The organism is Actinosynnema sp. NPDC053489, assembly GCF_044544865.1.
GTDB lineage: Bacteria > Actinomycetota > Actinomycetes > Mycobacteriales > Pseudonocardiaceae > Actinosynnema.
Map to the genome: position 1 here is coordinate 1 of NZ_JBITXT010000020.1, position 114,556 is coordinate 114,556.

Genomic DNA, 114,556 nt, shown 5'->3' on the forward strand with positions numbered 1-114,556 from the left:
CGCTACGCCAAACGAGCCGCCTACTACCAGGCCGAACTCACCATCGCCGCCATCGTCTTATGGCTGCGATGACGAATTACAGGACACTGCCTAGTCCCCGCCCCGCCTCACCCGCCGGGCTCGCGGCGCGTCGCCGACAGCCGGTGCCGGCGGGCGTCGTCGGGCCTGCCCCACGCCTCGTAGGCGCGGGCCAGGCCGCGGTGGGCGCGGGACTCCTCGTGCCGGTCCCCGGTGCGGCGGGTCAGCGCCAACGCCTCGTGGTGGTGCTCGACGGCGCGGCGGGGGTCGCCGCACGCGGTCGCCAGCTCCCCCAGCGTGTCCAGCACCTCCGACTCCAGGTCCCGGTTGCCGGTGGCCCGCGCGCCCGCCAGGGCCTCGGCGAGGTGCTTGCCCGCGACCTCCCACCGGCCGAGCCGCAGGTGGACCAGGCCGAGGTTGGCCTGCAGGTGGTCGACCAGCGCGTGGTCGTTGTCGACGTCCGGCACGGCCTCCACCGCCAGCTCCATGTGCCGCAGCGCCTCCTCGTACCGCCCCGCGTCCTCGTGCACCAGCGCCAGGCTGCACAGCACGCCCGACTCGCCGCGCCGGTTCCCGATGGCCCGGGCGATGCCCAGCGCCTCGTGGAACGCCCGCTCCGACTCCTCGTGCCGCCCGAGGCGGCGCAGCACGACGCCCAGGTTCTTCAGGGCCCGGCCGGTGAAGCTGACGTCGCCGGTCTCCCGGCCGACGGCGACCGCCTGCTCGTGGTGCCGCAACGCCTCCTCGTAGCGCCCCAGCCGCTCGCACGCCACGCCGAACCCGGTCAGCGCGACCCCCTCCGCCACGCGGTCCGCGCGACGGCGGCCCGCCACCAGGGCGTGCGTGTGCAGGGCCAGGGACTCGTCGTGGTGGCCGCGGACGTGGAAGTAGCGCCACAGCGTGCCCGCCAGCCGTTCGGCGTGCTCGGCCTCGCCGTGCGCCGCCGCGTGCTCGGCGACCGCGAGGAGGTTCGCCCGCTCGGCCTCCAGCCACGCCACCGCCTCCGCCCGCGTGGCCGGGCCCGCCGAGCCGGGCACCGGGCACGGCGCGGCCTGGTCGACCGGGTCGAACAGGGCCATCGCGACGGCCGCCTCGCGCACGTAGTGCTCCGCGAGGGCGCACAGGGCCGCGGTGCGCTCCGCCTCGTCGTCCACCTCGACGGCCAGGCCGCGGGCGTAGGCGCGCAGCAGGTCGTGCATCTGGAACCGGCCGTCGGCCGTGCGCTCCACGAGGTGCGCCTGCGCCAGGGCGTCGACGTGCCGCCGGGCCGTCGCCCCGTCCGAGCCGGTCAGCGCCGCGATCGCGGCGACGCCCAGGTCGTGGCACGGGTGCGCGCCCAGCAGCCGGAACACCCGCGCGACCGGCGGCGCGAGCTGCCGGTAGGACCACGAGAACGCCGACCGCAGCGCCGCGTGCGGGTCGGCGTCGTCGTCCAGCCGGTCGAGCCGGTCCTGCTCCCGGGTCAGCTCGCCGCCGAGGTCGGCCAGGGTCGCCGCGGGCCGGCCGCCAGCCAGCTCGGCGGCCAGCCGCAGGGCCAGCGGCAGCCGCGCGCACAGCTCCGCCAGGGCGGCCACGGCGTCCGGTTCCGCCGCCGCCCGGTCGCCGATCAACGCGCGCAGCAGGGCGTGCGCCTCCCCGGCGGGCAGCAGGTCGAGCCCCACCCGGGTCGCGCCGTCCTTCGCGATCAGCCCGCGCATCGAGTCGCGGCTGGTGACCAGCACCAGGCAGCCCGGCGAGCCGGGCAGCAGCGGCCGGACCTGCGCGGCCGTGCGGGCGTTGTCGAGCACCACGAGCACCCGCCTGCCGGCCAGCAGGGACCGGAACGCGGCCGACCGCTCGTCGACGTCCTGCGGGATGTCGCGCGAGTCGACGCCCAGCGCGCGCAGGAAGCCCGCCAGCGCGTCGCCCGGCCCGACCGGCAGCTCCGGGTCGTAACCGCGCAGGTTGACGTAGAGCTGGCCGTCCGGGAACCGGTCCCGCACGCGGTGCGCCCAGTGCACGGCCAGCGCGGTCTTGCCGACGCCGCCGGTGCCGGTGATCACCGCGATCGGGGGCGGCTGCCGGTCGTCGGCGCGCGCCAGCAGCCGGTCCAGCCGCCGCAGGTGCTCCGCCCGCCCGGTGAACCCGACGACGGCGGCCGGCACCTGCGCGGGGTGCACCCGGGCGGGCGGGCCCGCGTCCCGGTCGGCCACGAGGGCCGCGTCCTGGTTGAGGATGTCCAGGTGCAGCCGGCGCAGCTCCTCCCCCGGCCGCACGCCCAGCTCCCGGTCCAGCAGGGCGCGGCCCTCGTCGTAGACGTCGAGCGCCTCGGCCTGGCGGCCCGCCCGGTACAGCGCGGTCATGAGCGCACCGCGCGCCCCCTCCCGGAACGGGTGCCGCGCGACCAGCTCGGTGAGCGCGACCACGGCCTCCTCGTGCGCGCCCAGGGCCGACAGCGCCGAGGCGTGCCCCTCCAGCGCGGTCAGCCTGCGCTCGGCCAGCCCGGTGCGGGCGGTGTCGGCGTCCGGCCCGACCAGGTCGCCGAACGGGTCGCCGCGCCACAGCTCCAGCGCGCCCGCGAACGCCGCCGCGGCCTGCCGGTGCAGGCCCGTGCCCGCGTGCCGCCGCCCCGCGCGGACCAGGGCCTCGAACCGCCGCGCGTCCAGCTCGTCGTCGGCCGCCAGGACCCGGTAGCCGCCGCGGCCGCCGTCGATCCGGTGGCCCGCCGAGGGGTCGCCGGCCAGCAGCCGGCGCAGCTTCCACACGTAGGTCTTGGTGTTCTGCTCCGCCGACGGCGGCGCGCCCTCCGGCCACAGCGCCTCGACCAGCCGCTCGACGCTCACCCACTCGCCGGCGTGCAGCAGCAGCGTGGCCAGCAGCACGCGCGGCTTCCGGGCGACGACGGGCGCCCGCGTTCCGTCGGACCTCACCACGTCGACCGCGCCCAGGACCCGGAACAGCACTCGGCACACTCCCCAGTGCCGCGACCGTCCCCACGGCCGAGGCGGTCCCGAAGGTAGCGCAGCGGGCGTGCCGCCGCCGACCCCGGCCGGTGGACCCGCGGTGTACCGGCGGTGTACCGGCGTGCCCCAGGCTCGGGCACGCGGGTCACCGGCTGTGACCTCGATTGGGGGTGGGTCACAGCCGCGGCCCCACCGCGCGCGTCACCGCCGCGACGCAGATTCCACGACCGGGCGACGGGCGCCGGGCGGCACCCTCCACCCGTCGCCCGGTCGTGGTCCGCCTCACGAGGCCAGCAGGCCGCCCCGGTACGCCGCCGCCTGGAGCTCGAACAGCTCGAAGTAGTGCCCGCGCCGGGCCATGAGCTGCTCGTGCGTGCCCTGCTCGATGATCCGGCCCTGGTCGAGCACGACGATCCGGTCGGCGTTGCGGATGTTCGCCAGCCGGTGCGTCACCAGGATCGTGGTGCGCCGCGCGGTCGCCTCCCGCAGGCCCTCGAACACCCGCGCCTCGGCCTTGGCGTCCAGCGCGGCCGTCGGCTCGTCGGCCACCAGCACCGCCGCGTCCCGGTACATGCCGCGCGCGATGCCCATCCGCTGCCACTGCCCGCCGGACAGGTCCTGCCCGTCGGTGAACTGGCGCGACAGCACGGTGTCCGGGCCGGCGGGCAGGGTGGCCAGCACCTCGTCCGCGCCGGACTTCGCCACCGCCTCCCGCCACGCCTCCTCGTCGTCGCGGTCCAGCCGCCCGACCGCCACGTTGAGCCGCGCGGTCATCGGCCACTGCGCGGGGTTCTGCGCGATCACCGCGATGGACGAGTGCACCGAGCCCGGGTCGGCCTCGGCCAGGTCCACCCCGTCCCACGCGACGGTGCCCGCCGACGCCGGGTACAGGCCGGTCAGCACCTTGCCCAGGGTCGTCTTGCCCGAGCCGTTCTCGCCGACGAGCGCGACGACCTCGCCCCTGGTCACGGTCAGGTCCACGTCCCGCAGCGCGGGCTTGGGCGCCCCCGGGTAGGTGAACGACACGTTGGTCAGCGTGATCCGCTCCGGGTCGGCGGGCGCGACGACGGGCGTGCTGCCCTGCGCCCGCTCCGCGCCCTCGGCCAGCAGCTTGCGGTAGAAGTCGATGTAGAACGAGTCCTCGTACAGCGAGTTGACCGCGCGGGTGGTGGACGCCAGCGACGAGAAGCCGGTGCGCATGGCCAGCACCGCCGTGCCCGCCAGGGCCAGCTCCATGCCGCCGGTCTGCAGCAGCACGCCGAGCGCGACGTAGGCGAGCGCGGTGCCCAGGCCCGCCAGGCCGCGCCCGGTCAGCCGCACCAGGTTCGTGCGGTGGGCCATCCGGATCTCGTCGGCCATCAGGCTCTCCGCGATGCGCCGGTGCTCGGCGAGCAGGCGTTCCTGCAACGTCAGCGCGTGCCGCTCCAGCGCGAAGTCGCGGTCGGTGGCGACCTCCTCCACCACGCCCTTGCGGGTGTTGCGGGTCACCGAGTCGAGGAAGTGCTCGTAGCGCAGCTTGGACGCCCGCGCCGACGCCCAGGCGTTGGCGAACGCGGCGAGCAGCAGCGTGGGCGCGAGCCACGGGTGCAGCAGCCCGACCGTCACCACCGCCGCGACCAGCGAGATGCCGCCGGACAGCAGGTCGGCGAGGTAGCGCAGGCTGCTCTCCAGCGAGCGGACGCCGCGCCGGCCGCCCTGGCGGGCCAGCTCCCGGAAGTCGGCGTCCTCGAAGGCGAGGAGCTGGGCGCGCGCGAGCACCGCCGTCACCTCGTCGTTGGCCTCGCGGGTGACGCGGGGGCGCAGCGAGCTCTCCACCGCCGCGACCGCCGTGTCCAGCAGCGCGCGGACCACCAGCGACCCGACCACGACCGCCAGCGCGGGCAGCGCCTCGACCACCCGCTGGGGCGTGGGGCCCTCGCGCAGCAGCGCGGAGAACACGTCGGCCGTGGCGAGCAGGCCGAACGCCGTGACGCAGCCGGCCAGCACGTGCACCGCGCCCGCCAGCAGGGTGAGGCGGGGCGACGTGCGCCAGGCGAGCCGGACCACCATCGCGACCGCCGACGGCAGGCTCTTGAGGGCCTTGCCCAGGCTCACGGAGGTCTCACCGCGGCGGCGGGCCCACTTGGGGGTGGCCACGTTCTCCACCCCGATCAGCACGGTGCTCATCGTCCCAGCAAACGCGAACTTCACGCCCGCGCCAACACGGTTCGCCGTCGGCGCAGCTCACCGGTGCGGGAAGGGCGGAGTGTCGTACCGCCGTGGGACGATCCCGGCGGCGGCGCGTGACGCCGGCCGAGGTGGAATCGGAATTTCCCACCCGATCGCACGCTAACGCCCCGGAGAACCCGCCCGAAAGGCGGGGTGACCGGGCGGCACGACCTCCGCCGCGACGCCCGAGCCGGTTTTCCGCCCATTCACGCACGTTTTCCGCACGTGCGACCGTGATCGGAGGAAATCATGCGCATGAGCACCGGGCGGGCGCGCCTCGGCGTGGCCGCCCTCGTCGCCGCGGTGGCCGCGGCGGTCGTCGCCACACCGGCCTCCGCCGCCGCCCCGCCGTTCGACCCGGGCCTCGGCCGAACGCCCTACCAACCGGACAAGATGCCGGTCGACCCCTATGCGGGCGACGCGGGGACGCTCCGCAACGCCTACGGGTTCAACCTCACCCAGTACCGGGGCCTGGCGAATCCGGCCTACTACGAACTGCTCGACCGCTATCCGGTCAAGCTCTACCGCAACCGCCGCGGCCTGCCGGAGAACGACCCGCGCCTGGCCGAGGAGGACCGGTGGCTGGCAGGCGTCGACGACGTCATGTCCACCATCGTCCTGGAAACCAACAAATGGGTCGGCGGTCGCTTGGAATACGCCGGTTACGACCGCCAGGACTACCTGACCGCCACCCACCCGACGCCGGAAATCAGCATCACGTTCGACCCGAACCTGACCGGCGTCATCGGCATCGCCTACCCCGCCACGGTCCTCGACCGGCGCGGCCTCTACCTGGGGGGCGGCAACATCAGCTTCGCCCATCACCCGACCTGGGGTGACCTGGCCGAGGGCGCCCTCGACGGCGACCGCCAGGCCTGCTACCAGATCGGCCTGAAGGTCATGCACGAACTGGCGCACCACCTGGGCCTGAACCACTACAACTCCGCGTTCCACGGCGAGACCCCGCTCATGGGCCCGCGGACCGTGGACCAGGTGTCGAGTTGGAACGACGTGCTGTGGCGCGGCGACAAGGCCGGGCTGCTCGCGATGGCGGGGTGGCGCGACCGCGCCAGGGCGTGCGGGGAGCAGGACGACTGCGACCCGATCTGGTACAAGGACCCGGGGGTGGCGTGGCCGCCCGCCCCGCCGGACCACCGCTACGACCGGGGCTGACCGGCGCCGGGCCGATCGGGGTGACCGGTCCGGCCACCCCGGTCGGCGCGCGTCAGCGGACCAGGTCCTTGCGCAGCTCGCGCGGCAGGGCGAAGGCGATCTTCTCGTTGGCCGTGGTGATCTCCTGGACCTCGCCGTAGCCCCGCTCGGCCAGCCACCCCAGCAGCTCCATCACCAGGATGTCCGGCACCGACGCGCCCGACGTCACGCCGACCGTCGTCACGCCCTCCAGCCACGCCTCGTCCACCTCGCGGGCGTAGTCGACCAGGTGCGCGGCCCGCGCGCCCGCCTGCAACGCCACCTCGACCAGCCGCACCGAGTTCGAGGAGTTCTTCGACCCGACCACGAGCACTAGGTCGCACTCCGGTGCCATCGTCTTCACCGCGGTCTGCCGGTTGGACGTGGCGTAGCAGATGTCGTCCGACGGCGGCTCCTGGAGGTCGGGGAACCGCTCCTGGAGCTGCCGCACGCGCACCATCGTCTCGTCCACCGACAGGGTGGTCTGCGACAGCCAGACCACCTTGGACGGATCGCGCACCACGACCTTGTCGACGTCCTCGGCGGTGTCCACGAGCTGGATGTGCGACGGCGCCTCGCCGTAGGTGCCCTCGACCTCCTCGTGGCCCTCGTGGCCGATGAGGAGGATGTCGTAGTCGTCGCGGGCGAACCGCTTGGCCTCGTTGTGGACCTTCGTCACCAGCGGGCAGGTCGCGTCGATCGTGCGCAGCCGCCGCTGGGCGGCCTCCTCGTGCACGGCGGGCGACACGCCGTGCGCCGAGAACACGACGAGCGCGCCCTCGGGCACCTCGTCGGTCTCGTCCACGAAGATCGCGCCACGCCGGGACAGCGTCTCCACGACGTGCTTGTTGTGGACGATCTCCTTGCGCACGTAGACCGGCGCGCCGTACTGCTCCAGCGCCTTCTCCACGGTCACCACGGCACGGTCCACGCCGGCGCAGTAGCCACGCGGCTTGGCCAGGAGCACTCGCTTGTCCATGGCCACCAGGGTACGGCGTGCCGCGTGTAGGCATCGGAGGGCCGACTGCGGCAGGCTGTACGGCATGAAGCCACTGCCCCTGACCGTCCGCCTCGCCGCGGGACTGGCGGTCACCGCCGTCGAGCAGGTCCGGAAGCTCCCGAGGCAACTCGCGGGCCTCCCGGTCACCGTGGTCAGTGAGGCGCTGCAGCTGTCCATGCGCGTGCAGCAGCGGGTGACCGAACTCGCAATCAAGGGTGACGACGCGCTGTCGGTGCTGCGCCCCGCGGAGCAGGAGCCGGAGTGGGCGACGTTCGACGAGGACGAGCCGGGGGACCGGTCGGCGCCGGCGGAGGACCCGTGGGCGGAGGAGGAGCAGGCGCTGGCCGCCGGGCCCCCCGCCGCGCTGCCCACCTACGACGAGCTGTCGTTGGCGCAGCTCAGGGCACGCCTGCGGGCGTTGTCGGCGGAGGACCTGGAGGAGCTGCTGGCGTACGAGCGCGCGCACGCGGCCCGGCCCGAGTTCACCGGCATGCTGACCCGCCGCATCGCGAACCTCGGGAACCAGTGAGCACCCGGGAGACGAGCACCGGGGAGACCGGCCCAGGGAGGTCCGGCCCTGAGAGGACCGGCCCCGAGAAGTCCGGCCCCGAGCGGTCGGGCGCCGAGCGGTCCAGCCCCGAGAACCCGTGGCCGGTGCGGACGGTCGCGCGCAAGATCTTCGACTGGATCAACCGGCTCGGCGACGTCTGGGTCGAGGGCCAGGTCACCCAGCTCAGCGCCCGCCCGGGCACGGCCACGGCGTTCCTCACCCTGCGCGACCCGTCGGTGGACATGTCGATGCAGCTCACCGCGCCGGTGGGGCTGGTGCGGGAACTGGCGCTGAGCGAGGGCAGCCGGGTCGTCGTGCACGGCAAGCCCAACTTCTTCCCCAACCGGGGCACGCTCAGCCTGCGCGTGGACGAGATCCGGCAGGTCGGCATCGGCGAGCTGCTGGCGCGCGTCGAGCGGCTGCGCAAGCTGCTCGACGCCGAGGGCCTGTTCGACCCGAGGCGCAAGCGCAAGCCGCCGTTCCTGCCGAACAAGATCGGCCTCATCACGGGACGCGCGTCCGCCGCCGAGCGGGACGTGCTGACCAACGCGCACGCCCGCTGGCCCGGCGCCCGGTTCCGGGTCGTCAACGTGGCCGTGCAGGGCGCGCTGGCCGTGCCGCAGATCCTCACGGCGCTGTCCACCCTGGACCGCGACTCCGAAGTGGACGTCATCGTGCTCGCCCGCGGCGGCGGCAGCGTGGAGGACCTGCTGCCGTTCTCCGACGAGGCGCTGTGCCGGGCGGTGGCGCAGTGCCGCACGCCGGTGCTGTCGGCGATCGGGCACGAGCCGGACACCCCGCTGGTCGACCACGTGGCGGACGTGCGGTGCTCGACGCCCACCGACGCGGGCAAGCGCGTGGTGCCCGACGTGGCGGAGGAGGCCCAGCGGATCCGGCAGCTGCGCGACCGCAGCCGCCGGGCCCTGCACGGCTGGGTGGACCGCGAGCGCGAGCTGCTCGCCGCGCTGCGCACCCGCCCGGCCCTCGCCGACCCGCACGGGCCGCTGGACCGGCGCGCGGAGGACGTGGACCGGCTGCGCGAGCGCGCCCGGCGGGCGGTGCGCAACCGCCTCGACTCGGAGACCGCGGGACTGACCGCCACCACGGCGCGCTTGACGACCCTCGGGCCTGCCGCCACGCTGGCGCGGGGCTACGCGGTGGTCCAGCTGGTCACCGCCGACGGGGTCGACGGGGTGCTCCGGTCGACCGCCCAGGCCCCCGCGGGCGCCCGGCTGAGGGTGCGCGTGGCCGACGGCGCCGTGCACGCGGTCGTCGCCGCCGCGGACCCCGACCAGGCAGAGGAAGGAGGCAGTGGTGCCCAACCCGGCCCGTGAGCCCACGTTCCTGCCGTTGACGATGGCCGCCGCGGGTGACTCCGCGGACGAGGGCGCCGTCGCCGTGCGCGACCGCGCCGAGTCGGCCGACCGGGCCGCCGCGGACTGCTGGCTGTCGCTGGTGGCCGGCTGCACGTCCGGCAGGCAGGCGTTGATCAGCCGGTTGCACGACCTGTCCGAGGCCACCTGCGGCTACGCGGGCCTGCGGTGGTGGCTGGGCCGCGGCTCGGTGCACCGCAGGCGCGTCGCCGACGCCGAGCACCGCATCGACGACGCGGTGCGCGAGGGCGACGGCGCGGAGTTCGCCGAGGCGTTCATCGGCTACGACCAGGCCGTGGCGACCGTCGTCGTGCACGTCCGGAACCGATTGGGGAAGTTGTCCACGTGAGCGAGCCGGGCTACGAGCAGGCCAGGGACGAGTTGGTGGAGGTGGTCCGCAGGCTGGAGGCGGGCGGCCTGTCGCTGGAGGAGTCGCTGGCGCTGTGGGAACGCGGCGAGGCGCTGGCGAAGACCTGCGAGCGGCAGCTCGCGGGCGCCCGCGAGCGGATCGATCAAGCACTCAGTGTGACCGAGGAGGACGTGGCCGAGGCGTGACGACGTGCGAGGATTGGTCTACCGGCCGGTAATCGCAGGAGGAACGCCATGGTCAACGCCAGCACCCCGTCCGAGCGCCGCCGCGAGGCGCCAGACCGCAACCTCGCGCTGGAGCTCGTCCGGGTGACCGAGGCGGCCGCGATGGCCGCCGGGCGCTGGGTGGGCCGCGGTGACAAGAACGGCGGCGACGGCGCGGCGGTGGACGCCATGCGCAAGCTGATCGGCACGGTGTCCATGCGGGGCGTGGTGGTGATCGGCGAGGGCGAGAAGGACGAGGCGCCCATGCTGTTCAACGGCGAGGAGGTCGGCGACGGCAACGGCCCCGAGTGCGACGTGGCGGTCGACCCGATCGACGGCACCACGTTGATGGCCAAGGGCATGCCCAACGCGCTGGCGGTGCTCGCGGTGGCCGAGCGGGGCGCGATGTTCGACCCGTCCGCCGTGTTCTACATGGAGAAGCTCGCCACCGGGCCGGAGGCGGCGGACGTCATCGACATCACCGCGCCGATCGCGGAGAACATCCGCCGGGTGGCCAAGGCCAAGCACAGCGACGCCTCGGACGTGACGGTGTGCGTGCTGGACCGGCCGCGGCACGAGTCGCTGGTGCGCGAGGTGCGGGCGGCGGGCGCGCGGATCCACTTCATCTCCGACGGCGACGTGGCGGGCGCGATCTCCGCGGCCCGGCCGAACACGGGCATCGACCTGCTCGTCGGCATCGGCGGCACGCCGGAGGGCATCATCGCGGCGGCGGCGCTGAAGTGCATGGGCGGCTCGATCCAGGCCAGGCTGTGGCCCAAGGACGACGAGGAGCGGCACAAGGCGCTGGACGCGGGCCACGACCTGGACCGCGTGCTGCTGACCGACGACCTGGTGCGCGGTGACAACGTGTTCTTCTGCGCGACCGGCGTGACCGACGGCGACCTGGTGCGCGGCGTGCACTACCGGGCGGGCGGCTGCACCACCCAGTCGATCGTGATGCGGTCGAAGTCCGGCACGGTGCGGATGATCGACGGCTTCCACCGGCTCACCAAGCTGCGCGAGTACTCGTCGGTCGACTTCGACATCCCGCCCAGCGCCGAGGACGCCCTGCCGCCGCTGCCGTAGCCGCGCCCGGTCAACTGTCAACCGGGTGCTACCGGCCGATCGGCTGTGGTGATCACGCCCCGTTCATCCTTAGTTTCCGTTCCGTCCCCGAGCACCCCTGCGCCGGGGACGGAGAGGAAGCGATGAAGGTTCGTACCCTGTTCACCGCCTTCGCGGTGGCGGTCGGAGCGGCGTTCGCCGCGGCGGCCGGGGCGGCGGCGGCCCCGGCGGCCGACGGCGTCACCCCGTTCATCGTGGGTGGCGGCAACGCCACGCAGACCTACTCGTTCATGGTGTCCCTGCAGAGCACCACGGGCAGCCACTTCTGCGGCGGTTCGCTGATCAAGGCCAACTGGGTCGTCACGGCCAAGCACTGCGTCCAGGGCCGCTCGGCGTCCTCGATCCGGGCCCGGATCGGCACGACCAACCGCACCAGCGGCGGCACCGTCGCCACGGGCGCGCAGGTCGTGACCCACCCGTCGTACGACATCGCCCTGCTGCGGCTGTCCACCTCGGTCACCCAGGCGCCGATCGCGGTGGCGTCGACGTCGGGCGCGGTCGGCACGGCCACCCGCATCATCGGCTGGGGCCAGACCTGCGCCCCCGCCGGCGGTTGCGGCGCGCCGACGACGCTGCAGGAGCTGAACACGTCGATCGTGTCCGACAGCAGCTGCCTGGGCATCTACGGCGCGTACGAGATCTGCACCAACAACCCGAACGGCAACTCGGGCGCCTGCTACGGCGACTCGGGCGGCCCGCAGATCAAGTCCGTGAACGGCGTGTGGCAGCTGATCGGCGCCACCAGCCGCGCCGGCAACAACAGCTCCACCTGCGCCACCGCGCCGTCGATCTACGTGGACGTGCCGGCGTTCCGCTCGTGGATCAGCCAGTACGCGGGAACGGTGTGAGCCGTTCCGCCACGCGTGCGACGGGCCGTCCCTCCTCCGGGTGGGGCGGCCCGTCCCCTTTCGCCGTCCACCGCGTTCGGGTCGTCGCGTAACTCCATGTGTTCGAACGACACCACCGGGGTAACCCCGGTTCGAGGAGTTGATAGCGATGAGGAAGACGCTCGGCACAACGGCGATAGCCGCGGCGGCCCTGACCTTCGGCCTCGCGACTCCCGCTTCGGCGGCGACCGGCACGCCGTGCTCCGTCCAGAACGGCGCGTGCGTGCAGCTGTCCACCAACCAGGCGTGGTTGGTCTACGACGGGAACGCCAGCTACGGCCCCGTCCCGGTGTCCCACGGGAGACCGGGCTACGAGACCCCGGTCGGCACGTACCCCGTGCTGCGCAAGGTGAAGGACGACTGGAGCGTGCCCTACAACGGGCCGATGCCGAACGCGGTGTACTTCACCACCGACGGCATCGCGTTCCACGAGGGTGACCCGAACGTGCAGTCGCACGGCTGCGTCCACCTGGGTCCCGCGGAGTCGTTGGTGTTCTACGACAACCTGTTCCCCGGCGAGCAGGTGCAGGTGGTCCCTTAACCCGCGTTGCTCGAGTGGCCCGGGAACAGGTGTGCCCCGGGGTCGAGCAGCACGGCGATGTTGTTGACCGCGGTGGCGGCCTCGCCGAACCCGGTGGCGATCAGCTTCACCTTGCCGGGGTACTGGGCGACGTCGCCCGCCGCGTAGACCCGGTCCCGGGCGGTGCGCATGGTGGTGTCCACCAGCACCGCCCGGTGGTCGAGTTCCAGGCCCCACGACTCGATCGGGCCGAGGTCGGCGGTGAAGCCGAGGGCCGCGACGACGGTCTGCGCGGGCAGCACCTTGCGGTCGCCGCCCTTGAGGCCCAGCTCCACCTCGGCGAGGGCGTCCTCGCCGCGCAGGGCCAGCACCTCGGCGTCGGTGACGATCTCCACGCCCAGCTCGCGGACCTGCCGCACGGTCGGCGGGTGCGCCCGGAACGTCGCGCGGCGGTGCACCAGGGTGACGCTGGCGGCGATCGGGTGCAGCGCCAGCGCCCAGTCGAACGCGGAGTCGCCGCCGCCCACGACCACCACGTCCTGGCCGGTGTGCGCGTTCAGCCTGGGCACGAAGTGCACCACGCCCCGGTCCAGCCAGCCGTCACCGGCGGGCAGCGGGCGGGGCCGGAACTCGCCGATGCCGGCGGTGATCAGCACCGCGCCGGCGCGCACGAGGCCGCCGTCGGCGAGCCCGACCTCCAGCCGTCCGTCCACTTCGGACAGCGTGCGGGCCTGGCGGCCCAGCAGGTAGGTGGGGTTCCACTGGTCGGCCTGCCGCACGAGCGCGCTCACCAGCTCGCGCCCGCGCACGGCCGGGAACCCGGCCACGTCGAAGATCATCTTCTCGGGGTACATCGCGGTGATCTGGCCGCCCGCCTCGGGCAGCGCGTCGACCAGCGCGACCGACAGGTCCCGGAACCCCGCGTAGTACGCCGCGAACAGCCCCGTGGGGCCGGCACCGACGATCAGCAGGTCGACCTCAAGCTCCATCCCCCGACCATAGGTGTTCAGCGCCACCGTGCCCAGTGAGCGCGGCCGGGCCAGACTCGGTGGCATGGCTGAACAGGAGTACCGCGTCGAGCACGACACCATGGGCGAGGTCAAGGTGCCGGCTGACGCGCTGTGGCGTGCGCAGACGCAGCGCGCGGTGGAGAACTTCCCGATCTCCGGGCGCGGCCTGGAGCGCGCCCAGATCCGCGCGCTCGGCCTGCTCAAGGCCGCCGCCGCCCGCGTGAACGAGCGGCTGGGGGTTCTGGAACCCGAAGTGGCCTCGGCCATCGCCCGGGCGGCCGATTCCGTGGCGGCGGGCGAGCACGACGCGCACTTCCCGGTGGACGTGTTCCAGACCGGTTCCGGCACGTCGTCGAACATGAACGCCAACGAGGTCATCGCCACCCTCGCCGGGCGCGAACTGGGCCGCGAGGTGCACCCGAACGACCACGTCAACGCCTCGCAGTCGTCCAACGACACGTTCCCGACGACGCTGCGGATCGCGGCCACGGAGGCGGTCGCGCACGAGGTCGTCCCGGCCCTGGAGCACCTGGCGTCGGTGCTGGACGCCCGGGCCGCCGACTGGACGTCCCTGGTGAAGTCCGGCCGCACGCACCTGATGGACGCCGTGCCGATCACCCTGGGCCAGGAGGCGGGCGCGTGGGCCACGCAGGTCCGGTACGGGGTCGAGCGGCTGACCTCGTCGCTGCCCCGGCTGGCCGAGCTGCCGATCGGCGGCACGGCCGTGGGCAGCGGCCTGAACGCGCCGGCGGGCTTCGGCGCGGCGGTGTCCGCGGAGCTGGCCGCCGTGACCGGGCTGCCGCTGACCGAGGCGCGCGACCACTTCGAGGCGCAGGCCACGCAGGACGGCGTGGTGGAGATCTCCGGCCAGCTGCGGGCCACCGCCGTGGGCCTCTACAAGATCGCGAACGACCTGCGGTGGCTGGGCTCGGGCCCGCGCACCGGGCTGGGCGAGCTGGCGCTGCCGGACCTCCAGCCGGGCTCGTCGATCATGCCGGGCAAGGTGAACCCGGTGATCCCCGAGGCCACGATGATGGTCGTGGCACAGGTCGTCGGCAACGACGCGGCGGTGGCGTTCGCCGGGTCGCAGGGCAACTTCCAGCTGAACGTGATGCTGCCGGTGATCGCCCGCAACGTGCTGGAGTCCGCCCGCCTGCTGGCCGCCGTGGCCCGGCTGCTGGCCGACAAGGTCCTCGTGGGCGTCGAGCCGCAGGTGGACCGGATGCGCGAGTACGCCGAGTCGTCGCCGTCCATCGTGACCCCCCTCAACCGCTACCTGGGCTACGAGGAGGCCGCTTCCATCGCCAAGCAGTCCCTGCGCGAGCGCAAGACCATCCGCGAGGTGGTCCTGGAACGCGGCCACGTCCCCTCGAAGCTCTCCGAGCAGGACCTGGACGCCGCCCTCGACGTCCTCCGCATGGCCAACCCCCACTGACCCGGGGTCGTACCTCCGAACCCCGAGAGTCGTACCTCCAGACCTCGTGAGTCGTACCTCCAGGCCCCGAGAGTCCTACGCCCAGGTCCCGAGAGTCCTACGTCCAGGACCCCCGAGTTCAACGCTCGGCGCCCGCCGGGCTCGGCTCGGGAGCGGTCACGGGCGGGCGGTCGACGTCGGCCGCCCGCCCCCGCAGCCCGACCACGCACCCGACCGCCACGGCGGCCGCACCGGCCACCGTCACCCCGGTCAACGCCTGCGCCCCCAACACCACCGACGCCACCAGCCCGGCCACCGGCATCAACCCGATCAGCACCCCCGCCCGGTCCGCGCCCAGCCGCGCCACCGCGAAGTACCACAGCCCGAACGCCACCGCCGTCAGCACGATCCCCAGCACCACCAGCGCCACGCCCTCGCGCGCCGTCGGCACCCGCCACCCGCCGACCGCGGTGCCCAGCGCCGCACCGGCCACCGCCGCGACCAGGCAGCACCACGTCGCCACCGCCACCCCGCCCAACCGCCGCACCACACCCACCGCGAACAGCGTGAACGACGCCTCACCCGCCATCGTCAGCAACGCCAGCAGCAGCCCCGGCCCGTGCCACGACCCACCCCCGGACAGCAGCACCACCCCGCCGACCACGGCCACCGCGCCCACCACCGCCGCACCGGCCGGCCGCCGCCCCGCCGCCAACGGCGCGACCAGCGCCAGCACCAGCGGGCTCGCCCCCAGCACCGCCGCCACGAACCCCGGCTCGGCGTACCGCTGCGCGTACAGCACGCACGCGTTGAACCCGAGCATCCCCGTCGCCACCAGCCCGACCAGCGGCAACCAGTCCCGCCGCCCCGGCACGGGCAGCCGGCCGCCCCGCGCCACGACCCACCCGAGCAACACCACCCCGCCCAGCGCGTACCGCATCGCCTGCCCCGTGAGCAGCGGGTAGTCCCGGAGCATGCCGGTCACCGGCACGGACGCGCCCACGATCACCGACGACAGCGCACCCGCCGCGACGGCCGTTCTCCCGTTTCCCATGACCGGGACTCTGCGCGACCGGTGGTCCACGCTTAAGCTCCACTTCGATGTCCACGAACTGGACCACTTTCCGGGAACTCCTCCTCCCCGACCTCGACGGGCGGCGCGCGGTGGAGTCCGGGCTGCGCCGCGCGGTCCGGGACGGGCGGCTCGCGCCGGGCACCCGCCTGCCCTCCAGCCGCGACCTGGCCGCCCAGCTCGGCGTCGCCCGCGGCACGGTCACCTCCGCGTACGCGCAGCTCGTCGGCGAGGGCTACCTCAGCGCGCGGCGCGGCTCGGGCACCACCGTGACGGCGGCCTGCACGTGGCCGGGCGCGGTCGCCGCCGAACCGGAGCCGCCGCCGAGGTTCCGCTACGACCTCAAGCCGGGGGTGCCCGCGCTGAGCGCGTTCCCGCGCGAGGAGTGGGCGCGGGCGCAGAGGACGGCGCTGGCGGACCTGTCCACCGACGACCTCGGCTACCCCGACCCGGCCGGTTTCGCCCCGTTGCGCCGGGAGCTGGCCGACTACCTGGGCCGGGTGCGCGCGGTGGCGGCGCGACCGTCCGAAGTGGTCGTGACGAACGGCGCGGCGGAGGGGATCTCGTTGCTGGGCCGGGTGTTGCACGCGGCCGGGCACCGCGACGTCGCCGTGGAGGAGCCGAGCCACTTCGGTGCCGCGGAGATGCTGGCGTCGCACGGGTTGCGGGTCCGACCGATCCCCGTGGACGACGACGGGATCCGCGTCGACGTCCTGTCCACAACGGACTGCCGCGCGGTGGTCGTCACGGCGGCGCACCAGATGCCCCTGGGTGTCGTGCTGCACCCGGAACGCCGGCGCGCGCTGCTGGAGTGGGCGCGCGCGTGCGACGGGGTGGTGGTGGAGGACGACTACGACGCCGAGCACCGCTACGACCGGCCCGCGCTCGGCGCGATGCAGGCGCTCGACCCGACGCGCGTGGTGTACCAGGGCAGTGCCAGCAAGGTGCTCGCGCCCGCGTTGCGGCTCGGGTGGCTGGTGCTGCCGACGGCGTGGCGCGACGCCGTGGTGCACCGCAAGCGGTTGGACGACCTGGGCACGGGGACGCTGCACCAGGCGGCGTTCGCGCGGCTGCTCCGCACCGGCGGGTACGACCGGCACCTGCGCCGCACGCGCCAGCTGTATCGGGCGCGGCGGGACGCGTTGCTGGACGAGCTGCGGGCCGTGCTGCCGGCGTGGGAGCCGATCGGGGTGGCGGCCGGGCTGCACGTGGTCGTCCGGCTGCCGGAGGGCACGGACGACGTGGCGCTGGAGGAGCGGCTGGCGCGGCGCGGGGTGAACGCGCCGGCGCTCGCCCGGTACGCGCGCACGCCGACGTTCCCCGGACTGGTGCTCGGGTACGCGGCGCTGACGCCCGACCGGCTGCGGGAGGCCGTGCGGGAGCTGCGCGACGCGTCCTGACCGGTTTTTGTCGGTGGTCGGGTGCACCATGGTCGACGTGTTGTTCACCGAAGTCGTCGAGACCTCCGCCGCGGTGGCGGCGACGCGCTCCCGCTTGGCCAAGGTCGCCGCCCTGGCCGGGCTGGTGCGCCGGATGAGCACGCCCGCGGTGGTGTCGTTCCTGGTCGGCGTGCCCAGCCAGGGGCGGGTCGGCGCGGGGTGGCGCACCGTGCTGGGGCTGGACGTGCCGCCCGCCGCGGAGCCGTCGCTCACGGTGTCCGATGTGGACGCGGCGCTGGGCGCGTTCGCGTCGATCGGCGGCAAGGGTTCGGCGGGGCGGCGGGTCGAGGCGCTGACGTCGCTGTTCGGCCGGGCCACGGCGGCGGAGCAGGACTTCCTGCGCCGGCTGCTGACGGGTGAGCTGCGGCAGGGTGCGCTCGAAGGGGTGATGCTGGACGCGATCGCGCGGGCGGCGGAGGTGCCCGGCGAGGTCGTGCGGCGGGCGTTCATGCTGTCGGGGTCGCTGCCGGGGACGGCGGAGGCGGCGCTGCGCGGCGAGGGGGCGCTGGCGGCGTTCCGGCTGGAGGTGGGGCGGCCGGTGCGGCCGATGCTGGCCTCGCCCGCAGAGTCGCTGGAGTCGGCGCTGGCCGAGCTGGGGCCGTGCGTGGTGGAGCACAAGCTGGACGGCGCGCGCATCCAGGTCCACCGGGAGGGCGACTCGGTGCGGATCTTCACGCGGACGTTGCGGGAGGTCACCGGCACCGTGCCGGAGCTGGTGGAGCTGGTGCGGGCGCTGCCCTGCACCTCGGTGGTGCTCGACGGGGAGACGCTGGCGCTGACCGACGAGGGCAAACCCCGGCCGTTCCAGGAGACGATGAGCCGGTTCGGGGCGCAGGACGTGCGGGAGCTGCTGCTCAGCCCGTTCTTCTTCGACTGCCTGCACCTGGACGGCGAGGATTTGCTGGACTCGCCGCTGTCGGCGCGGCTGGCCGCGCTGCGGCGGGTGGCCGGGCCGCACGTCGTCCCCGGTGCCGGGGCGCCGACGGGTGAGGGGGCGGCCCGGGTGCTGGCGGAGTCGCTGGCGGCCGGGCACGAGGGCGTGATGGTGAAGTCGCTGGAGTCGGTGTACGCGGCGGGCCGGCGCGGGCGGGCGTGGCAGAAGGTCAAGCCGGTGCACACGCTGGACCTGGTGGTGCTGGGGGTCGAGTGGGGCAGCGGTCGGCGGCGGGGGTTGTTGTCGAACCTGCACCTGGGCGCGCGTGACCCGGACGGCGGGCCGCCGATCATGGTCGGCAAGACGTTCAAGGGGCTGACGGACGAGCTGCTGGCGTGGCAGACGCGTGAGCTGATGGCGATCGCGACGGAGAAGACGGACTGGGTCGTCATGGTCCGGCCGGAGCTGGTGATCGAGATCGAGCTGGACGGCGTCCAGGTGAGCCCGCGGTACCCGGGCGGGGTGGCCCTGCGCTTCGCCCGCGTCCTGCGGTACCGGCCGGACAAGGACGCGGGTGAGGCGGACACGATCGACGCGGTCCGCGCCCTGCTCCCCCGAGGTCCGGGCCCTGCTCCCGACACGATCGGGTGATCATGGCCCGAACATGTACGGAAACACTGTTACCCATCCTCGGTTAAAACGAGGAGGCCCCCAACCAACCCGTCCGACCCGTCACCCACCCCCACACCGGACACGACCCATCCCTACCAGCAACTCACCCCGACCAGTGGGCCGCCCCGGCCGGCGGCCCGCCTTGACCGGCGACCCACCCGACCAGTGACCTGTCCCCGCTGATGGCCGGGCTTGACCGGCGACCCACCCCGGCCAGCGCCCCGCCCCGGCGAGCCGCGTGCCATCGGTCCGGGAGCCATCGGTCCGCGAATCACCGGTCCGGGCGCCACCTCCCGGCAGCGCCGCACGACTGCGGACTTGGAGGAAGCCACAACCGCAACCCCCGTACCGACGCCGCTTCTCGTGCGCGCAACCAGGGCGAACCGGCCCCGACGCGAGTATCGTCAAGTTCTCGTGCGGTTCATCGAAGGGCTCCGGCCCAGCTACGACCTGACCTACGACGACGTCTTCCTCGTGCCCGGCCGATCGGCCGTCGACTCGAGGTTCGGTGTCGACCTGTCGACCTCCGATGGAACGGGGGCGACGATCCCGATCGTGGTCGCGAACATGACCGCGGTGGCGGGACGACGGATGGCGGAGACCGTGGCGCGGCGTGGCGGGCTCGTGGTGCTGCCGCAGGACGTGGCGCCCGAGGCGGTCGCGGAGATCGTGCACTGGGTGAAGGCGCGGCACACCGTGTGGGACACGCCGCTGACGCTGCACCCCGGCGACTCGGTCGCCGACGCGCTCAACCTGCTGCACAAGCGGGCGCACGGGGCGGTCGTCGTGGTCGACGACGACGGGCGGCCGACGGGGGTGGTGGACGAGGCGGCGTGCGCCGGCGTCGACCGCTTCACCCGGCTGCACGACATCGCCGACGATCGCATCGTCACCCTTCCGATGGACACCGCGCCGCGGGACGTCTTCGACCGGCTCCACGGTGGCACGCAGCGGGTCGCGCTCGGGGTCGACGCCGACGGCCGGTTGCGCGGCGTGATGACCAGCCTCGGTGCCCTGCGCGCGGACGTCTACCAGCCCGCCCTCGACGGGGCGGGCAGGTTGCGGGTCGCCGCGGCCATCGGCGTGAACGGCGACGTCACCGCCAAGGCCGAGCAGCTCCTCCAGGCCGGCGTCGACACGCTCGTCGTCGACACCGCCCACGGCCACCAGGAGAAGATGCTCGCCGCCCTCAAGTCGGTCCGCGAGGCCCGCCCGGCGGTCCCGGTCGTGGCCGGCAACGTCGTCACCGCCGAGGGCGTCCGCGACCTGGTCGAAGCCGGCGCGGACATCGTCAAGGTCGGCGTCGGGCCGGGCGCGATGTGCACCACCCGGATGATGACCGGCGTCGGCCGCCCGCAGTTCTCCTCCGTCGCCGAGTGCGCCGCGGAGGCCCGCCGGCTCGGCAGGCACGTCTGGGCCGACGGCGGGGTCCGCCACCCGCGCGACGTCGCCCTCGCCCTGGCCGCCGGCGCGTCCAGCGTCATGATCGGCTCCTGGTTCGCCGGCACCTACGAGTCCCCCGGCGACCTGCAGCGCGACGAGCAGGGCCGGCTCTACAAGGAGTCGTTCGGCATGGCGTCCAAGCGCGCCGTGTCGGCCCGCACCCGCAGCGACAACGCGTTCGACCGCGCCCGGAAGGGCCTGTTCGAGGAGGGCATCTCCACCTCGCGCATGCGCCTGGACCCGGCCAGCCCCGGCGTCGAGGACCTGCTCGACTCCATCACGGCGGGCGTCCGCAGCTCCTGCACCTACGCGGGCGCGCAGACGCTGGAGGAGTTCCACGCCAGGGCCACGGTCGGCGTGCAGAGCGCCGCCGGGTTCGCCGAGGGTCGCCCGCTGCCGTCGGGCTGGTGATCGCCGGGCCACGTCGCCCACCAGGCCCGGCCTGGTGGGCGTTCGGCGGGCAGGGCAGCAGGATCAGGGCTGGTGGGGCATTCGACGGGTGCCGCGGGACCGGGCCGACGATCGGGCGGTGACGGTCCCGCTCCGCCGCCTCCCGGGCGTGGCACGGCGCGCTCGCGCGGGTCCCGCAGGCGGTAGACGCAGACCGGGAGGGGTCTGCCCGATCGCGATCGGGCAGACCCCTCCCTGGTCGGGCCGTCAGGACGCGTAGTCCTCCAGCATCTCGGTCACCAGCGCCGCGATCGGCGAGCGCTCCGACCGCGTCAACGTGACGTGCGCGAACAGCGGGTGGCCCTTCAGCTTCTCGATGACCGCCGCCACCCCGTCGTGCCGCCCGACGCGCAGGTTGTCACGCTGCGCGACGTCGTGCGTGAGCACCACCCGCGAGTTGGCGCCGAGCCGCGACAGCACCGTCAGCAGCACGTTGCGCTCCAGCGACTGCGCCTCGTCCACGATCACGAACGAGTCGTGCAGCGACCGGCCGCGGATGTGGGTCAGGGGCATGACCTCGAGCATCCCGCGGTCCATGACCTCCTCGACCACGTCCTGGCTGACCAGGGCGCCGAGGGTGTCGAACACCGCCTGCGCCCAGGGCTGCATCTTCTCGCTCTCGGACCCGGGCAGGTACCCGAGGTCCTGCCCGCCCACCGCGTACAGCGGGCGGAACACCACGACCTTGCGGTGCTGGCGGCGCTCCATGACCGCCTCCAGGCCCGCGCACAGCGCGAGCGCCGACTTCCCGGTCCCGGCTCGTCCGCCCAGCGAGACGATGCCGACCTCGGTGTCCAGCAGCAGGTCCAGGGCCACCCGCTGCTCGGCCGAGCGCCCGTGCAGCCCGAACGCCTCCCGGTCGCCGCGCACCAGCCGCAGCTGCTTGTCCGGCGTCACCCGGCCGAGCGCGCTCGACGTGCCCGCCAGCAGCCGCAACCCGCTGTGGCAGGGCAGCTCGCCGACGTGCGCGAGGTCGAACAGCGCCGGGTCGATCACGGTGTCGCGGTACAGCGCGTCCACGACGGACTGGTCGACGTCCAGGTCGGACATGCCCGAGTAGCCCGACAACGTGACGTCGTGGGCCCGGTACTCCTCGGCGGCCAGGCCGACCGCACCGGCCTTGACCCGCAGCGGCATGTCCTTGGTGACCAGCGTGACGGCGTTGCCCTCGGCCGCGAGGTTGAGCGCGCAGGCCAGTATCCGGGCGTCGTTGGAGTCCGTGCGGAAACCCGCGGGCAGCACCTCCGGGTCGGAGTGGTTGAGCTCGACGCGCAGCGTGCCGCCGTCCTCGCCGATCGGCACCGGGTGGTCCAACCGGCCGTGGCGCAGCCGCAGGTCGTCGAGCAGGCGCAGCGCCTCCCTGGCGAACCAGCCCAGTTCCGGGTGGTGCCGCTTGCCCTCCAGCTCGCTGATCACCACGAGCGGCAGCACGACCTCGTGCTCGGCGAACCGCGTGGTGGCCAGGGGGTCGGAGAGCAGCACGGACGTGTCCACCACGTACGTGTTGGTCGTGGGCGCGCCTCGGCGCCGGGAAGTGCTGCGCGATGAGCCTGAGGAACGGCTCGCGGGTCGTCGTGCGTTCACGGCAACTCCCTCACGAACGCGGCACCCGCGTCCGCTCCTCGCTGGGCCAGGCACCACCCCGATCGACCGGCACGCCGTCTAGCTCAGGCGCACCGACCACGAGGGCCGGGTGCCGGCCCCCTCGCGCACACCGCCACGATCAGGGCCTCCCTGCGCGGTCCGCAGTGGACGCGTCCCGCCAACCGGAAGTTACCTCTGCGGGTCCCCCTTATGCAGGCAGCCACACAGGTGATTCGTCAATTCGTCACCTGTCGGCAAAACCGGCGAAAGACGTCGGCACCGGGTGCGCTCGGGGGACGGCGGGCCGTCACAAAGGCGAAACACGTGTCGTCCACGCAGCTCAGCGGCGTGCGGCGGGAGGTCGGCCGGGGTCGCGGGGCAGCCGCGGGACGCCCGCCGCGACTTCTTCGGCCAATGCCGCCGGCACGAGTGGTTCGTCAAGGAGTCTCAGATAGCGGTCACTCACCGTGTCGGTGGGAGCACGCAAGTCCAGCCAGGCGCGCACCAACCGCACTCCCTCCACGTAGGTGGTCGTGTAGGCCCGCCACAGAGGGTCACTCAGGAATCGCAGCATGTGGCGGGCACGGCGTTCGGGGACCAGCAGCCACCGGCACAGGAAGTCGACCACGTCGTCCGGGTGGGCGCGCCGGTCGTGCAACATCAACGCCGCGTCCTGGCGCACGGTGAGCAGCCCGGCCAGCGCGCCCTCGACCCGCTCGGCCAGCTCGCCGTCCACCCGCAGGCCCAGGTCGGCCACGACCTCCTCGGTCCAGCGGCCCCAGCCCGGGCCGACGGCGGCGTGCAGGCCCAGCTCGGCCATGCCCTCGGCCATCAGGCACTGCGGCGTGTTGATCAGGAACAGCGCCTGCTCGGCGTGCCCGCGCCGGCCGACCAGGCCCACCTCCTTGCGGCAGTGCTCGGTGTGGTGGCCGGGGTAGGACTCGTGGGCGACCAGGTGCGGCAGGGTCGACATCCGGTGGCCCAGGTCGGCGTTGACGGCCACGCGCGACCGGAAGCCGCCCAGGTAGTGGTTGAACCCGCTCCACGGCTTGTCGGTGACGATCTCGTACCGCACGAGCTCCTCGGGGGGCAGCTCGAACCGCTGCCGCACGCGGTCGCGCAGCGCGCTGGACAGGGCGTGCACGGTGCCTTCCAGCCGCCGGCGGGGCACTTCGTCGCGGGCGCGGTGGTCGGCGAGGCGTTCGGCCAGCGTGCCGGGGCCGGGCAGCAGCTCGGCCAGGTCCGCGTGCGCGCGGCGGTAGGTGTCGGGGTGGCCGGGGTGGACGCGGACCTGGAAGTACGCCTCCACCTCGTCCACGAAGGCGACGCGCACGCCCGCGAGCCTGCGCGCGGTGGTCTCGACGGCCACCAGGTGCGCGTCGAGGAAGCGCTTGCGCTCCGGCGCGAGGTCCGCGCCGGGCAGCTCGCGGCGCAGCAGGCGGGCCCGCTCGGCCAGCGCGACCGGGTGGGGCCTCGGCTCGACGTCCACGGCGCGGCGCAGCGCCCGGTCCCCGGTGAAGGAATCGACCAGACCGGGTGACAGCCGATCGAGTCTCAACCCGAGCAGCAGGTACTCACGCACGATCCGGTCACCGTCCACGACCTGGAGACCCTACGAGAAGTCCGCGCGGTTTACCACAACCGGGCGGGGCGGACTAATTGTCTCGACCGAAGACACCGTAACGAGGGACAACCTCCTTGGGCTGATCACACAATAGTGTCATGGAGATCCACACGGGACCGGTGGGCCGGTAGTTTGCCCGTCAGACCAACCCACATCCGGGCTTCCGAGCAGCGCTGGATCGACGGGGAAACCCACGGACAGGAGTGTGAAGTGCTGAAGAAGGCGAGCACTGTCGCCGCGGTCGTAGCCGGGCTGATGATGGTCGGCGCCCCGGCATTCGCCGTGGCCGGCGAACCCCACGAGCACGAGGGCCGGCCGGGACCCGGGCACTCGACCGCGGTCGGCACGTGGTACGTGGTCGAGGACGACGGCGACGGTGGCACGAACGACCAGTTCGGTCTCCTGAACTTCGCCGACGACTCGGACGTGGCCAGCAACATCAACCTCTGCGAGGTCGAGGTCAACGCCGTGCTCGGCATCCCCGTCCTGTCCAACAACGACGAGAGCCTCTGCCTCAACGCCGACGACGACGGCTGAGCGGGCGGCCCCACGTCACCCGGTCGGGCGCGCCAGTGGCGGGCCCGACCCGGAATAGCGGTGCTCACCACCGTGAAAGGCACTGTCACGCATTACCGATTGGGACGGCGTGACGACCGGTGCGATGTCGAACAAACCCGAGAACCAAACTCAAGAACATCGCATTCACACGATGGTGTTGGTCGGATGCAATCGACAGCACAAGCCGGTAAATTACGGCAGCGAGGGCAAACCGCCTGAGCCGCCAGACTCCCCGAATGCTCGGAATGTTAGAGCGAGGTTCTGGGCGTCACATCAATTCCCCACTAGAGGAGTGTGTTTCCACATGTTCAAGAAGGCAGGCGCCGTCGCCATCGCCGCGGCCGGTCTCATGCTGCTGGGCTCTCCCGCGTTCGCGACGCCGCACCACGACGGCGGGTACGGCGACGACTACACCGCGATCGGTGAGCTGCACTACTTCGAGGACGCGCAGGACGGTGCGGAGAACGACCAGTTCGGTCTGATCAACTTCGCCGACGACTCCGACCTGCTGAGCAACCTCAACGTCTGCGAGGTCGAGCTCAACGTCCTGGCGATCCCGATCCTCTCGAACAACGACGAGAGCCTCTGCATCAACACGGACAACGACGGCAACTCGGGCCACGGCCTGCACGGCGAGTGATCTTCGCCTGACAGGCGTCGAGAACCGCTGAAGTAGCCAAGGGGCGGTGCACCCGGTCGGGGTGCACCGCCCCTTCGGCGTTCTCGCGCGCGAGCCCTGCGCGGGGCTGCCGCCCGGCGTTCGCCGCGCGGGTCAGGAGCCGAAGCGGCGGTGCCGGACCGCGTAGTCGCGCAGGGCGCGCAGGAAGTCGGTGCGGCGGAACTCGGGCCAGTACGCCTCGGTGAACCAGAACTCCGAGTGCGCGGACTGCCACAGCATGAACCCGGACAGCCGCTGCTCGCCGGACGTGCGGATCAGCAGGTCCGGGTCGGGCTGGCCGGAGGTGTAGAGGTGCTCGGCGATGTGGTCGACGTCGAGGACCTCGGCCAGCTCCTCGATCGTGCCGCCGGACTCGGCGTGCTTCTGGAGCAGCTTGCGGACCGCGTCGGCGATCTCCTGCCGGCCGCCGTAGCCGACGGCGACGTTGACCTCCAGGCCGGAGCGGCCCTTCGTGCGCAGCGCGGCGGCGGAGAGCCGGGCGGCGGTCTCGGTCGGCAGCAGGTCCAGCGCGCCGACGTGCCGGACGCGCCACGGGTTACCGGGTTCGGCGAGTTCGTCCACGATGTCGGCGATGATGTCGAGCAGCGGCCCCAGCTCCTCGGCCGGGCGGTTGAGGTTGTCCGTGGACAGCATCCACAGCGTCACCACCTCGACCTCGGCCTCGCGGCACCAGCTCAGCAGCTCCAGGATCTTCCGCGCGCCGGCGCGGTGGCCGTGGGCGACGTCGGTGAAGCCGGCTTCCTTGGCCCACCGGCGGTTCCCGTCGAGGACCACGCCGACGTGGCGTGGTCGTTGCTTGCCGTCCAGCCAGCGGTTCAGCCGGTACTCGTAGACCGGCAGGAGGAGCTTGTCCTTGATGCGCTCGCGAAGACCCACGCTGGAAGAGCGTACGCCGGGTGGTCGCGGTCACGCCGCCGTGTGCTGACCCCGCTACCTACGCTCCCGTAACCTCGGGGCGTGACGACGTCGACTCGTGCCCCGCAGCCCGCGCTGCGGCCTCGCCTGCGGGGGTGGCTGCACCTCTGGTCGTTCGTGGTGTCCGTGGTGACGGGGGCGACGCTGATCGCCGCCGCGGCCACGGTGTCGGCGAAGGCGGCGCTGGCGACGTCCGTGTACGGCGTGACGGTGGTCGGCCTGTTCGGCGTGAGCGCGCTGTACCACCGGGTGAACTGGGTGAGCGCGCGGGCTCGGACGTGGATGAAGCGCCTCGACCACTCGATGATCTTCGTGTTCATCGCCGGCACCTACACGCCGTTCGCGCTGCTGGCCATGCCGCGGGACACGGGCAACGTCGTCCTGCTGGTGGTGTGGCTGGGCGCGCTGGGGGGCGTGGCGCTGAAGCTGGCCTGGCCGCACGCGCCTCGGTGGCTGGGCGTGCCGATCTACATCGCCCTGGGCTGGGTGGCGGTGTTCGTCCTGCCCGACCTGCTGCACCACGTCGGCGTGGGCGCGCTGGTCCTGCTCCTGGCGGGCGGCCTCCTCTACACCGCGGGCGCCGTCTTCTACGCCTTGCGCCGGCCCAACCCCTGGCCGGAGGTCTTCGGCTACCACGAGTTCTTCCACGCGGCGACGGTGCTGGCGGCGTTGTGCCACTACATCGCCATCTGGTTCGCCGTGTACTCCTGAGCCGGCGCGTGAAGCGTCGTGAGGGTGCGCCCGTTCCCCGCCGCGGTCGGGGGACGGGTCGTCGTCACGTCAGGTCGGGGCCTTGGGTGCGCAGGTCGTCCACCCTCGTCATCGCCTCGCGCAGGTCGGTCAGCCACGCGTCCGCGTGCTCGCCCACCAGCCGCACGGCCCAGGCCAGGGCCTCCGACCGCGACCTCGCCACCCCGGCCGCGACGAGCGTGTCCAGCACCCGGCGCTCGGGCTGCCGCAGCCTCGTCATCACGGGCACCGAGAGCGTGGTGAACAGCTCCTCCGTCCCACCCAGCCGGGCGCCCCAGGCGACCTTGCGCCGGTAGCGGTGCTCGGCTTGGCGGGCCACCTCGATCCTCTCGTCCCTCGTCTGCTCGCGGAACCGGCTGATGCGGCCCGCCTCGGCCGCCGCGCGCTCCGCGTCGTCGGCGAACTCGCCCTCCACGGGCGGCAGCGTGCCGACGACCAGGATCTCCTCCCGGTCGACCGTGACGGTCGGCGGTTCGGTGAACCAGCCGTCGGGCAGCCGGCCGCTGAACCAGGCCGCCGCGTCGTCCGCCGGCGGCTGGTCGGCCTGCTGCCAACCACCCCGGCTTCCCCATCCACGTCGCATCTCGCACCACCTTGATTACATGATTACGACGATGCCGACGTTACGCCCGCGCCACCCGACCGGCGGGCGAATTCGCTACCGGTGGACAGCCAGGGCGGCGGTCAGGTCGGCGACCGTGGTCACGGGCCGGTCGCACACGTACCCGCGGCACACGTAAGCCGCCGCACGCCCGTCCACGAGCGGTCGGTCGGCCAGCAGCGGGGCGGAGTCCGGTGCGCCCGCCACGACCACCCCGCCGCCGTGCACGCCCGTCCACGCCGCGCCGACCAGCTCCGGGTCGTCACCCACGACGGCGACCTGCACGGGTCCGAGCGCCATCGCCTCGGCCACGCTCAGCCAGTGCCCGGCGAACCGCGGCTCCCGGGCCGCCAGCAGGCCGGCCCTCGCCAGAGCCGCCTCCGCGGCCTCGCGGTAGGTCGACGGCCCACCCAGCACCGACGCCGTGACCAGCGCCGACGCCAGGGAGGACGCCCCGGACGGGCTCGCGTTGTCCGACGGGTCCGACGGCCGCTGCACGAGCGCCTCGGCGTCGTCGGCCGTGTCGTAGTAGACGCCCGGCTCCCCGCCGGCGAACCGGGCCAGCGCGGTGTCGAGCAGGCCGCGGGCGGCGGTGAACCACGCGACGTCGCCGGTCGCCTGGTGCAGCGCGAGCAGCCCGTCGGCGAAGCAGCCGTAGTCCTCCAGCACGCCCGCGGCCGTGCCGGCCACCCCGTGCCGCGAGGTCCGCAGGAGCCTGCCGTCGACCAGGTGCAGGTCCAGGACCAGCGACGCCGCCCGCGCGGCGGCCTCCACCCACCGCGGCTCGCCGAACACCGCCCCCGCCTCGGCCAGCGCCGTGATCGCCAGCCCGTTCCACGCCGTCACGACCTTGTCGTCACGTCCCGGCTGCGGCCTGCGGTCACGGGCCTGGAGCAGCGCGGCGGCGATCTCCGGGTCGGGGTCGCCGAGCATCCGCAACGTCGACGTGCCGTGCTCGAACGTGCCCTCGTCCGTCACGCCGTACAGCGCCGCGGCGCGCGCTCCGCCCGCCAACCCCAGCACCTCGACCAGCTGCGCGGGCGTCCACACGTAGGTCGCGCCCTCGACGCCCTCGGTGTCGGCGTCCAGCGACGCCGCGAACCCCCCTTCGGCCGTGCCGAGGTCGCGGAGCAGGAACTCGGCCGTGTCCCGCACCACCCGCCGGTACCGGGGGTTGTCGTCGCGGCGGCTCAGGTGCGTGTACGCGCGCAGCAGCAACGCGTTGTCGTACAACATCTTCTCGAAGTGCGGCACGACCCACGCAGCGTCCACGCTGTACCGCGCGAACCCGCCCGCCAACTGGTCGTAGAGGCCGCCGTTCGCCATCGCGTCGCACGTCGCCCGCGCCATCGACAGCGCCTCCACCGAGCCGGTCCGCTCGTGGTGGCGCAGCAGGAACTCCAGCACCATCGACGGCGGGAACTTCGGCGCGCCGCCGAACCCCGCGTTGGCCCGGTCGAAGTGCCCGAGCAGCGACACCACCGCGCCGGACAGCACGTCGTCGTCCACAGTGGACCGGGGCAGCGGCTGGAACGCCAACTGCGCCACGATCCCCGCCGCCGACTCGCGCACCTCGGCGCCCTGCTCGTGCCACGCGTGCGTGATGGCCTCCAGCACCTGCCGGAACGACGGCATGCCGCGGTGGGGCGTCGGCGGGTAGTACGTGCCCGCGTAGAACGGCTCGCCGCCGGGGGTGAGGAAGCACGTCATGGGCCAGCCGCCGTGCCCGCTGAGCGCCTGCGTGACGGCCATGTAGACCGCGTCCACGTCCGGCCGCTCCTCGCGGTCGACCTTGACGTTGACGAAGTGCTCGTTCATGTACCGCGCGGTGGCCTCGTCCTCGAACGACTCGTGCGCCATGACGTGGCACCAGTGGCACGCGGCGTACCCGACCGACAGCAGCACCGGCACGTCCCGCGAGCGCGCCTCCTCGAACGCCTCGGGCGTCCACGGCCACCAGTCCACCGGGTTCTCGGCGTGCTGGAGCAGGTAGGGGCTGGTCGAGGACGCGAGCCGGTTCGTCATGGCTCCACAGTAATTCGCGGACAACCGGCCGACGCGTCGATCAAACTGGGGGCATGGAGCCTCCCGGCAAACCCCTGCCCCACGACCTGCGGCACGAGACCGGCCCGTTCGACGTGGTGGGCGACGTGCACGGGTGCCGCGTCGAGCTGGAGGACCTGCTGCGCGAGCTCGGCCACTCCCCCGGCGGCGGGCACCCGGACGGCCGCAAGGTCGCCTTCCTGGGCGATCTGGTGGACCGCGGGCCGGACACCCCGGGCGTGCTGCGGCTCGTGATGGCGATGGTGGCGGCGGGCGACGCGATCTGCGTGCGCGGCAACCACGAGGAGAAGCTGGTGCGCGCGTTGCGGGGGCGGGACGTGCGGGTCAACCACGGCCTGGAGCACTCGCTGGAGCAGCTCGGGCGCGAGTCGGCCGGATTCCGCGCCGAGGTGCTGGAGTTCTGCGACTCGCTCGTGCCGCACTACGTCCTGGACGGCGGCCGGCTCGTCATCGCCCACGCCGGGCTGCCCGAGCGCCACCACGGCCGCGAGACGGCGCAGTCGCGCGCGCTGGCGCTGTGGGGCGTCAACACGGGCGAGGTGGACGAGCGGGGCTTCCCCGTCCGCCACCCGTGGGCGCGCGACTACCGGGGCGCGGCGGTGGTCCTGTATGGACACACGCCCGTCGAGGAGCCGGAGTGGGTCAACAACACGCTGTGCCTGGACACGGGGTGCGTGTTCGGCGGCGCGCTGACGGCGCTGCGGTACCCGGAACGGGAGCTGGTCTCCGTCCCGGCCCGGCGCGCCTGGTACGGCTAGTCGTCCTTGCGGGCGGAACCGTTGCCGGCCTTCGCGTCGGGTTTCGGCTCGGGCTCGTCGAAGGAGGCGGGCAGCTTGCGCAGGTGCTTGTTCATCGACTTGACCAGGAAGAACACCGCGATGAAGAACAGCACCAGGATCAGCAGGCCCAGCGGGGAGGACTTGCCGAAGTCCTCCTGCTGGCCGCCCGGGTCCTTGTCCGTGGACGGTGGCTGAGCCAGGACGGTCGCCGTGGTCTGCTCCCACGGGACCGGGTCGAACGAGGTCACGCCGTCACCCTCTCCCGGACGCCCGCGAACAGGTCGTCCTCGGGCACGGTGCTGTCGACCAGCGACCGCGCCAACTCGTACTCCTCCGTCGGCCACACCCTGCGCTGCATCTCGCGCGGCACGGCGAACCAGCGGCTCTCCGGGTCGATCTGGGTGGCGTGGGCCTTGAGGGCCTCGTCGCGCACCGGGAAGTAGTCGGCGCACTCGACGCGGGTGGTGACCCGCTCGATGACGTCCGGCTTGTCGGCGTCCCACCCGGCCAGCCACTCGACGTACGGCGACTCCAGGCCCTCGGCGAGCATCGCCTCGTGGAACGCCAGCAGCTTGGCGCGGGAGAAGCCGTGCGAGTAGTACAGCTTCAACGGCTGCCACGGCTCGCCCAGCTCGGGGTAGCGCTCCGGGTCGCCCGCCGCGTCGAACGCGGCCACCGACACCTCGTGGCAGCGGATGTGGTCGGGGTGCGGGTAGCCGCCGTTCTCGTCGTAGGTCACCACGACGTGCGGGCGGAACTCGCGCATGAGCCGGACCAGCGGCGGCGTCGACTCCTCCAGCGGGGTGAGCGCGAAGCAGCCCTCCGGCAGCGGCGGCAGCGGGTCGCCCTCGGGCAGGCCCGAGTCCACGAAACCGAGCCAGCGGTGCTGCACGCCGAGGATCTCCACCGCGCGGGCCATCTCGGCGCGCCGGATCTCCGCGATGTTCTCCAGCACGTCCGGCCGGTCCATGGCGGGGTTGAGGATGCTGCCCGCCTCACCGCCCGTGCAGGTCACGACCATGACCTCGTGGCCCTCGGCCACGTAGCGGGCCATCGTGGCGGCGCCCTTGCTCGACTCGTCGTCGGGGTGCGCGTGCACCGCCATCAGGCGCAGCTTCTCAACCATGACGGTGGTGCTCCTCCTCGCCCCTGCCGAACCCGACCGGTCCGGTCCCTGCGACACTCAACGCGGTGGTCGAGGGACATTGTTCCCCACGGGTGGGAAGGCGTTGGACAGTGGCACTGCCGGAGGGTCGGTACGGCACACCCCGCGGGCCGCTGCCCCGGTGGGCGCGCTGGTCACTGCCCGTGATCGCGGTGCTGGTCGGCGGGGTCGTCGCCTGGGTCGGCTACCGGAACCTCGGCACCGCGCCCGTGGAGGCCGGGCAGACGGCGTTCCGGGCGGTGGGCGACAACGCGGTCGAAATCACGTTCGAGGTGGTCAGGAAGACCCCGGAGCGTCCCGTGGTGTGCATCGTGCGGGCCCGGGCCGACGACGGCGACGAGGCCGGGCGGCGCGAGGTCCTGGTCGGGCCCGCCGGCGGCACCGTCCGGGCGACGACCGTGCTGCGGACGTCCAAACCACCGGTCACCGGAGAGGTCTTCGGCTGCTCCTACCAGGTTCCGGCGTACCTGTCCACGAGGTAGCGGCCAAGCGGGTGATCTGCGAGTTTAGCGGCGAATCCGGGAACAAAACGCCGTCGTCGAACGTTGAGCGCGTGTTACTCTGGCCATTCAGCACGGCCCCGACGCGGGCCGTGTTTTTCCGTTCCGGGCTGGTGCGCCCGGGAACTGCCAGCCCACGCCGTGGGCCGGAGCAAGACGAGGAGTTGGTGACCGTGAGCGACACCGAGGTGACCTGGCTGACCCAGGAGGCCTACGACCGGCTCAAGGGGGAGCTGGACGAGATGATCGAGAATCGCCCGGTCATTGCTGCGGAGATCAACGCGCGTCGCGAGGAGGGTGACCTCCGGGAGAACGGCGGGTACCACGCGGCCCGCGAGGAGCAGGGCAAGCAGGAGGCCCGCATCCGCCAGTTGCAGGAGCTGCTGAGGGTCGCCAAGGTCGGCGAGGCGCCCACGGTGACGGGCATCGCGGCGCCCGGCATGGTGCTCACCGTCCGCTACGACGGCGACGACGAGACCGAGGAGTTCCTGCTCGCCACCCGTGAGGAGGGCGCGCACGGCGCGCTGGAGGTCTACTCCCCCTCGTCACCGCTGGGCAAGGCGTTGCTCGGCGCGAAGGAGGGCGAGGCGCGGGAGTACGAGCTGCCCAACGGCAGCACGATGAAAGTCACGCTGATCAAGGCCGTGCCGTACGCCGGCTGACCCCCAGACACCGGGAGGGCGGCCACCACGCGGGGTGGCCGCCCTTCTGCTGTCGCGTCACGTGATGCGCTCCAGCAGGGGCCGCACGCGGGGCGGGACGGGGGTCGACAGCGCGATCGACGTGGACAGCCGCTGCACGCCCGGCACGTCCACGATCGAGTCGATCACGCGCTGGAGGTCGGCGTTGGACCGGGCCACGACCCGCGCGAACAGGTCGCCGGGCCCGGTCGTCGCGTGCACCTCGCACACCTCGTTGATCGCCGCCAGGCCGCGCGCCACCTCGTGCCGCCTGCCCTGCGCGATCTCCAGCACGGCGAACGCCGTCAGCCCGTAGCCCATCGCGGCCAGGTCCAGCGCGGGCGGGAAGCCGGTCAGCACGCCCCGCGCGACGAGCCGGTCCAGGCGGGCCTGCACCGTGCCGCGGGCCACGCCGAGCCGCCGGGAGCACTCCAGCACCCCCAGCCGCGGCTCGTCGGTGAGCAGCAGCAACAGCCGCGCGTCCAGAGCGTCGACGGCCTGGTCAGAGTGTTCAGCTTGCGAGTCGGAAGCCATGGGTCACTGTACAAAACGACCAGCGAAACAAGAGACTGTTGCTCACCCTGCCCAGCCTTGCACATGCTGTGAGGCATGACGCAGCAGCTTGACGACGTGAGCTACGACCAGCTCCGCCAACTCGTGGGCTTGGTCGACTACGACGGGACGCGGGACCCGTTCCCCGTCCGCTCCATGGACGCCGTGGTGTTCGTGGTCGGCAACGCGACCCAGACGGCGTGGTTCTACCAGGTCGCCTTCGGGATGCAGCTCGTCGCGTACGCCGGACCCGAGACCGGGCAGCGGGACCACAAGTCCTTCGTGCTCAAGTCCGGCTCGGCCCGGTTCGTGATCAACGGCGGCGTGCTGCCGGACAGCCCGCTGCTCGATCACCACCGCCGGCACGGCGACGGCGTCGTGGACCTCGCGCTGGAGGTCGCCGACGTCGACAAGTGCATCGAGCACGCGCGCTCCCAGGGCGCGACCGTCCTCGAAGAGCCCCACGACGTCAGCGACGAGCACGGCACCGTGCGGCTCGCCGCCATCGCCACCTACGGCGAGACCCGCCACACCCTCGTGGACCGCTCCCGGTACCGCGGCCCGTACCTGCCCGGCTACCAGGCGCGGGAGAGCACGGTCGTGCGGCCCGAGGGCGCGCCGAAGCGGCTGTTCCAGGCGGTCGACCACTGCGTGGGCAACGTCGAGCTGGGCCGGATGGATTACTGGGTCGAGTTCTACAACCGGGTGATGGGCTTCGTGAACATGGCGGAGTTCATCGGCGACGACATCGCCACCGACTACTCGGCCCTGATGAGCAAGGTCGTCTCCAACGGCAACCACCGGGTGAAGTTCCCGCTCAACGAGCCGGCGGTCGCGAAGAAGAAGTCGCAGATCGACGAGTACCTGGAGTTCTACGAGGGCGCGGGCGTGCAGCACATCGCGCTGGCCACCAACGACATCGTGGCGACGCTGACCGCGATGCGGGCGGCGGGCGTGGAGTTCCTGGAGACGCCGGACTCCTACTACGACGACCCGGAGCTGCGGGCGCGCATCGGCGAGGTGCGCGTGCCGATCGAGGTCCTCAAGGAGCACCGCATCCTGGTCGACCGGGACGAGGACGGCTACCTGCTGCAGATCTTCACCAAGCCGATCGGCGACCGGCCGACCGTGTTCTACGAGCTGATCGAGCGGCACGGCTCGCTCGGGTTCGGCAAGGGCAACTTCAAGGCGCTGTTCGAGGCGATCGAGCGCGAGCAGGAGCGCCGGGGCAACCTCTGAGGTGTCCGCGCCGACCGGGTGGTCGGGCGTGGTGCGGTGACGGTGACGGGCCGGTCCGGGCAACCCGGGCCGGCCTCACCCGTCTTCACTGTTGACGATGCCCGTACGACGCGCTCCGGGACCGGTACCCTCGGGGCGAGGGGTGTCTCACACAGCTTTCACCTGGAGGGTGGCGATGGCGCTCGCGGCACGGGTGACCGCGGTGCTCCCGCTCGTCGGAGCGGTGGTGACGGCCGTGGCGCTGGCCGGCGCGGCCTTCTTCACCGTGGCGCACGCGGGGTGCGCCGACGGCGGCCGGTTCGTGGAGCGCGACGGCGTGGTGGAGTTCGTCGGCGGGTGCGTGGACTCGCACGAGCTGCCCGCCGTGCCGCGGGTGGAGAACGCCGGGTACGACGTGAAGCCCTGACACCCCGAAGCCCTGACGCCGTTCGCCGGCATGGGTGATAGTGGAGCCATGTGTCGCAACATCAGGGTGCTCCACAACTTCGAACCGCCCGCGAGCGAGGACGAGGTCCGTGCGGCGGCGGTCCAGTACGTGCGCAAGGTGAGCGGGTCGACGCGCCCGTCGGCGGCGAACCAGGAGGCGTTCGACGCCGCCGTGGAGGCCGTCGCCGAGGCGACCCGCGTGCTGCTGGAGGCGCTGGTCACCAACGCCCCGCCGCGTGACCGCGAGGTCGAGGCCGCCAAGGCCCGCGAACGCAACGCCGCCCGCTTCGGCCCCCGCTGACCGCGAGAGTCCAACGTCCGGACCGCGAGAGTCCAACCTTCAGGCCGCGAGAGTCCTACGTCCAGAGCCCGAGAGTCCAACGCTCAGAGCACCTGAGTTGAACGTTCGGCACAGAGCGAGCCCCGCGCCGTGGCGGCCGGGCACGGGGCTCGGGTGCGCTGAGCGTTGAACTCAGGTGCTCTGAACGTAGGACTCTCGAAGGCCGAACGTAGGACTCACGCGAGCTGGGGGTTGGACTCTCGACGGTTGAGCGTTGGACTCTCGCGGTCAGGTGAGGGCGGTGTGGAGGTCGGTGACCAGGTCGTCGGGGGATTCGATGCCCACGGAGAGGCGCACCAGGTCGGACGGGACCTCCAGCAGGGAGCCAGCGGTGCTCGCGTGGGTCATCCGGCCCGGGTGCTCGATCAGCGACTCGACGCCGCCCAGCGACTCCGCCAGGGTGAACAGGCGGGTGCGGGAGCACACGCGCAGCGCCGCCTCCTCGCCGCCTTCCACGGTGAACGACACCATGCCGCCGAACCGGCGCATCTGCTTGGCCGCCACCTCGTGGCCGGGGTGGTCGGCCAGGCCCGGGTAGTACACGCGGGTCACCTTCGGGTGCCGCAGCAGCGCCTCGACGACCTTCTCGGCGTTGTCCGAGTGCTTCTCCATGCGCACTTCGAGCGTCTTGATGCCGCGCAGCGTCAACCACGCGTCGAACGGCCCCGGCACGGCCCCCGCGCCGTTCTGCAGGAACCCGAACTGGGCGTCCAGGTCGTCGTCCGACGTCACCAGCGCGCCGCCGACGACGTCCGAGTGCCCGCCGACGTACTTGGTGGTCGAGTGCAGCACGACGTCCGCGCCCAGCTCCAGCGGGTTCTGCAGGTACGGCGAGGCGAACGTGTTGTCCACCACGAGCCGCGCGCCCGCCGAGTGCGCCACCTCCGCCAGCAGGGCGATGTCGGCGATGTTGAGCAGCGGGTTGGTCGGCGTCTCGATCCACACCACCCTGGTGTTCGGCCGGATCGCCGCGCGCACCGCGGCCACGTCGTGCAGCGGGGCCGGCGTGTGCTCGACGCCCCAGTGCGACAGCACCTTGTCGATCAGCCGGAACGTGCCGCCGTACGCGTCGTTCGGGATGACGACGTGGTCGCCGGGACGGCACAGCGCGCGCAGGGCCGTGTCGCTCGCGGCCATGCCCGAGGCGAACGCGCGGGCGTGCCGGCCGCCTTCGAGCGCGGCCAGGCACTCCTGCAGGGCGGCCCGCGTCGGGTTGCCGGTGCGGGAGTACTCGAACCCGCCGCGCAGCCCGCCCACGCCGTCCTGCGCGTAGGTGGAGGTGGCGTGGATCGGCACGATCACCGAACCCGTCGTGGGGTCGGGGTCCTGCCCGGCGTGGATGGCCCTGGTGGCGAAGCCGAGGTGGCCGGTGTCCGTCATGGCCCTAGGGTACGGCGGGCGAAAGCGCAACCGCCCGTCGGCCGGTTGGTCGACGGGCGGTCGGGTGAATCCGGTTGGTCCCGGAGGGGGCTAGCTCACCACTGCTGCGGCGGCTGCTGGCCGTACGGGTTCTGCTGCGGCTGGCCGTACGGGTTGGCCGCGGGCGGCTGGCCGTAGGGGTTGGGCTGCTGCTGCCCGTACCCGCCGCCGGTCGGGTAGCCACCGGAGCCCTCGGGCGCGTTGACCACGACCGTGCCCATGATCTTGTCGGCCCACGTCTGCTTCTTGGCCTCCCACAGCGGGGCGAACCAGCCCGCGTAGCAGGGCAGCGAGTCGACGAAGTGGCACAGGTGGCGGACGAAGGCGTTGCCGAAGCCGATCGGCTGCCCCGTCTCCTCCTTGATGAGCTTGACCTTGGCGATCTTCTTGCCCATGGACTGGCCGGTGGTGCCCGCCAGGTACCAGGAGTTGTAGATCAGGAAGCCGATGAGGCCGACGTAGGCCACGCCGGTGAGGATCAGCGTGATCGTCGGGTCGCCCGTGGCCGAGCCGATGCCGGCCAGGATGCCGACGACGAGGCCGGGCGCGAGGTAGTCGATCAGCGCGCCGACCGCGCGGTTTCCCCACTCCGCGTAACCGCCCGCGGGCGCGCCGTAGGCGGGCTGGGCCGGGTAGCCGGGCTGGACGCCCCACGCCTGCTGCTGCGGCTGGCCGTACGGGTTCGACACCGGGGCCTGGCCGTAGGGGTTGGACGGCGGCTGCTGGCCGTACGGGTTGACCTGGGGCTGACCGTACGGGTTGGACGGCGGCTGCCCGTACGGCTGCTGGCCGTACTGGGGCGGCTGCTGGCCGTAGGGCGGGGGCTGCTGCGCCGGGAACGCACCGGAACCGGGCTGCTGCGCCGGGAACGCGCCGGAGCCGGGCTGCTGCGCCGGCTGGCCGTACGGGTTGGACGGCGGCTGCTGCGCCGCGCCCGGCGGCACGACCTGCGTCGCCTCCGAGCTCGGCTGCTGCTGGCCGGAGGACACGACCTGGGTCGCCTCCGGCGGCGGGAAAGCAGGGGACTGGCCGCCGCCGCTCGGGACGACCTGGGTCGCGTCGGCGGCGTTCGGGGGCTGGGCACCCTGCCCCTGCTCCTGCTGGTTGTGACCGCCGAACTGCTGGTTCCCTGGCGGCTGCGGAGCGTTCATCGGAGTTTCCAACCCCCTTGGCACGGGCCGTAGGCGTATGAGTCGGTGGCCAACGCTAGCGGATGGCACGCCCCTGGCCACGCGCAACCGGTCAACCCGTCCCATTCCGAGACCGGAACGGGACGGGTCGACGTCCGGGGGTCGACCGGTCAGCGACCGGCGAGGAAACCGAGGATGTCCTGGCGGGTGACCACGCCCGCCGGCTTGCCGTCGTCCAGCACCAGCGCACCGTCCGCTGAGGACAGTGCCGCCATCGCGGAGCTGATCGACTCGCCGGCGCCGATCGTGGGCAGCTTCAACGACATGTGGCGGTCCAGCCGGTCGGTCAGCTGGGCCTTGCCGGTGAACAGCGCGTCGAGCAGGTCGCGCTCGTTGACCGCGCCGGCGACCTCGGCCGCCATCACGGGCGGCTCGGCGTTGACGACGGGCATCTGGGACACGCCGTACTCGCGCATGATCGCGACGGCCTCGGCGACCGTCTCGTTGGGGTGGCCGTGCACGAGGTCGGGCATCGTGCCGTCCTTGCGCCGCAGCACGTCGCCGACGGTCGCGCCGGACGTGTCGGGCGACAGGAAGCCGTACTGCGCCATCCACTTGTCGTTGAAGACGCTGGACAGGTAGCCGCGCCCGCCGTCGGGCAGCAGCACCACGATCACGTCGTCCGGCCCCGCGCCCTCGGCCACCCGCAGCGCCGCCGCGACGGCCATGCCGCACGAGCCGCCGACGAGCAGCCCCTCCTCGCGGGCGAGCCGCCGGGTGATCTCGAACGAGTCCGCGTCGCTCACCGCGACGATCTCGTCGCACACCGTGCGGTCGTAGGCGTCGGGCCAGAAGTCCTCGCCGACGCCCTCGACGAGGTACGGCCGGCCGGTGCCGCCGGAGTAGACCGAGCCCTCGGGGTCCGCGCCGATGATCTTCACGCGGCCCTCGGACACCTCCTTGAGGTACCGGCCCGTGCCGGAGATCGTGCCGCCGGTGCCGACGCCCGCGACGAAGTGCGTCACGCGGCCCTCGGTCTGCCGCCAGATCTCCGGGCCGGTGCCGTGGTAGTGGCTGGCCGGGTTCTCCGGGTTGGCGTACTGGTTGGGCTTCCACGCGCCGGGGATCTCGGCGACCAGGCGGTCGGAGACGTTGTAGTAGGAGTCGGGGTGCTCGGGCGCGACCGCCGTCGGGCACACCACGACCTCGGCGCCGTAGGCCTTGAGGACGTTGCGCTTGTCGACGCTGACCTTGTCCGGGCACACGAAGACGCACCGGTAGCCCTTGCGCTGGGCCACGAGGGCCAGGCCGACGCCGGTGTTGCCCGACGTGGGCTCGACGATCGTGCCACCGGGCTTGAGCTCGCCGCTGCGCTCGGCCGCCTCGACCATGCGCAGCGCGATGCGGTCCTTCACGCTGCCGCCGGGGTTGAGGTACTCGACCTTGGCCAGGATGAGCGGCCGGCGGCCCTCGGCCACCGCGTTCAGCTTCACCAGCGGCGTGTTCCCGACCAGGTCTACGACGCTCTCGACGTACTCCACGACGGACCTTCCACTTCTTGAGATGACGCGGTGAGGGTATCCCGGTGGCGGGCGGATCGGCCCGGTGGACGAGGGGCGGTGCGGCGGGCGACGCCGCGCGGCGTCGTTCGTCACGAGTGGTGGCCGCGCTGAACGGGCGTTAACTAGGCTTCACGTCACACGTTGCGGCGAAACAAAGGAGTTCCGTAATGCCTGAGGCCGTGATCGTCTCCGCCGCCCGGTCGCCCATCGGGCGCGCCGGCAAGGGCTCGCTGAAGGACGTGCGCGCCGACGACCTGACCGTGCAGGTCGTCAAGGCCGCGCTGGCGAAGGTGCCGCAGCTCGACCCGAACGACATCGACGACCTCATGCTCGGCTGCGGCCTGCCCGGCGGCGAGCAGGGCTTCAACATGGGCCGCGTGGTGTCCGTGCTGGCCGGCTACGACACCCTGCCCGGCACGACCGTGACCCGCTACTGCGCGTCCAGCGTGCAGACCACCCGGATGGCGCTGCACGCCATCAAGGCGGGCGAGGGCGACGTGTTCATCAGCGCCGGCGTCGAGACGGTGTCCAGCTTCGCCCGCGGGTCGTCCGACTCGTGGCCGGACACCCACAACCCGCTGTTCGCCGACGCCGAGGCCCGGTCGGCGGCCGTCGCGCAGTCCGGCGCGTCGGAGTGGGTCGACCCGCGCGCGAACGGGCAGCTGCCCGACATCTACATCGCCATGGGCCAGACCGCGGAGAACCTCGCGCTGGCCAAGGGCGTGACCCGGCAGGAGATGGACGAGTTCGGCGTGCGGTCGCAGAACCTCGCCGAGAAGGCCATCGCCAACGGCTTCTGGGCCCGCGAGATCACGCCCGTGACGCTGCCCGACGGCACCGTCGTGTCGGCCGACGACGGCCCCCGGGCGGGCGTCACGATCGAGGGCGTGTCGGCGCTCAAGCCGGTCTTCAGGCCCGACGGCCGCGTCACGGCGGGCAACTGCTGCCCGCTCAACGACGGCGCGGCGGCCCTCGTGGTCATGAGCGACGTCAAGGCCAAGGAGCTGGGCATCACGCCGCTGGCCCGGATCGTGTCCACCGGCGTGTCCGGCCTGTCGCCCGAGATCATGGGCCTCGGGCCGGTCGAGGCGTCGAGGCGGGCGCTGGCGCTGGCCGGGATGTCGATCTCGGACATCGACCTGGTGGAGATCAACGAGGCGTTCGCGGCGCAGGTCATCCCGTCCTACCGGGACCTGGGCATCGACCTGGACCGCCTCAACGTCAACGGCGGCGCGATCGCCGTGGGCCACCCGTTCGGCATGACCGGCGCGCGGATCACCACCACGCTGATCAACTCGCTGCAGTTCCACGACAAGCAGTTCGGCCTGGAGACCATGTGCGTCGGCGGCGGCCAGGGCATGGCGATGGTCCTCGAGCGGCTGAGCTGAGCCGAGCCGCGTCGCGCGCGTCGTCACCCCGGCCCTACCCTTGCCGGGGGAGGTCGGGGTGACGATGCCGTACGCGTGGTGGCACAGCGGCTACGACGAGCTGTGCCACGCCTTCGCCGCGGAGCAGCGCTCGGAGGCGTTCTTCGAGGCCGCCTGCGCCCACTCGGTGCCGCCGACCCTGGTGGTGCGGTCGCCGAGCGGGGCGCTGTGCCCGCGGTGCCTGGTCGAGGTCGGCTCCGCCCTGGACGACCGGCACGACGACCTGCGCTGGCGCGACTGACCCCGGGAACGCGCGAGGGCGCCCCGACCGGGGTCGGGACGCCCTCGCGGTGAGCCGGTGGCGCTAGTCGTTCTGGAAGTAGGACAGCAGGCGCAGGATCTCCAGGTACAGCCAGACGAGCGTCGTCATCAGGCCGAACGCGGCGAGCCAGGCGTACTTCGCGGGCATCGCGGCCCGGATCATCTCGTTGGCCGCCTCGAAGTCCAGCAGGAAGCTGAACGCGGCGATGCCGATGACGACCAGGCTGAACACGATCGCCAGCGTGCCGCCGTCGCGCAGCCCCATGTTGACGCCGAACAGGCCCATCACCAGGTTGGCGAGCATGAGCACGGCCGCGCCCACGGTCGCGCCGATGATCCACTTGGTCAGGCGCGGGGTGACGCGGATCGCACCCGTCTTGTAGACCACGAGCATCGCGGCGAACACGCCGAACGTGCCCAGGATCGCCTGCCAGGCGATGCCCGGGAAGATCGCCTCGAACACGCCGGTCAGCGCGCCGAGGAAGACGCCCTCGGCGGCGGAGTAGGCGAGCACCAGGGGGCCGCTGGGCGTGCGCTTGAAGATGACGACCAGGGCCAGGACCAGGCCCAGGATCATGCCCGGCAGGGCCAGCGCGAACGGCTGGACCTGGCCGGAGAGCACCAGCCACGCGGAGATGAAGCCGGTGACCAGGGCGACGCCGAGCGTCGTGGCCGTCTTGGTCACCACGTCGTCGATCGTGATCGGGCGCTCGCCGGTGGTCGGCGGCGCCTGCTGGTAGCCGCCGTACTGCTGCGCCTGGTACGGCTGGCCGAAACCTGCGTAGTTACCGCTACCGCCGGTCGGCAGGTTGCGGAACGCGGGGTTGCTGGTGGTACGCACCTCGTCCTCCTGTGGCGTGCTGACGCCGTCACGGGGTTCAACGACCACACGAGTCGATCGGTTCCCGTCGGGTAAAAGCAACTTTACTCGGACTGTCGATCGCGGATCCACACCCCGCGTGCGGAGCGTAGCCGCCGGTTCCACCCCCCTGGTGGCTTGTCGACGTGATCTCCGACCCGTAAGGCTCAGTGCCGGCAGCTCTCACCTACCGGCGACGCCCACCGGCTCGCCCGAGGGGTTCAGGACATCATGGTGTGGAGACGACTCGCCGGCGCGGTGCTCGCCGCCGGTCTGGCCCTGCTCGCCGCGCCCGCCGCGGGGGCGCAGCCGGCCGCGGTCGAGCGGGGACCGGGGCACGAGACCGACCCGCAGGGGTACCGGGGGAAACCGGCGGGCGGCGACTGGCTCGGCGCGTACAAGTGGCGCGGTCAGCAGGTGTGGTGCGTGCAGTACTCGCTGCTCGCGCCCGACAGCAACGTGGAGTACCGCGACGGTGACGAGCTGCTGTCCAAGGGCGGCTCGCGGCTGCCCGACGACGTGGCGGGCAGCATCTCGTACCTCCTGTTGAGGTACGCGAACACCCAGTCGAACGACGAGGCGGCGGCGCTGGCGCACCTGCTGCACACGTGGACGGCGTACGAGGACCCCGCCAAGGGCATCTCCCTCGACCCGAACAGCGACTTCCGCCACATCGCCTACAACGCCGACTTCCACTTCCGGCAGCTCGGCCGGTTCGGCCAGGCGCAGCAGGCGGTGGGTCGGCTGGAGGCCGAGGCGGCGGCCAACCGCGGCCCCTGGTCGGTCAAGGTGAGCGCTCCGGAGAAGGAGCAGGTCATCGGCACGCCCGACACGTGGGTGGTGGACGTCACCAAGACCGACGGCGGCCAGGTCGCCGGCGCGCCGGTGAGCGTCGAGCTGACCGACGCGACGCTGGAGGGCGGCGGTGGCGCCGGCGGGGAGCTGGCCACGCCCACCGACGGCAAGGCGCTGGCGGTGCAGGTCGTGCCGACCGGCCCGAACCCGTCGGTGACGGTGAAGCTGGACAGCCCGGCCGACCGGCCCAAGGTGCACGTCCCGGCCAACACCGACATGCAGCGGATCGTCACCACGGGCGGCGAGAAGAAGCTGACCGCGAACGCCTCGACCACGGCGAAGACCCCGCCGGGCGTGGTGAAGGTCGCCAAGACCGACGCCGAGACCGGCAAGGCGATCGCGGGCGTGGCGCTGAAGGTCACCGCGGCCGACGGCACGTCCCCGGCCAAGCGCCAGGACGACGGCAACCTGACCGGCCCCGAGGGCGCGCCGCTGGTGCTGCAGACCTCCGCCGACGGCACCGCCGAGGTGCCGGACCTGCGCACCCCGCAGGAGGTGTGCCTGGTCGAGGTGGCGCCCGCCAAGGGCTACGAGGAGTTCTTCGACCCGAACGCGCCGCCCAAGGTGTGCGGGACGGTCGAGGCCGGGCAGACGCTGGCCCTGGCGCTGACCAACAAGCCGGACAAACCGATCGTGCCGATCACCATCCCGGCCGGCTCCGAGGGCGCGGGCGTGGTGGCGAAGGCCGCCTACACCAGCGAGGTGTCGACCGGCGCGCTGATCGGGTTCGGCGGCGTGGTCCTGCTCGGCGCGGCCCTGCTCGGCGCGGTCGTGCGGCGGCGGGTGACCGCGCGGTCGTGAAGGCACTGCTGACCGGCGCGGCGGTGGCGGCCCTGGTCGCCTCCGCCGCGCTCGTGTCCACCCAGACCCCCGACGTGGCGCTGGCGGGCCGGCCGGTCCCCGGTGACGCCGTGGTGCCCCACCCGCTGGGCGACAGCGCGCGGTCCGGGCGGGGCGTCGACCTGGCCGGGATGCCGGTCGGGGCGAACCGGCCCGGGTCGGCGCCGCCGGCCGCGGGCACCACGCCCGCTTCCCCGCCCGCTCCCCCTCCCGACGCGCCGCCCGGGCAGCGGCCCGGGACCGTGCGGCTGCCCGCCGGCGGGTCGGCGACGCTGGTCCGCTCGGAGGTCACCGCGGCGGGCGTGCTGCCGATCCCGGAGGCGCTGGGCGAGGCCACCTGGTGGGGCGTGGACCTCGGCGCGGCCGAGGGCGCGACCGTGCTGGCGGGCCACGTGAACTGGAAGGGCCTGACCGGGCCGTTCGACGAGCTGTGGCGGGCCCGGGCGGGGCAGGACGTGACCGTGGTCGACACCGCGGGCCGCACGTTCCGGTTCCGGGTGGCCAGGGTCGAGACGGTCCGCAAGGACGACCTGCCGTCCCGGGCGGTCGAGCTGTTCGGGCCGCGCGGCGAGCGCCGGCTGGTGCTGGTGACCTGCGGCGGGCGGTGGGTCGGCGGTGCGACCGGGTACGAGGAGAACCAGGTGGTGACCGCGACCCCGGTCACGTGAGGCCGGTGACGTGAGGCCACCGTCTCGTCACGCGGAGGCAACCTCCGGCCGCGCCCCGTCGTCTTGAGGTCGTGAAGCAGCGATGGGGCCGGCTGAGCACGGGTGTCGCGCTGGCGCTGACCCTGGTGGTGCTGGCGGTGCTGGGGGCGCGCGATCCCGGGCCCGGTCACGACGTGGGCGACCTGGCCGCGCCGCTGCCCATGGCGCCGCGCACCACCGGCGGCACCAGCGCCGCCGCCGCGCCGACCGTGCCCGCCCCCGCCTCGCCGCCGTCGTGGATGCGGCGGATGACGCCGGGCGAGAAGCCGCCGCAGTTCGTGCTGTTCTCCTTCGACGGAGCGGCGTCCAAGCCGCACTGGGACCGGATCATGCCGCTGGCGCGGCGGTCCGACGCGCACGTCACCGGCCTGCTGTCGGGGGTGTACCTGGTGGCCGACCAGGACGCCGCCCGCTACGCCGGGCCCGGTCACGCCGCCGGGTACTCGTCCATCGGGTTCGGCGGCAGCCGCGCGGACGTGGCGCTGCGCATCGAGTACCTCAACGCCGCCCTCGCCGCGGGCCACGAGATCGGCACCCACTACAACGGCCACTTCTGCGTGGGCGACGAGCCGAACGTGGGCACGTGGAGCACCGAGCAGTGGAACCGCGAGCTGGACCAGTTCTTCGCGATCCTGGAGCGGGCCCGGGGCCAGGGGTTCGCGCTCGACCCGGCGGCGGTGCGGGGCGGTCGCACGCCGTGCCTGGAGGGCGACTGGGGCCAGGCGTTCCCGGCGATGCGCGGCCACGGCCTGGTCTACGACACCAGCCAGGTGAGCCTGGGCGTCGTGTGGCCGTACGCGCACGAGGGCGTGTGGGAGTTCCCGATGCCGGAGGTGCGCGTGCCGGCGCTGGGCAAGCAGGTCGTGATGATGGACTTCAACCTCTGGTACGCGCTCAACGGCGCGAAGGACGAGCCGGACCGGGCCGGCGACTACACCCGGATCGTGCTGGACACCTACCGCTCGGTGTACCAGGCCGCGCTCAACGGCAACCGCGCGCCGGTGGTGATCGGCAACCACTTCAACGAGTGGGCCGGCGGGGCGTTCGGCAACGCGGTGGAGGGGTTCCTCGGCGAGGTGTGTGTCAAGCCCGAAACGGTGTGCGCCACCTATACGGAGGTGATCCAGTGGATGCAGTTGCAGGATCCGGCGGTGCTGGAACAGTTGAGGCGCATGCCCGCCGCCCGCAACTAGCGTCCGAGGAGTAGCGCATGAACACGGAGTCCACGAGCCCCGGGTACACGGGCACCGGGTCCGTGAGCACCGGGTCCGTGAGCACCGGGTCCGCGAGCACCGGGCCGGAGAAGCGCCCCTGGGTGGAGCCCGACTTCCGGGACGTCGACACCCCGATGGAAGTCACCGCCTACGCCGCTCGCGGCTGATCCCCCGACGCCGCCGCGCCGTCCCGGGGTCACCGGGGGCGCGGCGCGCCCGCGTTCGTCGAGAGGTGCCCGCCGCCGTGCCCGTGCTGTCCCGCCCCGAACCGCCCGCGACGCCCGTCCCCGCACCGCCCGCGCTCCAGGGTGCCGCCGAGTTCACCGCGCGCCTGCGCGGCCTCGCGCCCCGCTACTGGGACCGCCACCCGTTCCACCTCCGGCTGCACGAGGGCCGGCTCCGCCCGGACGAGCTGCGGCTCTGGGCCGCCAACCGCTGGTACTACCAGCGGGCGATACCGCGCAAGGACGCGGCGATCCTCGCCAACTGCCCGGACGTCGAGGTCCGCCGGGTGTGGCGCGAGCGGATCGTCTGGCACGACGGCGGCGGGCCCGGCGAGGGCGGCGCGGAGGACTGGCTGCGGCTGGCCGAGGCCGTCGGGCTGACCCGCGAGGAGGTGCTGGACGAGCGGCACGTGCTGCCCGGCACCCGGTTCGCCGTGGACGCCTACGTCACCTTCGCCCGCACCCGCCCGTGGGTGGAGGCGATCGCGTCCGGGCTGACCGAGATGTTCTCCCGCGACCTGATGGCGCGGCGGCTGGTGGACATGCGCGAGCACTACCCGTGGATCGCCGAGGGGGGCTTCGCCTACTTCACCTCGCGGCTCCGGGTGATCGCCGACGAGGGCCGGTCCACGCTGGACCTGGTGGTGCGCCACTGCCGCACGCGCGAGCAGCAGGAGGCCGCGGTCGCCGCGCTCGCGTTCAAATGCGACGTGCTGCGGGCGGTGCTCGACGCCGTGGACTACCACTCGTGAGCGGGCTCGACGCGGTGCCCCGGCTGCGGCGGGGCGTGAGGACGGCCTACGACGGGACGCGGGCCGGCCACGTGGTGCTGTTCCCCGAGGGCGTGCTGGTGCTCAACGAGACGGCGGCGGCCGTGGTCGGGCTGTGCGACGGCCGCACGTCCGTCGGGGGCATCGCCCGCCTGCTGGCCGAGCGGTTCGACGGCGTGCGGGTCGGGGACGTGGTCCGGCTCGTCGACCGGCTCGCGGCGCGGCGGGTGGTGGACGTCGGTGGCTGACGCGCCGTTCGGGCTGCTCGCCGAGCTGACCCACCGGTGCCCGCTGCGCTGCGGGTACTGCGCCAACCCCGTCGACCTCGTCGGCCGCGGCGACGAGCTGGACACGGCGACGTGGTGCTCGGTGTTCGACCAGGCGCGCGCGTTGGGCGTGCTGCAGGTGCACCTGTCGGGCGGTGAGCCGCTGGCCCGCCGGGACCTGCCGGAGCTGGTCGCCCACGCGGCCGGCCTGGGCTGCTACGTGAACCTGGTGACCAGCGGGGTCGGGCTGACCGCCGAGCGGCTGGCCCGGCTGCCCGGGGTGGACCACGTGCAGCTGTCCGTGCAGGACGCCGACGAGGCGGGCGCGGACCGGATCGCCGGGGTGCGGGCGTCCGCCGCCAAGGTCCGCGCCGCCGGCGCGGTCCGGGCCGCCGGGCTGCCGCTGACCGTCAACGTGGTGCTGCACCGGCTGAACCTCGACCGGGTCGAGGCGATCGTCGGGCTCGCCGAGCGGATGGGCGCGGACCGGCTGGAGCTGGCCAACACCCAGTACTACGGCTGGGCGCTGCGCAACCGGGCGGCGCTGCTGCCGACGCGGGAGCAGCTCGCGCGGGCCGACGAGGTGGTGGCCGCCGCCCGGGCGGGCACCGGCATGGAGATCGTCCACGTGGTCGCCGACCACCACGAGGCCCACCCCAAGCCGTGCATGCACGGGTGGGGCGCGCGTCAGCTCACGGTCACGCCCGGCGGCGACGTGCTGCCGTGCCCGGCGGCGGGCGTGATCGACGGGCTGGGCGTGGAGAACGTGCGGGACCGGCCGCTGGCCGACATCTGGCACGACTCCCCCGCGTTCACCGCCTACCGGGGCTTCGACTGGATGCGCGAGCCGTGCCGGTCGTGCGCCCGCCGGGAGGTGGACCTCGGCGGCTGCCGCTGCCAGGCGTTCCAGCTCACGGGCGACGCGGCGGCGACCGACCCGGTGTGCGCGCTGTCGCCGCACCGCGGGCTGGTCGACGCGATCCTGGCGGGCGCGCCGGGCGAGGTGGCGCACCGGGCGGTCGTGCGGTGAAGGTCGTCGTGCTCGGCACGGCCGCCGGCGGCGGTGTGCCGCAGTGGAACTGCGCGTGCGGGCCGTGCGCCTCGGTGCGGGCGGGGCGGGCGCCGGCGCGCACGCAGGACTCGCTGGCCGTCACCGGCGACGGCACGCGGTGGTGGCTGGTCAACGCCTCGCCGGACCTGGGCGCGCAGCTCGCCGCCACGCCCGCGCTGGCGCCCGGTCCCGGGCCGAGGGACACGCCGGTGGCGGGGGTGCTGCTGACCGACGCCGAGCTGGACCACGTGCTGGGCCTGGCGGTGCTGCGGGGCGCGCCCGGCCTGGCCGTCCACGCGACCGGGACCGCGCTGCGCGCCCTCGCGCCCACGCGGGAGGTGCTGGCGACCTACGCCGACTGGGCGTGGTGCGAGGTGGCGCCGGAGCGGCCGTTCGCGCTCGCGGGCGGGCTGGAGGTCACCGCGTTCGGCGTCAGCGGCAAGCGGCCCCGGTACGCCGCCGACTCGCCCGCGGCGGACCCGTGGGTGGTGGCCTACCGGTTCCGCGACCCGGCCACCGGGGGCGTGCTGCTCTACGCGCCGTGCCTGGCGGCGTGGCCGCCCGGGCTGGGCGCGCTGGTCGCCGAGGCGGACGTGGCGCTGCTGGACGGCACGTTCCACGCGCCGGCGGAGCTGGGCCCGGTCACCGGCCGGTCGGGCGGGCAGGCCGCGATGGGCCACCTGCCGATCGCGCACAGCCTGCCGGAGCTGCGCGGGCACGCGGCGACCAGGCGGATCTACACCCACCTCAACAACACCAACCCGGTGCTCGACCCCTCCTCGCCGGAACGCGCGGAGGTCGTCGCGGCGGGCGTGGAGGTCGTCCCGGACGGCACGGTGATCACCCTCTGAACCCGATATTGGGGGGTTGGGCCCACCGCGCCCGGTGTGGTCTGCCGGAACAATTCCCGCCATGACCGACCACGACCTGGTGCGCGACGCCCGCGACCGGCTGACGCGGGCCGCCCTGGGCCTCGCCCGGGCACCGCTGTCGGTGGCCGGGCTGGCGCTGATCCCGCTCCAGCTCTACGCCTACCCGCTGATCCTGGTGACGGTCGGCGTGCCGTTGCTGCTGCTGTTCACCGCGCTGGCCCGCCGCTACACCGGGTTCTTCCGGCGGTGGGCGGCCGGGGTGCTGCGGGTGGAGATCCCCGCGCCCCACCGGCTGCCCGCCAACCGCGGCCCGATGACCAGGGTCCGCACCATCGCCACCGACCCGGCGACGTGGCGCGACCTGGCATTCCTGCCGGTGAACGCGGTCACCGGCGTGGTGTGCGGCGTGCTGCCGGTCGCGCTGTGGCTCGGCGGCCTGTTCGGGTTCGCCGCGCCCCTGGTCTGGCTGGACCACGGCGACGTCCGGTACGTCGTGATCGGCCACGACACGCCCGGCAACGTCGTGCTCGCGCCGCTGCTGGGCCTCGCCGTGCTGGCCCTGGCCTGGTGGGTCACGCCCCGCGCGACCCGGCTGCACGCCCGGGTGGTCCGGTGGCTGCTCGCGCCCAGCGCCACGACCGCGCTGACCGACCGGGTGCGGGTGCTGGCCGACTCGCGGGCCGACACCGTGGACGCGCAGGCCGCCGAGCTGCGCCGGATCGAGCGGGACCTGCACGACGGCGCGCAGGCCAGGCTGGTGGCGCTCGGCCTGGGCCTGGGCCTGGCCGAGGAGCTGCTGGCCCGCGACCCGGACGCGGCGCGGGAGCTGCTGGCCGAGGCGCGCCGGACGTCCACCGAGGCGCTGGCGGAGCTGCGCGGCCTGGTCCGGGGCATCCACCCGCCGGTGCTGGCCGACCGCGGCCTGGAGGGCGCGTTGCGGGCGCTGGCGCTGGCGCACCCGTTGCCGGTGGAGGTGGACGTGGAGCTGCCCGGGCGGCCGGAGGCGCCGGTCGAGTCGGCGGCCTACTTCGCGGTGGCCGAGACGCTGACGAACGTGGCCAAGCACAGCGGCGCGACCGACGCGTGGGTGCGGGTGCGGCACGAGGGCGGCCGGCTGTCGCTCATGATCGGTGACAACGGGCGCGGCGGCGCGGAGGCCGCCGAGGGCGGCGGGCTGCGCGGGATCGAGCGCAGGCTCGGCGCGTTCGACGGCAGACTCGGCATCGCGAGCCCGGTGGGCGGGCCGACCATCGTGACCATGGAGCTGCCGTGCGAGTTGTCCTCGGTGAAGACCTCGTCCTCCTCCGGGACGGCCTGATCCGGCTCCTGCGCGCCTACGACTTCGACGTGGTGGAGGCGGTCGACTCCGGTCCCGCCCTGCTGCGGGCCCTGGTCGACCACCGCCCGGACGTGGCGGTGGTCGACGTGCGCCTGCCGCCGACGTTCACCGACGAGGGCCTGCGGGCCGCGATCGAGGCCCGCAAGCGCGTGCCCGGCCTGCCGGTGCTGGTGCTCTCCCAGTACGTCGAGCAGCTCTACGCGCGGGAGCTGCTGTCGGACCGCGGCGGCGCGGTGGGCTACCTGCTCAAGGACCGGGTGTCGGACGTCCGGCAGTTCGTGGACGCCATTCGCCGGGTCGCCGCCGGCGGCACCGCGATGGACCCCGAGGTGGTCGACCAGCTGCTCGCCCGCGGCGCGCGGGACCGGCCGCTGGCGACGTTGACGCCGCGCGAGCGGGAAGTGCTCTCGCTGATGGCGGAGGGCCGTTCCAACGGCGCGATCGCCGGGCGGCTGTTCGTCACGGAGAAAGCCGTCGGCAAACACATCGCGAACATCTTCGGCAAGTTGGGCCTGCCGTTGTCCGAGGACGACAACCGGCGGGTGCTCGCGGTGCTCGCTTATTTGGACCGGGTGTAAATCGTTTCTTAGGCTAAGTACCATCTTGGTTTCCACGAGGACCAAGGGGTGCGCTGATGGGCACGACGGCGGAGTTGGCCGGCGAACTGCTCGACCTGATGTTCACGCAGGCGCCGTTGGGCGCGACCGTCTACGGCGTGCCGGGCTACGACCACCTGCTCGCCGACCACCGGGAGGAGACCGAGCAGGCCGCCCGGGCGCGCGCGGTGGACATCGCCGAACGGGCGCGCGCCCTGCCGGCGGACGACGACCCGGTGACGCGCGCGGTGGTCGTGCAGCAGGCCGAGGCGATCGTGGACCAGATCGACGCGCTGGGCGTGGAGTACACGGTCACCGACTCGTTCTTCGCGCCGGCGGGCGAGCTGCTGGCGATCATGCCGACGACCGTGCTGTCCGGGCCGGAGTCCGAGCGGGCCTACCTGGACCGCCTCGCCGGCATCCCCGACTTCCTGCGCCGGGTCGCCGAACGGCACCTCGCGGGCGCGACGGCGGGCCGGCTGCCCGTCCGGCACCTCGTGGACGCCGCCGTGGCGCACCTGGACCGCTACCTGGCGGCCGACGAGGACCCGCTGGCCCGCCCGGCCGGCGGCGAGGCGTTCGCGGCCGAGCGGGAGCGCCTGCTCGCCGAGGTGGTCCGGCCGGCGTTCGCCGCCTACCGGGACGTGGTCGCGGGCCTGGAGGGCCGCCCGTCCGACCGGGCGGGCCTGGGGTGGCTGCCCGGCGGCGAGGCGATGTACGCGGCGCTCGCGCGGGCCCAGACCACGACGAACCGCACGCCCGAGGAGCTGCACCGGACCGGGCTCGACGTGATCGCGGGCCTGGCCGCCGAGTACGCCGAGCTGGGCGGGCGGGTGTTCGGCACGTCCGACGTGGCCGAGGTGCTGCGGCGCATGCGCACCGACGCCGACCTGCGCTGGGGCACCGAGGACGAGCTGATCACCGCCGCCCGCGAGGCCGTGGCCCGGGCCGAGCGGGCCGCGCCGCGGTGGTTCGGCCGGGTGCCCGAGCAGCGCTGTCGGGTCGAGCCGGTGCCCGCCGCCGACGCGCCCGGCGCGCCCATCGCCTACTACTCGCCGCCCTCGGCGGACGGGCTGCGGCCCGGCACGTACTACGCCAACACCCACCGGGTCGAGGAGCGGTTCCGCTACCAGGCGGAGGCCATCGCGTTCCACGAGGCCGTGCCCGGGCACCACTTCCAGATCACGCTGGCGCAGCAGCTCACCGACCTGCCGGTGCTGCGCCGGGTCGCCCACGTGACCGCGTACCTGGAGGGCTGGGGCCTGTACACCGAGCGGCTGGCCGACGAGATGGGCCTGTACTCCGACGACGTGGCCCGGCTCGGCATGCTGGCGATGGACTCGATGCGCGCCGGCCGACTGGTGGTGGACACCGGGCTGCACGCGCACGGGTGGAGCCGCGAGCAGGCCGTCGAGTACCTCTGGGAGAACACGCCGCTGGCGCTGGTCGAGATCGAGAACGAGGTCGACCGGTACATCGCCGCGCCGGGGCAGGCCCTGGCCTACATGGTGGGCCGGCTGGAGATCCTGCGGATCCGCGCGGCGGCCGAGGAGGCGCTGGGCGACCGGTTCGACATCCGCGAGTTCCACGACGTGCTGCTGGGCGGCGGTCCGCTGCCGCTGGCGGTGCTGGACGAGGTCGTCTCGGAATGGGCGCGCACCCGCTGAACCGAGGGGTCACCGGAACGGGCTCCGCGATGCGATTCGCCGGGAACCGGGCGAATCGCATCGCGGGTCCGTTCGGGTGACAACACGACGACCAGGCACGACGCACCGCTCTGCGTTCACCCGACCGACGGGTGACTCAATCCGGCGCCGAACGTGCCCCCGACGGGATTCGAACCCGTACTGTGACTCTTTTAAGGAGCCTGCCTCTACCGGTTGGGCTACGGGGGCAGCGGGGAGCCTAAGCGGTTACCGAGCGTTCGTGGGGCAGGTTCTGAAGAAGTCCCCCGCACGGCTCAATGACATCCGCTATTGCGCTCATTCGGGTAATGGACCCAAGGCGCTCAGACCGAGTACGACTTCGTGATAAGCATCACAGCCGAGAGCGTGTTCGACCAGCTCATCCCGCAATGCTGCGGTGAAGCCGATACCAAAACCCATTGCCGTAGCAACCAGATAAGCCGTTTGGGACAGATGCCCTACGTCCATTTGCACAACACGGTAAGCGCGTGACGTGTCGTAACGCCATCTGGTCCGTTCGAGGACGCCGGTGTACGCGAGGACCAACGGGGCCTGCCCGACCCACTCCTGGTCCCCGGCCGCCGCGGTCATCTCGTCCGGCCCCCACGTCACCCCGATGGGCTCCAGCGCGTGCGCGAGCCCGTCGTAGTGGTACCAACCGGGCTCCAGCGCCTCGACCGACCGCACGTGCGCGTACAGCTCGACCGGGTGCCGACCACCGCCCGACGGGCTGGTCTTGAACACCGTGCCGGACCGCCCGATCCGCGACCGCGCCGGCGACGGGCCGCCCAGCACCGCCAGCAGCTCCGCCACGCGCGTCAGCGGCAGCGGGCCCGGCCCGAAGCCGCGGGTCGTGCGGCGGGCCAGCAGCACGTCCAGCAGGCCCTCGGAGGCCCACTTCCCCGTGCCGTCCAGGCGCGGCAGCAGCACGGCGGTGCGCCCCAGGCTGCGGAACGGCTTCGGCGGCGGCGCGGCGGCCAGCTTGGCGTCCAGCAGCGCGTCGTGCTCCTCGGAGCCCTGGTACGGGGCGTCGGCGAGGGTGCGGCTGGCGAAGTGGAAGTGCCGGGCCGACGCGCCCCAGTCGCGCCACCCGGCGAGCAGCCGGCGCTCCTCCTCGTGCGCAGGCGAGCCCTCGACGATCAGCACGCCCGCCTCGACCAGCTCGTCGAGCACCTGGCGCAGCGCGGCCCGGTCGGCCTCGGCCAGCGGCGCGAGCAGCTCGTCGACGTCGGTGAACGCGGTGAACTTGCGGCACAGCAGCTCGGCGGTCTCGCTGATGGCGAACTGGCGGTGGTGGAGGTAGTCGTCCCACACCACGGCGCCGTCGGAGTAGAACAGCGTCGCGTGCTCAGCGACCTTTACCCGCACCCAGCAGCTCCTTGAAGCGCGCCGCGACCCACTCGTGCACGGCGTCGGACACCCGCGAGTCCTGCGCCCGGTGCTCGAACCACCGCCAGTCGCAGTTGACGTTGACCTCCAGGAACACGTGGTCGCGACCCGTGACCAGCAGGTCGAACGCGGCCACCTGCAACCGCCAGTGCCTGGCCAGCGCGAGCAGCCGGTCGCCCAGGCCGGCCGGCACGTCCACGGGCGTGACGCGGACCGCCTCCGGGTCGACCCACAGCTGCGCCGGGTCGAGCTTGTCGACCTGGAACGCCAGGCACCGCTCGCCCACGACGAACACGCGCAGCTCGGTGTCGGAGGGCACGTACTCCTGCACGATCACCGGCGCGGGCTCGGGCACGTCACCGGAGCGGCTGGTCTCCAGCGGGCGCGGGAACAGGCCGTGCTGCATGCCGGGGCGCGGCTCCAGCAGGTGCCGGCCGGAGGTCTTCACGATGCACCGGCCACCGCCCGGGCGGGTGCGGCCGGGCCGGGTGGTGACGGTGGTGCGCGGCACCCGCAGGCCGAACGCGGCGGCGTCGGCGAGCTGGGTGAGCCGGTTGAGGTGGGCGGTGTTGCGGCTGGGGTTGACGTGCGCCCAGTCACCGCGGCTGGACAGCCACTCGGCGACCGCGCCCCACTGGTCCACGGCGTACGCGCCGGCCAGCGTGCCCGGCTCGTGCGGCAGGGCGGTCAGCTCGAAGTGCCTGCGCCACACCAGCAGCGGGCGCAGCAGCCAGCGGTCCAGCTCCAGCAGCGGCTGGTCGGTGTAGACCGTCAGCGGGAGGTCGGCGGAGCGGTCGGCGTCGATGCGGGCCATCCGGATGCCGCGCTCGGCCAGGGCGATGGAGAGCTCGTTCATCTCCATGTCGGCGGCGCGGGCGAGGACCAGCACGCAGGGCACGGGGCTGCCGTCGCCCTCGTCGACCATGCCGAGGCGGTGCACCTGCTCCTGGAAGTCCAGGCACTTGGGTTGCGACCGGAAGAGGTAGTCCTGGCCTTGGAGCAGCAGCGGGGTGGGTTTCACCGGTCTCGCGGCCTCGGGTGGGGGAACGGTCTCGTTCCCCCACCCGGAGACGCTCATGGCTCAGTCGTCTTTCTTGCTGCAAAAACGCTTTTCGGCGGTGGCGTACTCCGCGGAGTACTCCGCCAGCGCGCGATCCTCGATCTCACCGCGGCGAAGCTGTGCGGCCAGCTCCTCAAGGGACATCGCGGTCACCTCTCTCCCCACTGATGCATCACACATTCAGGCGATGCACCAGCTGTATTCTCGGGTTCACGTTACGCAATGTCAAGGCGACAGGCGACGCATTAGCCCGAACGGGGGCTCAAGGTCAAGGACTCGACCGAACGGCCCCGCGAGCACCGCACCGAACGGCGCAGCGCCCGCGAGACCGGTCGCGGTCAGCTCTTGGTGGCGCGGTCGAACTCGGCCTTCGGGTCGTGGATCTGGCCCAGCGCCACGACCTCGCGGCCCGAGAACAGCGCCTGCGTCCAGTCCACGAACACCCGGAACTTGCGGTTGACCGTCGGCATGAACATGACGTGGTAGCTGCGGTGCATGAACCAGGCGACGACGCCCTTGAACCGCAGGCCGAACACGTCGGCCACGCCCTTGTACAGGCCGAGGCCCGCCACCGAGCCCAGGTACTTGTGGTAGTAGTCCTTCGGCTGCTTGCCGCGCAGCGAGGCCACGATGTTCTTGGCCAGCAGCTTGGACTGGCGGATGGCGTGCTGCGCGTTCGGCACGCAGGTCGCCGTCGGGTCCTCCTCGGTGCGCGAGAGGTCCGGCACGGCCGAGCAGTCACCCGCCGCCCACACCCCGGGCAGGCCCACGACCTGCATGGCCGCCGTGCAGCGGACCCGGCCGCGCTCGTCGAGCGGCAGGTCGGTGTTGCGCAGGACCGGGTTGGCCTTCATGCCCGCGGTCCAGATGATGGTGTCCGAGTCGAACTCGGTGCCGTCGTCCAGGACGACGTGGCCGCCCTCCATGCTCTTCACGCGCGTGTCGAGGTAGCACCTGATGCCGCGCTTCTCGAGCTGCTCGACGGTGTAGACGCCGAGCCGGGCGCTCACCTCGGGCATGATCCGGCTGGTGGCCTCGACCAGGACCCAGTGCATGTCGGACTGCTTGAGGCCCTCGTAGTAGCGCAGCGCGTAGCGGGCCATGTCCTCCAGCTCCGCCAGCGTCTCGATGCCCGCGAAGCCGCCGCCGATGACGACGAAGCTCAGCAGCCTGCGGCGCAGCTCCGGGTCGTTCGTGCTGGCCGCCTGGTCGAGCCGCGACAGCACGTGGTTGCGCAGGTAGATGGCCTCGCCGATGGTCTTCATGCCGATGCCGACCTCGGGCAGGCCCGGGATGGGCAGCGTGCGCGAGATCGCGCCCAGCGCCGAGACGAGCACGTCGTACTCGTACTCCTCGACGTGGCCGTCGGCCAGCTCGACCGTGACGGCCTTGCGCTCGTGCTCGACGCGGGTGGCGCGGCCGGTGACGACGTGGCAGCGCTTGAGGACCTTGCGCAGGGGCACGACGACGTGGCGCGGCTCGATGGAGCCGGCCGCCGCCTCGGGGAGGAACGGCTGGTAGGTCATGTGCGGCTGGGGGTCGATCACCGTGACGGACGCCTCGCCGGAACGCAGCTTCTTCTGCAATCCCAGCGCGGTGTACATGCCGACGTACCCACCGCCGACAATCACGATCCGTGTGGGTTGCGACTTCACAGCAGCCATACACACATGGTCGCACCGCGAAGGGCTTTCCGGCGCATCGAGCGGGCCCGTTGTGACCACGGTCGCCGGGTGATTGCGGACACGCGGGCGCTGACCTGCGCCTGTGGGTGAACGCCCTGAGAGGAACGATCCAGACGCTCAGCTCGCGCTGAGGTCGGAGGGCCCGTTCCTCAGCCTTTCCGGCGCATCAGCAGGACCGTTCCGACGACCAGCCCGAGGGCGCACGCGAGGCCCGCCACCTCGACCGCTTCGTCCGTTCGGCCGCCCGGCAACAGGAGTACCACGATCGCGAGGGCGAGCACGGAGAGTTGAACAACGGCGAACCTCTTGGCGGGTGCCTTTAGTGCGTCCAGGTGAACGCGTGAGCCGATCGGGATCACCGCCGCATAAGCGGACAGAACGTGCAGGAGGTGCAAAAGGACGACGAGCGCGAGGACGCCGGGCCACGACGGCTCGTCGCCCACGAACACGACCGCCACCGCCGGGTACCCGACGACCAACCCGACCGCGGCCGATGCCGGGATCGCCACCGCCGCCACGACCAGCAGCGCGTACAGGGCCAGCGCGGGCCACTCGACCCCGTTGACCGCGAGCACCGCCGCCGCGCCGGCCGCCACGACCCCGACCGCCGCCCGCAGCACCCACGCCGGCAGCCCGGCGCCCAGCTCGACCCTCACCGCTCCCCCACCTCCCGAACGCGGAACCCGGGGGTCGCGACCGTTCGACACCCGCGTCCCGGGCGTTCGACACCCGCGTGTGTCGAACACCCGGGTCCCGTGTGTCGAACACCCAGGACCCCCGAGTTCGCCGTTCGCGTCACCTCGACACCCTCCTGGCGGTCCGCGCGGCACGCAGGACGCCCGCGACCGGCGCGCCCCACGGCAGCACCGCCACCCCGTGCTGCCGCATCGCCTCCAGCCGCACGTCGTGCTCCAGCCGGATCACCCGCAGCGCGGCCTCGCCCCACGGCGTCTCCCGGTCCGCCCGCAACGCCGACGGCAGCACGTCCACCGCCAGCACGAGGTTGCCCCGCCGCGCCGCGTGCACGGCCAGCTCCACCACCTCGGCGTCCAGGAACGGCGACAGCACCACCACCAGCGCGCCGTGCGGCACCTGCTCGGGCCGCAGCACGGGCCGCTGCGCCCACCCGGCCGACCGCGCGCACACCACGAGCTGGTTGCGCAGCCGCAGCAGCTGCCGCCGCCCCGCGCCCGCCCGCGCCCCGAGCTGCGGCCGGCCGAGGTCGACCAGCGCCACCCGGTCGCCCTGCCGCAGGTAGCCCGCCGCCAGCGACGCCGCCGCCCGCACGGCCACGTCGAGGCTGCCGCCCGGCCGGACCGTCGTGCCGCGCGAGGCCAACGACCAGTCGCCCAACGACCGCCCGGGTGCCCGACCGGCCACCGGCCGCGCCGGCGTGGCCCACTCGCCCAGCTCCGCGCCCACGTCCAGCCGCGTGTCCAGGGCCAGCACGACGTCCGCGTCGGCCTCCGCGTGGTGCTCGCGGACGTGCAGGTTCGTGCCCTCCGCGCCCGCGGCGGCCACGCGCAGCGACACCCGCCAGTCGATCCGCCGCAGCCGGTCGCCCGGCTGGAACGCCCGGATGTCGCGCAGCTCCACCGAGTCGCCCGGCCGCCGGGCCCGGTGCGCGCCGACCAGGCCGACGGCCCGCGCCGGCAGCAGCCCGGCGGGCAGCGCCTCCACCGGCGGCAGGATCACCCGGCCGCGCTCGGGCGCCGTCACGGGGCCGTGCACGAACAGCGCGTCCGGCCCGGCCACCAGGTGGTCCGGCCGCAGGTCGACGCCCTCGCCCCACGCGTCGCGCCGCAGCACGACCTCGATCTCGCGCGCCGCCGCGGGCAGCAGGTGCACCGGGCCGATGCCCTCGCCGACACCCGGCAGCCGGATCGCCAGCACCTCCGCCCCCGGCCCCGGCTCCACCTCGACCACGGACTTCGCCGCGCCGACCTCCCCGGTGCGGGGCAGGCCCCGCACCCGGACCACCGGCGTGCCGCCGACCGGCGTCACCAGGGCGAGCAGCGTCGAGACCAGCAGCGGCGCGCCGAGGAACACCAGCGCGACCTCGTGCGCCAGCGCCCCGAGCACCACCATGCCGAGGCCCAGCACCAGGCCGCGCACCAACGCGTCCGTGGGGTGCCAGTGCGCGCCGCGCCCGCTGGTCAGCGCCTCGCGCAGCCGTTGCCCGCGGCTCACGGGCGGGCGCTCGCGGGACCCGCCACCCGGCCCAGCAGCTCCGTCACGACCTCCACGCCGGTGAGGCCGGACGTCCACGTCTCCGGGCGGAGCGTGAGCCGGTGCGCCAGCGCGGGCACGGCGCACTCCTTGACGTCCTCGGGCAGCACGAAGTCCCGACCGTCCAGCACCGCCAGGGCCCGACCCACCAGCACCAGCGCCTGCGCCCCGCGCGGTGACGCCCCGACCTCCACGGCGCCGTGCGAGCGGGTCGCGGCCGCCAGGTCCACGCAGTACCGCAGCACGTCGTCGTCCACGGCGACCCGCTCGACGCCGCGCTGCAACCGCCGCAGCCGGTCGGCGTCCAGCACCGGTTCGACCTCGGTCTCCTCGCGCTGCCGCACGAGCCTGCGGCGCAGCACCTCGACCTCCTCGTCGGGCGGCGGGTAGCCGACGTCCAGCCGCAGCAGGAACCGGTCGAGCTGCGCCTCCGGCAGCGGGTAGGTGCCCTCGTACTCCACCGGGTTCGCGGTCGCCAGCACGTGGAACGGCCGCGGCAGCGGGAACGTGCGGCCCTCGACCGTCACCTGCCGCTCCTGCATGGCCTCCAGCAGCGCGGACTGCGTCTTGGGCGGCGTGCGGTTGATCTCGTCGGCCAGCAGCAGGCCGGTGAACAGCGGGCCCTCGCGGAAGGTGAAGCCGCGGTCGCCCGGGTTGTAGAGGAACGAGCCGGTGACGTCGGCGGGCAGCAGGTCGGGCGTGCACTGCAGGCGCTTGAAGTCGAGCTTCAACGCCTGCGCCAGCGACCGCGCCATCAACGTCTTGCCCAGGCCGGGCACGTCCTCCAGCAGCACGTGCCCGCCCGCGAGGATCGCCGCCAGCGCCAGCCGCAGCGACCGCTCCCGGCCGACGACCACCGCGCCGACGGCGGCCAGCACGGCCTTCGCCTCGGCCGCGATCGTCTCGACCCCCGGTTCGTCCGTGGTCACAGCTCCTCCAACAGTTCGGCGAGCCTCCGGGGCTCGGGCAGCGGCGCTCTCGGGTCGGTGAGCAGCCGGTGCAGCTCGTCGCCGAGCACGGCACGGGCCGCGGGGTCGTGCAGGTCGGGGATGCCGTGCGCCTGCCGCAGCCGGGCCTCGGCGAGCCGGCGCAGCCGGGGCTGGACGCGGTTGACGAACCGGTCCTGGTCGACGGCGGCCTCGGCGAGGCGACTCGCCAGCGTGCTGGCCTGCGCGGACGTGGCGGTGGAGATCGTCGCGGGGCGCGGTGCCCACAGCACGTCGGTGGCGCGCGGCAGGCGTGCGACGAGCATCGCCAACCCGCCGACGGGCAGCCCGAGCAGGACGGCCCACGGCCACGGCGCGCCCACGCGGACCAGCACCAGCGCCGTGCCGGCCGCGACGGCGACCGCCAGCGCCACCGCGCGCCCCATGCCGCCGACGAGCGGGGTCACCGCAGGTCCCGCACGATCCGGGCCAACGCCTCGGTGGCGGTGCGGGCGTCGTCCGCCGTCACCTCGACCGCCCCGAACCGGGCCCGCTGGTAGGTGCGGCGCAGGGTGCCGGCCGCGTCCTCGTCCACGTGGTAGCGGCGCAGCAGGTCGCCGGTGAACTCGGTGGCCGTCTGGTGGCCCTGGCGGGGCGCGCCGCTGTCCTGCGCGGCCCGTTCGAGGGACAGCCAGGCGGCGATCACGGCGTCGCCGGGCGGGCCGTTCACGTGGCCGCGCAGCTCGGCCAACGCCTCGGCGGCGCGCCGGACCAGGACGGGCGGCGGCGTCGCGCGCTCCTCGGGCAGGTCGGGCGCGTCGACCGCGGTGCCGACCCCGCGCCGCCGCCGGGACCGGAACACGGCCAGGGACACCAGCAGCGACACCACCCCGATCACCGCGACGGCGATGGCGACGACCAGGAAGACCAGCAGCGACCCGGCCGCCGCGGAACCGCCGATCTCGGGCTCCAGCGAGGGCACCGACTGCGTCGTGACCGCCAGGGCGGGCTCGTCGGGGTCCGCCGTGCGGTCCGCGTACCGGACCGGCGACGTGCCGCGGGCCGCGAGGGCGATGAGCACGAGCGCCGACCCGACCGCGAGGGCGAGCGCGAGCCGGGGCTTCATGGGCTCAAGGATGCCCGCCGCCCGGGCCCGGTGCGGGCGATTCGCCCAGAACACCGGGCCCTCCCGAAAACGCGGGCGTGGTGAACGCTCCGGGCTAACCCGTGCGGTTCTCGCGCTCGAACTCCCGGAGCAAGTCGTCGACCAGGACGACCGCGGACGCCTTGATCTCGTCGGGATCACCGAAACCGGCCTCGGCGTCGGCGGCGAGCACCGGCAGCACGTCCTCCGGCCGCGCCGCGAGCACCCGGAGCTCCTTCACCGCCCGTTCCACCACCGCGGCCGACAGCGGGTCCGAGGCCAAGACCGACAGGTCCAGGGCCAACCGCTCCGTCTCCACGGCGCGGAGCAGGCGGAGCACGTCGAGCCCGTCCTTCGGCTTGAGCCGGTGCGGTTGGTCGCGCCGTTCCGCGATCTTGACCACCTTCGACGCGATGAGCGCGGCGGGGCCGGCCACCTTGATGCCGAACGACCGCCGGTCGCCGCCGTCCAGGGACCTGATCACGTGGAGCTCGTTGTCCACGATCGCCGGTTCCAGCCCGAACGTCCGGCGCGCGGTCGCCTTGGCGTCGTGCGGTGGGCGGAGGTGGGCGGACCGCCTCCCCCCTGAGCCGCTGAGCGCTTCGGGCGCCATCAGGTCCACGGCGATGTCACCGCGTCCGAGCCAGATCCCGGGTTGACCACCCGGGACGAACCCGGCGGCACGCATGGCGTCCACGATCGAGGGCTCGTCGGCGAGCCGGTCGGGGATCAGCGCCAGGTCCGAGTCGGTGGTGGTCGGCGGGGTGACGAAGTCGGCGTCACCCGCGTGCAGGTAGACCGCTTGCGCGCCCACGAGCACCACCGCATCGCGGTGTGCGCCGAGCCCGTCGAGGGCGTCCAGCAGCACGGAGCGTGCCTTGACGTATTCCTGCGGGATCACGACACCCAATCTCGATCATCGGCGCCGAGCGCGGACATGAGCTGCTCGGCTTCTTCGCTCGACCGGCCCGGCCCGGTCAGGAGGTCCGCGACCACCTGCGCGGGCGGGGCCAGGGTCATCCCGTTGACGACCCGGGACTTCGCGTGCACCACCTCGTCGTACGGTCTCATGACGATGACGTTCGCCCCGCGGTCGACTTTTCTCAGGCGCAACCGCTCCATGAGGCCGATCGGGTCTTCCGCGTACAAGCTCAACGAAACCAGGGGTGACACCGGCGTGACGCCGTCCGGGAGATAGGCGCGCGCCGCCGCGGACCCCGTCACGGCGACGCGCGCCCCTGCCGTCGACAAGGCGCCGAGCGCGTGGTTCAGCCCTCGCGGGTCCAGCGCGGTCACCACGTCGTTCGAGTTCATCACCCGGTAGTCCCGGGTCCAGCGCTCGATCAGCGCCCGTCTGCGGACGGCGGTGACCGAGCCGTGCCCCTCGCGATCGATGACCGCTTCCCGATCCAGCAGTTCGAGGACCCTCGCGCTCGTCGCGGCACCGACGCCCGCCCGGTCGGCGAGGTCCCGGACGCCGATCGGGAGCGCGGCCTCGCACAGCTCCAGGACCACCTTCGCGGCCGCCGGGCCCCGCAGCGACTTGAGCAACCGGTCCGCCGGATCCCGCTGCCCACCGCGATCCGCCCCCACGCGGTCGAGGAACACCGCGTGCCCGTCCAGGCGGAGGCGGAGGTTGCCGGTGGCGTCGAACCACCCCGTGCCGAGCCGGTCCAGGTGGGCGCGGGTCGTCGGGGAGACGAACGGCGCGGCCAACACCGCCCCCTCCACCCGCCGACCGGCCCGTGCCGCCGCGTCGGCGTACCGCTGCAGCTGCTTGTCCACCAGCGCGACATCACGAGGAGCGACAACGCCCTTGCACTCCACGAGCACCCTCGCCTCCTCCCCGCCGGGAGAGGTGAGGGTGATCAGGGCATCCGGCCGGGCCCCGCCGAACGACGGTCGTCGCTCCACGGTGATCGACCACGTCGGCGGCAACGCGGAACGGAGGGCTTGCTCGAACGACGGCAGCAGATCCGCCACCGCTGCCGTTCCACCTTTAGCATTGTTCCGCGACACCTGGAACAGGTTAGTTTGCGGAACAGCGGCACGCTACCTCACCGTGGTCACCCGATGGTGGTCAGTCCGGCCGCCGCGCCGGCCGCCCGCAGCACGTCCCGCAGCATCGGCTGGGTCAGCTTGCCGGTGAACGTGTTCTGCTGGCTGACGTGGTAGCAGCCGAACAGGTGCAGCGGCTCGCCGCCGTCCCGCGCGGGCAGCGCGTAGCGCACGCCGTGCCCGAACACCGGCCGCGGGCGGGGCACCTGCCAGCACGCGGCCAGCACCGGCAGCGCCGCCTGCCACCCGAACGCGCCCAGCACCAGCACCGCCCGCAACGTCGGCCGCAGCAGCTCCAGCTCCCGGACCAGCCACGGGCGGCAGTTGTCGCGCTCCTGCGGGGTCGGCTTGTTCTCCGGCGGCGCGCACTTCACCGGGGCCGTGATGCGGGTGCCGATCAGCTCCAGCCCGTCGCCGATGCGGGTGGCCGTCGGCTGCGTCGCCAGGCCGACCGCGTGCATCGCCGCGTAGAGGAAGTCGCCCGACCGGTCGCCGGTGAACATCCGGCCGGTCCGGTTGGCCCCGTGCGCGGCGGGTGCCAGGCCGATGATCGCCAGCGACGCGTCCGCCGGGCCGAACCCCGGCACCGGGCGCCCCCAGTACACCTGGTCCCGGAACGCCGCCCGCTTCACCCGCGCGACCTCCTCGCGCCACGCCACCAGCCGCGGGCAGGCCCGGCACTCGGTGACGCGTTCGTCAAGAGTGGAAAGGGTGCGCACCGGTGACGGCTCCGATCGTAGAGTTCGACCATGACAGACAAGGACAACGGCGACGAGCAGGCCGCCAAGGACAACGGCGACGAGAACGACCTCCCTGCCGACGACCTCGTCACCACCCAGCACAGCATCACCGTCAAGCGGCGCAAGCTGAACTACACCACGACCACCGGTCGGGTGGTGCTGCGCCAGGAGGTGCTGACCGAGGGCAAGTTCGACGGCCACCTGCCGAAGGCCGAGGTCTTCGTCACCGCGTACACCCTCGACGGCGCGGACCCGGCGAAGCGGCCCGTGACGTTCGCGTTCAACGGCGGCCCGGGGTCGTCCAGCGTGTGGCTGCACCTGGGGCTGCTCGGGCCGCGCCGGGTGGTGTCCGGCGACGTCGGTGCCCTCACGCCGCCGCCCTACGACCTGGTCGACAACGCCGAGACGCTGCTCGCGCACAGCGACCTGGTGTTCATCGACCCGGTGTCGACGGGGTACTCGCGGGCGGTGAAGGGCGAGAAGCCCGGGCAGTACCACGGCTTCCAGGGCGACCTCGAGTCGGTCGGCGAGGTGATCCGCCTGTGGACCTCGCGCAACGGGCGGTGGATGTCGCCGAAGTTCCTGGCGGGCGAGTCGTACGGGACCACGCGCGCGGCCGGGTTGGCCGACTACCTCCAGACCCGGTACGGCATGTACCTGAACGGGCTGATGCTGATCTCGTCCGTGCTCGACTTCACCACGCTGGACTTCAGCGAGGGCAACGACCTGCCGCACACGTTGTTCCTGCCGACCTACGCGGCGATCGCGCACTACCACGGGCTGCACGGGACGCGGTCGCTGGAGGACGTGCTGGCGGACGCGGAGGACTTCGCCTCGCGCGACTACCCGTGGGCGCTGGCGCGCGGCAACCGGCTGTCCACCGAGGAGCGCGCGGCGGCGGTCGCGCGGCTGGCGGCGTTGACGGGGCTGAGCGAGGACTACGTCGACAGGGTGAACCTGCGGATCGAGCACGTGCGGTTCTTCACCGAACTGCTGCGGTCCGAGCGCAAGGTCGTGGGTCGGTTGGACTCGCGCTTCACCGGGCCGGAGGCCGATCACGGGCGGGAGCACTTCAGCCAGGACCCGTCGTACTCGGCGATCCTCGGGCCGTACACGGCGGCGCTGAACCACTACGTGCGGGCGGAGCTGGCGTACGAGAACGACCTGCCGTACGAGATCCTGACGATGAACGTGCGGCCTTGGTCGTACAAGGAGTTCGAGGGCACGCACGTGACCGTGGCGGACAAGCTGTCGGCCGCGATGCGCGCCAACCCGCACCTGCGCGTGCACATCGCCTACGGGTACCTGGACGGTGCCACGCCGTACTACGCGGCCGAGCACGTGGTCGCGCACCTGCAGATCCCGGAGGAACTGCACGCCAACATCGAGGCGGCCTACTACCCCGCCGGGCACATGATGTACGTGCACGAGCCTTCGCGGGTGCGGCAGTCGAAGGACCTGGCCGCCTTCGTCCAGTCCGCCTCGAACCGGTAGGTGGCCCACTGGGTGGCGCGGCGCTGAGTGTGGATCACCCGGTCGTGCGATGGCCGTTGGGGATCAATGTCATCGCCGAATGCGTTGCCGGGATATGAGGAGGCGGCGCACGGCGGGGAGGTGTGGGTAGGCGGGCACGGACCTGTGCCCGCTGCGGGCCGGACGGTGGTGGGTCGGGCTCGTGGCGGGCACAGGCGGCGGCACAGGCGGCGCGGGAAAGCATCGGGGCGGGAGCGGGAACGAAGCGGGCGGGAACGCAGCGGGACGGGAACGCAGCGGGACGGAAGCGGGGCGGGAGCGCAGCGGCGCGGGAGCAGCGGCGCGGGAGCAGGGCGGCGCGAGCGCACCGGGGGTTAGGGGACGACCGGGCGTTCCTCGGGGAAGTGGCAGGCGCTCGGGTGGGACCCCAGCCTCGTGACCAGCGGTGGTTCGGTGGTGCCGCACAGGTCGGCCGCCTTCCAGCACCGGGTGCGGAAGCGACAGCCCGTCGGGGGGTCCACCGGGGACGGGACGTCGCCCGTCAGGCGGATCACGTCGCGGCGGCCCCGGCGGGTCGGGTCGGCGACCGGGACGGCCGACAGCAGGGCCTGGGTGTACGGGTGGGTCGGGTGCTCGTAGATCTCCTCCTCCGTGCCGATCTCGACGATCTTGCCGAGGTACATGACCGCGACCCGGTCGGACAGGTGGCGGACCACCGACAGGTCGTGCGCGATGAACACGTAGGCCAGGCCGAACTCGTCCCGCAGCTCCGCCAGCAGGTTCATCACCTGCGCCTGGATCGACACGTCCAGCGCCGACACCGGCTCGTCGCACACGATCAGCTTCGGCCGCAGCGCCAGCGCCCGCGCGATCCCGATCCGCTGCCGCTGCCCGCCCGAGAACTGGTGCGGGTAGCGGTTGAGGTGTTCCGGGTTCAGGCCGACCACCTCGAGCAGCTCGCGCACCCTCCCGGCCCGCGACCCGCGCGGCGCGGCCTCGGGGTGGATCTCGAACGGCTCGCCGACGATGTCGCCCACCGTCATCCGCGGGTTCAGCGACGTGTACGGGTCCTGCAGCACGACCTGCATGTCCCGCCGCCACCGCCGCAGCGCCGCGCCCCGCAGCGAGAACACCGGCTCGCCCTCGAACAACGCCGTGCCGGACGTCGGCGGCTCCAACCGCATCAGCACCTGCGCCAACGTCGACTTGCCGCACCCGGACTCGCCGACCACCCCGAGCGTCTCCCCCGCCCGCAACGCGAACGACACCCCGTCGACCGCCCGCACGTGCCCGACGGTCCGCCGGAACACCACCCCGCGCGTCACCGGGAAGTGCTTCACCAGCTCCCGCACCTCCAGCAGCTCAGCCACCGACGACCTCCCCCGCACCACCGACGACCTCCTCCGCGAAGTGGCACGCGCTGGTCCGCCCGCCACCGAGTCGCACGTCGGGCGGCACGCGCGTGGCGCACACGTCCTCCGCCCGCGGGCACCGGGGGTGGAACGGGCAGCCCGGCGGCACCCGCAGCAGGCTGGGCGGCAGCCCGCGGATCGTCTCCAGCGCGCCGCCCTTGGCGTCCAGCCGCGGCAGGGAGCGCATCAGGGCCGCCGTGTACGGGTGGCCGGGCGAGCGGAACAGCGACACCGCGTCGGCCTGCTCCACGACCCGCCCCGCGTACATCACCACGATCCGGTCGGCGACCTCCGCGACCACGCCCAGGTCGTGCGTGATCAGCACCAGCCCCATCCGCCGCTCCCGCTGGACCTCCGCGAGCAGGTCCATGATCTGCGCCTGCACGGTCACGTCCAGCGCCGTCGTGGGCTCGTCGGCGATCAGCACCTCGGGGTCGAGCGCCAGGGCCATCGCGATCATCGCCCGCTGCCGCATGCCGCCGGAGAACTGGTGCGGGTACTCGCGGACGCGTTGCCGGGCCGCCGGTATCCGCACGAGGTCCAGCAGCTCGACCGCCCGGGCCCGCGCCTGGGCCCTCGTCAGGCCGCGGCGCAGCCGGAGCTGCTCCTCGATCTGGAACCCGACCGTGAACACGGGGTTCAGCGCGGACAGCGCGTCCTGGAAGATCATCGCCACGCCCTCGGCGCGGACGGCCCGCCGCCGCTGCGGGGTGGCCGACAGCAGTTCCTCGCCGCGGAACCGCACGGAGCCGCGCGTGACGAACGCGGGCGGGCTGTCCAGGATGCCCATCACCGCCTGCGCGGTGACGCTCTTGCCCGACCCGGACTCGCCGAGCACGGCCAGCGTCTCGCCGGGCGAGACGTGGTAGCTGACGCCGTTGAGGACGCGCGCCACGCCGTCGCGGGTGCGGAACTCGACGTGCAGGTCCTCGACCTCCAGCAGCACGGTCGCCTCCTAGCGGAGCTTCGGGTCGAGGGCTTCGCGCACGGCGTCGCCCAGCATCACGAACGCCAGCACGGTCGCGGTGAGGAAACCGGCCGGGAACAGCAGCGCGTGCGGGGCGACGCGCACGTAGTCCTTGGCGCTGTTGATCATCACGCCCCAGGACACGACGGGTTGGCGCAGGCCGATGCCGAGGTAGGACAGGGTGGCCTCCGCGCCGATGAACGCGCCCAGCGCGATCGTCGCGTAGACGAGCACGGGTGCGACGCAGTTGGGCAGCAGGTGCTTGCCGATGATCCGCCGCGGTGACGCGCCCAGCGCCCGCGCCGCCTTGACGTAGTCCTGCTGCTTGGCCGCGATCGCGGTGGACCGGGTGATGCGCATCGCCACCGGCCACGACAGCACGGAGATCGACAGCACGACCTGGGCCACGATGCGGGCCGGTCCGGCGTCGCCGCCCGGGTTGAGCGTGGTGAGGATGACGATCGCGCCGAGCACGAACGGCACGCCGACGAACACGTCGGCGACGCGCGAGACGACGGCGTCGAGCAGGCCGCCGTGGAAGCCGGCCAGCAGGCCGACGGTCGCCCCGGTCAGGACGACGCCGATCGTGGACAGCACCCCGACGACGACCGACGCCCTGGTGCCGTGCACGACCCGGGCGTAGACGTCGTACCCCTGGTTGTCGTACCCGAACCAGGCCGCCGCCGACGGCCCGCCGCGGGACCGGGACAGCAGGGCCTCGTTCGGGTCGCCGGAGGTGAACAGCGCGGGGAACGCCGCCATCAGCAGCACGAGCGCGATCATCGCCAGCGAGGCCCAGAACAGGAGTCGCCGCCGCAGGGCGTGCCAGGCGTCGCCGAACAGCCCGCGGGGTCGGTCCGCCACGAGGACGGCGACCTGGTCACTCATAGCGGATCCTCGGGTCCAGGACCGCGTACAGCAGGTCCACCAGCAGGGTCGTCACCAGGTACACCAGCACCAGCACGGTCACCACGCCCGTCACCATCGCGCCGTCCTTGGTCAGGATCGACCGGAACACGAGCCCGCCCACGCCGGGCACGTTGAAGATCCCCTCGGTGACGATCGCCCCGCCCAGGAACGCGCCGAGGTCCGTGCCGAGGAACGTGAGCACCGGGATCAGGGAGTTGCGCAGCAGGTGCACGCCGACGACCCGGCGCGGCGGCAGCCCCTTCGCCAGCGCCGTGCGCACGTAGTCGGCGCGCCGGTTCTCCGCGATGCTCGCGCGGGCCAGCCGCGCCACGTAGGCCATGGAGAGGCTGGCCAGCACGAAGCCGGGCACGAGGAGGTTGCCGAACGACGGCGTGGTCACCGTGGGGGCGATCCACCCGAGTTGGAGGCCGAGCACGAGCTGCACGGTGTACCCGGTGACGAACACCGGGATGGAGATCAGGAACAGCGTCGACACCAGCACGAGGCTGTCGAGGAACCCGCGGCCGCGCAGGCCCGACACGACGCCGGCGGTGACGCCGATGACGGCCTCGACCAGCAGCGCGACCAGGGCGAGCTTCAGCGTCACCGGGAACGTCGCCGCGATGCGGTCCACCACCCGCACCCCGGAGGAGGTGACGCCGAAGTCGCCGCGGACCAGGTTCACCAGGTACTCCCAGTACTGGACGGGCAGCGGGTCGTCGAGGTGGAACCGCTCGCGCATCGCCGACACGTAGGAGGCGGGGCAGTCGCGCTCGCCGCACTTGCCCTCGAACGGGTCGCCCGGCACCGCCCACACCAGTGCGTAGATCAGGAACGTGGTGCCGACGAACACCGGCACCATCTGCAGCAGCCTGCGCAGCGCGTACCGCCCCAACGGTCACTCCCCTCGGCCGGGGCCGGCCCGGGCGCGACCCGGGCCGGCCGTGCGACGGCTGGTGCTAGGCCACTTCCACCGAGTAGAGGTCCAGCGTGCGGAACGGGTCGAGGTTGGCCACCTTGAGCCGGTCGGAGCGGCCGGCGACGGTGTTCTGCGTCCACAGCGGGATCGACGGCAGGTCGGGGGCCAGCATCCGCTCGGCCTCCTGGTAGAGCCGGATGGCCTCGTCCTCGCTGGGCGCCCGGTCGGCCTCGGCGAGCTTCGCGTCGAACGCGGGGTTGGAGTACAGGCCGTCGTTGGACGACGCGCCGGTGCGGAAGACCGGGGACAGCCAGTTCTCGATCGACGGGTAGTCGGCGATCCAGCCCGCCCGGTACATGCCGGTCATCTTGTGCGCGTTGACCTTCTGGCGGAACTCGCCGAAGCTGGTCGAGGGCGCGAACCGGACCTGCGCGCCGAGGGTGTTGCGGATGCTGTTCACGACGGCCTCGGCCCACTCCTGGTGGCCGCCGTCGGTGTTGGACAGCAGCACGATCTCGCCGGTGTAGCCGGACCTGGCGTAGGCCTCCTTGGCCTTGTCCGGGTGGTACTGGCAGTACTCGCCGCACTGGCCGGGCCGGTAGCCCTTCGTCAGCGGGTGCACCCAGCCGTCGGCGGGTTTGCGGGTGCCCTCGAAGATGCGCCGGGTGATCTCCTCGCGGTCGATCGCCATGGAGATCGCGCGGCGCAGGTCGGCGTTGTCGTAGGGCGCGAGGTACATCGGGAACGCGATGGTCTGGTTGTTGAGCGTCTCGCGCTGCACCACCCGGTCGCCGAGGTCGGTCTCGTACTGCCTGCCCGCCAGCGCGTTGGGCGGCAGCTCCTCCATGAAGTCGAGGTTGTTGGCGACGAGGTCGGCGTAGGCGGACTCGCGGCTCTGGTAGACCTTGAGCGTCAGGTCCTTGAACTTGGGCTTGTCGTCGCCCCGGTAGTCGTCGTAGCGGGTCAGCTTGATGTCGGAGCCGACGGCGCGGGAGACGTACCGGAACGGGCCGTTGCCGATGGGGTGTGCCTCGAAGGCGGCGCGGTCGGCGAAGAACGCCTCGGGCAGCGGGGAGAAGACCTCGTAGCCGATGGTCACGGGGAACACCGCGAACGGCTCGGACAGCGTGATGGTGAAGGTGCGGTCGTCCACGACCCGCAGGCCGGACATGGTCTGGGCGGTCGGCGCGGGCGGTTCCCCCGGGCCGTCGGGGCCGTCGGGGTCCGGGGGGTTGACGGCGGAGTAGCCCTCGATCTGCGAGAAGAAGCTGGCGCCCTGGGTGGCGTTGGGCGCGTAGGCGGTCCAGTTCCAGGCGTCGACGAAGCTCTTCGCGGTGACCGGCGTGCCGTCGTGGAACAGCCAGCCCTGCTTAAGCGTGACGGTGAAGACCTTGGAGTCGGTCGTGTCGATCGACTCGGCCATGGCGTTGACGGGTTGCGCGTCCTGCGCGCGGTACTCGACCAGGCCGGTGAACAGGGGGTCGAGGACGCGGCTGCCGCCGACCTCGGTGGTGTTGCCGGGGACGAGCGGGTTCTCCGGCTCGGTGTTGAAGATCGTGATGCCGGCGTCGGTGTTCGAGCCGGTCGGGGTGTCGGTCGTTCCGCAGGCCGTGGCCGCGAGCGCGACCGCCACGGCTGCGGGGACTAATCGTGCACGCGACATGGGTCCTCCCACCTGATCGGGTGTGACCGAGCAGAGTCGACCGCTTTCACAGCGTGAGAGTGAACCTAGGGCTCGCGTGACGTGGGCCACCCGGTCGGGCGCGTCACGACCTGGTCACGATCAATCCCAGTTGACAGCAGTGCCGGGGTCAGGCCAGGGAGAACGCGATGCCGTCGAGGATGTCGTGCTCGCTCGCGACCAGCTCGGTGACGCCGTGTGCCTCCAGGTGGTCGGCGAGCGCGCCGACGATCAGCGCGCCGCCGCAGATGACGTCGACGCGGCCGGGGTGCATCGGGCCGAGGGCGGCGCGGGCGTCGTGGTCCATGGCCAGCAGGCGCGAGGTGACCTCGCGGACGCGGTCGAGGCCGAGGCGGGCGAGGTGGATCTCCTCGGGGTCGTACCGCGGCAGGTCCTTGGCCAGGGCGACGAGGGTGGTGACGGTGCCGGCGACGCCGATCCAGGTCTTGGCGCCGGCCGCGGGCACGGCGGCGAACGCCTCGTCGAGGACGTCCCGGGTCACCCGGGCGGCTTCGCGGACCTCGGCTGCGGTGGGCGGGTCGCCGTGCAGGCAGCGCTCGGTGAGCCGGACGCAGCCGATGTCGACCGAGCGGGCGGCCTGGACCTCGCCGCGCACGCCGTCCCACGTGCCGAGGACGAGTTCGGTGGAGCCGCCGCCGATGTCGGAGACGAGGAACGGGCCCTCGTCGGCGTCCAGGTCGGACACCGCGCCGGTGAACGACAGGCGGGCCTCCTCGTCACCGGTGATCACCTCCGCCTCGACGCCGAGCACCTCGCGGGTCATGTCGAAGAAGGCGGCCTTGTTGGCGGCGTCGCGGGTGGCGGAGGTCGCGACCATGCGGACGCGCTCGGTTCCCTTGCGGCGCAAGGTGTTCGCGTAGTCCGCGAGGGCGGCGCGGGTGCGGGCGATCGCGTCGGGGTGCAGTTCGCCGGTGGCGTCCACGCCCTGTCCCAGCCGGACGACCCGCATTTCCCGGTGCACGTCCCGCAGCCAGTGCGCGCCGTCGTCCGAAGTGGTCACGTCGGCGACCAGCAGGCGGATCGAGTTGGTCCCGCAGTCGATCGCGGCCACGCGTGCCATGCCCCGAGTCCTTCCCCGCCGACGAGTGCTGCCCTGGCAGGGTACTTGGGCGCGGTGGGGCGGTCGGACGACCGGTGGGGAGCGGTACCCGGTCGCTCAGGCGGGCTTCATGGAGGACGTCGGCGTCGAGGACGGCCGACCGGGCTCCGAACCGCTGGAGGACGTGCTGCCGGAGGACGTGCCACCGGAGGTGGCGGCCGGCGGCGTCGCGACCGCGGTGCTCGGCTCGGTGGTCGTCGTCGTGGTGGTCGTGGTGGTCGTCGTCGTGGTCGGCGTGGGGCAGCCGGGCGGGACCGGCGTCGTCGTGGTCGGCGCCGTGGTCGTGGTCGACGTGCTCGTCGTGGTGGTCGGCGTGGGGCACGTCGGGGTGGTCGTCGTCGTGCTGGGACGCGTCGGCACGGTCGGCTTGAACGTGATCGTCACGCCGGGCCGGGTCGTGGTGGTGGTGGTGGTCGGCGGTGTCGTCGTCGGCCGGGACGTGCTCGACGACGGCGGCGTGGTGTTGCCGGGGGGAGCGGCGTCGGTGCCGCCCGGCGTCGTCTCCAGGCCCTGCCCGAAGTCCTCGTCCGAGCCGACCAGGTCCGGCAGCACCGGCACGCCGTTGGCGTACACGTCCGCCCAGTACAGCACCGTGGCCACGTACTCGTTGGACTGGTTGTAGCGGAACACCGCGCGGGCCCGCTGCTCCGGGTTCGCCACGTCCGCGCCGTTGGCGCACAGGTAGTTGCCCGCGCCGATGGTCGCGTCGTAGATGTTGTTCGGGTTACGCTGCCCGTCGGCGTTGCCGTCGGCGGCGTAACCGGCCCACGTGGAGGGGATGAACTGCATCGGGCCCACCGCCCGGTCCCACGTCCGGTCGCCGTCGAACCTGCCGCCGTCGGTGTCCCGGATGGCCGCCACGCCGGGCGCGCCGTTGAGCACCGGGCCCAGGATCGGGTCGACCGTCGTGCCGTCCTCGCGGACCCGGCCGCCGCGGGCGTGCCCGGACTCGATGCGGCCGATGCTCGCCAGCAGCGGCCAGTCCAGGTGGCAGCCGGGCGTGGACTGCGCCAGCCGGTCCGCCGCGCGCATGTAGGCGTCGAGCATGACGCCGGGGATGCCGTGCTGGCCCTCGCGCGGGAACCCGCCCTCCAGCGGGGGCAGGTCGTCCTCGAAGCCGGACGGGTCGTCGGCGTCGGCGAGCAGGCCGGCGCTCAGCTCGTCGGTCTCGGGCAGCCGGCCGGTCGCGCCCAGCTTGCCGCGGGCGTCCAGCGACATCGTGCCCAGCACGTCGCCCGGGCCCGGCGGGACCGCCTCGACGTCCGTGCCGCCCGCGAGGTTCACCCAGTCGATCGGGGTGGCCGTGTGCAGCAGGGCGGGCACGAGCATCGCGGCCGTGGCGGTGGCGGCGAAACCCCATTGCCTCGGCGTCATCGTGCCCGGTTGGACCCCGGTCCTCTTCCGCGCCCGACGCTTCGACTTCGGCACAGCTCCGAACTCCCCATCGACTCGTCACCCGGCCTGTGATCCAGCGTGCCTGATCGGAACGGCAGTGTCACGGGCCACGCCTGAGGTTAGTGCCCGCAGAACTGCCCCTACGGCGAGTTTTTCACCGTTGACGCGCAGTCGCCGCTCGGCCACCACTGCGCGAGCAGGTCGAGCGCCTCGTCGCCGAACGGGTTCACCCCCCGGCCCACGGCCAACGAGTGCGCCACGTGCACGTGCAGGCACTTGACGCGCCCCGGCATGCCCCCCGCGGTGACCCGGGTGCCGAGCGGCTCGATCGCGTCCCGCTCGGCCAGGTAGCTCTCGTGCGCCCGCAGGTAGCGCGCCGCCAGGTCCTCGTCCACCGCCAGCCGCTCGGTCATCTCCTTCATCAGCCCGGCCCCCTCGAGCCTGCTGACGTAGGAGTTCAACCGCGGGCACGTCAGGTAGTACAGGGTCGGGAACGGCGTGCCGTCCTCCAGCCGGGGGTTGGTCCGCACCACCGCCGGGTGCCCGCTCGGGCAGCGCGCGGCCACCGCGCGCATGCCGCGCGGCGCGCGCCCCAACTGCTCCGCGACCGCCGCCCGGTCCTCCTCGCTCACCGTCACCGTGCCGCCGCCGAATCCCACAACTGCTCGTACCACGCCTTGTCCTCGGCCGGTTTCGTCTCCGGTCGCTGCTGATCGGGTTCGCGTTCCTCGTCGCCGGGCAGCTGCACGACGTAGGGCGTCTCGCCGGGCCGCACGTAGTGCAGCCTGCGCCGCGCCTCGGCCTCCACGTGCGCCGGGTCGGCCAGCTCCCGCTTGCGCTGCTCCAACTGCCCCACCTCGGCGCGCAGCGTCTCCTGCGAGGCGGTGACCCCGCGCAGCTCCTCGCGCTGCGCCAGGTAGGTGCGCAGCGGCACGGCGATGCTCAGCGCCAGCGCGCACACCACCATCGCCAGCAGCGCGGCCCGCCGCGTGCCCGTCATGCCGAACGCGCCGCCGGTGCCCGCGCCCGCCCTCGTCCGCGCCCTGGACTGCGGCTTGCGCGCCGCGGACCGGGCGCGCGGCGGCGCGGCGGCCCGGCCCGCCCGCCGCTCCGCCTCGCCGTCGCGGGCCGTCGCCCGGGCAGGCCGGGACCTCGGCGCGGCCTCGCGGCCACGCCGGCGGTCCCGTTCCCCCCGTGCCATCAGCTCTCCGGCGTGTACCGCGGGAAGGCCAGGTCACCGGCGTAGCGCGCGGCGTCGCCCAGGGCCTCCTCGATGCGCAGGAGCTGGTTGTACTTCGCGGTGCGCTCGCCGCGGGCGGGCGCACCGGTCTTGATCTGGCCCGCGCCGACCGCCACGGCCAAGTCGGCGATCGTGGTGTCCTCGGTCTCGCCGGACCGGTGCGACATCATCGACTTGTAGCCGTAGGAGGTGGCCAGCGCGACCGCGTCCAGCGTCTCCGACAGCGTGCCGATCTGGTTGACCTTCACCAGCAGCGCGTTGGCCGCCCGGCGGGAGATGCCCTCCTCCAGCCGCTCCGGGTTGGTCACGAACAGGTCGTCGCCGACGATCTGCACGCGCTCGCCCAGCTCGGCGGTCAGCTGCACCCAGCCGTCCCAGTCGTCCTCGGACAGCGGGTCCTCGATCGACACCAGCGGGTAGGCGTTGACCAGCTCGGTGTAGTAGCCGGTCATCTGCTCGGCGCTGCGCTTGGTCTTCTCGAACGTGTAGGCGCCGTCGGAGAAGAACTCGGTGGCGGCCACGTCCAGCGCCAGCGCGATGTCGCGGCCGGGCGTGAAGCCCGCCTTCTCGATCGCGACCAGGATCAGGTCCAGCGCGTCGCGGTTGCTGGACAGCGACGGCGCGAAACCGCCCTCGTCGCCCAGGCCCGTGCCCAGGCCCTTGGACTTCAGCACCGACTTCAGCGCGTGGTAGGTCTCCGCGCCCCAGCGCAGGGCCTCGCGGAAGCTCTCCGCGCCGATCGGCGCGATCATGAACTCCTGGATGTCCACGTCGGTGTCGGCGTGCGCGCCACCGTTGAGGATGTTCAGCATCGGCACCGGCAGCACGTGCGCGTTCGGGCCGCCGACGTACCGGAACAGCTCCAGGCCGCTGGACGCCGCCGCCGCCTTCGCCACCGCGAGCGACACGCCCAGGATGGCGTTCGCGCCCAGGCGGGACTTGTCCGGCGTGCCGTCCAGGTCGACCAGCTTCTGGTCCACCACCCGCTGCTCGACGGCCTCGATGCCGACCAGCTCGGGACCGATCTCGTCGAGCACCGCCGTGACCGCGCGCTCGACGCCCTTGCCCAGGTAGCGCTTGGCGTCGCCGTCCCTCAGCTCGACCGCCTCGTGCTCACCGGTCGACGCGCCGGACGGCACCGCGGCGCGCTCCAGCGTGCCGTCGTCCAACGCCACCTCTACCTCGACGGTCGGGTTGCCTCGCGAGTCCAGGATCTCGCGGGCGCCGACCTGCTCGATGACCGCCACGTGCGCTCCCTCGTCAGACCATTCGTGTATCGATGCCGAGCCTAGTTGGTGCAAGGTGTGGGACGGCCCCGGCTCGCCTGTTGGGGCACCGGCCGGAAGGGGTTCACCGGTGGTTCACGTGGCGCGCGGCGGCGACGGGCCGCTGCTGGTGCTGTTGCACGGGCTCGGCGCGACCGGGTCGGTGTGGCGCGGGGCGGTGGGTTCGTGGCCGGGCGCGTGGGCGGCGGTGGACCTGCCCGGGCACGGCCGGTCGGCTCCGGCGCCGGGCTACTCGTTCGGCTCGCTGGCCGCTTCGGTGGCGGCCGGGCTGGGGTCGGCGGGGTCGGGCCGGGCGGGGTCGGGCCCGGTGGCGGTGCTCGGGCACTCGCTGGGTGGCGTGGTGGCGTTGACGCTGGCCAGCGGGTGGTTCGGGGTCGACGTGCGGGCCGTCGGCGGGCTCGGGGTCAAGCTGCGGTGGACCGCGGAGGAGCTGGCGAGGGCGGCGAGCGCGGCGGCCCGGCCCCCGAGAGTGTTCCCGACCCGGGACGAGGCGGCGGCGTGGGCGGCGCGGCTGGCCGGCGTGCCGCTGGACGACTCCGGCGTGGTCGAGGTCGACGGCGGGTGGCGGGCGGCGCTGGACCCGGCGGCGTTCGGGGTGGGCGCGCCGGACGTGACCGGGCTGCTGGCGGTGGCCAAGGCCCCGGTCGTGCTGGCGACGGGCGAGCACGACCCCCTGTGCCCGCCCGGGCACCTGCTCGCGGCCCGGCCGGACGGGGTGGTGCTGCCGGGGGTGGGTCACAACGCCCACGTGGAGCGGCCCGCCTCGATCGGGCCCGTCCTGGAGCGGCTGTGGGGCGCGCTCACGGCGTGACACGGCGTCCCGTCATCCGGTCGGCTGTCGTCCGGATGACGCAATCGCGGGTAGCGTTGATCGAACCATGACCGACAGCACCTTCGAGGCGTTCCGCCGGGCCGAGGCGCTGCTCGCGGACCGCCGCCCGCTGGAGGCGCTGCGCGAGCTCCGAGTCGTGCTCGAAGCCGCGCCGGACCAGGTGGGCGTGCAACTGCTCGCGGGCCGGGCCTACCTGGGCTCGGCCCAGCTGCACCGCGCGGAGGCGGCGTTCCGGAAGGTGCTGGAGCTGGACCCGAGCGACCACTACGCCCGGTTCGCGCTGGGTCGGACGCTGCAGCGGCAGAGCCGGTTGACCGAGGCGGTGACGCAGCTGCGGATCGCGGCGGCGATGAACCCGTCACCGGAGTACCAGGAGGCGCTGGGCGAGGTCAGCGCCCGGCTGGCGGTCGAGCGGGACCGCTGAGCGCCGGCGTCGCGCCTCCGGCCCGTTCGCGCGGCCGCCGGACCCCCGGTGGGAGGGTGGCGGCTCACCCCCCGGTCGAGCCGCCACCGCCACCAGGATTCGGCATCGCCGGTGGGTGAACGCACCGAAAACGTGGAATCCGCCGGTCATCGCGCTGCCACGCGGGAAGGGCCGGTACGGGGGTGGTTCGGGTGACGGCGGAGTTGCGGGTGCTGGGCGAGGTCGAGCTCCGCGTGCGCGGCGCCCGCGTGGACCTCGGGCACGCGCGGCAGCGGTCCGTGCTGGTGGCGCTGCTCATGGACGCCAACCGGGTGGTCACCGTCGACCGGCTGCTGGACCGGGTCTGGGCGCAACGCCTGCCGCACCGCGCCCGCGACGTCGTCCGCAACTACGTCTCCCGCCTGCGCCGCCCCCTGGCCGAGGCCGGGTTCGCCGTCGAACGCCGCTCCGGCGGGTACGTGCTGCACGTCGACCCGGACGCGGTGGACGTGCACCGGTTCCACCGCCTCGTCGACGAGGCCCGGGCCGCCTCCGACGACGAACGGGCCGCGGCGGCGTTCGAGCGGGCGCTCGGGCTGTGGCGGGGCGAGGCGTTCGCCGGGCTCGACGCGCCGTGGGTGGACGCCGTGCGGCTGGGCCTGGAGCAGGACCGGTTCGCCGCCGAGGCCGACCACCTCGACGTGGAGCTGCGCCGGGGCGGGCACGCGGCGCTCCTGCCGGCGCTCGCCGCGCGGGCCGCGGCGCACCCGCTGGACGAGCGGGTCGCCGCCCAGCACATGCTCGCGCTCTACCGGGCGGGGCGGCAGGCGGACGCGCTGATGGAGTTCGACCGGGTCCGCGCGCGGCTGGCCGAGGAGTTCGGCGCCGACCCCGGCCCGGCGCTGCGGTCGCTGCACCGGCAGATCCTCACCTCGTCCGCCGCCCTCGCCCCGGTCGGGGCGAGACCCGCGCCGGTGCCGCGGCAGCTGCCCGCGCCGCCCACGTCGTTCGCCGGGCGGGGCGTCGAGCTGGCCGCCCTGGACCCCGGCCCGGGCGCGATCTCCACCGTCGGCGGCCCCGGCGGGATCGGGAAGACGTCGCTGGCCGTGAGCTGGGCGTACCGGCACCTCGACCGGTTCCCCGACGGCCAGCTGTTCGTCGACCTGCGCGGGTTCAGCCCGGACGGCAGGCCGATGGACCCCGCCGTCGCGGTGCGCGGGTTCCTCACCGCGCTGGGCGTCGAGCCGAGCCTGGTGCCCGCGGACGCGCACGCGCAGACCGCGCTGTACCGCAGCCTCGTGGCGGACCGGCGGATGCTGGTGGTGCTGGACAACGCCCTGGACGCCGCCCAGGTCGTGCCGCTGCTGCCCGGCGGCGGCACGTGCACGGTGGTCGTGACCAGCCGCACCCGGCTCTCGGGCGTGCTCACCGGGCACGGCGGCCGGCACCTGGCGCTGGACGTGCTGTCCGACGCGGAGGCGCGCGAGCTGCTGACCCGCAGGCTGGGCGCGTCCCAGGCGGCGGCCGAGCCCGAGGCCCTCGCCGAGCTGACCGCCCTGGGCGGCGGGTTCCCGCTGGCGCTGAGCATCATCGCCGGGTGGGCGCACACGTGGCCGGAGCTGTCGTTGTCGGCGCTGGCGGCGGAGTTGCGCGACGGCGCGCTGGAGGGCGACGACCCGACCACCAGCCTGCCCGCCGTGCTGTCCTGGTCGCACCGGGCGCTGACGGCCGAGCAGGCGGCGGTGTTCGGGCTGGTCGGCACCGCTCCGGGGCCGGATCTCGGCCTGGCCGCCGCGGCGAGCCTGACCGGGTTGCCGGTGCCCGGCGCGCGGGCGGCGCTGCGGGCGCTGGAGCAGGTGTCGCTGCTGACGCGCGACCGCGCGGGCCGCTACCGGATGCACGACCTGATCCGCCGCTACGCCGCCGACACCGCGGCCGACCACCTCTCGCCGGACGACCGGGCGGCCGCGCTGCGCCGGCTCGCCGACTCCTACCTGCGCACCGCCCAGGCGGGTGACGTGCTGCTGGAGCCGGGCACGTCGCCGTTCCCGCCCGACCGGCCCGCCGAACGGCCGCTCGCGTCCCGCGCCGAGGCGCTGGCGTGGTTCGAGGCGGAGCACGCGTGCCTGCTGGCCACGCAGCACGCCGCCGCGCGGCGCGGCTGGCACGAGGTCGTGTGGCGGCTGGCGTGGACGCTGAAGACGTTCCACCACTGGCGCGGCCGGCTGCACGACGACCTGGCGTCGTGGCGGGCGGCCCTGGACGCGGCCGACCACCTGGGCGACCCGGCGGCGCGGGCGCTGAGCCACCGGTTCCTCGGCCGGGCGCTGATCAAGGTGCACCGGCACGAGGAGGCGCTGACCCACCTGGAGCGGGCGCGGGCGTTGAGCGAGTCCGTGGGCGACCGGCACAACCTCGCCCTCGCCCACCAGGCGCTGGCGTGGGCCCGGGAGCTCGGGGGTGACGACGAGGGCGCGCTGGGGCACGCCGTGCGCGCGCTGGAGCTGCAGACCGCGTTGGACGACCCGGTGCGCCGGGCGGGGTCGTTGAACAACGTCGGCTGGTACCTGGCGCGGCTGGGCCGGTACGAGGAGGCCCGGTCGCACTGCGAGGCCGCGCTGGCGCTGCAACGCCGGCTGGACCACCGCTACGGCGCGGCGCACACGCTCGACAGCCTCGGCTACATCCACCACCGGCTGGGCGACCACCGGGCCGCCGTGGACCACTACCGGGAGGCGTTGGCGCTGTACCGGGACGTCGGCTACAGCTACGCGGAGGCCGAGACGCTGGACCACCTCGGTGAGGCGCAGGCCGCGCTGGGCCGGCCGGAGGACGCGCGCGAGGCGTGGCGGGAGGCGCTGCGGCTGTTCCGGGCGCAGGAGCGCACCGCCGACGCCGACCGGGTCCGGCGCGCCCTGGAGGACCCGGCCGTGCGGGTCTGACGGTCAGCCGAGGCTGGCGCGGGCGTAGGCGTCGGCGCCGCTGTAGACGTTCTGGCCGTACTCGGTCGAGTTGTTGTAGTCCAGCACGGCGGCCCACCAGCCGGCGCCCGTGCCCAGGTCCCGGCCGCCCGAGCAGAGGTAGCGGGCGGCGGCGAGGGCGGCGTCGTCGATGTTCTGCGGGTCCGGGGCCTGGCCGTCGCCGCTGGCGCGGACCGCGTAGCGCACCCAGGTGGTGGGGATGAACTGCATCGGGCCGACCGCCCGGTCCCACCTCGTGTCGCCGTCGAGCGCGCCGCCGTCGCTGTCGGCGATGGCCTTGACGCCCGGCGAGCCGTCCAGCGGGATGCCGATGATCGGGCGCGACGGCCGGCCGTCCTCGCCCAGGCGCAGGCCGCCGATCGTGCCGTGGTGGGACTCGATGCGGCCGATGCCCGCGAGGGTGGCCCAGGAGATCCGGCAGGACGGGTTCTGCGACCGCATCGCCAGGTCGGCGATCGCGTAGGCGCGCAGCGCGCGGGCCGGGACGTCGGTCTTCTCCGACAGCGCCGCCGCCCACTCGGCCAGCGGGTCGGCGGTGGACGGTCGGGGGTCGCCGGCGGCCGGGACCTCGCCCGCCGAGCCCGGCGCGGCCACGCCCGGCTGGACGGCCTGGAACGGCACGGGGAACGGCGGGTCGGCGGCGGGCCGGGGCGCGGACCGGTTGACCGTGCTCAGGACCCACGCCCCGCCGGCCACGACGGCCAGCAGGAGCAGCACCAGCGCCAGGCGTCCGGCGAGGTTGCCGGCACTGCCGCGCGACGGGGGGCGCGGCTCGGTCTTCGACGGCGGCGGGGCGACCACGATCCCCAGGCTACGTGTCGATCGGCCAAACCACGGCGCAGATCACACGTTGATTCGTCCCGGATGTCGCCTATACCGGATTTGCGCCTTTTGTGCTACTGGACTCCTCAACGAAGCCTTGCCTAAGTTTGACGAGCCTTAGTTAACCCCGGGTGAGGACAACGCCGTGCTCGTCAGCAACGGGCTCATCGGGTTGCGCGAGGGGCTGGAAGCAGCCCTCGTCGTCAGCATCCTGGTGGCCTTCCTGGTCAAGACCGACCGCCGGTCGCGGCTGCCCCACGTCTGGTTGGGCGTCGGCGCCGCCGTCGCGCTGTCGGTGCTGGTCGGGGCGGTCATCACGTTCACCACCGCCACGATGACCTTCGAGCAGCAGGAGGCGTTCGGCGGCGGGATGTCCCTGCTCGCGGTGGCGTTCGTCACCGGGATGATCTTCTGGATGCGGTCCACGGCCCGCACGATCGCCGCCGACCTGCGCGGCAAGCTCGACCGGGCGCTGGACGTCGGCCCGGCGGCCGTCGTCGTGCTGGCGTTCCTCGCCGTGGGGCGCGAGGGCCTGGAGACGGCGGTGTTCTTCTACTCCAGCGTCCAGAGCGCGGGCAGCACCACCCAGCCGCTGATCGGGTTCCTGGTCGGCATCGGCGCGGCGATCGCCCTGGCCTACCTGCTCTACCGGGGCGCGATCCGGTTCGACCTGGGCAAGTTCTTCACCTGGACCGGCGCGCTGCTGGTGTTCGTCGCCGCCGGCGTGCTCGCCTACGGCCTGCACGACCTGCAGGAAGCCGCCATCCTGCCCGGGCTGGACACCCTCGCGTTCGACCTGAGCGACACCGTGCCCGAGGACTCGTGGCTCGGCGCGCTGCTCAAGGGCATCTTCAACTACTCGCAGCGCACCACCGTGCTGCAAGCCGTCGCCTGGACCGCGTACGTCGCGATCGTCCTGCCGCTGTTCCTGATCCGCCCGCGCGTCGCGGCGAAGAGCTGAAACCGGAGTACCCCGTGCCCGTCACCGCCCCCCTCCGCACCGCCGCCGCGGGTTCGCTGCTCCTGCTCGCCGCCGCCTGCGGCTCCCAGGCCGCGCCCGCCGGCGCCGACGGCCCCATCGCCGTCGAGGCCACCGACGACGCCTGCAAGGTCGCCCGCACCAGCGCCGACACCGGCAACGTGACGTTCGAGGTGACCAACAAGGGCACCAAGGTCACCGAGTTCTACCTCTACGCCGAGGGCGACCGGATCCTGGGCGAGGTGGAGAACATCGGGCCGGGCCTGACCCGGCGGCTGATCGTCGAGGTCACCGACGCGGGCAAGCTCCAGACGGCGTGCAAGCCCGGCATGAAGGGCGACGGCATCCGCGGCGAGTTCACCGTCAACGGCGAGGGCAGGAAGTCCACCGACACCGACGCCGCGCTCGCCGAGGCCACCAAGAGCTACCAGCGCTACGTCAACTCCCAGGCCGACAGCCTGCTCACCAAGACCACCGAGTTCGTCGACGCCGTCAAGGCGGGCCGGGTCGAGGACGCCAAGGCCCTCTACCCCGTCGCCCGGACCTACTGGGAGCGCATCGAGCCCGTCGCGGAGAGCTTCGGCGACCTCGACCCCAAGATCGACGGCCGGGAGGACGTCATCGAGGAGGGCGCCGAGTTCACCGGGTTCCACCGGCTGGAGAAGGACCTGTGGCAGGACGGCCTGAAGGCCGACTCCGCCGGCGTCGCCGACCGGCTGCTGACCGACGTGAACGACATCGTCTCGCGGGCCAAGACCGTCGAGCTGACGCCCGTGCAGCTCGCCAACGGCGCGAAGGAGCTGCTGGACGAGGTCGCCACCGGCAAGATCACCGGCGAGGAGGACCGCTACTCGCACACCGACCTGTGGGACTTCCGGTCCAACGTGGACGGTTCGCAGGCGGCCGTCGCGGCGCTGCGGCCGGTGATCCAGGAGCGGGACGCGGCGCTGGTGGCGTCGGTGGACGAGAAGTTCAAGGCGCTGGACGCGCTGCTGGAGACCCACCGCGCGGGTGACGGGTTCAAGCTCTACACCGACCTGTCCGAGGCCGACGTCAAGGCCCTGTCCGCCGCGGTGGACGCGCTCGGCGAGCCGATCAGCAAGGTCGCCGAGGTGGTGTCGCGGTGACCGGTCTCCCGCGTCGCAGGCTCCTCGGGTTCGCCGGGGCGGGTGTCGCGCTGGCCGGGGCCGGCGCGGCGGTGGGTGCGCTGTCCTCGCCGTCGTCCCCGTCGTCGTCGGAGGGGGTGCGGCTGACCGGTGCGGAGGCCGTGCCGTTCCACGGCGAGCACCAGGCGGGCATCGTCACGCCCGCGCAGGACCGGATGCACTTCGTCGCGCTCGACGTCACCACGACCAAGCGCGACGAGCTGGTGTCGCTGCTGAAGGAGTGGACCGAGGCGGCCCGCCGGATGACGTCGGGCCGTGAGGCGGCCGAGGGCGGCGCGGTCGGCGGCAACCCCCAGGCGCCGCCGAAGGACACCGGCGAGGCGCTGGACCTGCCCCCGTCGTCGCTCACGCTGACCATCGGGTTCGGGCCGTCGCTGTTCGACGACCGGTTCGGCCTGGCGCCGCTGAAGCCACCGGGGCTGATCGACCTGCCCCGGTTCCCCGGCGACGACCTCGACCCCCGCCGCACGGGCGGCGACCTGTGCGTCCAGGCGTGCGCGAACGACCCGCAGGTCGCCGTGCACGCCATCCGCAACCTCGTGCGGATCGGGTTCGGGCGGGTCTCGGTGCGGTGGTCGCAGCTCGGGTTCGGCCGCACGTCGTCCACCTCCACGTCCCAGGCGACCCCGCGCAACCTGTTCGGGTTCAAGGACGGCACCAACAACCTCAAGGCCGAGGACGGCGACGCCCTGCGCGAGCACGTCTGGGTCGCGCCCGGCGACGGGCCGGACTGGCTGGTCGGCGGCACCTACCTGGTGGCGCGGCGGATCCGGATGCACGTCGAGGTGTGGGACCGGACGTCGTTGGCCGAGCAGGAGCAGGTCGTGGGCCGGACGAAGGGCGTCGGCGCGCCGCTCGGGCAGGTCGCCGAGTTCGACCCCGTCGACCTGCACGTCAAGGGGAAGGGCGGCGAGCCCGTGATCCCGGGGACCGCGCACGTGCGGCTGGCGTCGGCCGAGCACCTGGGCGGCGTGCGGATCCTGCGGCGCGGCTACAACTTCACCGACGGGTCGGACGGGCTCGGGCACCTCGACGCCGGGTTGTTCTTCATCTGCTTCAACCGGGACACGGGCCGGCAGTTCGTGCCGATGCAGGCGGCGCTGGCGGCCAAGGACAAGATGATGGAGTACCTGGAGCACAACGGCTCCGCCCACTTCGCCGTCCCCCCGGGCGTGCGCGACTCGGGCTTCTGGGGCGACACCCTCTTCACCTGACCGCGAGAGTCCTACCTCCAGCTCCCGTGAGTCGTCCCTCCAGGTCTCGTGAGTCCTACGTTCGCGTCACGAGAGTCCTACGTTCGGAGCCCCTGAGTTCAACGCTCGGGTCGCCGGCCGGCTGCCGCGCCGGGGTGACCGCGTGCCCGAGCGTTGAACTCGGGGGTCCTGGACGTAGGACTCTCGGGCTCTGAACGTAGGACTCTCGCGTCCTGAACGTAGGACTCTCGGGTGCTGGAGGGACGACTCACGGGGCTTGAGGGTTCGACTCACGCGGTGAGGGGGTTGGGCTCTCGGGGGGCGGGGGTGCGGTGGTGGTCGGGTCGGTGGTGGGAGTGGGGGTCGGTGGAGGTGGAGGTGGGGGGTGGGGTAGGCGGGTCGGCAGGGGTGAGGCGTGGGCCGGTGGTGGTGGTTCGGCGCGGTCGTGCGGTGGGGTGCGTGGTGGCGAGGGCGGCCGGGGGACCGTCGTGGAGGGGTAGCGGCCCGGTCGAGGGGCGCGGGACGGTGTCGGCGCGGTGGTGGTGACGGTGCGGGTGGTCGGGGCCGACGACGGCACGGGGACGTCGGGACGGGGTGGCGACGGGACCGGCGGGACGCCGGTGCGCACGCTCACCAACGTCCGGTGCGTCGGCACGGGCGGGTCGGCGGCGACCGGTGACGACTCCGGCCGGCCGAACGCCCACACCAGAGCCGCCACCCCGCCGACCGCCACCAGGGGCAGCACGACGACCGCCGCCGCGCACCCCCGCCCGCTGCGCGGGAACTCACGATGACTCACGAAACCCGAGACCCCCGAATCCGATCCTGCGTTACTCATTGATCGGTTCGGGACCACCCGTGCGCAACCGCCGCGCGATCACACGCCCGGGTGAACTCGGTCAGGCGAGGGGCGGGAGCTGCGGCGGAACGGCCGCCGGGCGCTCCGCCAGCGCCTCCAGCGCCAGCCGCACCGCCGTGTCGAGCTGCGGGTCCCGCCCGGCCACCCGGTCCTGCGGCGTGACGACCACCTCGACGTCCGGGTCCACGCCGTGGTTCTCCACGCCCCAGCCCGGCCCGGCGAACCACGTGGCGTACCGCGGCTGCGTCACCATCGTCCCGTCGACCAGGCTGTACCGCATGTCGATGCCGATCACCCCGCCCCACGTGCGGGTGCCGACGACCGGCCCGATGCCCATCTCCCTGATCGCCACGTTCACGATGTCGCCGTCCGACCCGGCGAACTCGTCCGCGATCGCCACCACGGGCCCGCGCGGCGCGTCACCGGGGTAGCTGTCGGCCGTGGTGTACCCGCGCGCCACGGACCAGCCGATGATCCGCCGCCCCAGCTTCTCCACCACCAGCTCGGACGTGTGCCCGCCGCCGTTCTCCCGCACGTCCAGCACCACGGCCTCGCGCGCCAGCTCCACCCGCAGGTCGCGGTGCAGCTGCGCCCAGCCGGCGCCCATCATGTCCGGCACGTGCAGGTACCCGACGCGCCCGTCGGACAGCGCGCGCACGCGCGCCCGCCGGTCGGCCACCCACGCGTGGTACCGCAACGGCTCGTCGTCCTCCAGCGGCACCACGACGACCCGGCGCGGCTCGCCACCACCGCCCGGCCGCACGGTCAGCTCCACGGGCTTGCCGGCCGTGCCCACCAGCAGCGGCGCGGGCCCGGTCACCGGGTCCACCTGCCGCCCGTCGACCGCCACGATCGCGTCACCGGCCCGCACCGCGACCCCCGGCGCGGCCAGCGGCGACCGCGCCGCCGGGTCCGACGTCTCGCCCGGGATCACCCGCACGACCCGCCACGCCCCCGCCTCGTCCCGCTCCAGGTCCGCCCCGAGCAGCCCCACGGCACGCCCGCGCGGCCCGTGCGCCGGGATGACGTAGGCGTGCGACGTCCCCAGCTCGCCCTGCACCTCCCAGAGCAGGTCGACGAGGTCGTTGTAGCTGCCGAGCCGGTCCACCAGCGGCCGGTAGCGGTCCAGCACGCCCGCCCAGTCCACGCCGCCCATGTCGGTGCGCCAGAAGTGGTCCCGCATCAGCCGGCCCGCCTCGGCGTACGCCTGCCGCCACTCCGCCGCCCGGTCCACCACCACCCGCACCCGCGACAGGTCCACGTCCACCGAGTCGTGGTCGTCGGAGTCGACCTTCCGGTCCGCCAGCACGACCCGCAGGTCGTCGCCGTCCTGCACGACCACCCGCTGCCCGTCGCCGGTGACGGCGAACGCGTCCACGCCGTCGACCAGCGCGTCGGCCCGCCCCTTGGCCAGGTCGAACCGCTCCAGCACGGCCCGCGGCGGCCGGGCCGCCGGGTCGGCCAGGTTGTCGCCGAGCACCCCGCGCACCGGGGAGCGCAGCCACAGCAGCCCGCCCTTGGCCGCGGTCAGCCCGGCGTAGCGGGCGGCGGCGACCGGCACCGTCACCACCCGGTCGGCCAGCCCCTCCAGGTCCACGACGGTGATCGGGTTCTCGCCGTCGGAGTCCTTGTCCTTGTCGGCCGGGTCGTCGCCGACCGGGCGGCCCAGGCGCAGCGGGTCGAACGGCGAGGGCGTGGTCGCGGCCAGCGGCAGCAGGTAGGGGCGGCAGCCGGTCGGGAACGACAGGTCGAACACGTGCGCGTCGTACACCGGGTCGAAGCTGCGCACCGACAGGAACGCCAGGTAGCGGCCGTCCTCGGTGAACGTCGGCGAGAAGTCGGAGAACCGCAGCGGCGTCACGTCGACCACGGACAGGTCGGTCGTGTTGGTCATCCGGATGTGCTGCAGCGGGCGCGGCCCGGGGTGCGACCACGCCAGCCAGTTCGAGTCCGGGGCGAACGCCAGGTCGCTGACGTGCGGGTTCGCGTCCTTGAGCACCTCGCGGACCTCGCCGGACTCGACGTCGACCAGCAGCAGCCGCCCGTCGTGCGTGGCCACGGCGAGCCTGCGCCCGTCCGGGGAGACGACCAGCTCCAGCACCCGCCCGAGCCGGCCGACCGCGACGCGGCGCGGCTCGTTGCCGGGCTCGACGCCGCCGACCGGGGAGAACTCCAGGCCCTCCTCGCCGTCGGCGTCGGTCACCCACACGACGTTGTCGCCGACCACGCGCGGCAGCCTGGCGCGGACGCCGGGCTGCTCGGCCAGCGCGCGCACCGGCCCGTCCCGGTGGGTCACCCAGTGCACGGTGCCGCGGACCTCGACCACGCTCGCGCGGCCGGTCCGGTCGGGGTCGAAGTCGTCGGGCCGGGACGGCACGGGACGCGGCCGCAGCGCCGTGCGCGGTCCGCCGAGCCTGATGTCCAGCCGCCGCGGCTCGGCGCCCGCGAGGTCGTCGAGGACCCACAGCTCGCCGGCGTGCTGCCAGACGACCCGCTCGCCGTCGGTCGACGCCACCCGCGCGTAGAACTCCTGCTCGGTGTGCCGCCGCAGGTCCGAGCCGTCCGGGGCCACCGAGTACAGGCTGCCGACGCCGTCGTGGTCGGACAGGAACGCGATCCGGTCGCCGATCCACATCGGCGAGGTCAGCGACGACGGCAGCTCGGGCAGGATGCGCGCGAACCCGCCGTCGCCCGCCGCGTCGACCCACAGCTTGGCCGCCGCACCGCCGCGGTAGCGCTTCCACCAGGCGGGGTCGCGGCCGTACACCGAGGTCACGACCACCTGCCCGGCCGGGCCGAACGCCACGTCGTCCACCCAGCCGAACGGCAGCCGCCGCGCCGGGCCGCCGTCGGTGGGCACGGCGTGCGCCCACTGGCGGTTGGTGGTCGCCTGGCCGGTGGAGGTGACCGCGACGACGTCCCCGCCGGCCGTCCAGCCGCGCACGCCGGTCGTGTAGTCGCCCCAGTAGGTGAGCCGGGTGGCCTCGCCACCCTCGACCGGCGCGAGGTGGACCTCCGGCGCGCCGTCGCGGCGGCTGGTCCACGCCAGGAGCGTCCCGGTCGGGTCGAAGCGGGGGAAGGACGCGGGCGACTGGTCGGCGGTGACGCGCCAGGCCCGGCCGCCGTCGAGCGGGGCGAGCCACACGTCGTCTTCGGCGACGAAGGTCACCAGGTCGCCGTGCAGGTGGGGGAAGCGGAGGTAGCCCAAGGTCACCTCTTCGACGTTAGCGCCCCGGCCACGCCGACCGGACCGAACCCGGCAGACGACTCCGCCCCACCGAACCCGCGTGCGCCGGCGAAGACCTCGGGTGAGGTCCGGAGCGGCGGCTCAGGACGGCCAGTGGGCGCGCCAGTCCGCCGCGGTCAGCGAGGTGAGGCCCGCTTCCCGCGCCGACCGCTCGGCCGCGCGCACGTCGGCCTCGAACCGGCGGGCCACCGCGCGCAGCTCCGTCTCCGGGTCCTCGCCGGCGAGCTTGGCCAGCGCCGCCACGGCGAACAGCGTCGTGCCGGTGTCGTCGCCCTCCGGCAGCAGGTCCACGGGGAACCCGGCCCGCGCGACGCGCTGCGCGAGCTTGCCGGCCAGCGCCACCGCGGGCTGCCCGGTCGCCACGCCGTCCACGCTGGACCGGCGCTGCTTCTCGACCTGCTTCAGCTCCTCCCACCGGTGCTGCTGCGTGGCCGCGTCGCGCACCGCCGGGTCGTGGGAGAACACGTGCGGGTGCCGGCCGACCAGCTTGGTCACCAGGTCGGAGGCCACCTCGTCGACGCCGAACGGCTCGTCGGCGTCCTCGGCCGCGATCCGGGCGTGGAACAGCACCTGCAGCAGCACGTCGCCGAGTTCCTCGCGCATCGCCGCCCGGTCGCCGTCCTCGATCGCCTCCAGCAGCTCGTAGGTCTCCTCCACGAGGTACTGGCGCAGCGACTCGTGGTCCTGCTCGGCGTCCCACGGGCAGCCGCCGGGCGAGCGCAGCCGGTCCATCACGGCCACCGCGTCCAGCAGCGGCACGGCGGGGGTGCCGACGACGGGCGCGCCCGCGGCGACCAGCTCCCGCGCGGCGGGCTCGTCCGGGTTCGTGGTGATCAGCACGACCGAGGGGCCCGCGACGAACGCGGACGCGGGCTCCGCCGACCAGAGCGCGGGGTCCACCCCCTCCCCCGCGTAGACCGCCGCCGCGCCCCGCAGTGCGGGCAGCGCGGCGGCGGGCAGGACGGGGGTGTGGCCCACGACGACCACGGTCACGGCGAGGTCTGCCGGACCGTCGCCTGGTAGCCGGTCAGCTCGCCCTCGCTGGGCGCGAGGGCGATGGCGGTGCCGTCCCACACGCCGTACCGGGGGTTGACCTGGATCTTCGGCTCGCCCGCCAGGGTGTGCACGAGGCGCAGGCCGACCTGCTCCAGCAGCTGCGGCGTCAGCTGCTCGGTGGACGACTCGCCGGACGGCCGCACGTCGGTCCTGCGGTCGGTCACGTGGGCCACGATCCACTGGGCGCTGCTCGGGTCCGGCGCGAACGCCACCACCGTGCCCGCCGGGACGCCGAACAGCGGCGACTGGGCGGCCTGCGGCGACTCGGCCGACCGCACCCGCTGGCCCTCCTTGGACAGGCTCTGCCCCTGGTTGCCCGCGGGCGCGCCCGCCACGAACTCGGCCATCTTCGCCGGGTTCGCCGCCACCTGCTTGGCCTTGTCGACGGCCTCGGCGTTGTCCTTGGCGAAGAAGTAGTCGAACGTGACTTCCATCCGGTCCACGTACTTGCGGGCCAGCTCGACCAGCAGGAGCTGGTCGCGGGCGCGCTCGCGGAACGTCTGCGCGTCGTACACGGTGTTCTTGGAGGCCAGTTCCGCGCCGCCGGCCTGCTCGACCGACCGGGTCACGGCCTCCTCGGACACGGACACGCCCTCGCGCCGGGCCGCCTGCTCGATCAGCTCGTGCTGCACGCCCAGGGTCACCAGCTGCCGGGCGACCTGGTCGAGCTTGCGCTGGTCGTGCAGCTTCTGGGCCTCGGGCTCCTTCTTGAGCACGACGTCCAGCCGCTGCTGCACCTGCTCCAGCGGCAGCACCGCGTCGCCGACGATCGCGGCCGAGCCGACGTGGCCCGGTCCGGAGCCGCAGCCCGCGACCAGGAGTGCCACCGCCGCGCCGATCAGGGTGAAGCGCCTCTGCACAGTCCTCACGAGCAGTACCTTCTCACGTCCTCGTGACGCCGCTCACGGGAGTCCCCGCCAAGGACTCCAGGAAGTGCGCGCACCAATCCAGCAGCTCCTGGTCGCGCAGCTGCGGTGCGCCCATCCGGCCGCCGGCCGCGCCCTCGGTCGGCCGCGGCACGCTGACCGTGCGGGCGGCCTGCTTGTGGACCGCCTTGGGGAACAGCCGGCGCAGCCGCACCAGCTGGCTGTCCATCAGGTCCAGCGGCGCGAACCGGATCGTCGCGCCCTGCGTGGCGACCTCCGTGACGCCGTGCGCGCGGCACGTCTGCCGGAACCGGGCCACCGCGAGCAGCCGTTCGACGGGCAGCGGCGGGGCGCCGTAGCGGTCCTTCAGCTCGTCCCACACGGCCTGCAGCGCCTCCCCGTCGGCCGCCGCGGCGATCTTGCGGTACGCCTCCAGGCGCAGCCGCTCGCCGGGCACGTAGTCGTGCGGGATGTGCGCGTCGACGGGCAGGTCGACCCGGACCTCGGCCAGCTCCTCCTCGCCGTCGCCGTCCGCGCCCGCGTGCTTGCGGAACGCCTCGACGGCCTCGCCGACCAGCCGCACGTACAGGTCGAAGCCGACGCCCGCGATGTGGCCGGACTGCTCCGCGCCGAGGATGTTGCCCGCGCCGCGGATCTCCAGGTCCTTCATGGCCACGGCCATGCCCGCGCCCAGCTCGGTGTTCTGCGCGATCGTGGCCAGCCGGTCGTGCGCGGTCTCGGTCAGCGGCGCCTCGGGCGGGTACAGGAAGTAGGCGTAGCCGCGTTCCCGGCCGCGGCCGACGCGCCCGCGCAGCTGGTGCAGCTGGGCCAGGCCGAGCAGGTCGCCGCGCTCCACGATGAGGGTGTTGGCGTTGGAGATGTCCAGGCCGGTTTCGACGATCGTGGTGCACACGAGCACGTCGTACTCGTTCTCCCAGAACCCCTGGATGACCTTCTCCAGCTTGTCCTCGTTCATCTGGCCGTGCGCGGTGATCACCCGGGCCTCGGGGACCAGCTCGCGCAGGTGCCGGGCGGCGCGCTCGATCGAGGACACGCGGTTGTGCACGTAGAACACCTGGCCGTCGCGCAGCAGCTCGCGGCGGATGGCGGCGGCGACCTGCTTGTCGTCGTACGCGCCGACGTAGGTCAGGATCGGGTGCCGCTCCTCGGGCGGGGTGAGGATGGTCGACATCTCGCGGATGCCCGCCAGCGACATCTCCAGCGTGCGCGGGATGGGCGTGGCCGACATCGTGAGCACGTCCACGTGCGTGCGCAGCGCCTTGATGTGCTCCTTGTGCTCGACGCCGAACCGCTGCTCCTCGTCCACGATGACCAGGCCGAGGTCCTTGTAGCGCAGGCTCTTCTGCAGCAGCCGGTGCGTGCCGATGACGATGTCCACCTCGCCCTCGGCCAGGCCGGAGATCGTCCGCTCGGCCTCGTGCGGGTCGGTGAACCGGGACAGGCCCTTGATCGTCACCGGGAACGCGCGCATCCGCTCGGTGAACGTGTTGAGGTGCTGCTGGGCCAGCAGCGTCGTCGGCACCAGCACCACGACCTGCTTGCCGTCCTGCACCGCCTTGAACGCCGCCCGCACCGCGATCTCGGTCTTGCCGTAGCCCACGTCGCCGCAGATCACCCGGTCCATCGGGACCGTGCGCTCCATGTCGGCCTTCACCTCGTCGATCGCCGCCATCTGGTCGACGGTCTCGGTGAACGGGAACGCGTCCTCCAGCTCCCGCTGCCACGGCGTGTCCGGCGCGAACGCGTGCCCCGGTGCGGCCTGGCGGGCGGCGTAGAGCTGGACCAGCTCGGCCGCGATCTGCTTGACCGCCTTGCGGGCCTTGGCCTTGGTGTTCTTCCAGTCGCTGCCGCCGAGCTTGTTCAGCGTGGGCAGCTCGCCGCCGACGTAGCGCGACACCTCGTCGAGCTGGTCGGTCGGCACGAACAGCCGGTCGCCGGGCTGGCCGCGCTTGCTGGAGCCGTACTCCAGGACCAGGTACTCGCGGGTCGCGCCCGCCACCGTGCGCTGCACCATCTCGACGTACTTGCCGATGCCGTGCTGCTCGTGCACGACGTAGTCGCCCGCCTTGAGCGCCAGCGGGTCCACGGCGTTGCGGCGGCGGCTGGGCATGCGGCGCATGTCCTTGGTGGACGTGCCGTGCCGCCCGCCCGTCAGGTCGGTCTCGGTGAGCACGACCAGCGCCAGCTCGGGCAGCGAGAAGCCGTCCTCCAGCGCGCCGCGCACCACCGTGACCGCGCCCTGCCTCGGCGCGGTGTCGAGCGCGTCGCGCAGCACGACGGCGACGTCGGCCTCGCGCAGCTGCTCGGTGGCGCGCTGGGCCGTGCCCGCGCCGGGGACGACGAGCACCGCCGTGCCGCCGGAGACCGTGTGCGCGCGCAGGTCGGCGAACGCCCGGTCGATGTCGCCCTGGTAGGCCTCGACCTGCTTGAGGTCCAGCCGGACGACGTCCTCGTGCTCCGTGGTGAGCTGGCTGAGCGTCCACCAGGGCCGGCCCTTGGCGCGGGCGGCCGCGGCGACCTCGGAGAGGCCGCGGTAGGCGGACGCGCCCAGGTCGATGGGCGCCTTGCCGCCGCCGGCCGCGGCCATCCACGACGCCTCCAGGAACTCCTGGCCGGTGCGCACGAGGTCCTGGGCGCGGGCGCGGATCTTCTCCGGGTCGTTGAGCACGACGTGGGTGCCGGCGGGCACGACGTCGGTGAGCAGTTGCAGCTCGCCCTCGCACAGGGCCGGGATCAGGGCCTCCATGCCCTCCGACGGGATGCCGGCGGCGATCTTGTCCAGCATCTCGTGCAGGTGCGCGTCGGCCGCGTGCTCCCCGGCCAGTGCCGCCGCCTTGGCCCGGACCTGCTCGGTGAGCAGCAGCTCGCGGCACGGCGGCGCGGTGAACGAGGCCACCTCGCGCGGCAGCGAGCGCTGGTCGGCGACGGCGAACGGGCGGATCTCGCTGACCTCGTCGCCCCAGAACTCGACCCGCAGCGGGTGCTCCGCGGTGGGCGGGAAGACGTCCAGGATGCCGCCGCGCACGGCGAACTCGCCGCGCTTCTCGACCATGTCCACGCGGGTGTAGGCGAGCCCGGTCAGGTCGGGTGCCAGCGACTCGAAGTCGTGCTCGGAGCCGACGGCCAGGTGCAGCGGCTCCAGGTCGCCCAGGCCCGGTGCCATCGGCTGGATCAGGCTGCGGACGGTCGTGATCACGACCTTGAGGGGGTTGTCGCCGGGGTGGGCCAGGCGGCGCAGCACCTCCAGGCGCGCGCCGACCGTGTCGGCCCTCGGCGACAGCCGCTCGTGCGGCAGCGTCTCCCAGGACGGGAACAGCGCCACCTGCTCGTGGCCGATGAGGTCGCACAGCACGGCCCGCAGCTCGTCGGCCTCGCGGCCGGTCGCCGTGACCGCGAGGACGGGCGCGCTGTTCGCCAGGGCCGCCGCGACCAGCGGGCGTGCCGCGGGCGGTCCCTCCAGTTCCAGGTCGGGCACGCCGACCGAGTCGGCGAGGGCGCGCAGCGCCTTGTCGGGCAGGACGGCGGTGAGCAGGCCGGACAGCGGGCCGGGCTGGGGCATTGCGGTGGCTCCCCGGGGGGTCGAACGCGGACAGACCCCTGCCCGGGACCGAACGTCCACCGGAGGGGTTCTCGGCACCCAGCCTACGGCCCTGCCGGACGGGGTGCCCCGTGATTTCGGCCGACCTCCGGTGGCCGGTTCCGTTCGGGTGAACGTCGAGCACACACGGGTGACGTCATGCTGGGTGACATGCGACGGTTTGTCGGGTTCGCCGCAGTGCTGGCCGCCGCGCTGGCCGCCGGGTCCGCGTGCACCGCGGGGGGCTCCGGGGGCAGCGCGCCCTCCGCGCAGGCCCCCGGCGGGCTCCGGGTCGAGGTGGTGGCGTCCGGGCTGACCCACCCGTGGGACGTGGGGTTCCTGCCCGACGGGCGGATGCTCGTGCCGCAGCGGCCGGGGCGGATCGCCCTCGTCACGGCGGACGGGGAGGTGAGCGACGTCGAGGCCGACCTCGGTGACGTGGCGGCGCGGGGCGAGGGCGGGTTGATGAGCCTGGTCGTGCACCCGGACTTCGCGACCAGCCACCGGTTCACCACGTGCTTCAACACCGCCTCGGACGTGCGGCTGGTGACGTGGGAGCTGACCGGGTCCGCGGCGACGCGGGTGAAGGACCCGCTGCTGGCGGGGCTGCCGACGGCGGAGGGCGGACGCCACTCGGGGTGCCGGATGGCGCTCGACCGGGACGGCAACCTGCTGGTCGGCACCGGGGACACCGCGCGGGCGACCGTGTCGCAGGACCGGTCGAGCCTCGGCGGGAAGGTGCTGCGGGTCGACCTGGCGACCGGGGAGGGCGTGGCCGGCAACCCGTTCGGGGACCGGATCTACACCTACGGGCACCGCAACGTGCAGGGCGTGGCCGTGCGGCAGGACGGGATGGTGTTCACCGCCGAGCACGGGCCGGACGTGGACGACGAGGTGAACGTGCTGAGGGCCGGCGGGAACTACGGGTGGGACCCGTCGCGGGGCGGGACGGTCGGCGGGTACGACGAGGACGTGCCGATGACGGACCTGGAGCGGTTCCCGGACGCCGTGCCGGCGGTGTGGTCGTCGGGGGACCCGACGGAGGCGATCTGCGACGCGGCGTTCCTGGCGGGCGAGCAGTGGGGGTCGTTGAACGGCGTGCTGGCCGTGACGGCGTTGAAGGGGTCCAAGCTCCTGCTGTTCACCGTGACCCAGGAGGGCGGCGTGCACTCGGTCGCCATCCCGCCCGCGCTGGACGGCACCCACGGCCGCCTGCGCGGCGCCGAACAGGGCCCCGACGGCGCCCTCTACCTGACCACCTCGAACGGCACCAACGACCAAATCCTCCGCCTGACCGCGAGAGTCCTACGTTGAGACCGCGAGAGTCCTACGCCCAGCTCGCGAGAGTCCTACGTCCAGGCACCCCGAATTCAACGCTCACGACGGCGGCGGGGTGCCTGAGCGTTGAACTCGGGGCTGCTGAACGTAGGACTCTCGAAGCCCGAACGTAGGACTCTCGCGCGCTGAAGGTAGGACTCTCGAGGTCAGCGGGTGCGGAGGCGGGGTTTGTGGTCCATGTGGGACAGGCCCTTCCAGGCCAGGTTGACCAGGTGGGCGGCGACCTCGTCCTTCTTCGGCTTGCGGACCTCCAGCCACCACTGGCCGGTCAACGCCACCATGCCCACCAGCGCCTGCGAGTACAGGGCCGCCAGCTTCCGGTCGTAGCCCTGCCGCGAGAAGTGCAGCCCCAGGATCGACTCCACCTGGGACGCGATGTCGTTCAGCAACGACGAGAACGTGCCGGTCGACGACGCCACGGGCGAGTCGCGCACCAGGATGCGGAAGCCGTCCGTCGAGCCCTCGATGTAGTCCAGCAACGCGCACGCCGCCTGCTCCAGCAGCTCACGCGGGTGCCCGCCGGACAGGGCGTTCACGATGTGGTCCATCAGGTACTGCATCTCGCGGTCCACGACGACCGCGTAGATGCCCTCCTTGCCACCGAAGTGCTCGTACACCACGGGCTTGGACACGCCCGCCCGGTGCGCGATCTCCTCGATGGAGGTGACCTCGAAGCCCTTCTCGGCGAACAACGCCCTGGCCACGTCGAGCAACTGCTCGCGCCGCTCCTTGCCCGTCATCCGCACGCGCGGCACCGGTGTTTCGTCGCCGCGCCGTCTCCCCGCCACCCAGACCACCCTAAACACCCGCCCCCCGCGCCGGGACGCGAGGGGCAGGTGGGTCGTTAGCCGCGGACTACTTCTTGGCGCTGATGCGGGCCAGCCGCTGCTGGTTCGGCCACCGCACGTTGGTCGCCCAGCCGAACTTCTCGAACAGCCAGATCAGCCGCGCGGACGTGTCGATCTGACCGCGCTTGACGCCGTGCCGCGCGCACGTGGGGTCGGCGTGGTGCAGGTTGTGCCACGACTCGCCGAAGCTCAGGATCGCCAGCGCCCACACGTTCGCCGAGCGGTCGCGCGCCGCGAACGGCCGGTCGCCGACCATGTGGCAGATCGAGTTGACCGACCAGGTCACGTGGTGCAGGAACGCCACCCGCACGAGGCCGGCCCAGAAGAACGCCGACAGCGCGCCGGCCCACGACATGGTGATCAGGCCGCCCAGCGCGGCGGGCGCGAGCAGGCTGATCGTGGTCCACAGCCAGAACAGGTTGTCGACGCGGACCAGGTCCTTGTCGGCGAGCAGGTCCGGGGCGAAGCGCTGCGCGTTGGTCTTGTCCCGCTCGAACAGCCAGCCCATGTGGGCGTGCCAGAAGCCCTTGGCCAGCGCGACCGGGCCGCTGCCGAACAGCCACGGCGAGTGCGGGTCGCCCTCGCGGTCGGAGAACGCGTGGTGGCGGCGGTGGTCGGCGACCCAGACGATGACCGGGCCCTGCAGCGCCATGCTGCCCGCGATGGCCAGGCCGATCTTGAGGGCCCGGTTGGCCTTGAACGAGCCGTGCGTGAAGTACCGGTGGTAGCCGATCGTCACGCCGAGGCCGGCCAGGTAGTAGAAGGCGACGAACAGCGCGACGTCGACCCAGCCCAGACCCCAGCCCCAGGCGAACGGAACGGCCGCGAGCAGAGCCAGGAACGGCACGATGACGAACACGTACACGCCCAACTGCTCGACGTGGCCTCGTCGCCCCTCGATCATCGGCTTGGGTCCGCGATCCGGACCTTGCGGCGTGGACCTGCTCTCCAGGGTGCTGGTCATACATGTACCTCGTTGTGTATCGGGGACTACCTACGGAACCGTAACTTACGGCAGCGTAGGTTAGGTCGCCCTCGTGTCGCCATAGTCCGGACCGAACTCACGGCGTGTTCTCAGGAAGTCGGGCGTGTCGATCAGCGCGGGCGCATGATGCGGTGATGGCATCGTCGAACGTTCGCGGGCGACGCCGCCGGCGGATCGCACTGGTCACGTTCGCGGTGGTGTTGTTGCTGCTCATCGGGGCTCTGCTGGGGTTTGGCTGGTACTACAGCGGCCAGCTCCTCGACCCCTCGAAAGCGCGCCCCGGCTATGGCGACACGGTCGCGTCGTCGGCGTCGGGGACCGTCTCGCTGGAGGACTCCCGCGTGGCGGCTTTGCCGGGCACGTGGGGGCTGGTGTGGCCGGGCGGCGGTGCGAAGGTCGGCCCGGTGACCCACCGGTCGGAGGGCGTGGTGGTGCGCGAGCTGCAGGGCCAGGCTCCCCCGGACGGCACGCGGGTGCGGCTGGAGACGGCGGTCTGGAGCACCGACCCCGGCACGGCGCACGACCTGGAGTACACCGACGTGCGGGTCCCCACCGAGCTGGGTGACGCGGCGGCGTGGCTGGTACCCGCGCCGTCCGACACGTGGGTCGTCGCGGTGCACGGCCGGGGTGGGACGAGGGCCGAGGCGCTGCGGGTCATGCCTGCCTTGCACACCCTGGGACTACCCGTTCTGGCCGTGACCTACCGCAACGACGAGAACGCGCCGCGGTCCCCCGACGGCCTCTACCACCTGGGCGACACGGAGTGGCGCGACGTGGAGGCGGCCGTGCGGTACGCCCGCGGGCACGGCGCGCGCCAGGTCGTGCTGTACGGGTGGTCGATGGGCGGCGCGATCGTCGGCCAGTTCCTCGGCCGGTCGGCGGACGCGGGGTCGGTGGCCGCCGTCGTGCTCGACGCGCCCGTGGTGAGCTGGACGAAGACGCTGGAGCTGCAGTCGCGCAACCGGGGCGTGCCCGAGCAGCTGGTGCCGGTGGCGGAGCTGGTGTCGGACTGGCGGGCCGACCTGGACTTCGACCGGTTCGACCTGGTGGAGCACCCGCCCGCGCACCGGCCGCCGACGCTGCTGTTCCACGGCGACGCGGACGGGACCGTGCCCGTGCAGGCGTCCCGCGACCTGGCCGCCGCGGCGGGCCGGATCGACTGGCCGCTGCGGTACGTCGAGGTGCCGAAGGCCGAGCACACGGCGTCCTGGAACGTCGACCCGGAGTCCTACGACCGCGCGCTGACGGCGTTCCTCGGCTCGATCGACACGATCCAGTGAGAGCAGGTCTGCCCAATCGTGCCTAGTCGACTACGTAAAGTAGTTAACACGATGATTGTTTCGCCCGAAATCGTGTCGCACAGGGGTCGCACGCACCCCGCTCACGGCCGCCGAACGCCACCCGGAAGCACCCGGCGGTTCACCAAGACGTGACACAGAACACGTCAGACATTGCCCTGACCTGCATGAACACACACCGTCATGATCGGATTACGAAGAGGTTGCCGCCACTTGAGTGGTGGTGCTGACCTACCCGGGGGACTCGTGACAACATGTGTTCGCGCGGTCGGGGCGAGCCCCGGCCGTTCCGCCATGGTGTAAAGGCAGCACCTCGGATTTTGGTTCCGATGGTCCAGGTTCGAATCCTGGTGGCGGAGCGAGGAGGCCGGGCCACGAAGGTCCCGGCCGCCCTGCGTCTGCATGGGGGTGTGAGTCGCTGCGCGAGGAAGCGGTCGACGAGCAGGACAACGTGGGGCCCTCGCTCCACGAGATGTCCGACGCGTGGCTGGTCGGCCGCGCGAGTGAGCTCGTGGCCGTGGCCCAGAGCAGCCACCTCGCCGACCAGCTCGACGCCGCGCACGAGGTCGACCGCATCCTGGCCGAGGCGCAGGGCCGCGGCGAGCCCCGGATCGTCGGCCAGCTCCTGCGCGCGGCGGCCGTGGTCCGGATCGTCACGCCCGGCCTGGTCGACCTCTCCGACTCCGTGCTGGACGAGATGCTCGCGCACTGCCGCCGGCACGGCCTGCTGGTGCTGGAGGCCGAGGCGCACGCCCTGCGCGGTCGCCGCTACCTGCTCGGCGGCTTCGAGGACCGGGCGCTGACCGAGGTCGCCAGCGGCCTGGCCATGCTGGAGGAGGACCTCACCCCCGACCCGGTGCTGGACAAGCGCACGTGGGACCGGCTGCTGGCCTCGGCGCTGCAGTCGACCGGGCTCGTGCTCACCCAGCTCGGCGTGTACGAGATGGCCGACGAGGTGCTGGCCCGCGCGCACAACGCGATCCGCGACAGCGCCAACCCCCACCAGATCTACGTGCACCTGGTCAACCGCGCCCGCCTGCTCATCGGCTGGGGCCTGCGGCTGGAGCGGGTGGACAACTTCGACGAGGCCGCCGAGCGGTTCGCCACCGCCTCGGCCATCGCCACCGCCGTCGAGGGGCCGTTCCGCGAGTCGCTGCACCCCGGTCGGCGCGACCGCGCCGCCGCCGAGCAGGTGCCCGTGATCGGCGCGGCGCACGCGCTGGCCAAGCCGGGCGCGGAGCACATCGCGCGGCTGTGGAGCCTGCGCGAGCTGGCCATGTACGCCCGCGAGCTGATCATCGTGTCCATCGCGCTGGCCCGGTGCCTGGAGATGGAGGAGCTGCCGCAGCAGGCGTTGCAGGTGCTGCACGACGCCCGCGACCGGCTGGAGCACGACACCTCCGAGCCCACCCTGCTGCTGTGCCTGACCCGCGAGTACGCCCGCATGTCCGGCCCGCACGGCGAGCGCACGATCTCGGCGCTGCAGACCTACGCCAACGCGCTGGAGGTCGAGCTGTGGCTGATGCAGGAGGCGCGCACCGCCACCCTGCTCACCCGCCGCGACCACGAACGGCTGACGCGCGCGCACGGCGCGATCGCCCGGCAGGCGTTGCAGGACCCCCTGACCGGGCTGCCCAACCGGCGCGCGCTGGACGACCGGCTCGCCGCGCTGATCAACGCCCAGACCCACCCGATGTCCATCGCGCTGGTCGACCTCGACGGGTTCAAGGTCGTCAACGACAAGCACTCGCACGCCGAGGGCGACGACGTCCTGCGCGTGATTGCGAGCACACTGCGCCAGGCGCTGCGGGGTGACGACCTGGTGGCCCGCTACGGCGGCGACGAGTTCGTCGTGCTGCTGCCCGGTGCCCCCCTGCACGCCGCCGAGGCGGCTCTCGGCCGGGCCGTGGAAGCCGTCGCCGGACTGCCTTCCGACCTGTCCAGGGGCGTGACGCTGTCGGTCGGCGTGATCTCCGTGCGGCCCCGCGAGGCGGCGCACGCGGCGCTCGCCCGGGCCGACTCGGCGATGTACGCCGCGAAGCGGCGAGGTGGCTGCCAGGTTGCGGCCGTGGAGGGCGAGCCCTCCTCGGAGGCTTAGTATCGGCACCTGGCGGGAAGCCAGGTCCCCTCCCGCTGAACGCACGCACTCAGCTAGGGAGAGCGCTGATGCTCGAGGGTGTCCCCACCCCAGTCAGCACGATCGTCCTCGCAGCGGGTGAAGGCACCCGCATGCGCTCAGCCACCCCGAAGGTGTTGCACCGCATCGCGGGGCGTTCCCTGGTGGAGCACGCCGTGCGCGCCGCCGCCGGGACGGAACCCGACCACCTCGCGGTCGTCGTCGGCCACGGCCGCGCGGCGGTCGCCGAGCACCTCGACGCCCTGTCCACCGCGCTGGACCGCAAGGTCACCGTGGCGGTGCAGGAGGAGCAGAAGGGCACCGGGCACGCGGTCGGCTGCGGCCTGGCCGAACTGCCCGCCGACCTCGGCGGCACGGTCGTCGTGACCTACGGCGACGTGCCGCTGCTGGACGCCGACGCGCTGCGCGCGCTGCTGGCCGAGCACGGCGACCGCGGCAACGCCGTCACCGTGCTGACCGCCGTGGTGGCCGACCCGACCGGCTACGGCCGGATCGTGCGGTCCGCGGACGGCTCGGTCGAGGCCATCGTGGAGCAGAAGGACGCCACGCCGGAGCAGCGGGCGATCACCGAGATCAACTCCGGGGTGTACGCGTTCGACGCGGCCGTGCTGCGCGACGGGCTGTCCCGGCTGTCCACCGACAACGCGCAGGGCGAGCTGTACCTGACCGACGTGCTGACCATCGCGCGCGGCGACGGCCGGCGCGTGGGCGCGCTGGTGACGTCGGACCCGTGGCTGGTCGAGGGCGTGAACGACCGGGTGCAGCTGGCCCGGCTCGGCGCGGAGCTGAACCGCAGGCTGGTCGAGCGGGCCATGCGCTCGGGCGTGACCGTGGTCGACCCGGCCACCACCTGGCTGGACGCCGACGTGCGGCTGGGCCGTGACGTCGTGATCGAGCCGAACGTGCAGCTCAAGGCCGGTACCTCGGTCGACGAGGGCGCGGTCGTCGGTCCGGACACCACGCTGTCGGCGTGCGCGGTCGGGCCGGGCGCGACGGTGGTGCGCACGCACGGGACCGGCTCGGAGATCGGCCCCGGCGCGTCCGTCGGGCCGTTCGCCTACCTGCGGCCGGGCACCCGGCTCGGCGAGGGCGGCAAGATCGGGACCTTCGTGGAGACGAAGAACTCCGAGATCGGCGCGGGCAGCAAGGTGCCCCACCTGAGCTACATCGGCGACGCCACCATCGGCGAGCACTCCAACATCGGCGCGGCCAGCGTCACCGTGAACTACGACGGCGTGAACAAGCACCGCACCACGATCGGGTCCTTCTGCCGCACCGGATCGGACAACATGTTCGTCGCGCCGGTCACCGTCGGCGACGGCGCGTACACCGGTGCGGGGACCGTGGTGCGGCGCGACGTGCCGCCCGGCGCGCTGGCCGTGTCCGGCGGGCCGCAGCGCAACCTGGACGGCTGGGTGGTGTCCCGCAGGGCGGGCACGGCTTCGGCCGAAGCGGCGCAGCGCGCCCTGACGCCCGAGAATGCAGGCACAACCGATGAAGGGCGCTGACGTGAACCCCACGATGGCCGGGACACCCAAGAAGAACCTGATGCTCTTCGGCGGGCGCGCCTACCCGGAGCTGACCGAGCAGGTGGCCAAGCACCTGAACGTGTCGGTGACCCCGCAGTCGGCGTACGACTTCGCCAACGGCGAGATCTTCGTGCGGTTCGAGGAGAGCGTGCGCGGCTGCGACGCGTTCGTCATCCAGTCGCACTGCGCCCCCATCAACCAGTGGCTGATGGAGCAGCTGATCATGGTGGACGCGCTGAAGCGGGCCTCCGCGAAGCGCATCACCGTGATCATGCCGTTCTACCCCTACGCGCGGCAGGACAAGAAGCACCGCGGCCGCGAGCCGATCTCCGCGCGCCTGGTCGCGGACCTGTTCAAGACCGCGGGCGCGGACCGGCTGGTGGCCGTCGACCTGCACACCGCGCAGATCCAGGGCTTCTTCGACGGCCCGGTGGACCACCTCTGGGCCATGCCGCTGCTGGCCGAGCACATCAAGGACAAGTACGCCGACCGCGAGATCACCGTGGTCTCCCCCGACGCCGGCCGCACCAAGCTGGCGGAGAAGTGGGCGGACACCCTCGGCGGCTCGCCGATCGCGTTCATCCACAAGACCCGCGACCCGCTGCGGCCGAACGAGGTCGTCGCCAACCGGGTGGTCGGCCAGGTCGAGGGCCGGCTGTGCGTCGTCATCGACGACATGATCGACACCGGCGGCACGATCACCAAGGCGGTGGAGCAGCTGCTGGCCCAGGGCGCGTCGGACGTCGTCATCGCGGCCACGCACCCGGTCCTGTCCGGCCCGGCGATCGAGCGGCTGCGCGACTGCGGCGCGCGGGAGGTCGTGTTCACCGACACCCTCCCGATCCCGGCCGAGAAGCGGTTCGACGCCATGACCGTGCTCCCGATCGCGCCCCTGCTGGCCCGCGTGATCCAGGAGGTCTTCGAGGACGGCTCCGTGACGTCGCTGTTCGACGGCAACGCCTGACCGGCGCCGCGGCACCCGGCCCGGCACGCCTCCCCGGCGTGCCGGGCCGTCGCGTTTCGGGTGGTCGGGGGCGGGGAACCAACCCCCGATTAGGCCCTGTCCCGCGGATCGGCCTACACTGTTCAGGTTGCCTCGGCGAGGGCGAGCATCACGCTCGGCGTGATCGACGCGGCGGTTGTGATGCCGCGCGTGTTCACCCTCCGCGCCGCCCGCCGCCGCAGGCCAACCCCCGCTTCGCCCCGCCCGACGTACCCGCCGACGTTTACCAGGCCAGACCGTTAGGAGAGCCCCACCGTGTCCGAGGTCCGTCTCGCCGCAGAGCAGCGCACCGAGTTCGGCAAGGGCGCCGCCCGCCGCACCCGCCGCGCCGGCAAGATCCCCGCGGTGCTCTATGGCCACGGTTCCGACCCGAAGCACCTGGCCCTGCCGGCGCTGGAGTTCGCCCGTGTTGTCCGCGAGCACGGTCACAACGCAGTTCTCACCCTGGACATCGAGTCCTCGACCGAGCTGGCGCTGACCAAGACCGTCACCACGCACCCCATCAAGAACTACATCGAGCACGTCGACCTGCTGCTCGTGCAGCGGGGCGAGAAGGTCACCGTCGAGGTGCCGATCGTGCTGACCGGCGAGGCCGCCGCGTCGACCCTGCTGACCCAGGACCTCACCTCGGTCCAGGTCGAGGCCGACGCCCTGAACATCCCCGAGCAGGTGGAGCACTCCGTCGAGGGCCTGGAGGCCGGCGCCCAGGTGCACGCCTCCGACCTGGCCCTGCCCGCCGGCACCAGCCTGGTGACCGACGCGGACGCGCTCGTCCTCGCGGTGAACGCCGCGCCGACCGCCGCCGAGCTGGACGGCGACACCGGCGAGGCCACCGAGCCCGAGGCCACCGAAGAGGACTGAGCCCATCACGTCGGGCGACTCCCACGGCACGCCTCCCCCGCCGCACGGCTGGGGAGGCGTGCCGTCGCCGTTCCTGACGCCGGCGCAGGTGCGGGCCACCCGGTTCCCGCGCCGCCGGGGCAAGGGCTACGACCCGGCGCAGGTGGACGCGTTCGCGCTGCGCATCGCCGACGCGCTGGCCGGGCGGGTCGAGCTGCACCCCGACCGGGTGCGCGCGGTCGCGTTCACCGAGATCGCGGGCGGGTACGACCAGCGGGCCGTGGACGACTTCCTGGCCGCGTGCGAGCACCAGCTGCGGACCGGGCACGTGCCGCCGACGACATTGCGGACGGGCGAGGCGCTGCTGGCGGTGAAGCTGCCCCGCTCGACCGACGGCTACGATCGCGGCGAAGTCGACGCGTTCCTCGGCCGGGCCGCCGCGGCGCTGGACGACCGGGGGCGGATGACCTCCGGCGAGGTGCGCCACACCAGGTTCACCACCACGTCCGGGCTGCGCCGGGGCTACCAGGTGCGCGCGGTGGACGCCCTGTTGGACGAGCTTGAGCAGGAGTTGCGGTTCCGTGGTCGATGACGTCGCCCTGGTCGTCGGGCTGGGCAACTCCGGGCCCAAGTACGAGGGCAACCGGCACAACGCGGGCTTCCTGGTGCTGGACGAGCTCGCCGCGCGCGTGGGCGGGAAGTTCAAGGCGCACAAGGGCGGTGCCGAGGTCGTGGAGGGGCGGCTGGCCCGGCGGCGGGTCGTGCTGGCCAAGCCGCGCGGCTACATGAACACCTCCGGCGGGCCGGTGGCGGGCACGGCGAAGTTCTACAAGACCCCGCCGTCCTCGATCGTCGTCGTGCACGACGAGCTGGACCTGCCGTTCGGCGTGGTGCGGCTCAAGCTCGGCGGCGGGGACAACGGGCACAACGGGCTGCGGTCGATCACGAAGTCGTTGGGCACCAAGGACTATCACCGGGTGCGGTTCGGGGTGGACCGGCCGCCGGGTCGCATGGACCCGGCGGACTACGTCCTGCGCGACTTCTCCACCGTGGAGCGCAAGCAGCTGGCCCTGGAGCTGGACCGGGCGGCGGACGCCGTGGAGGCCCTGCTGGAACTGGGCCTGGAAGCCGCCCAGAACAGGTTCCACTGAGCACAGGTTCCACTGAGCACAGGTTCCACTGAGCACAGGTTCCACTGAGGACGGGTTCGTCCGTCAGCTCGCGGGGACCAGGGCCGCGGCGGCGGACCGGCGCAGCTTGCCCGACGGCGTCTTCGGCAGGCTGCCCGGCTTCAGCACGACCACCGAGAACGGCCGCAACCCCACCGCGTCCACCACCCGGGCGCTGATCTCCTTGCCCAGCCGGCGCACCTCGTCGTCCTCGCCGGCGAGCTTCGACTCGACCACCACGGCGAACCGCTCGCGCCGCGTGCCCGCGTCCAGCCGCACCGCCACCGCGTTCCCCGCGCGCACGCCCTCGACCGACGTGGCGGCCCGCTCGATGTCCGTGGGGTAGATGTTGCGCCCGCCCATGATGATCACGTCCTTGCGCCGGCCGCAGACGACGACCTGACCGTCCACCACGTACCCCTCGTCGCCGGTGTCCAGCCAGCCCTCGGCGTCCTGGGTGTCCCGCGGCCCGTCCACGGTGAGGTAGCCGGGCGTCACGGCCTCGCCGCGCACCCGCAGCTGACCGACCTCGCGCTCGCCCAGCACGGCACCCTCGCCGTCGACCACCCGCACCTCCAGCCCCGGCAGCGGCGGGCCAAGCAGCGGGAACGCCCGCGCGTTCGGGCTGTCCGGCGGCACGGGCACAGCCCGGTGACCCGCCTCCAGCTCCTCCGGGTCCACCCAGTCGACCGCCATGCCGGTGAACACCGGCGCGAACGCCACGCCCAGCGTCGTCTCCGCCATGCCGTACGCGCACAGCACGCACTCGGGGCGCAGCCCGAACCGCGCGCCCGCGTCGGTGAACATCCGCACGGCGGCCGGGTCGATGGGCTCGGCCCCGTTGAGCGCGATCCGCAGCGTCGACAGGTCGAACGCGCCGTCGTCCACGCCCTTCATGCGGCGGGCGGCGATGGCGTAGGCGAAGTTCGGCGCGGCCGTGATGGTGCCGCGGTAGCGGCTGATCAGGTCCGGCCAGAGCGTCGGCCGGCCGAGGAAGTCCACCGGGGTGACCTTCACCAGGTCGATGCCGAACAGCATGGGCACGGTCAGGAAGCCGACCATGCCCATGTCGTGGAACAGGGGCAGCCAGGAGACCATCCGGTCGGTCTCCGGGTCGAGCTCGGCGGCGACCTCCATGGCCTTGGCGTTGGACCACAGGTTGCCGTGCGTGATGCGGACGGCCTTCGGGTCGGCGGTCGAGCCGCTGGTGAGCTGGAGCAGCGCGGGCATGTCCTCGGTGACGTCGACGGGTGCCGCCAGCGGCTCGCCGTCCAGCTCGGCCAGCCTGCGGTAGGCGACGCCGTTCTCGTCCAGCACGCCCGACAGCGCGTCGAACGGCGCGCCGAGCAGCACCAGCTTCGCGCCGATCATCGTGAGCACGCGCAGCGTGTCGCCGGCCCACTCGGCCAGGTCCGTGCGGGCCGTCGGCTGGTGCAGCATGGTCGTGCTGCCGCCGGCGAGCCACACCGCCTGCACGGCCGGCGCGATCTCGGCCGGGTCGCCCGCGAGGACGGCGACCGACTCACCGCGGGCCACCCCGCCGGCCACGAGCGCCCCCGCCACGCGGGTGGCCCGCTCGTGCACCTCCGCCCACGACCGGCGGGTCGGAGCGTTCGGCTCCCCCGTGGTCATGCCCCGCGTCCGTCCCCCGGCACCCGAAGCGGTTGCCACCATCGTGTCCACGAACCGGCTCATGCCCGTCAGAGTAGAGCGATCTTCCGGCGCATTGAGCCGATAGGGCGAGACATTGGACCCGACATCCGGCGATACTCCCCGGTACACCACACGAAGGAGGTAATCGGGTGGCCGCGTTCGACGCTCGTCAGCACCTGCCGGCACATCCGGCGCCGCTGTTGGGCGCGCAGGACCTGCGGCAGGTCGCCTTCCACCGCCCGCCGCCCGGCCAACCGGGGTACGACGAGGTCCAGGTGGACGCGTTCCTGGACCGCGTCGAGGCGACGCTGCTCGGCCGCGCCGACGTGACCGAGGAGGAGGTGCGCCGGGTCCGGTTCAGACCCGCGCGGCCCGGCTACTACGCGGCCGAGGTGGACGCGTTCATGGACCTGGTGGCGGAGACGCTCGGGTCCACGCCGCAGCGGCGGCAGGCGACCGCGCCCGCGCAGGGCGCGCACGCCACGTCGACGGGGATGCGTCCGGCGGCGGCCCGGTTGACCCCGCAGGACGTGCGCGGGGTGCGGTTCCACAAGCCGAGGCCGGGCAACCGCGGGTACCACGAGGGCGAGATCGACGCGTTCCTCGACCGGATCGAGGACACCCTGGCGGGCCGCGACCACCTGACCGCCCGCGAGGTGCAGGACCAGGAGTTCGGCTACGCCCCGCCGGGCCAGGTGGGGTACGACGAGGACGACGTGGACACGTTCCTCGACCTGGTCGTGGTGACGCTGGAGCGGATGCCCGCGCCACCCCGCCCCGCGCGCCCACTCACCCCTGCCGCGCCCGCCGGGTCGGTCACCCCTGTCGGATCGGCCGCCGCACCGACCGTCACACCCGCCTCGCCGCCCGTTCGGCCGCGCCCGGGCCCGGGCACGCGCCCGTTGACCGCCCGCGACGTCCGCACCGCCGCGTTCGGCAAACCGCCGCGCGGTCGGCGTGGCTACCACGAGGCGCAGGTGGACAAGTTCCTCGACCGGATCGAGAACACGCTGCTCGGGCAGGACGACCTGACCGCCCGGGAGGTGCGCGAGGTGCGGTTCAGCCGGCCCATGTTCGGGCGGCGCGGGTACGACGAGACGGAGGTGGACGCGTTCCTGGCGCGGGTGGAGAAGCAGTTGGGCGACGGTCCCCTGCGGCCGAGCGCGCTGCCGCCGATCACGTCGTGGAAGCAGCTGCGGTCGATCAAGATCCCGTTGGCGGGGCCGGCGCAGCGCGGTTACCGGACGTCCCAGGTGGACCGGGTGCTGGAGGAGATCGGCGTCGCGCTGGACGGCATGGTCGGCGCGTCGGCGGCGGAGGTGGAGCGGACGAGGTTCGCCACGTCGCTGCTGGCGGGCCAGGGCTACGACTGCGCCTTCGTCGACGAACTGCTGCCCCTGCTGGCCGCCGAACTCCGCCGCCGCACCCCCTGACCCGCGAGAGTCCTACGTTCAGGTCTCGAGAGTCCTACGTTCGCGCACCTCGAGTTCAACGCTCAGCGACGCCCGGCGCGATCCTGAGCGTTGAACTCACGTGCTCTGGACGTAGGACTCTCGCCGCCTGAACGTAGGACTCTCGCGCGGGCGGGGGTCAGGGTTCGGCGGTCTCGGCGGCGGTCAGCCACTGGGACTCGACGTCCTCGGCCTCGGCCAGCACGGCCTTCAGCTCCGCGTCCAGCGCCATCAGCCGCTCCGGGTCGGTGGCCGCCTCCGCCAGCGCCGCGTGCAGCTGCGCCTCCTTCTTCTGCAACGCCTCCAGCCGGCGTTCCAGCCGGGCCAGCTCCTTGCGCGCCGCACGCTGGTCGGCCGCCGACGACGGCCCGGACGCGGGCTTCGCGGCCGGCGCGCCCACCGCCTCCTTCTGCCGGTCGCGCCGCCGCAGGTACTCCTCGATGCCGCCGGGCAGGTCGGTCAGCCCGCCGTCGCCGAACAGCGCCACCACCTTGTCGCACACCCGCTCCACGAGGTACCGGTCGTGCGAGATCACCACGAGCGTGCCCGGCCACGAGTCGAGCAGGTCCTCCAGCTGCTGCAACGTGTCGATGTCCAGGTCGTTGGTGGGCTCGTCGAGCAGCAGCACGTTCGGCTCGGCCATCAGCAGCCGGCACAGCTGCAACCGCCGCCGCTCGCCGCCGGACAGGTCGCCCACCGGCGTCCACTGCTTCTGCGACGAGAACCCGAACCGCTCGGCCAGCTGCGACGCCGACATCTCCTGCTTGCCCAGCACGACCCGCCGCGCGACCTCCTCCACGGCCTCCAGCACCCGCATCGACCCGTCGAGGTCGTGCAGCTCCTGGCTGAGGTGCGCGAGCTTCACGGTCTGCCCCTGGACGCGCGTGCCGCCCTCCAGCTCCCGCTCCCCGGCCAACGCCTTGAGCAGCGTCGTCTTCCCCGAGCCGTTCACGCCGACGATGCCGATCCGGTCGCCGGGCCCGATCCGCCACGTCAGGTCGCGCACCAGCACCCGGTCGGGCACGGTCAGCGTCACGTCCTCCAGCTCCAGCACCGTGCGCCCCAGCCGCCGCTTGGCGAACGCCAGCAGCTCCACCGAGTCGCGCGGGGCCGGCACGTCGGAGATCAACGCCTCGGCGGCCTCGATCCGGTAGCGCGGCTTGGACGTGCGGGCCGGCGCGCCGCGGCGCAGCCACGCCAGCTCCTTGCGGGCCAGGTTGCGGCGCTTCTCCTCGATCGCGTCGGCCAGTCGGGCCCGCTCGGCGCGGGCGAAGATCCAGTCCGCGTAACCGCCCTCGTACTGCTCGACGCGGCCGCCGACGACCTCCCACGTGCGGCTGCACACCGTGTCCAGGAACCACCGGTCGTGCGTCACCACGACGAGTGCCGTGCGCCGGGCCAGCAGGTGCTCGGCCAGCCACCGCACGCCCTCGACGTCGAGGTGGTTGGTCGGCTCGTCCAGCACGACCAGGTCGAGGTCCTGCACGAGCGCCGCGGCCAGCGCCACGCGCCGCCGCTCGCCGCCGGACATCGTGGCGACCGGCGAGTCCAGCCCGAACCCGGTGATGCCGAGGCCGTCCAGGATCGACCGCACGCGCGCGTCGGCGGCCCACTCGTGCTCCGAGGTGAACCCCAGCGGGTCGATGACGGCGTTGCGGACCGTCGACCCCTCCGGCAGCTCGGTGCGCTGCGTGACCACCGCCATGCGCAGCCCGCGGTTCTGGCTGACGCGCCCCTCGTCCGGTTCGGCGAGCCCGGCCAGCACCTCGAGCAGCGTCGTCTTGCCGCCGCCGTTGAGGCCGACGACGCCGATGCGGTCGCCCTCACCGACGCCGAGGGACACGCCGTCGAGCAGCGGACGCACGCCGAACGACTTGGAGACGTTCTCCAAGTTGACCAGGTTGGCCATGTACCAGCACCTTCATCGGGATCGGGGGTGACAACGCGGTACGCCAGCCTAGTCGCGCCCCGCCGGCCCGCCGACCTCGGACGGGCGGGTCAGGCGTGCACCTCGGGCGGCGTCGGCCGGGTCGGCTCCTCGGTGCCGACGACGCGGGCGCCGTGCACCGGGCCCTGCGCGACCCGGACGGTCCGGCAGACGCCCGCGCCCGCGAGCTCGGCGGCCACCCGGACGGCCGAGTCGCCGTCCGTGCAGAGGAACGCGCAGGTGGGGCCCGAGCCGGACACCATGCCGGCCAACGCGCCCGCGTTCACGCCCGCGCGCAGCGTGCGGCGCAGGTTCGGGCGCAGGGACACGGCGGCGGCCTGCAGGTCGTTGCCCAGCAGGAGGGCGAGCTGGCGCGGGTCGCCGGAGGCCAGCCCCTCCAGGACGGCTTCGGCCTCGCCCACGCGGGGCGGGTCGCCCTCGGCGCGCAACCGGTCCAGCTCGTCGAACACCTCGGGGGTGGCCAGGCCGCGCCGGTCGAACGCCAGGACCCAGTGGAACGTGTGGCGGGACAGCACGGGCACGATCCGGTCGCCGCGGTCGGTGCCGAGCGCCGTGCCGCCGTAGAGGGCGAACGGGACGTCCGCGCCGATCCCGCCCGCGAGGTCGGCCAGCTCGTCGCGGTTGATCTCCAACCGCCACAGCGAGGCCAGGCCGACGAGCGTGGCGGCGGCGTCCGCGCTGCCACCGGCCATGCCGCCGGCGACCGGGATGGACTTGCGGATGACGACGCGGACCTTCGGGTCCTCGGGGTCGCGGCCGACGTGCTGGGCGAGCACCCGCACCGCCCGCCAGGCCAGGTTGGACGCCCCGGTCGGCACCGAGTCCGCGCCCTCGCCGTGCACCTCGACGCCGGGGTCCTCGGCGATGGCGACGGTGACCTCGTCGGTCAGGGACAGGGCCTGGAAGATCGTCACCAGGTCGTGGTAGCCGTCCGCGCGGAGGTCGCCCACGGCCAGGTGCAGGTTGACCTTGGCCGGGACGCGGACGGTGACCGGTGGTGGGACGACTGCGAGCACGCCATGCAGCCTACGGGCGTTTTCGGGTGGTTCGCGCCAACCGACCCCTGACCTGCGGCGGAAGGGACGCCGTGCCGGTGCCGACGGGCCGCGGGGCGGGCGTGCGGCGGGCACGGCGCAGCCGCCCCGGCCGGTCGGCCGGGGCGGCTGGGCGTTGAACTCGGGGGTCCTGGGTGTAGGACTCTCGGGTCCTGGACGTAGGACTCACGCGACGCGAGCGTAGGACTCACGCGACGCGAGGGGACGACTCACGCGACGTGAGGGGGCGGCTCTCGGTCAGACCGGGAGGACGGAGCCCGAGAAGGTCTGCTTGATGTAGTCCTTGACCTCCTGCGACTGGAGCAGCGCCAGCAGGTCCTTGATCCGCTGGTCGTCCTTCAGCTCGGCCCGCGTGACCAGGCCGTTCGCGTTCGGGTTGCCCTCCGCCTTCTCCAGCACCAGGGCGTCGGACGCGGGCTTGAGGCCGGCGTCGATCGCGTAGTTGCCGTTCACCACGGACGCGTCGGTGTCGTCCAGCGAGCGGGGCAGCTGGGCGGCCTCCAGCTCGACGAACTCCAGGTTGCGCGGGTTCTCCGCGATGTCCCGGATGGTCGCCGTCTTCTCCGCGCCCGCCTTGACCTTGATCAGCCCGTTGTCCTGGAGCAGCTTCAGGCCGCGCGCCTCGTTGGTGGCGTCGTTCGCCACGGCCACGCGCGCGCCGGACGGCAGGTCGGCCAGCGACTTGTGCTTCTTCGAGTACACGCCCAGCGGCTCGATGTGCACCGGCCCGATCCACTCCAGCTTCGCGCCGCTCTCGGTCTTGAACGTGTCGAGGTACGGCACGGTCTGGAAGTAGTTCGCGTCCAGCGACCCGTCGACCAGCGCCGTGTTCGGCTGCACGTAGTCGGTGAACTCCACGACCTCGATCTTGAGGCCCTTCGACGCGGCGAGGTTGTCCGCGACGTACTGGAGCACCTGGGCGTGCGGGACGGGGCTCACGCCGACCTTGAGGGGCGCGTTCGGGTCGGACGCGGCCCCCTTGTCGGCACTACCGCAGCCCACCGCGGTCAGCAGCACGGCCAGCAGGGCAGCACGAATGCGCATTTCATTCCTTAGGTGAGGGAGGGGAACAGCGATCAGACGGAGGCGGTGCGGCGGCGGTCGACGCCGCGGGCCACGCGGTTGGTGGTGAACTGGATCGCGGTGGCGATGATCGCCAGCACGACGACCGTGCTCCACAGGTAGCGGTCGTTGAACCGCTGGTACCCCATGCGCACGGCGAGGTCGCCGAGCCCGCCGCCGCCGACCACCCCGGCCATGGCCGAGTAGCCGAGCAGCGCGATCGCGGTCACGCCGACGGCGTTGACCAGCGCGGGCAACGACTCGCGGAGCAGCACGCTGCGCACGATCCGCAGCGTGGACGAACCGGTCGTGACGGCGGCCTCGACCACCGACACGTGCACCTCGGCCAGCACGTTCTGGACCAGCCTGCCGACGAACGGGATCGCGCCGACGGCCAGCGGCACGATCGCCGCCGTGGGTCCGATGGTGCTGCCGAGCAGCAGCCTGGTCAGCGAGGTGAGCACCACCAGCAGGACCAGGAACGGCATGGAGCGGCCCAGATCCACGACGAACCCGAGCACTTTGTGGAGCACCGGTCGGGGCTTCAGCCCACCGGGAGCGGTGAGCTGGAGCCAGATGCCGACCGGTGCCCCGAGCAGAACGGCGATCAGGGTGGAGACGACCACCATGTACAACGTCTCACCGGTGGCGAGCAGCACGTCGTCGAACACGGTGGACCAGGGTGTTGCAGACCTCACGCAGCTACTCCCTGCGGACCCGAGAGGGTCCGGCGCACGGAGCCGCCCGCCTCCGAGATCCACTCCAGCGCCGAGTCGGCGCGCTCACCCTTCAGGCCGACGCGGAACCGCGCGACCGGCGTCTCGCCCAGCCGGGTCAGGCCGCCGCCGAGCAGGTTCAGCTCGACGCCGAACCGGCTGCCGGCCTCCGGCAGGAGCGCGCCGACGGCCGCGAAGCCGATCAGCACGACGTCCGCGACCCGGTCGAACGAGCCCTCCAGCGCCGGGTTCTGGTCCACGGCGGGCAGCAGCGACGAGGCCGTGCGGCTCGCCGCGTCGGACACCAGGTCGAGCACCTTGCCGTGCTCCACCACGCGCCCGTCCTCCAGCACCGCGACGTCGTCGCAGATCTTGCGGACCACGCCCATGTCGTGCGTGACCACGAGCACCGTGACGCCCAGCTCGGCGCGCGCCCGGTCCAGCACGGTGAGCACCGAGCCGGTGGTGTCGGGGTCCAGGGCGGAGGTCGGTTCGTCGGCCAGCAGCACGGACGGCGACGCGGCGAGGGCGCGGGCGACCGCGATCCGCTGGCGCTGGCCGCCGGAGAGCTGGTCCGGGTAGGAGCCCGCCTTGTCGGTCAGGCCCACGAGGTCGAGCAGCTCGGCGACGCGGGTGCGGCGCTGCGGCCCGGCCACGCCCGCGGCCTCCAGCGGCAGCGCGACGTTGCCCGCGGCGGTGCGCTGGCGCAGCAGGGAATCCCCTTGCGGCACAACGCCGATCTGCCGGCGGGCGGCCCGCAGCGCGGTGCCGTCGAGGGAGACGAGGTCGGTGCCGTCGACGCGGATCGCGCCGCTGTCGGGGCGCTCCAGGAGCGCGACGCACCGGGCCAGGGTGGACTTGCCCGCCCCGCTGGGGCCGACGACGCCGAGCACGGTGCCCGAGGCGACGTCCAGGTTCACGCCGTCCAGCGCGCGAACCTGCCCGGTACTCCCGGGGAAGGTCTTGGTGAGGTTCTCGACAGTGATCACGTTTCGCTCCACGACAGCATGCGGCAGCGCACGCTCATGGCGTGCGTGACCGGCGGCTCAGCTCAGAAAGGTGTCCTGAAAGGGAAGGACGCGAGGAATCCGAAGGCGCTCAGGGCTTCCTAGAAGCTGCGACAGCCCGAGGACGTGCGCCGGCCGTGGTCGACGACCCGCCGTCTGGTGAGCATTCGCATCCTGGGCACGTGATCCTCCATCGATCCTGGCTGAAGCACCTGCCCCCATGGGGGGGTGGTTGCTGCGGCGTCGTGGAGCCAGGTCTCTCGGCCGCTCGGGATGGCAACACGAGTAGACCTGACGCGACCCGCCCGACGCAAGCCTGAAACCGGATCGTCCGGCAAATCACACTTTCGGCCGAAAGATCAACGACTATCGAGTAGAGGCGGCCTCGGCTATCCGGATGAAGTCACTGACGGCCAGTTGTTCGCCGCGCAGCGCCGGATCGACCCCCGCGGCGACGAGGAGCCGCTCGGCGTCGGCTGCCGAACCGGCCCACCCGGACAGCGCGCCGCGCAGCATCTTGCGCCGCTGCGCGAAAGCCGCGTCCACCAACGAGAACAGCAGCTTCGGGTCCACGGTGGACAGAGGGTC

103 protein-coding genes, 2 tRNA genes, 1 pseudogene and 1 riboswitch (1 of these 107 cut by a window edge) are annotated in these 114,556 nt (G+C 73.3%); of the genes and pseudogenes, 52 read left to right on the forward strand and 54 right to left on the reverse strand.

The features are described 5' to 3' along the window. Positions 1-107: 107 nt before the first annotated feature. Together ACIGNX_RS31970 and ACIGNX_RS31975 are read right to left on the reverse strand one after the other, a co-directional pair. On the reverse strand, positions 108-2,960 hold the full coding sequence (locus ACIGNX_RS31970) for a BTAD domain-containing putative transcriptional regulator (RefSeq protein ID WP_396544797.1): 2,853 nt from the start codon (positions 2,958-2,960) through the stop codon (positions 108-110). 282 nt (positions 2,961-3,242) lie between these two features. After that, positions 3,243-5,126 carry an ABC transporter ATP-binding protein gene (locus ACIGNX_RS31975; protein WP_396544798.1) on the reverse strand — a complete coding sequence of 628 codons (1,884 nt, stop codon included), beginning with the start codon at positions 5,124-5,126 and terminating at the stop codon, positions 3,243-3,245. 297 nt (positions 5,127-5,423) lie between these two features. Between ACIGNX_RS31975 and ACIGNX_RS31980 the strand changes: the two genes are divergently transcribed. Beyond that, positions 5,424-6,341, forward strand: a complete 918-nt coding sequence (locus ACIGNX_RS31980; RefSeq protein WP_396544800.1) for a hypothetical protein — start codon at positions 5,424-5,426, stop codon at positions 6,339-6,341. A gap of 52 nt (positions 6,342-6,393) precedes the next feature. Here the strand turns inward: ACIGNX_RS31980 and ACIGNX_RS31985 are convergent, their stop codons facing one another. Continuing rightward, positions 6,394-7,338, reverse strand: coding sequence for a 4-hydroxy-3-methylbut-2-enyl diphosphate reductase (locus ACIGNX_RS31985; protein WP_396544802.1), 945 nt, complete (start codon positions 7,336-7,338; stop codon positions 6,394-6,396). Between the two features lie 64 nt (positions 7,339-7,402). Between ACIGNX_RS31985 and ACIGNX_RS31990 the strand changes: the two genes are divergently transcribed. The 7 genes from ACIGNX_RS31990 (at position 7,403) to ACIGNX_RS32020 (ending at position 12,408) form a co-directional block, all read left to right on the forward strand. Next, on the forward strand, positions 7,403-7,888 hold the full coding sequence (locus tag ACIGNX_RS31990) for a lipid droplet-associated protein (RefSeq protein WP_396544803.1): 486 nt from the start codon (positions 7,403-7,405) through the stop codon (positions 7,886-7,888). A 125-nt stretch (positions 7,889-8,013) separates the two neighbouring features. After that, the gene (gene xseA, locus ACIGNX_RS31995; protein WP_396544805.1) at positions 8,014-9,243 is read left to right on the forward strand and encodes an exodeoxyribonuclease VII large subunit; all 1,230 of its coding nucleotides are present in this window, start codon (positions 8,014-8,016) and stop codon (positions 9,241-9,243) included. Further along, the gene (locus ACIGNX_RS32000) at positions 9,224-9,631 is read left to right on the forward strand and encodes a sugar ABC transporter substrate-binding protein (protein ID WP_396544807.1); all 408 of its coding nucleotides are present in this window, start codon (positions 9,224-9,226) and stop codon (positions 9,629-9,631) included. The genes xseA and ACIGNX_RS32000 overlap by 20 nt, the downstream gene beginning before the upstream one ends. Beyond that, a complete protein-coding gene (locus tag ACIGNX_RS32005) occupies positions 9,628-9,837 on the forward strand; it encodes an exodeoxyribonuclease VII small subunit (protein ID WP_053719410.1) in 210 nt (69 codons plus the stop codon). Before ACIGNX_RS32000 ends, ACIGNX_RS32005 begins: the two co-directional genes overlap by 4 nt. Before the next feature lie 48 nt (positions 9,838-9,885). Beyond that, positions 9,886-10,941 (forward strand): class II fructose-bisphosphatase, encoded by a 1,056-nt coding sequence (gene glpX, locus ACIGNX_RS32010; protein ID WP_396544809.1) that lies wholly within the window; start codon positions 9,886-9,888, stop codon positions 10,939-10,941. Positions 10,942-11,063: 122 nt separating this feature from the next. Next, positions 11,064-11,828: a S1 family peptidase gene (locus tag ACIGNX_RS32015; protein WP_396544811.1), complete on the forward strand. Its 765-nt coding sequence runs from the start codon at positions 11,064-11,066 to the stop codon at positions 11,826-11,828. Positions 11,829-11,976: 148 nt separating this feature from the next. Further along, positions 11,977-12,408, forward strand: coding sequence for a L,D-transpeptidase (locus tag ACIGNX_RS32020; protein WP_396544813.1), 432 nt, complete (start codon positions 11,977-11,979; stop codon positions 12,406-12,408). Here the strand turns inward: ACIGNX_RS32020 and ACIGNX_RS32025 are convergent. Then, a complete protein-coding gene (locus tag ACIGNX_RS32025) occupies positions 12,405-13,376 on the reverse strand; it encodes an NAD(P)/FAD-dependent oxidoreductase (RefSeq protein ID WP_396544814.1) in 972 nt (323 codons plus the stop codon). The genes ACIGNX_RS32020 and ACIGNX_RS32025 overlap by 4 nt on opposite strands. Positions 13,377-13,440: 64 nt before the next feature. On the opposite strand from ACIGNX_RS32025, the gene ACIGNX_RS32030 reads away from it, so the two are divergent. Further along, positions 13,441-14,832, forward strand: coding sequence for a class II fumarate hydratase (locus tag ACIGNX_RS32030; RefSeq protein ID WP_396544816.1), 1,392 nt, complete (start codon positions 13,441-13,443; stop codon positions 14,830-14,832). A gap of 118 nt (positions 14,833-14,950) precedes the next feature. Here ACIGNX_RS32030 and ACIGNX_RS32035 read toward each other — a convergent pair whose 3' ends face one another. Beyond that, on the reverse strand, positions 14,951-15,865 hold the full coding sequence (locus ACIGNX_RS32035) for a DMT family transporter (protein WP_396544818.1): 915 nt from the start codon (positions 15,863-15,865) through the stop codon (positions 14,951-14,953). A 47-nt stretch (positions 15,866-15,912) separates the two neighbouring features. On the opposite strand from ACIGNX_RS32035, the gene ACIGNX_RS32040 reads away from it, so the two are divergent. The 3 genes from ACIGNX_RS32040 (at position 15,913) to ACIGNX_RS32050 (ending at position 20,722) form a co-directional block, all read left to right on the forward strand. After that, the gene (locus ACIGNX_RS32040) at positions 15,913-17,283 is read left to right on the forward strand and encodes a PLP-dependent aminotransferase family protein (RefSeq protein WP_396544820.1); all 1,371 of its coding nucleotides are present in this window, start codon (positions 15,913-15,915) and stop codon (positions 17,281-17,283) included. Positions 17,284-17,320: 37 nt separating this feature from the next. Further along, the gene (locus ACIGNX_RS32045) at positions 17,321-18,847 is read left to right on the forward strand and encodes an ATP-dependent DNA ligase (RefSeq protein WP_396544822.1); all 1,527 of its coding nucleotides are present in this window, start codon (positions 17,321-17,323) and stop codon (positions 18,845-18,847) included. Positions 18,848-19,282: 435 nt separating this feature from the next. Next, positions 19,283-20,722, forward strand: a complete 1,440-nt coding sequence (locus tag ACIGNX_RS32050; protein WP_396544824.1) for a GuaB1 family IMP dehydrogenase-related protein — start codon at positions 19,283-19,285, stop codon at positions 20,720-20,722. A gap of 246 nt (positions 20,723-20,968) precedes the next feature. Here the strand turns inward: ACIGNX_RS32050 and ACIGNX_RS32055 are convergent, their stop codons facing one another. Beyond that, positions 20,969-22,258 carry a PhoH family protein gene (locus ACIGNX_RS32055; RefSeq protein WP_396544826.1) on the reverse strand — a complete coding sequence of 430 codons (1,290 nt, stop codon included), beginning with the start codon at positions 22,256-22,258 and terminating at the stop codon, positions 20,969-20,971. 427 nt (positions 22,259-22,685) lie between these two features. Next, positions 22,686-23,927, reverse strand: coding sequence for a DUF885 domain-containing protein (locus ACIGNX_RS32060; RefSeq protein WP_396544828.1), 1,242 nt, complete (start codon positions 23,925-23,927; stop codon positions 22,686-22,688). Between the two features lie 252 nt (positions 23,928-24,179). Between ACIGNX_RS32060 and ACIGNX_RS32065 the strand changes: the two genes are divergently transcribed. Together ACIGNX_RS32065 and ACIGNX_RS32070 are read left to right on the forward strand one after the other, a co-directional pair. After that, positions 24,180-24,506, forward strand: a complete 327-nt coding sequence (locus ACIGNX_RS32065; RefSeq protein WP_396544830.1) for a hypothetical protein — start codon at positions 24,180-24,182, stop codon at positions 24,504-24,506. A 325-nt stretch (positions 24,507-24,831) separates the two neighbouring features. Further along, a complete protein-coding gene (locus tag ACIGNX_RS32070; RefSeq protein ID WP_396544831.1) occupies positions 24,832-25,167 on the forward strand; it encodes a hypothetical protein in 336 nt (111 codons plus the stop codon). A gap of 132 nt (positions 25,168-25,299) precedes the next feature. Here ACIGNX_RS32070 and ACIGNX_RS32075 read toward each other — a convergent pair whose 3' ends face one another. Continuing rightward, complete coding sequence (locus ACIGNX_RS32075) at positions 25,300-26,046, reverse strand: isoprenyl transferase (protein ID WP_396544986.1); 747 nt, start codon at positions 26,044-26,046, stop codon at positions 25,300-25,302. A 117-nt stretch (positions 26,047-26,163) separates the two neighbouring features. On the opposite strand from ACIGNX_RS32075, the gene ACIGNX_RS32080 reads away from it, so the two are divergent. Then, positions 26,164-26,832, forward strand: a complete 669-nt coding sequence (locus tag ACIGNX_RS32080; protein WP_396544833.1) for a hemolysin III family protein — start codon at positions 26,164-26,166, stop codon at positions 26,830-26,832. A 64-nt stretch (positions 26,833-26,896) separates the two neighbouring features. Here ACIGNX_RS32080 and ACIGNX_RS32085 read toward each other — a convergent pair whose 3' ends face one another. Further along, on the reverse strand, positions 26,897-27,454 hold the full coding sequence (locus ACIGNX_RS32085) for a hypothetical protein (protein WP_396544835.1): 558 nt from the start codon (positions 27,452-27,454) through the stop codon (positions 26,897-26,899). Positions 27,455-27,529: 75 nt separating this feature from the next. Further along, the gene (locus ACIGNX_RS32090) at positions 27,530-29,497 is read right to left on the reverse strand and encodes a thioredoxin domain-containing protein (protein ID WP_396544837.1); all 1,968 of its coding nucleotides are present in this window, start codon (positions 29,495-29,497) and stop codon (positions 27,530-27,532) included. A 41-nt stretch (positions 29,498-29,538) separates the two neighbouring features. Between ACIGNX_RS32090 and ACIGNX_RS32095 the strand changes: the two are divergent. Continuing rightward, positions 29,539-30,288: pseudogene (locus ACIGNX_RS32095) on the forward strand (metallophosphoesterase); the annotation flags it as partial. Positions 30,289-30,290: 2 nt separating this feature from the next. Here ACIGNX_RS32095 and ACIGNX_RS32100 read toward each other — a convergent pair. Then, positions 30,291-30,563: a hypothetical protein gene (locus ACIGNX_RS32100; RefSeq protein ID WP_396544839.1), complete on the reverse strand. Its 273-nt coding sequence runs from the start codon at positions 30,561-30,563 to the stop codon at positions 30,291-30,293. Then, entirely contained in the window at positions 30,560-31,441 is an 882-nt protein-coding gene (gene mca / locus ACIGNX_RS32105) for a mycothiol conjugate amidase Mca (RefSeq protein WP_396544841.1), read from the reverse strand. The genes ACIGNX_RS32100 and mca overlap by 4 nt, the downstream gene beginning before the upstream one ends. A gap of 110 nt (positions 31,442-31,551) precedes the next feature. On the opposite strand from mca, the gene ACIGNX_RS32110 reads away from it, so the two are divergent. Then, complete coding sequence (locus ACIGNX_RS32110) at positions 31,552-31,962, forward strand: DUF4307 domain-containing protein (RefSeq protein ID WP_396544843.1); 411 nt, start codon at positions 31,552-31,554, stop codon at positions 31,960-31,962. A 185-nt stretch (positions 31,963-32,147) separates the two neighbouring features. After that, a complete protein-coding gene (gene greA, locus ACIGNX_RS32115; protein WP_396544845.1) occupies positions 32,148-32,642 on the forward strand; it encodes a transcription elongation factor GreA in 495 nt (164 codons plus the stop codon). Positions 32,643-32,699: 57 nt separating this feature from the next. Here the strand turns inward: greA and ACIGNX_RS32120 are convergent, their stop codons facing one another. Further along, the gene (locus ACIGNX_RS32120; RefSeq protein WP_396544847.1) at positions 32,700-33,194 is read right to left on the reverse strand and encodes an Lrp/AsnC family transcriptional regulator; all 495 of its coding nucleotides are present in this window, start codon (positions 33,192-33,194) and stop codon (positions 32,700-32,702) included. A gap of 75 nt (positions 33,195-33,269) precedes the next feature. Here ACIGNX_RS32120 and hppD point away from each other — a divergent pair, with 75 nt between their 5' ends. The 3 genes from hppD to ACIGNX_RS32135 all read left to right on the forward strand — a co-directional run bounded on the left by hppD (position 33,270) and on the right by ACIGNX_RS32135 (position 35,178). After that, entirely contained in the window at positions 33,270-34,451 is a 1,182-nt protein-coding gene (hppD, locus tag ACIGNX_RS32125; RefSeq protein ID WP_396544849.1) for a 4-hydroxyphenylpyruvate dioxygenase, read from the forward strand. A 175-nt stretch (positions 34,452-34,626) separates the two neighbouring features. Further along, complete coding sequence (locus tag ACIGNX_RS32130; protein WP_396544851.1) at positions 34,627-34,857, forward strand: hypothetical protein; 231 nt, start codon at positions 34,627-34,629, stop codon at positions 34,855-34,857. A gap of 48 nt (positions 34,858-34,905) precedes the next feature. Then, positions 34,906-35,178, forward strand: a complete 273-nt coding sequence (locus ACIGNX_RS32135; RefSeq protein WP_396544853.1) for a DUF2277 domain-containing protein — start codon at positions 34,906-34,908, stop codon at positions 35,176-35,178. A 267-nt stretch (positions 35,179-35,445) separates the two neighbouring features. Here the strand turns inward: ACIGNX_RS32135 and ACIGNX_RS32140 are convergent, their stop codons facing one another. The 3 genes from ACIGNX_RS32140 to ACIGNX_RS32150 form a co-directional block, all read right to left on the reverse strand. Beyond that, positions 35,446-36,597, reverse strand: coding sequence for a cystathionine gamma-synthase (locus ACIGNX_RS32140; RefSeq protein WP_396544855.1), 1,152 nt, complete (start codon positions 36,595-36,597; stop codon positions 35,446-35,448). A 95-nt stretch (positions 36,598-36,692) separates the two neighbouring features. Then, positions 36,693-37,787 (reverse strand): RDD family protein, encoded by a 1,095-nt coding sequence (locus tag ACIGNX_RS32145; RefSeq protein ID WP_396544857.1) that lies wholly within the window; start codon positions 37,785-37,787, stop codon positions 36,693-36,695. A gap of 149 nt (positions 37,788-37,936) precedes the next feature. Further along, positions 37,937-39,307, reverse strand: a complete 1,371-nt coding sequence (locus ACIGNX_RS32150) for a cystathionine beta-synthase (protein ID WP_396544859.1) — start codon at positions 39,305-39,307, stop codon at positions 37,937-37,939. A 188-nt stretch (positions 39,308-39,495) separates the two neighbouring features. Between ACIGNX_RS32150 and ACIGNX_RS32155 the strand changes: the two genes are divergently transcribed. Together ACIGNX_RS32155 and ACIGNX_RS32160 are read left to right on the forward strand one after the other, a co-directional pair. Continuing rightward, positions 39,496-40,716: an acetyl-CoA C-acetyltransferase gene (locus ACIGNX_RS32155; protein WP_396544861.1), complete on the forward strand. Its 1,221-nt coding sequence runs from the start codon at positions 39,496-39,498 to the stop codon at positions 40,714-40,716. A gap of 58 nt (positions 40,717-40,774) precedes the next feature. Further along, the gene (locus ACIGNX_RS32160; protein ID WP_396544863.1) at positions 40,775-40,996 is read left to right on the forward strand and encodes a hypothetical protein; all 222 of its coding nucleotides are present in this window, start codon (positions 40,775-40,777) and stop codon (positions 40,994-40,996) included. A gap of 63 nt (positions 40,997-41,059) precedes the next feature. Here the strand turns inward: ACIGNX_RS32160 and ACIGNX_RS32165 are convergent, their stop codons facing one another. Next, positions 41,060-41,857: a Bax inhibitor-1/YccA family protein gene (locus tag ACIGNX_RS32165; RefSeq protein ID WP_396544865.1), complete on the reverse strand. Its 798-nt coding sequence runs from the start codon at positions 41,855-41,857 to the stop codon at positions 41,060-41,062. A gap of 249 nt (positions 41,858-42,106) precedes the next feature. Here ACIGNX_RS32165 and ACIGNX_RS32170 point away from each other — a divergent pair, with 249 nt between their 5' ends. From ACIGNX_RS32170 to ACIGNX_RS32220, 11 genes are all read left to right on the forward strand, one after another. Beyond that, positions 42,107-43,531, forward strand: a complete 1,425-nt coding sequence (locus tag ACIGNX_RS32170) for a collagen binding domain-containing protein (protein ID WP_396544867.1) — start codon at positions 42,107-42,109, stop codon at positions 43,529-43,531. Next, positions 43,528-44,238 (forward strand): class F sortase, encoded by a 711-nt coding sequence (locus ACIGNX_RS32175; protein WP_396544869.1) that lies wholly within the window; start codon positions 43,528-43,530, stop codon positions 44,236-44,238. Before ACIGNX_RS32170 ends, ACIGNX_RS32175 begins: the two co-directional genes overlap by 4 nt. Positions 44,239-44,309: 71 nt before the next feature. Further along, on the forward strand, positions 44,310-45,470 hold the full coding sequence (locus ACIGNX_RS32180; RefSeq protein ID WP_396544871.1) for a polysaccharide deacetylase: 1,161 nt from the start codon (positions 44,310-44,312) through the stop codon (positions 45,468-45,470). A gap of 17 nt (positions 45,471-45,487) precedes the next feature. Next, positions 45,488-45,658 (forward strand): pyrroloquinoline quinone precursor peptide PqqA, encoded by a 171-nt coding sequence (gene pqqA, locus ACIGNX_RS32185; protein ID WP_396544873.1) that lies wholly within the window; start codon positions 45,488-45,490, stop codon positions 45,656-45,658. A 164-nt stretch (positions 45,659-45,822) separates the two neighbouring features. Continuing rightward, positions 45,823-46,467 (forward strand): pyrroloquinoline-quinone synthase PqqC, encoded by a 645-nt coding sequence (gene pqqC, locus ACIGNX_RS32190; protein WP_396544988.1) that lies wholly within the window; start codon positions 45,823-45,825, stop codon positions 46,465-46,467. Continuing rightward, positions 46,464-46,733, forward strand: coding sequence for a pyrroloquinoline quinone biosynthesis peptide chaperone PqqD (gene pqqD, locus ACIGNX_RS32195; RefSeq protein WP_396544875.1), 270 nt, complete (start codon positions 46,464-46,466; stop codon positions 46,731-46,733). Before pqqC ends, pqqD begins: the two co-directional genes overlap by 4 nt. Next, positions 46,726-47,781, forward strand: a complete 1,056-nt coding sequence (pqqE, locus tag ACIGNX_RS32200; protein ID WP_396544877.1) for a pyrroloquinoline quinone biosynthesis protein PqqE — start codon at positions 46,726-46,728, stop codon at positions 47,779-47,781. Before pqqD ends, pqqE begins: the two co-directional genes overlap by 8 nt. Then, positions 47,778-48,653: a pyrroloquinoline quinone biosynthesis protein PqqB gene (gene pqqB, locus ACIGNX_RS32205; protein WP_396544879.1), complete on the forward strand. Its 876-nt coding sequence runs from the start codon at positions 47,778-47,780 to the stop codon at positions 48,651-48,653. The genes pqqE and pqqB overlap by 4 nt, the downstream gene beginning before the upstream one ends. Before the next feature lie 61 nt (positions 48,654-48,714). Continuing rightward, positions 48,715-49,992: a sensor histidine kinase gene (locus ACIGNX_RS32210; RefSeq protein WP_396544880.1), complete on the forward strand. Its 1,278-nt coding sequence runs from the start codon at positions 48,715-48,717 to the stop codon at positions 49,990-49,992. After that, positions 49,944-50,591: a LuxR C-terminal-related transcriptional regulator gene (locus ACIGNX_RS32215; RefSeq protein ID WP_396544882.1), complete on the forward strand. Its 648-nt coding sequence runs from the start codon at positions 49,944-49,946 to the stop codon at positions 50,589-50,591. Before ACIGNX_RS32210 ends, ACIGNX_RS32215 begins: the two co-directional genes overlap by 49 nt. Positions 50,592-50,647: 56 nt before the next feature. Then, the gene (locus ACIGNX_RS32220; protein WP_396544884.1) at positions 50,648-52,276 is read left to right on the forward strand and encodes a DUF885 domain-containing protein; all 1,629 of its coding nucleotides are present in this window, start codon (positions 50,648-50,650) and stop codon (positions 52,274-52,276) included. A gap of 154 nt (positions 52,277-52,430) precedes the next feature. Here ACIGNX_RS32220 and ACIGNX_RS32225 read toward each other — a convergent pair. From ACIGNX_RS32225 to ACIGNX_RS32285, 13 genes are all read right to left on the reverse strand, one after another. Beyond that, positions 52,431-52,504, reverse strand: a tRNA-Leu gene (locus ACIGNX_RS32225). A gap of 87 nt (positions 52,505-52,591) precedes the next feature. Then, on the reverse strand, positions 52,592-53,662 hold the full coding sequence (locus ACIGNX_RS32230) for a SagB family peptide dehydrogenase (RefSeq protein ID WP_396544886.1): 1,071 nt from the start codon (positions 53,660-53,662) through the stop codon (positions 52,592-52,594). Next, on the reverse strand, positions 53,643-54,704 hold the full coding sequence (locus ACIGNX_RS32235; RefSeq protein ID WP_396544888.1) for a RimK family alpha-L-glutamate ligase: 1,062 nt from the start codon (positions 54,702-54,704) through the stop codon (positions 53,643-53,645). Before ACIGNX_RS32235 ends, ACIGNX_RS32230 begins: the two co-directional genes overlap by 20 nt. A gap of 60 nt (positions 54,705-54,764) precedes the next feature. Beyond that, positions 54,765-54,887: a hypothetical protein gene (locus ACIGNX_RS32240; RefSeq protein WP_267935188.1), complete on the reverse strand. Its 123-nt coding sequence runs from the start codon at positions 54,885-54,887 to the stop codon at positions 54,765-54,767. 194 nt (positions 54,888-55,081) lie between these two features. Beyond that, a complete protein-coding gene (locus tag ACIGNX_RS32245; RefSeq protein ID WP_396544890.1) occupies positions 55,082-56,407 on the reverse strand; it encodes an NAD(P)/FAD-dependent oxidoreductase in 1,326 nt (441 codons plus the stop codon). A 170-nt stretch (positions 56,408-56,577) separates the two neighbouring features. Beyond that, a complete protein-coding gene (locus ACIGNX_RS32250) occupies positions 56,578-57,084 on the reverse strand; it encodes a hypothetical protein (protein ID WP_396544892.1) in 507 nt (168 codons plus the stop codon). Positions 57,085-57,223: 139 nt separating this feature from the next. Beyond that, the gene (locus tag ACIGNX_RS32255; protein ID WP_396544893.1) at positions 57,224-58,618 is read right to left on the reverse strand and encodes a DUF58 domain-containing protein; all 1,395 of its coding nucleotides are present in this window, start codon (positions 58,616-58,618) and stop codon (positions 57,224-57,226) included. After that, complete coding sequence (locus tag ACIGNX_RS32260) at positions 58,615-59,586, reverse strand: AAA family ATPase (RefSeq protein ID WP_396544895.1); 972 nt, start codon at positions 59,584-59,586, stop codon at positions 58,615-58,617. Before ACIGNX_RS32260 ends, ACIGNX_RS32255 begins: the two co-directional genes overlap by 4 nt. Continuing rightward, positions 59,583-60,050 (reverse strand): hypothetical protein, encoded by a 468-nt coding sequence (locus tag ACIGNX_RS32265; protein WP_396544897.1) that lies wholly within the window; start codon positions 60,048-60,050, stop codon positions 59,583-59,585. The genes ACIGNX_RS32260 and ACIGNX_RS32265 overlap by 4 nt, the downstream gene beginning before the upstream one ends. Further along, positions 60,047-60,709, reverse strand: coding sequence for a DUF4129 domain-containing protein (locus ACIGNX_RS32270; RefSeq protein WP_396544899.1), 663 nt, complete (start codon positions 60,707-60,709; stop codon positions 60,047-60,049). The genes ACIGNX_RS32265 and ACIGNX_RS32270 overlap by 4 nt, the downstream gene beginning before the upstream one ends. Positions 60,710-60,803: 94 nt before the next feature. Continuing rightward, a complete protein-coding gene (locus ACIGNX_RS32275; protein WP_396544901.1) occupies positions 60,804-61,628 on the reverse strand; it encodes a hypothetical protein in 825 nt (274 codons plus the stop codon). Beyond that, positions 61,625-62,710, reverse strand: a complete 1,086-nt coding sequence (locus tag ACIGNX_RS32280; RefSeq protein ID WP_396544903.1) for a type IV toxin-antitoxin system AbiEi family antitoxin — start codon at positions 62,708-62,710, stop codon at positions 61,625-61,627. The genes ACIGNX_RS32275 and ACIGNX_RS32280 overlap by 4 nt, the downstream gene beginning before the upstream one ends. An 83-nt stretch (positions 62,711-62,793) precedes the next feature. Continuing rightward, positions 62,794-63,504, reverse strand: coding sequence for a uracil-DNA glycosylase (locus tag ACIGNX_RS32285; RefSeq protein ID WP_396544905.1), 711 nt, complete (start codon positions 63,502-63,504; stop codon positions 62,794-62,796). 30 nt (positions 63,505-63,534) lie between these two features. Between ACIGNX_RS32285 and ACIGNX_RS32290 the strand changes: the two genes are divergently transcribed. Continuing rightward, on the forward strand, positions 63,535-65,019 hold the full coding sequence (locus ACIGNX_RS32290; RefSeq protein WP_396544907.1) for a S10 family peptidase: 1,485 nt from the start codon (positions 63,535-63,537) through the stop codon (positions 65,017-65,019). A 353-nt stretch (positions 65,020-65,372) separates the two neighbouring features. Here ACIGNX_RS32290 and ACIGNX_RS32295 read toward each other — a convergent pair whose 3' ends face one another. From ACIGNX_RS32295 to eno, 10 genes are all read right to left on the reverse strand, one after another. Continuing rightward, entirely contained in the window at positions 65,373-66,368 is a 996-nt protein-coding gene (locus tag ACIGNX_RS32295; RefSeq protein WP_396544909.1) for an ABC transporter ATP-binding protein, read from the reverse strand. Further along, positions 66,361-67,356: an ABC transporter ATP-binding protein gene (locus ACIGNX_RS32300; RefSeq protein ID WP_396544911.1), complete on the reverse strand. Its 996-nt coding sequence runs from the start codon at positions 67,354-67,356 to the stop codon at positions 66,361-66,363. Before ACIGNX_RS32300 ends, ACIGNX_RS32295 begins: the two co-directional genes overlap by 8 nt. A 9-nt stretch (positions 67,357-67,365) precedes the next feature. Then, on the reverse strand, positions 67,366-68,265 hold the full coding sequence (locus ACIGNX_RS32305; RefSeq protein ID WP_396544913.1) for an ABC transporter permease: 900 nt from the start codon (positions 68,263-68,265) through the stop codon (positions 67,366-67,368). Next, positions 68,258-69,181 carry an ABC transporter permease gene (locus tag ACIGNX_RS32310; RefSeq protein ID WP_396544915.1) on the reverse strand — a complete coding sequence of 308 codons (924 nt, stop codon included), beginning with the start codon at positions 69,179-69,181 and terminating at the stop codon, positions 68,258-68,260. Before ACIGNX_RS32310 ends, ACIGNX_RS32305 begins: the two co-directional genes overlap by 8 nt. 64 nt (positions 69,182-69,245) lie before the next feature. Next, positions 69,246-70,868: an ABC transporter substrate-binding protein gene (locus tag ACIGNX_RS32315; RefSeq protein WP_396544917.1), complete on the reverse strand. Its 1,623-nt coding sequence runs from the start codon at positions 70,866-70,868 to the stop codon at positions 69,246-69,248. A gap of 148 nt (positions 70,869-71,016) precedes the next feature. Continuing rightward, positions 71,017-71,967: an exopolyphosphatase gene (locus ACIGNX_RS32320; protein ID WP_396544919.1), complete on the reverse strand. Its 951-nt coding sequence runs from the start codon at positions 71,965-71,967 to the stop codon at positions 71,017-71,019. A 96-nt stretch (positions 71,968-72,063) separates the two neighbouring features. Continuing rightward, complete coding sequence (locus ACIGNX_RS32325) at positions 72,064-73,380, reverse strand: lytic transglycosylase domain-containing protein (RefSeq protein ID WP_396544921.1); 1,317 nt, start codon at positions 73,378-73,380, stop codon at positions 72,064-72,066. A gap of 161 nt (positions 73,381-73,541) precedes the next feature. Next, positions 73,542-73,976: a DUF501 domain-containing protein gene (locus tag ACIGNX_RS32330; protein ID WP_396544989.1), complete on the reverse strand. Its 435-nt coding sequence runs from the start codon at positions 73,974-73,976 to the stop codon at positions 73,542-73,544. A gap of 59 nt (positions 73,977-74,035) precedes the next feature. Further along, complete coding sequence (locus ACIGNX_RS32335; RefSeq protein WP_396544923.1) at positions 74,036-74,602, reverse strand: septum formation initiator family protein; 567 nt, start codon at positions 74,600-74,602, stop codon at positions 74,036-74,038. After that, the gene (gene eno / locus ACIGNX_RS32340; protein WP_141979206.1) at positions 74,602-75,888 is read right to left on the reverse strand and encodes a phosphopyruvate hydratase; all 1,287 of its coding nucleotides are present in this window, start codon (positions 75,886-75,888) and stop codon (positions 74,602-74,604) included. The genes ACIGNX_RS32335 and eno overlap by 1 nt, the downstream gene beginning before the upstream one ends. 109 nt (positions 75,889-75,997) lie before the next feature. Between eno and ACIGNX_RS32345 the strand changes: the two genes are divergently transcribed. From ACIGNX_RS32345 to ACIGNX_RS32355, 3 genes are all read left to right on the forward strand, one after another. Next, entirely contained in the window at positions 75,998-76,738 is a 741-nt protein-coding gene (locus ACIGNX_RS32345) for an alpha/beta fold hydrolase (protein ID WP_396544925.1), read from the forward strand. A gap of 67 nt (positions 76,739-76,805) precedes the next feature. Next, complete coding sequence (locus ACIGNX_RS32350; RefSeq protein ID WP_396544927.1) at positions 76,806-77,183, forward strand: tetratricopeptide repeat protein; 378 nt, start codon at positions 76,806-76,808, stop codon at positions 77,181-77,183. Positions 77,184-77,374: 191 nt separating this feature from the next. Further along, complete coding sequence (locus ACIGNX_RS32355; protein WP_396544929.1) at positions 77,375-80,104, forward strand: BTAD domain-containing putative transcriptional regulator; 2,730 nt, start codon at positions 77,375-77,377, stop codon at positions 80,102-80,104. Positions 80,105-80,107: 3 nt separating this feature from the next. Here ACIGNX_RS32355 and ACIGNX_RS32360 read toward each other — a convergent pair whose 3' ends face one another. Then, a complete protein-coding gene (locus tag ACIGNX_RS32360) occupies positions 80,108-80,944 on the reverse strand; it encodes a lytic murein transglycosylase (RefSeq protein ID WP_396544931.1) in 837 nt (278 codons plus the stop codon). Positions 80,945-81,110: 166 nt separating this feature from the next. Between ACIGNX_RS32360 and efeU the strand changes: the two genes are divergently transcribed. The 4 genes from efeU to ACIGNX_RS32380 all read left to right on the forward strand — a co-directional run bounded on the left by efeU (position 81,111) and on the right by ACIGNX_RS32380 (position 85,097). Beyond that, a complete protein-coding gene (gene efeU, locus ACIGNX_RS32365; RefSeq protein ID WP_396544933.1) occupies positions 81,111-81,926 on the forward strand; it encodes an iron uptake transporter permease EfeU in 816 nt (271 codons plus the stop codon). Between the two features lie 14 nt (positions 81,927-81,940). Beyond that, positions 81,941-83,071 carry an iron uptake system protein EfeO gene (gene efeO / locus ACIGNX_RS32370; RefSeq protein WP_396544935.1) on the forward strand — a complete coding sequence of 377 codons (1,131 nt, stop codon included), beginning with the start codon at positions 81,941-81,943 and terminating at the stop codon, positions 83,069-83,071. Next, positions 83,068-84,324: an iron uptake transporter deferrochelatase/peroxidase subunit gene (gene efeB / locus ACIGNX_RS32375; protein WP_396544937.1), complete on the forward strand. Its 1,257-nt coding sequence runs from the start codon at positions 83,068-83,070 to the stop codon at positions 84,322-84,324. Before efeO ends, efeB begins: the two co-directional genes overlap by 4 nt. Before the next feature lie 527 nt (positions 84,325-84,851). Next, a complete protein-coding gene (locus tag ACIGNX_RS32380) occupies positions 84,852-85,097 on the forward strand; it encodes a hypothetical protein (RefSeq protein WP_396544939.1) in 246 nt (81 codons plus the stop codon). 105 nt (positions 85,098-85,202) lie between these two features. Here the strand turns inward: ACIGNX_RS32380 and ACIGNX_RS32385 are convergent, their stop codons facing one another. The 4 genes from ACIGNX_RS32385 to mfd all read right to left on the reverse strand — a co-directional run bounded on the left by ACIGNX_RS32385 (position 85,203) and on the right by mfd (position 93,911). After that, positions 85,203-88,376, reverse strand: coding sequence for a PDZ domain-containing protein (locus tag ACIGNX_RS32385; RefSeq protein ID WP_396544941.1), 3,174 nt, complete (start codon positions 88,374-88,376; stop codon positions 85,203-85,205). A gap of 114 nt (positions 88,377-88,490) precedes the next feature. Further along, entirely contained in the window at positions 88,491-89,387 is an 897-nt protein-coding gene (locus ACIGNX_RS32390) for a MazG family protein (RefSeq protein WP_396544943.1), read from the reverse strand. 11 nt (positions 89,388-89,398) lie between these two features. Then, a complete protein-coding gene (locus tag ACIGNX_RS32395; RefSeq protein WP_396544945.1) occupies positions 89,399-90,334 on the reverse strand; it encodes a SurA N-terminal domain-containing protein in 936 nt (311 codons plus the stop codon). A 13-nt stretch (positions 90,335-90,347) separates the two neighbouring features. After that, positions 90,348-93,911, reverse strand: coding sequence for a transcription-repair coupling factor (mfd, locus tag ACIGNX_RS32400; protein WP_396544947.1), 3,564 nt, complete (start codon positions 93,909-93,911; stop codon positions 90,348-90,350). Positions 93,912-94,100: 189 nt separating this feature from the next. Here mfd and ACIGNX_RS32405 point away from each other — a divergent pair, with 189 nt between their 5' ends. Next, entirely contained in the window at positions 94,101-95,243 is a 1,143-nt protein-coding gene (locus tag ACIGNX_RS32405) for a PQQ-dependent sugar dehydrogenase (protein ID WP_396544949.1), read from the forward strand. A gap of 170 nt (positions 95,244-95,413) precedes the next feature. Here ACIGNX_RS32405 and ACIGNX_RS32410 read toward each other — a convergent pair whose 3' ends face one another. Both ACIGNX_RS32410 and ACIGNX_RS32415 read right to left on the reverse strand, forming a co-directional pair. After that, entirely contained in the window at positions 95,414-96,007 is a 594-nt protein-coding gene (locus tag ACIGNX_RS32410) for a TetR/AcrR family transcriptional regulator (protein ID WP_053719425.1), read from the reverse strand. Between the two features lie 115 nt (positions 96,008-96,122). After that, the gene (locus ACIGNX_RS32415; RefSeq protein ID WP_396544951.1) at positions 96,123-97,079 is read right to left on the reverse strand and encodes an acyl-CoA desaturase; all 957 of its coding nucleotides are present in this window, start codon (positions 97,077-97,079) and stop codon (positions 96,123-96,125) included. 155 nt (positions 97,080-97,234) lie between these two features. Between ACIGNX_RS32415 and ACIGNX_RS32420 the strand changes: the two genes are divergently transcribed. The 8 genes from ACIGNX_RS32420 to pth all read left to right on the forward strand — a co-directional run bounded on the left by ACIGNX_RS32420 (position 97,235) and on the right by pth (position 105,058). Then, on the forward strand, positions 97,235-98,380 hold the full coding sequence (locus tag ACIGNX_RS32420; protein WP_396544953.1) for an alpha/beta hydrolase family protein: 1,146 nt from the start codon (positions 97,235-97,237) through the stop codon (positions 98,378-98,380). Between the two features lie 306 nt (positions 98,381-98,686). After that, positions 98,687-98,757, forward strand: a tRNA-Gln gene (locus tag ACIGNX_RS32425). Positions 98,758-98,849: 92 nt separating this feature from the next. Further along, complete coding sequence (locus ACIGNX_RS32430; protein ID WP_396544955.1) at positions 98,850-100,496, forward strand: GGDEF domain-containing protein; 1,647 nt, start codon at positions 98,850-98,852, stop codon at positions 100,494-100,496. A gap of 68 nt (positions 100,497-100,564) precedes the next feature. Beyond that, positions 100,565-102,043 (forward strand): bifunctional UDP-N-acetylglucosamine diphosphorylase/glucosamine-1-phosphate N-acetyltransferase GlmU, encoded by a 1,479-nt coding sequence (gene glmU, locus ACIGNX_RS32435; RefSeq protein WP_396544957.1) that lies wholly within the window; start codon positions 100,565-100,567, stop codon positions 102,041-102,043. Between the two features lie 13 nt (positions 102,044-102,056). Beyond that, on the forward strand, positions 102,057-103,028 hold the full coding sequence (locus tag ACIGNX_RS32440; RefSeq protein ID WP_396544991.1) for a ribose-phosphate diphosphokinase: 972 nt from the start codon (positions 102,057-102,059) through the stop codon (positions 103,026-103,028). A gap of 294 nt (positions 103,029-103,322) precedes the next feature. Beyond that, complete coding sequence (locus ACIGNX_RS32445; protein WP_396544959.1) at positions 103,323-103,928, forward strand: 50S ribosomal protein L25/general stress protein Ctc; 606 nt, start codon at positions 103,323-103,325, stop codon at positions 103,926-103,928. A 58-nt stretch (positions 103,929-103,986) separates the two neighbouring features. Beyond that, positions 103,987-104,499: a DivIVA domain-containing protein gene (locus ACIGNX_RS32450; RefSeq protein WP_396544960.1), complete on the forward strand. Its 513-nt coding sequence runs from the start codon at positions 103,987-103,989 to the stop codon at positions 104,497-104,499. Then, entirely contained in the window at positions 104,489-105,058 is a 570-nt protein-coding gene (pth, locus tag ACIGNX_RS32455) for an aminoacyl-tRNA hydrolase (protein WP_396544962.1), read from the forward strand. The genes ACIGNX_RS32450 and pth overlap by 11 nt, the downstream gene beginning before the upstream one ends. 63 nt (positions 105,059-105,121) lie before the next feature. On the opposite strand, the gene ACIGNX_RS32460 is transcribed toward pth, so the two are convergent. Then, the gene (locus ACIGNX_RS32460) at positions 105,122-106,771 is read right to left on the reverse strand and encodes a fatty acyl-AMP ligase (protein WP_396544964.1); all 1,650 of its coding nucleotides are present in this window, start codon (positions 106,769-106,771) and stop codon (positions 105,122-105,124) included. A gap of 107 nt (positions 106,772-106,878) precedes the next feature. Here ACIGNX_RS32460 and ACIGNX_RS32465 point away from each other — a divergent pair, with 107 nt between their 5' ends. Next, complete coding sequence (locus ACIGNX_RS32465; protein ID WP_396544966.1) at positions 106,879-108,162, forward strand: DivIVA domain-containing protein; 1,284 nt, start codon at positions 106,879-106,881, stop codon at positions 108,160-108,162. 157 nt (positions 108,163-108,319) lie between these two features. On the opposite strand, the gene ACIGNX_RS32470 is transcribed toward ACIGNX_RS32465, so the two are convergent. The 6 genes from ACIGNX_RS32470 to rsmA all read right to left on the reverse strand — a co-directional run. After that, entirely contained in the window at positions 108,320-110,089 is a 1,770-nt protein-coding gene (locus ACIGNX_RS32470) for an ABC-F family ATP-binding cassette domain-containing protein (protein ID WP_396544968.1), read from the reverse strand. An 89-nt stretch (positions 110,090-110,178) separates the two neighbouring features. Next, entirely contained in the window at positions 110,179-111,144 is a 966-nt protein-coding gene (locus tag ACIGNX_RS32475; RefSeq protein WP_396544970.1) for a 4-(cytidine 5'-diphospho)-2-C-methyl-D-erythritol kinase, read from the reverse strand. A 276-nt stretch (positions 111,145-111,420) separates the two neighbouring features. Next, positions 111,421-112,227 (reverse strand): MetQ/NlpA family ABC transporter substrate-binding protein, encoded by an 807-nt coding sequence (locus ACIGNX_RS32480; protein ID WP_396544972.1) that lies wholly within the window; start codon positions 112,225-112,227, stop codon positions 111,421-111,423. A 32-nt stretch (positions 112,228-112,259) separates the two neighbouring features. Beyond that, positions 112,260-112,943 (reverse strand): methionine ABC transporter permease, encoded by a 684-nt coding sequence (locus ACIGNX_RS32485; protein ID WP_396544974.1) that lies wholly within the window; start codon positions 112,941-112,943, stop codon positions 112,260-112,262. Next, complete coding sequence (locus tag ACIGNX_RS32490) at positions 112,940-113,950, reverse strand: methionine ABC transporter ATP-binding protein (RefSeq protein WP_396544976.1); 1,011 nt, start codon at positions 113,948-113,950, stop codon at positions 112,940-112,942. The genes ACIGNX_RS32485 and ACIGNX_RS32490 overlap by 4 nt, the downstream gene beginning before the upstream one ends. Positions 113,951-114,155: 205 nt before the next feature. Beyond that, positions 114,156-114,248, reverse strand: a riboswitch (SAM riboswitch). A gap of 86 nt (positions 114,249-114,334) precedes the next feature. Beyond that, positions 114,335-114,556, reverse strand: the end of a protein-coding gene (gene rsmA / locus ACIGNX_RS32495) for a 16S rRNA (adenine(1518)-N(6)/adenine(1519)-N(6))-dimethyltransferase RsmA (protein WP_396544978.1). The gene runs 657 nt beyond the window's last position; the window shows 222 of its 879 coding nt (coding positions 658-879); its start codon lies beyond the right edge, outside the window — the gene reads right to left on this strand; the stop codon is at positions 114,335-114,337.

Excerpts from the sequence above, each read along its gene's own strand:
- mfd (WP_396544947.1), bottom strand. The coding sequence starts at position 93,911 with ATGCCCCAGCCCGGCCCGCTGTCCGGCCTGCTCACCGCCGTCCTGCCC.
- ACIGNX_RS31980 (WP_396544800.1), top strand. The coding sequence starts at position 5,424 with ATGAGCACCGGGCGGGCGCGCCTCGGCGTGGCCGCCCTCGTCGCCGCG.
- ACIGNX_RS32070 (WP_396544831.1), top strand. The coding sequence starts at position 24,832 with ATGTTCAAGAAGGCAGGCGCCGTCGCCATCGCCGCGGCCGGTCTCATG.
- ACIGNX_RS32305 (WP_396544913.1), bottom strand. The coding sequence starts at position 68,265 with ATGAGTGACCAGGTCGCCGTCCTCGTGGCGGACCGACCCCGCGGGCTG.
- ACIGNX_RS31985 (WP_396544802.1), bottom strand. The coding sequence starts at position 7,338 with ATGGACAAGCGAGTGCTCCTGGCCAAGCCGCGTGGCTACTGCGCCGGC.
- ACIGNX_RS32035 (WP_396544818.1), bottom strand. The coding sequence starts at position 15,865 with ATGGGAAACGGGAGAACGGCCGTCGCGGCGGGTGCGCTGTCGTCGGTG.
- glmU (WP_396544957.1), top strand. The coding sequence starts at position 100,565 with ATGCTCGAGGGTGTCCCCACCCCAGTCAGCACGATCGTCCTCGCAGCG.
- ACIGNX_RS32240 (WP_267935188.1), bottom strand. The coding sequence starts at position 54,887 with ATGTCCCTTGAGGAGCTGGCCGCACAGCTTCGCCGCGGTGAGATCGAG.
- ACIGNX_RS32210 (WP_396544880.1), top strand. The coding sequence starts at position 48,715 with ATGACCGACCACGACCTGGTGCGCGACGCCCGCGACCGGCTGACGCGG.
- ACIGNX_RS32290 (WP_396544907.1), top strand. The coding sequence starts at position 63,535 with ATGACAGACAAGGACAACGGCGACGAGCAGGCCGCCAAGGACAACGGC.
- ACIGNX_RS32315 (WP_396544917.1), bottom strand. The coding sequence starts at position 70,868 with ATGTCGCGTGCACGATTAGTCCCCGCAGCCGTGGCGGTCGCGCTCGCG.
- ACIGNX_RS32085 (WP_396544835.1), bottom strand. The coding sequence starts at position 27,454 with ATGCGACGTGGATGGGGAAGCCGGGGTGGTTGGCAGCAGGCCGACCAG.
- ACIGNX_RS32155 (WP_396544861.1), top strand. The coding sequence starts at position 39,496 with ATGCCTGAGGCCGTGATCGTCTCCGCCGCCCGGTCGCCCATCGGGCGC.
- ACIGNX_RS32405 (WP_396544949.1), top strand. The coding sequence starts at position 94,101 with ATGCGACGGTTTGTCGGGTTCGCCGCAGTGCTGGCCGCCGCGCTGGCC.
- ACIGNX_RS32470 (WP_396544968.1), bottom strand. The coding sequence starts at position 110,089 with ATGGCCAACCTGGTCAACTTGGAGAACGTCTCCAAGTCGTTCGGCGTG.
- ACIGNX_RS32440 (WP_396544991.1), top strand. The coding sequence starts at position 102,057 with ATGGCCGGGACACCCAAGAAGAACCTGATGCTCTTCGGCGGGCGCGCC.
- pqqA (WP_396544873.1), top strand. The coding sequence starts at position 45,488 with ATGAACACGGAGTCCACGAGCCCCGGGTACACGGGCACCGGGTCCGTG.
- glpX (WP_396544809.1), top strand. The coding sequence starts at position 9,886 with ATGGTCAACGCCAGCACCCCGTCCGAGCGCCGCCGCGAGGCGCCAGAC.
- hppD (WP_396544849.1), top strand. The coding sequence starts at position 33,270 with ATGACGCAGCAGCTTGACGACGTGAGCTACGACCAGCTCCGCCAACTC.
- ACIGNX_RS32220 (WP_396544884.1), top strand. The coding sequence starts at position 50,648 with ATGGGCACGACGGCGGAGTTGGCCGGCGAACTGCTCGACCTGATGTTC.
- ACIGNX_RS31975 (WP_396544798.1), bottom strand. The coding sequence starts at position 5,126 with ATGAGCACCGTGCTGATCGGGGTGGAGAACGTGGCCACCCCCAAGTGG.
- ACIGNX_RS32415 (WP_396544951.1), bottom strand. The coding sequence starts at position 97,079 with ATGACCAGCACCCTGGAGAGCAGGTCCACGCCGCAAGGTCCGGATCGC.
- ACIGNX_RS32140 (WP_396544855.1), bottom strand. The coding sequence starts at position 36,597 with ATGACGGACACCGGCCACCTCGGCTTCGCCACCAGGGCCATCCACGCC.
- ACIGNX_RS32020 (WP_396544813.1), top strand. The coding sequence starts at position 11,977 with ATGAGGAAGACGCTCGGCACAACGGCGATAGCCGCGGCGGCCCTGACC.
- ACIGNX_RS32040 (WP_396544820.1), top strand. The coding sequence starts at position 15,913 with ATGTCCACGAACTGGACCACTTTCCGGGAACTCCTCCTCCCCGACCTC.
- ACIGNX_RS32460 (WP_396544964.1), bottom strand. The coding sequence starts at position 106,771 with ATGAGCCGGTTCGTGGACACGATGGTGGCAACCGCTTCGGGTGCCGGG.
- ACIGNX_RS32015 (WP_396544811.1), top strand. The coding sequence starts at position 11,064 with ATGAAGGTTCGTACCCTGTTCACCGCCTTCGCGGTGGCGGTCGGAGCG.
- ACIGNX_RS32325 (WP_396544921.1), bottom strand. The coding sequence starts at position 73,380 with ATGACGCCGAGGCAATGGGGTTTCGCCGCCACCGCCACGGCCGCGATG.
- ACIGNX_RS32030 (WP_396544816.1), top strand. The coding sequence starts at position 13,441 with ATGGCTGAACAGGAGTACCGCGTCGAGCACGACACCATGGGCGAGGTC.
- ACIGNX_RS32120 (WP_396544847.1), bottom strand. The coding sequence starts at position 33,194 with ATGGCTTCCGACTCGCAAGCTGAACACTCTGACCAGGCCGTCGACGCT.
- ACIGNX_RS32335 (WP_396544923.1), bottom strand. The coding sequence starts at position 74,602 with ATGGCACGGGGGGAACGGGACCGCCGGCGTGGCCGCGAGGCCGCGCCG.
- ACIGNX_RS32410 (WP_053719425.1), bottom strand. The coding sequence starts at position 96,007 with ATGACGGGCAAGGAGCGGCGCGAGCAGTTGCTCGACGTGGCCAGGGCG.
- ACIGNX_RS32320 (WP_396544919.1), bottom strand. The coding sequence starts at position 71,967 with ATGGCACGCGTGGCCGCGATCGACTGCGGGACCAACTCGATCCGCCTG.
- mca (WP_396544841.1), bottom strand. The coding sequence starts at position 31,441 with ATGGTTGAGAAGCTGCGCCTGATGGCGGTGCACGCGCACCCCGACGAC.
- ACIGNX_RS32025 (WP_396544814.1), bottom strand. The coding sequence starts at position 13,376 with ATGGAGCTTGAGGTCGACCTGCTGATCGTCGGTGCCGGCCCCACGGGG.
- ACIGNX_RS32130 (WP_396544851.1), top strand. The coding sequence starts at position 34,627 with ATGGCGCTCGCGGCACGGGTGACCGCGGTGCTCCCGCTCGTCGGAGCG.
- ACIGNX_RS32245 (WP_396544890.1), bottom strand. The coding sequence starts at position 56,407 with ATGGCTGCTGTGAAGTCGCAACCCACACGGATCGTGATTGTCGGCGGT.
- ACIGNX_RS32270 (WP_396544899.1), bottom strand. The coding sequence starts at position 60,709 with ATGAAGCCCCGGCTCGCGCTCGCCCTCGCGGTCGGGTCGGCGCTCGTG.
- ACIGNX_RS32170 (WP_396544867.1), top strand. The coding sequence starts at position 42,107 with ATGGTGTGGAGACGACTCGCCGGCGCGGTGCTCGCCGCCGGTCTGGCC.
- ACIGNX_RS32420 (WP_396544953.1), top strand. The coding sequence starts at position 97,235 with ATGGCATCGTCGAACGTTCGCGGGCGACGCCGCCGGCGGATCGCACTG.
- ACIGNX_RS32480 (WP_396544972.1), bottom strand. The coding sequence starts at position 112,227 with ATGCGCATTCGTGCTGCCCTGCTGGCCGTGCTGCTGACCGCGGTGGGC.
- ACIGNX_RS32330 (WP_396544989.1), bottom strand. The coding sequence starts at position 73,976 with ATGCGCGCGGTGGCCGCGCGCTGCCCGAGCGGGCACCCGGCGGTGGTG.
- ACIGNX_RS32145 (WP_396544857.1), bottom strand. The coding sequence starts at position 37,787 with ATGAACGCTCCGCAGCCGCCAGGGAACCAGCAGTTCGGCGGTCACAAC.
- ACIGNX_RS32090 (WP_396544837.1), bottom strand. The coding sequence starts at position 29,497 with ATGACGAACCGGCTCGCGTCCTCGACCAGCCCCTACCTGCTCCAGCAC.
- ACIGNX_RS32350 (WP_396544927.1), top strand. The coding sequence starts at position 76,806 with ATGACCGACAGCACCTTCGAGGCGTTCCGCCGGGCCGAGGCGCTGCTC.
- ACIGNX_RS31990 (WP_396544803.1), top strand. The coding sequence starts at position 7,403 with ATGAAGCCACTGCCCCTGACCGTCCGCCTCGCCGCGGGACTGGCGGTC.
- ACIGNX_RS32135 (WP_396544853.1), top strand. The coding sequence starts at position 34,906 with ATGTGTCGCAACATCAGGGTGCTCCACAACTTCGAACCGCCCGCGAGC.